This window comes from Methylobacterium indicum, assembly GCF_017347565.1.
GTDB classification, from domain to species: Bacteria; Pseudomonadota; Alphaproteobacteria; order Rhizobiales; family Beijerinckiaceae; genus Methylobacterium; species Methylobacterium indicum.
In genome coordinates this window covers 1848644-1962725 of the sequence record NZ_AP024145.1, presented here as the reverse complement: position 1 = coordinate 1962725, position 114082 = coordinate 1848644, and the positions used below count along the sequence as shown (strand labels likewise).

Below are 114082 nucleotides of genomic sequence, written 5' to 3'. Positions count from 1 at the left end.
GGCCTACGCGATCGTCCGCATCCGCTACAAGGGCGCGGTGGCGGTCGGGGCGGCGATCTTCCTCGCCTATCTCGTTCCGCCCTCGATCCTGTTCATCCCGCTCGCCACCATCATCCAGGCCTACGGGCTCTACGATTCGCCCTTCGCCCTGGTGCTGGTCTACCCGACCATCCTCATCCCGTTCTCGACCTGGCTCCTGATGGGGTACTTCAAGACCATCCCCTACGAGCTGGAGGAATGCGCGCTGATCGACGGCGCGAGCCGCTGGCAGATCCTCGTCAAGATCATCCTGCCGCTGGCCGTGCCGGGGCTGATCTCGGCCGGCATTTTTTCGCTGACGCTGTGCTGGAACGAGTTCATCTACGCGCTGACCTTCCTGTCCTCGACCCAGAACAAGACCGTGCCGGTGGCGGTGGTGAGCGAGTTCGTCGACGGCGACATCTACCGCTGGGGTTCGCTGATGGCCGGCGCCCTCGTCGGTTCGTTGCCGCTGGTGATCCTGTACTCGTTCTTCGTCGAGCACTACGTCTCGGCGATGACCGGGGCGGTGAAGGAATAGCAATCGGCTTCGCTCGATCCGCTCGAACGGAGGTAGAGCGCACCTCCCCTCTCCCGTGTGGGAGAGGGGCCTGGGGATCGAAGATCCCGCGTGAGGGTGGCTCGGCTTCAGGATTGAACTCAACCGTTGAGCCGCCAGCACGACGGCCACAGCTTCACACTGAAGCGCGGCACCCTCACCCCTACCCCTCTCCCACACCTTGCAGCGATACCGGGCAAGGATCTCTGGCAAGCCCGGCATCGCCTGGAGAGGGGATCCCGCGACTTGCTGGTGTCGGGAAAAAGATCAGGCGGAAGGCGAGTCAGGGCCCCCGCACGCCCAGACGTCTGCGATTCGCGGACGCCGCTCACGCTGTGTTCTGGTACGCCGTGCGACCCCTGCATCCCCTTGCGGCGCCGCGGGGTCTACCCGTCGGCGGTTCAGGCGGTTACATGACGGGTCCGCCGCGTGCGCACGCCACGCGCCCGGCCCTACCGTCAGGTCTTCGTGACAAGGCAAACACCCCGATGACTGCCCCGCGCACCCTCTACGACAAGATCTGGGACGACCACGTCGTCGATCGTCAGCCGGACGGCACCTGCCTCCTCTACATCGACCGGCACCTCGTCCACGAGGTCACCTCGCCCCAGGCCTTCGAGGGGCTTCGTCTCGCCGGGCGCCGGGTGCGCCACCCGGAGAAGACGCTGGCGGTCGTCGACCACAACGTCCAGACCTCGGACCGCAGCCTCGGCATCGAGGATCCGGAGAGCCGCACGCAGATCGACACGCTGGCCGAGAACGTCCGCGAGTTCGGCATCGAGTATTACGACGCGCTGGATAAGCGCCAGGGCATCGTCCACATCATCGGGCCGGAGCAGGGCTTCACCCTGCCGGGCCAGACGATCGTCTGCGGCGATTCCCACACCTCGACCCATGGCGCCTTCGGGGCGCTCGCCCACGGCATCGGCACCTCGGAGGTCGAGCACGTGCTGGCCACCCAGACGCTGATCCAGAAGAAGGCGAAGAACATGCGCGCCGTCGTCGACGGGCGCCTGCCCGCCGGCGTGGGGGCCAAGGACATCATCCTGGCGATCATCGGCGAGATCGGCACCGCCGGCGGCACCGGCCACGTGCTGGAATATGCCGGCGAGGCGATCCGCGGGCTCTCGATGGAGGGCCGGATGACGATCTGCAACATGTCGATCGAGGGCGGTGCCCGCGCTGGCATGGTCGCCCCCGACGAGACCACCTTCGCCTACATCAAGGACCGGCCGAAGGCGCCGAAGGGCGAGGCCTTCGAGCGCGCCCTCGCCTACTGGCGCACCCTCGTCTCCGACGAGGGCGCGCATTTCGACCGCGAGATCCGGCTCGACGCCGCCAACCTCCCGCCGATCGTGACCTGGGGCACGAGCCCTGAGGACGTGATCTCGATCCAGGGCCGGGTGCCGGATCCGTCCTCGATCGAGGACGAGAACCTGCGCTCGTCCAAGGAGAAGGCCCTGTCCTATATGGGCCTGACCCCGGGCCAGAAGATCACCGACATCGCCCTCGACAAGGTGTTCATCGGCTCCTGCACCAACGGCCGGATCGAGGATCTGCGGATCGTCGCCCGGATGGTCGAGGGCAAGAAGATCCACCCGAACGTCAGCGGCATGGTGGTGCCGGGTTCCGGCCTCGTGAAGCAGCAAGCGGAAGAGGAGGGCCTGGCCCAGATCCTGATCGCCGCCGGCTTCGACTGGCGCGAGCCGGGCTGCTCGATGTGCCTCGGCATGAATGCCGACCGTCTCAAGCCACACGAGCGCTGCGCCTCGACCTCGAACCGCAACTTCGAGGGCCGCCAGGGCCACAAGGGCCGCACGCACCTCGTCTCCCCGGCGATGGCGGCGGCCGCGGCGATCGCGGGCCACTTCGTCGACATCCGCGAGTGGCCGGCGGGTCTCTGAGCGCGTCTGACGAAGCGGCGGAGTTCGGCGTTGACGCCGGCTCCGCCGCCGACTAAACGACTGACACCGGGGCGCCGCCAAGGCGACGCTCTAGGGCCCAGGTGGCGGAATTGGTAGACGCGCTGGTTTCAGGTACCAGTGGTGCAAGCCGTGGAGGTTCGAGTCCTCTCCTGGGCACCAACACCCTCCGATGGTGTTGATGCCGACCGCGATACGGTGGTATTGCGGATAACTATCCCTTGAACGATCATACTTTCGGCTGAGCGGTGCAGCGCGCTAGCAGATGGCGCAGTTCAGCGAGACGATCTTCGTCGAGCGCTCGCTTTGGGATCACCAGCATTGCGCTGAGCGGCAACAGCAGGCCGACGTGATCGCGGCACTCCAGGACAGCCTGGACGGAACTCCAGGTGTAGCGGATCCACGTGCCGGGCACCGCCACCGTTACGTTAGCCTCTCCGAGCGCGAGATCGACGGGAACGTCCGGGCGCGACCGTGCCCGAGCCTCGGCCTGCCGCCGCAGGAACCACGGCCATGTCAGCCAGACGATCAATCCGAAGCCCGCCGCCCAGAGAGAGATCCACAGGTAGCCTGCAGCCCCGTCGAGCATAATGGCTGTGAATGGTTCATCGAACGGCTCGTTCCGGCCCGCTGCGAGCCATGCCAGGCAGAACCGGGCTGCGTCGAAAGAGGACATGCCCAGCGCCACGACGAGCGCGGATCCCAGCGCGCTCAGCGCACGACGCCGTCGTCCCGAGGTCATCGCCCAGAGAAGTAGGTCACCCGCGATTTGGTCTTCCACCGTGCGCTCGTAGTGCAGATGCACGCCAGCCTCACGCGTCGCCTCCTGTGGCAGCACGGCCGTGAGGGGCTCGGGATCGTCTCCGAGGCGGAGCAGCCTTTCGCGCACGAACGCGCGGATGCGAGCTTGTTCGGCATCGGACATGTCGCGCTTGGGCACGATGGCGACACCGCAATCCGCGTCGGTCAGGAAGAAATGCCGCTCGGTCTCCTCGAGGTCCACCACGCTCGCCCAGGACCGGAACAGGGTGCCGTACCTGTCGGTCGCGGTCATTCCCCGCGCGGTGAGCTGGCAATGCACCGAGATCGGCTCGGTCCCATGCCGTCGGGCAGCCCAGCGGCGCAGGCGCCATTGCACCGACCGATCGTGGACGGCGTAGGACCCGGCGACGAACAACGTGCAGACGACGAACCACAGCAGGATTGTCTCGTGCATGCCGGCCGGCGCGTCGAGAAGGACGATGTCTTCAGGGGCCGCTTGCCTCCCGCCGGTCTTCCAGAAGACCAGCGCGATGAACAACAGGCCGATGGGGAGGAGGGCGAGATTACCGAAGAGTGCCACCCTCCGCCGCGACGCGAGGTGGCCGCGGGCGTTGCGCATGGATGCCTCCGTCCAGTCGTCGGATGTGATCACGGCGGTGATCTCGATCACATCCTCCGCCTCGCCGGGCGCTTCGTGCGATTCGGTTGTCATGACGCAGAGTTATATCGGATGCTGCACCGATCAACGACGGGCTGCTGCCGCCGCGATCCGGCCGGCCGGATTGTCCATGGCTCGGACGGGCACGCCCGGCATCCCGATCGAAATCCGACATCGGCCCGCCGAGGCGCTGGAACGCCCCCTCCCCTCCCGAAGGCCGCTCAAGCCCGTTGACGCCACCGCCGCCAGGCTCTACACGACTGGCACCGGGGCGCCGCCAAGGCGACGCTCTAGGGCCCAGGTGGCGGAATTGGTAGACGCGCTGGTTTCAGGTACCAGTGGTGCAAGCCGTGGAGGTTCGAGTCCTCTCCTGGGCACCAACACCTTACAGGTGTTGATGCCGTCCCCGCAGCGGACGAGAACGTAGCCTTTTCGGCCTCATCCGGTCTTCGTTGATCCTACCGTTGCGGCGTTCGTTCCGCTGCACGCGATCGAACTTGTTCGACTTGCTCCGCGTTGGACACCGCCGACCGGAGGATCATCAATGCCCGACAGAAGCGAAGACCTGCTCACCGCCCGCCCGCACCTGACCCGTCGCGACGAGGACAGGGCCGCCGCCAAGGCCGGGGTGACACCGGCCGACCACGACGCTGCCCGCAAACCCGACGCTCTCGATCCCGGCACCAGCACCACCGGCGAGGAGCCGCGTCGCCGCTCCGCCCCGGCGGGCGAGGGCGAGGTCTGATCCAGGTCGCGACGGTGCGAGGGATCGGGTGAACCCGTTCGGGCGCCGACCGTGCCGGACCGGCCGGCACCATTCGTCCTGCTGCGGGTCACATCGTGGTAAAAGACGCCTCGACCCGAACCCCGATCCTCACAAGGCCGTTCGGCGAACCCGCGCGCAAGCCCGCCTGCGTGTCCGGGTGAACGGCCGCAGGCGCCCCAGCATGACCGCGATCACCCCCCTGCCCTGCCAGAGGCACCTGTTCGAAATCCCCGACGACGTCAGCTACCTCGATGCGGCGGCGTGGTCGCCGCTGCCCCTGGTGGTCCGCGAGGCCGGGGAAGCGGGTCTGCTGGTGAAGAGCCGGCCCTGGACTCACCCGCGCGAGGCGGTCCCGGCCCAGGCCGAGCGGGCGCGGACGGCCGCCGCCCGGCTCGTCGGCGCGGCCACGGACGACATGGCGATCGTCGGGTCGGTCAGCCACGCGATGGCGACGGCCGCCGCGAACCTGACCGTCGCGCCGGGCGGGCGCGTGCTGCGGGTCGCCGACGAGTTTCCGTCGCTGCGCTACGCCTTCGACCGGCTTGCCGCCGCCCGCGGCCTGATCGTCGAGGAGGTTGCCCGCCCGGGGGACGACGACTGGACGGCCGCTCTGCTGGCCGCGATCGAGCGCCCCGGGGCACCGCCCCTGGCGATCGCGACCCTGACCCCGTCGCATTGGACCGATGGTGGGCTGATCGACCTCGACCGTCTCGCACCGGCCGTCCATGCCGCGGGAGCCGCCCTGGTGATCGACGCGACCCAGGCGGCCGGCGCCGTGCCGGTGGATGTGGGCCGCTGGCGCCCCGACTTCCTGGCCTTCCCGACCTACAAATGGACCCTCGGTCCCTACGCACTCGCCTTCCTGTATGCCGCGCCGCACCGGCAGGACGGGGCACCGATCGAGGAGAACAACGGCAACCGCCCGCCCGCGTCCGGCGCCCGGCGCTACGACCGCGGCGAACTGAACGACCCGGTCCTGCTGCCGATGGCGGCGACCGGATTGGAGCTGGTCCTGTCCTTCGAGGCATCGGCGGTGGCGGCCCGGCTGCGGCACCTCACCGATCGATTGGAGGACGGCGTCGCCGGGCTCGGGCTTGCCGCAGCACCGCGGCATCTGCGGGTACCGGGTGTCCTCGGGCTCCGCGCTCCGGGCGGCCTGTCCTCCGGCCTGCTCGATCGCCTGCGCGAACACGGCGTCTACGCGAGCGAGCGATCCGGGGGCTTGCGCCTCAGCCCGCATGTCTGGGCCGACGAGGGCGACATCGACCGCTGCATCGCGGCCTTGCACCGCGTCCTCTAAGCAGACTTGCGTTGGCAGGCCAACGCTTCGCCCGCTTAGGTTCTTGTTTTGCCGCAGATCTTCGGCGCCGAACCGGTAACCACTTCGGCGAAATCTGCTTAGCGCGAGCGCGCAAGCGCGGGCTCACGGATGGCGGGCCGGCCCGACGCCGCGGGGTAAAGGCCTGGCCCGGGCCCTCAGCCCGGCGCCGGCCCGCCGGCGCCGCGGGCTTCCGGCCCCGTCCCCGCCGGAGCGCCGTCGGGACCCGGCTTCGGCCGCTCGGGCGCGGCGCTCTCGGGGTAGCGGGCGCGGTAGGCGCGCAGGAACTCGGTCAGGGTCTCGGCGCTGGTCGCCTGGCGCACGAGGCTGCGGAAGGCCGCGGTGGCGGAGGCGTTGGGCGCCGCGACGAGGCCGAAGGTGCGGGCATCCGGGCTGTCGGCCATCTTCGGCGTGTACTTGGTGCGCAGGCGGTCGAGGCTCAGGGTATCCTCGGCGAGCGCGTAGCTGATCGCCGCCCGCATCACGTCGTTGCGCTCGGCGTCGGAGAGCGGGCCGGGATCGCGCCAGCGGGTGCCGAGCAGCGTCTCGTGCGCCTCCCCGGCCTCGCGCCAGCGCCGCGCGCCCCACAGGATGTCGCCGCGCAGATGCGCCGCCTCCGGGGTGGCATTGCCGTCGAGGAGTTCGAGGGCGAGGTCGGTGCGCGACAGGTCGGAGAGGGCCCGGGCCTCGAGGAGCAGGCGCGCGTCGCGGATCGGCGCCGGCAATTCCGGCAGGCGGGTGTTCTGGATCACCTTGAGGGCCTTGAGCGGCTCGCCCTCCATCAGCCGCACGGTCGCGAGCCGGGCCGCCACGCTCGCCCGCGCCGCGCCGGTGAGGCGATTGTCGACCTGGTGCTGCAGGAGGTCGCCGGCCGCGTCGAGGAGGTCGAGGGCGACGAGGCGATCGGCCAGCCGCCGCACGATCTCGTCGCCCTGGCGGCCGACCGGCGTGAACTCCTTGAAGTCGTAGAACAGGGCCAGGGCCTCGATCCGGCCGAGGCTGGCGCCCTTGTCCGACAGGAACAGGGCGGAGAACAACGCCACCGTGTCGTCGTGCAGGCCGCGGGTCGCCGGGTGATCGGGATAGAGGCGGTTGGCCTTGCGGGCGGTCGCGAAGGCGTCGCGCCAGCGGCCGGCGCCGGCATAGAGCCGGCCGAGCCGGGCCAGGGCCTCGGCCTCGGTGTCGCCGTGCCAGATGAGGGTCAGGCGTTCGAGCCGATCGATCGCCGCCTCGGGCGTCATCGTGCCGGTGGCCCGTCCGAGATCGACCAGCCGCAGGGTCGCCTCGGCGGCGATCTGCGGCACGCCGGTCTCGGAGAGCTGCTGGTAGGCGCGGCGGGCCTCGCCCTCCTGGCCGATCGCCTCGGCGAAGCGGGCCTTGAGGAAGGCCAGCCGGTCGCGGGGCAGCGGCGCCTCGGCCAGCGGCGTCGCGGCGGTGAGCGCCCGCTGGGCGAAGGCCGGATCCTTGACCTCGAGGGCGGCTTCCGCCCCCGCGAGATAGAGCGGCAGCTGGAGGTCGTCCGGGTAGGCCTCGATCACCGGGAGCGCGGCCTTGAAGGCGGCGAGCGCCGGGGCGCTGCGCCGGGCGCGGGCGTCGAGGTAGCCGCGCCACAGGCGCATCTCGGGGTCGATCGCCTGCCGGCCGTCGGGGTTGAGGAAACCGGCCGCCCGGGCATCCTGGCCCATCCGCAGGGCCGCGATCGCCGAGAGCAGCCGCACCGGCGGCTGCGAGGCCAGGGCCGGGTCCTCGCGGGTCGCGTAGTTCAGCACGCCGGACGCCTCGGCCGAGAAACCGTTGGCGAGGAGCACCCGGGCGAGCTCGACCCGGGCGGCCGAGCGGGCCGGCCGCTCGGCGGAGGCCGCGGCGGCTTCCGCCGCGCGGATGCGCGTGCGCACGTCGCCGCGCTGGTCCTCGTCCCAGCGGGCGGGCTGCACCATCAGGGTGGAGGCGGCCTTCGGGCCGGCCTCCGGCGCCTCGACCACCGCCGGGGAGACCGACAGGCCGCCCGGCCGGGTGATCGTCACCTCGGCGAGGCCGGGCCGCACCGCGAGGTCGTCGGCCGCCGCCAGCACCGCGACGCCCTGGCGGCTCGGCAGCACCTCGAACTCGACGAAGCGGCCGCGCTTCGGGACGCCGGCGATGCGGGGCCCCCGAGCGGTCACCACGGCGATGCGCTCGCCGTCGCGCTCGAGCCAGAGCGCGCCGCCGGGCCGGGCGAGCGGCACCGATACCCCGGGCTTGCCCGACGAGTCGGCGCTGCGCTGGGGGGCGAGCAGGTCGCCGCTCGGCGCGGACCCGTCGCCGAGCACCAGGTCCCAGCCCTGCCCCTCCCCGGGAGCGAGCTGGGCGAGCGTGCCGGTTTCGAGGCGAAGCCGCATCACCGTGAAGGCTCCGTCCACCCGCGGCGCCTCGTCGACGCTCGCCGGTGCCCCCGCCGCGAGGGCGGGCAGGCCGACCGGCGTGGTCGTCTCGAACACCAGCGTGGCGACCCCGCCGCGCTCGAACAGGGCGGCGGGCGGCCGGCTCGCGAACGGGAAGGCGATGCGCAGGCCGGGCCATCCCCGGACGATCCGGCCTTGGACCGGGAGGGTGGAGGCGGCCGGGTCCAGGGGCGGCGGAGCGAACGAATCGGGCCCGGCCTCGCCGCGGGCGGCGAGCGGCGGGGCGGCCGGCGGCTCGACCGCCGGCTTGACCTCCGCGGTCCTGGACTCCGCGACCTTGGCGTCGGGTGCTTTTGCATCCGATGCCTTCGCATCCTGGGCCTTGGCCTTGTCGGCCGGCTTGATCAGGTCGAGGACGTAGGACTCTTCCTCGCGGTAGCCCTCGGCGGTGTAGCCCTCGGCGAGCGTCACGGTGAGCCCGGCGGCGTCCGTACCGGCCTCGGTCGCCAGAGCCGTCACCGCCGGGCGCGCGCCGGAGCGGGCCTCGGAGGCGTCGATCGTGTAGGCGCCGGGCACCCGCAGGCGGATCTCGCCGCCGGAGCGGGTGAGCCCGACCTCGGCCTGTCGCGGCAGGCGCATCGTGAGCCGGGTCAGGGTCGGCAGGTTGGCAACCTCCAGGCGCAGGGGCACCGGGCGCGGGGCGCGAGCGGCGGCCTCGCGGCGCAGGCGGGCGCTCAGCTCCTCGGCCCGGCGGGTGAGGTCGGCCAGCACGTCGGGCGGCAGGCTCGGCGGCAGGCCGGTCCAGCCCTCGGGCATCAGGTCGATGAAGACCCGCTCGCCGGCCTCGAGCACGTTGACCTTGTAGGGGGCCTGGAGGGCGACGCGCAGGCCGGAGCCGTCCGGGTCGCGCCGGACCTGCGCCACGTAGGCCGGCATCTCGCTCGCCAGGCGCTCGCGCTGGCCCGTCACCGGCTCGCGAAAGCCCACCACCAGCACGCCGCCGACGACCTTGGCGGTCACCTTGACGCCATGGTCGAAGGTGAGCGCGATGCGACCGAAATTCTTCTGCTCGCTGCCCTGGATCGCCGTCAGCTGCGCCGCGGCGGCCGCGCTCGCTCCGGCGGTCCAACCCGCCAGCGCGATCAGCGCCGCAGCACTGCGGCTCCTGCCCGTCGAACCCATCGCGATCCGCCCGTAAACCCCGAGCCGGCACCATGCCGGCATACGGCTAACGGGGGCTTAATTCAGTGCCGATCCGGCTCATGACCCTGGGTCAGCGCACCGCGTCGATCGCCGGAAGCTCCCCCGGGGGCAGGCCCGGCGCGGCGGCGGCGGATTTCGGCCCGCCGACCCCGCGGGCGCGCTGGGCGAGCGCCACCGTGAGCCGCTCGGCCGCCTCCGGCTGCATCACCGCCAGCACCTCGGCCATCTTGCGCGGGTTCATGGCGACCACCACCGGCACCAGCACGTCGAGCTTCAGCCGGTCGAAGACCCGGGCCGCCTCCTTGGGCTTCATCGTCTCGTACATCGTCACCAGGGACTTGAGCCCGGCGGCCTCGGCCTCGGCGCGCTTGGCCGCGGCGTCGTCGCCCTTCTGCTCCAGGTTCTTGAGATCGTTGATGCGGCTCTCGAGCTTGCGCTCGGCATTCTCGATCAGCTGCTCGCGGGTCTCGAGGTCGCGCGAGCGCTGCTGGAGCGCGTCGCGCCGGGCGCCGAGCTTCTCCAGGATCGCCCGCTCGGAGGAGGAGACCGGCTCGCCCGCCGGCCGCGGCGGCTCCGCGGGCGGGGCCGACGCCGCGGGGGCGGCCGGCGCCTCCTTCGGCGAGACCGAGCCGGTCACCGTCGGATCGACCGGCTCCCAGCCGGAGCGGGCATGGGCCAGCACCTCGGCGAAGCGGCTGCCGGTGGAGGGCGCGGCGTCGAGGAAGGCCAGGACCTTGAGGAGCAGCAGGCCGGAGGCCGCCACCGCCACCGCATCGACGAGGCGCAGCCGGATCACCGGCCCGCGCCAGGTCGGCGTCGCGGTCAGGCGGCGCAGCAGCGCCGACAGGGAGACGGGCGCCGGGGGCAGCTTCGCCGGCAGGCCGCCGACGGATTTCGCGGCGGGCTTCGCGGCGGCGGCAGGGTTGCCGGCCACGGGATTGCCGGCGGCCGGCTTGCCCGCGCTCGGCGCGGCGGCGGCTCCCGCGGCTGTCCGCGGCGCGGCCTCGGGGGTCGCGGGGGCGGCCGGGGACGGGCCGCCGGCCGGAACCGGAACGTCCGGCAGCCCGGCGAAGCGGCGCAGGAGCAGCGCGAGGGTCATGCGGCCTGGGCCTGGAGACGGCTCAGGGCGCGCTCGCTGAGGGCGCGGGCGGCGGCGGCGGCGGCGCCGAGGCGCTCGCCGGTGGAGACCGGCCGGGGCTCGGGAGCGAAGGAGGGCACGGCTTGCGGCGATGCGGCTTGAGGCGGCGCGGCCTGGGGCACGACGGGCGGCGTGGCTTGCGCGGCGGGCGCGAAGGCGGCCTGCACCATGGCGGCCTGGGCGGCGGGCGTCATGGGCGCGGGGGCCGCCTCGCCGGGCACCGAGGCGCGGGCCTGGGCCAGGATGCTGCCGATGCGCGAGAGCACCTCGTCGCCGGCCTGGAGCTGGAAGGCGAGGTCGGCGTTGGTGCGCTCGGCGACGCGCAGGCGCTCGGCCAGGGTGCGGTCGCATTCGGCGAGGGTGCTGCGCAGGCCGGCGATCGCCCGCTCGGCGGATTCCGTCGCCATCATCAGGTCGCCGATGGTCTGGCGCATCGCCGCCTCGTCGCCCTTGAGGCGGGTGATGCGGCGGCCGAGGCCCACCGACGTACTGATGCAGGCGACGAGGAGGACCGCGACCAGGAGGTCGGCCAGGATGCTGACGATCAGGCTCACGACGCGGCCTCGCTCCGGGTTGTCGGCGACGGGATGGACGGGATGGCGGGGACGGACATCGGCCTAGCCGTCCTTGCGGTTCTGCATCGAGGCCTCGAAGGCCGCGAAGGTGGTGCGCGAGCGGCGCAGGGGCCGCGTCACCTGCACGGCGATCGAGTCGTCGAGCCGGCCGATCCGGCCCTGCGTCGTCGCCCAGTCGCCGCAGCGCAGGGTGATGAGGTCGGCGGGCTTGGCATCGAACATGATGGTGTCGCCGACCTCCAGCGACAGGACCCGGCGCAGCGGCAGCGACATCTCGTGCAGCACCGCCTCGACCGCGACGTCGGCCTGGAAGATCTCGGTGGCGAGGTGGCCTTCCCAGATGTGGTCGCGGCCGAGCTTCTCGCCCATGAAGCTCTGGAGCAGCAGGTCGCGGATCGGCTCGATCGTGGCGTAGGGGAACAGGATCTGGAGGAGGCCGCCGCGGCCTTCCATGTCGAGCTTGAGGTCGATCAGGATCGCGGCGTTGGCCGGCCGGGTGATGGTGGCGAAGCGCGGGTTGGTCTCGATCCGGTCGATGAGGAAGCGCACCGGCGAGAGCGGCTGGAACGAGGCTTCGAGGTCGCCCAGGATGATCTCGACCATCCGGCGCACGAGCTGCATCTCGATCGGCGTGAACGGCCGCCCGTCGAGGCGGATGCTGGTGCCGCCGCGCTTGCCGCCGAGCAGCAGGTCGAGGGTCGAGTAGGCGAGGTTCGACTCGACAGTCACGAGGCCCGAATTCTCCCAGGTATCGGCCCGGAAGACGCCGAGCAGGGTCGGCAGCGGGATCGCGTTCAGGTAGTCGCCGAAGCGCACCGAGGTGATGTTGTCGAGGGTGACCTCGACGTTGTCCTGGAAGAAGTTGCGCAGGCTCGTCGACAGCAACCGGATCATCCGGTCGAAGACGATCTCGAGCATCGGCAGGCGCTCGTACGAGACGACGCCCGAATCGACGATGGCCCGGATGCCGCCCGCGCCCGAGGCCGAGAGCTCGCGCAGCGAGAACCCGAGGACCTGGTCGATCTCCTCCTGGTTCAGGATGCGGTCGTTGCCGGCGAGCTCGGGGAGGTTCTCGCTCTCCCCCTCGTCGATCATGTTGGCCCATTCGGCCGCCATGTCGCTCGCCTGGGTGGCGGTGCCCTGCTCGGCGAGCGCCGCGCCCCATTCGTCGGCGAGCGAAGCATCGCCGCCGCCGCCCTGCTCGATCAGAGCGGCGGCCCAGTCGTCGTCGTCGATCGTGTCGTCGGGTCCGGCCACGGAAGCACCAAATCCTGCGAGTGAGGCCTACTGGATGATGAAGTCCTTGAAGAGCACCGCGTCGACCTTGGCGGGATAGACCGCCACGTTGACCCGGCGCAGCAGTTCCTCGCGCAGGCGGTAGGTGCCGCCGGCGGCCTCGAAGTCGCCGACGCGCAGCTCGCGCACGAAGACCTGGAACGTGTCCTCGACCCGCGGCATCAGGGGCTGGACCTCGGCCGCGACCTTGGAATCACGCACCTCGAGGGCGACCTTCAGGCGCACGAAGCGCGGCTGGGTCTGCCCGGGCTCGGGCATCAGGTTCACGTTCATCTCGCGCACGTCCATGAACGCGACCGGGAGCTTCTGCTCGGCGGCCGGCTTCTCGGCATGCGCGGCGCGGCTGCGCATCACCATGAAGCCGCCGCCGGCGCCCGCCAGCACCAGCACCGCGGCGCCGATCATGATCAGCTTCTTCTTGCCGCCGCCGGGGGCCGCGGCCTCCTGGCCCTCGGCCTCGCCTTCGCCCGCCGGCGCCTTCTTCGGCTTCTTGGCCATCGCCCGCCGCCCAAACCCTTGGAGAGACCCGTTGCCGGGACAGGGCGGCAGAATGCGAGAAGACGGTTAACGTGCCGTTAAGGCGGCAAATTCTGCCGGGTCGAACCTGCCGGGTCGGCACGAAACGACCCGTCCGGGCCGACCCAGCAATTAACCAAGCATTTGCCTTAACAGCAGAAATCCCGGCGGCACGGCCTGGCACGGCCCCTGCGATCGTCCCTCCGGGTCCGCCGCTGGGGAGCGGGGTGGCCCGCCACCACGCATCGTCGGGGAGTAGCCGGTGCAGAATGCTCAGTTGATCGGGCTCTCGTCCCAGATGGCCCTTGGGCGCGAGCTCGAGGTCATCGCCAACAACATGGCCAACGTCACCACGACGGGCTTCAAGGCGCGCTCGACGCGCTTCCAGGAATACCTGATGCCGAAGGCGAGCGCGGAGACCTTCCAGCGCCCCGACCGGCGTCTGTCCTACGTCATCGATTCCGGCACGCCGCTCGACCTGTCGCAGGGGCCGATCGAGGCGACCGGCAACCCGCTCAACGCGGCGATCCGCGGGGATGCGTTCTTCGCGGTGCAGACGCCGCAGGGCGAGCGCTACACCCGCAACGGCGCCTTCGAGCTGAACGCGCAGGGCCAGATCGTGACGAGCGACGGCTATCCCGTCCTCGGCGAGGGCGGTCCGATCCAGATCGGCCAGCAGGAGACCGGCCTCGGCCTCGGGCCGGACGGCACCGTGTCCACCAACCAGGGCACCCGCGGTAAGCTGCGCCTCGTCACCTTCGCCAACCCGCAAGGCCTGACGAATGCCGGGTCGAACCTCTATTCCTCGACCACGCCGGCCCAGCCTGCTGGCCCGCAGGGGCGGATCGAGCCCGGCGCGCTCGAGCGCTCGAACGTCCGCCCGGTGCTCGCGATGAGCCGGATGCTGGAGGTGAACCGCACCTACCAGCTCGTCTCCGACACGGTGTCGCGGCTCGATTCCCTGCGCGGCCAGGCGATCCAGCGCCTCGCCGACGTCGGCAACGCGTAAACGGGAGCCTGAACGATGCGCGCGCTCTACGCCGCCGCCACCGGCATGGCGGCCCAGGAACTCAACGTCCAGGTCATCTCGAACAACATCGCGAACCTGCGCACCACCGGCTACAAGCGCCAGCAGGCGCATTTCCAGGATCTGCTCTACCAGAACCTGCGCCGGGCCGGCACCGCGACCTCGGACCAGAACAACCAGCTGCCGGCGGGCCTCGCCATCGGCTCGGGCGTGAAGACCACCTCGACCGCCCGGGTGATGTCGCAGGGCACCCTCACCTCGACCGAGAAGACCTACGACATCGCCGTGCGCGGCGAGGGCTTCTTCCAGGTCACGATGCCGGACGGGCGGACCTCGTATACCCGCGACGGGTCGTTCGACCTCGATGCGCAGGGACAGATCGTGACCCGCGAGGGTTACCTGATGAACCCGAACATCACGGTGCCCAACAACGCCACCGCCGTCACGATCAGCGCCTCGGGCATCGTGCAGGCGCAGATCCCGGGCCAGACCGCGCCGCAGAACCTCGGCCAGATCCAGATGGCACGGTTCGTCAACAAGGTCGGTCTCGAATCAATCGGCGACAACCTGTTCGTCGAGACCCTGGCCTCGGGGCCGGCGATCACCGGCAATCCCGGCACCGACGGGTTCGGCAACCTGCAGCAGAGCTACCTCGAAGAGGCCAACGTCAACGCGGTCTCGGAGATTTCATCCCTGATCGCCGCGCAGCGCGCCTACGAGATGAACTCGAAGGTCGTGACCGCCGCCGACCAGATGCTCTCCACCACCTCGCAGATGTTCCGCGGATGAGCGCCCCGATGATTCCCGCCCTGACCCGCGCCGCTCTTCCCGCCCCCGCGGCCCGCCGGGCGCTTTTGGGCCCCGGCATCCTGTCACGCACCGCGCTCACGCTGGTGGCCTTCGGCCTCCTCACCCTGCCGGTCCTGGCCGTCGAGGCCCCGCGCCTCGCCATCAAGGGCGACATCACCGCCGAGCGCGACGTGATCACGCTGGGCGACCTCGTCTCCGGCGCCCCCCCGGCGCTCGCCCAGAAGGCGCTGTTCCGGGCTCCCGCCCTCGGCACCTCCGGCACCATCCAGGTCCGGCGCATCGTCGAGGCCACCGCCGGCCTCGGGCTCGACGCGCCGGAGAGCGGCGGCCGGCTCCAGATCTCGGTCCAGCGCGCGGCCCGCCGCATCGGCGCCCCGGAGATCGAGGGCGCCGTGAAGGCGGTGCTCGCCAAGCAGCGCGGCTTCGACATCGGCTTCGTCACCATCGCGTTCGACGGCGAGGCGCCGGTCCTGACCGTGCCGCCGGACCTCGCGAGCCCGGTGACCGCGCAGGAGGTGACCTACGATCCCCGCAGCCGCCGCGTCACCGCGCTGGTGGTGGTGGGCGAGCGCCAGTCCTCGCTGCGCGTCGCCGGCTCGCTCGTCGAGATGGCCGACGTCGCGGTGCTGACCCGCGCCGTCGCCCGCGGCGAGACCCTGAACGCCGCCGACGTCGCGGTGGAGCGCCGCCCGCGCGACGGCCTGCCGGCCGACGTCGCGGCCGACCCGGCCGCCTTCCTGGGCCAGGTGGCGCAGAAGGCCCTCGGCGCCGGCACGGCCCTGCGCGCCGGCGAACTCACCCGGCCCGACCTCGTCGCCCGCGGCGAGGCGGTGACCATCGTGTACGAGACCCCGGGCGTCGCCCTGGCCCTGCGCGGCCAGGCCCGCGAGGGCGGTCCCCTCGGGGCGGTGATCGGGGTGGTGAACCCGGTCTCCAAGAAGGTGATCCAGGCCACCGTGATCGGCCCGGGCCGCGTCACCGTGGCGCCGATCGTGCCGGTGACGGCGGCGGCTCCGGCCGCCCCGGCCCGGCTCGCCGCGGCCCAGCCGTGAGGAGGGATTGAGATGATCGCTCTCCGCCTCGCCCTGGTCGGCCTCGCCGGCGCGCTGCTCGCCGGCTGCAACACCGTCGACCGCCTCCAGAACATCGGCGCGCAGCCGGTGCTCTCGGCGATCGAGGATCCGACCGCCCAGCCGGGCTACCGCCCGGTGCGGCTGCCGATGCCGGACGTCCAGCCGGTCTCCTACGCGTCGAACTCGCTGTGGCGCACCGGCTCGCGCGCCTTCTTCAAGGACCAGCGCGCCGCCAAGGTCGGCGACCTCGTCACGGTGAAGATCAACGTCACCGACAAGGCCAACCTCAACAACGAGACCAAGCGCTCGCGCTCGAACAGCGAATCGTTCGGGATGCCCAACGCCTTCGGCCTCGAGACCAAGACCAAGCTCCTCGCCGGCCTGGACCCGGCGAAGATGCTCACCACCGACGCCACCACCACCAACGACGGCGCCGGCTCGGTGCAGCGGGCCGAGACGGTGACCACCAACGTGGCGGCGATCGTCACGCAGGTGCTGCCGAACGGCAACCTGGTGCTGGAAGGCCGCCAGGAGATCCGCATCAACTTCGAGGTGCGCGAGCTGATCGTCGGCGGCGTGGTGCGGCCGGAGGACATCGAGTCCGACAACACGATCGATTCGAGCAAGATCGCCCAGGCCCGCATCGCCTATGGCGGCCGCGGCCAGATCACCGACGTCCAGCAGCCCCGCTACGGCCAGCAGTTCCTGGATATCGTGCTGCCGTTCTAGAGCATTTTCCGACGAAGTGGATGCCGGTTCGTCGCAGAAAATGCGCTGAAACAAAGACTGAGAGAGCTTCGCGATTGCAACGCGATCGTGACGCGCTCGAGCGAACGGTTGCCGTTCTGAGGAACGATGCCGTTCGCGAGAACGGCAACCCAGAGGATCCCGCACCGGGGGGCACGCTCCCCCCTTGAGTCTCCCGGTCGCGGCGCGGCCCCGGCACTTCCCGCCGGGGCCGCTCTCGTTTCGCGAGGCCGATCGAGCCGTGGCCACAACGCGAACGGCCGGGAAACCGGCTCACGCCGTCCCGGCCGTTACGTCTTCGTTCTTGAAGAAAAACGCTCCACGGCCTGCCCCTCACCCTCCCGCTTCCCGGGGAGGGCTCACGGGCGTGCCGCCCTCAATCGTCCCGGTAGACCCGCTCGCGCCGCTCGTGGCGCTCCTGGGCCTCCAGCGACAGGGTCGCGATCGGGCGCGCCTCCAGGCGCTTGAGCGAGATCGGCTCGCCGGTCTCCTCGCAGTAACCGTAGGACCCGTCCTCGATGCGGGAGAGCGCGGCGTCGATCTTGGCGATCAGCTTGCGCTGCCGGTCGCGGGCACGCAGCTCGATCGCCCGATCGGTCTCGGACGAGGCGCGGTCGGTCAGATCGGGATGATTCTCGTTCTCGCTCTGCAACGCCACCAGGGTATCCTGGGCTTCGCGCAGAATGTCCTGCTTCCAACCCTGAAGCTTGCGGCGGAAATACTCCCGCTGGCGCTCGTTCATGAAGGGCTCGGCGTCACTGGGGGCATAGCCCTCCTCGATCACGATCTTCGCCATCGCGCCCCTCGATAACAAATGTTGTCAAGACCGCGGCCGATGTCCTGGCCGTGGCCCACTTGGCGCTGCCCTATAATAGAGGCTGCACGCCACCACAATCTCTGAAGGGAGATACGCAAGGAGCGGACCAGGGACGGCGGCGCCCTGCGGCAAACGTGTCACGGTCGTGGAGCTTCTGTTCCCCTCTCCGGCGACGCCCGGAGTGCGGCAGCGATATCGGCCTCGATCCGCCGGGCGAGCGGCTGACGGTAATGGGTAGCGTCGAAGAACAGGGCGGGGTCGCGCGATTCGGGCCGGTCGCCGGACCAGTCGACGACGCGGCCCCGCGGCGCCACGGCTGCCGCGAGGGCCGCGCGGCAGGCGGCGCTCGCGGCAGCCCGGGGCGTGCCCGGCCGGTCCCGGGCCGGAGCGTGGACGGGCGGGAAGAGCACGACGAGCCGGGTCGCGGGATCGAGGCCCCGCGCCAGGGCGCGCAGGCGTTCGGCCGCCGGGAAGGCGGGTCCGCCCGAGCCGGGGTCGGGGTCGTCCGGGGCGCGCCGGGTGCGGAACCCCTCCCAGCCCGGTCCGTCGGGAGCGCCGAGGGCGAGGTAGTCCGGCTCGTAATCCCAGTAGCCGTCCGGCACCGCCCGGCGGGGGGCCTTGCGCAGGGCCCAGCCGATGCGGTTGACCACCTCGGCGGCGACGCGGATGCGCAGGAGCCCGCGCAGGTAGCCCATCTCGCCGTCGGCGAGCAGCCAGGACGGGAAGGGCTTCAGGGGCGGCAAGGCCGGATCGCCCGTGCACCAGGCCGAATCGACCCCGAGCACCAGGGCCCGCGCGTGCGGATGGTGGCGCAGGAAGTACTCGGCGACGAGGAGCTGCTCGCCCGGACCGGTGCCCGGCACCGCGAGCTGCACGAACGGGAGGCCGGTGGCCTCGCGCAGGCGCGACGGCGAGACGAGCTGGATGTGCGAGTTGCCGACGATCGCCGCCGTGAAGGCCGGGTCGCGGCCCCGGCTCGCCGTCGCGGTGCGCGGTCCCTGCGGGCGCACGCCGTCGCGGGCGAGGAGCCGCGGGCGGCCGGTGTCGTAGGGATCGACCGCCAGCGCCAGGGCGAGATAGCCGGCGAGCAGGAGGCCGGTCGCCGCCACGAGGGTGACGGCGAAGCGGCGCCAGGCGGCTGGCGCGGGATCGGCGACCGAGGGGTCAGCGCGCATCGGATCGGCCCCTCAGAACTGGAAGTAGATGAACTCGTAATTGGCGTCGTCGCCGATGCGCAGCAGCACCGCGACGAGGAGCACCGCGAAGGCGATCGCCAGGGCCGGCCGGGGCGGCAGGCGGTGGACCGCCGCCCAGGTCGTCGGGCCGACGACCGCCACCAGGGCGCCCGGCAGGAGCGCCCGCCACTTGAAGCCGTGGCCGACCGGCGCGAGGCCGACGAGCCCCTTGAACACCGCGACCGCCGCCTCGAAGCTGGTGGCGCGAAACAGCACCCAGGTCAGGGCCACGAAGACGAAGGTCAGGGCCCAGCCCAGCAGCGCCGGCATCGGCAGCCCGGCCCGGCGCCACAGCAGGCCGATCCCGAGCCCGGCGCCGTGCGCCGCCCCCCAGGCGACGAAGGTGAGGCCGGCGCCGTGCCACAGGCCGCCGAGCGTCATGGTGGCGAAGAGCGCGGCGAGCTGGACCGCGAGGCCGTGGCGGTTGCCGCCGAGCGGGATGTAGAGGTAGTCGCGCAGGAAGCGCGACAGGGTCATGTGCCAGCGCCGCCAGAAATCCTGCAGCGACGTGGCGCGGTAGGGCACGTCGAAGTTCTGCGGCAGCACGATCCCGAACAGCAGCGCCAGCCCGAGCGCCATGTCGGTGTAGCCCGAGAAGTCGAAGTAGATCTGGAACGTGAAGGCGAGCGTGCCCTGCCAGGCCTCGACGACGCTCACCACCTTGCCCTCGGCGGCGGCCTGGAACACCGGATTGGCGTAGGCCGCCAGCGGATCGCCGAGAAACACCTTCTTGGCGAGCCCGAGGCAGAGCAGCATCAGCCCGCGGCCGAACCGCTCGGCGGCGTCCGGCCGGGCATAGGGCTTCTCGTCGAACTGATGGAGGATCTCGCTCCAGCGCACCAGCGGACCGGCGAGCACCTGGGGGAAGAACGCGATGTAGAGGGCGTAGCGCGTGAGGGTCATCTGCGGCGCCCGGCCGGCGCGCAGGTCGGTGAGGTACATCACGTGGTGGAAGGTGAAGAACGAGATGCCGAGCGGCAGCGCGAGGCTCGGCCGCGGCAGGTCGTGCAGCCCCGGCAGGACCGACGCGAGGCCGGCCAGGAATCCGGCATACTTGAACAGGGCCAGCACCGCGAGGTTGGCGGCGATGGCGAGCGGGATCAGCAGCGCCGCGCGGCTCTGCCCGAACCGGCGCGCCACGAGCCAGTTCAGCCCGATCGAGGCGGCGAGCAGCGGCACGAAGCGCGGGTCCCACCAGCCGTAGAAGACCAGCGACAGCACGACGAGGAGCGGCAGCCGCCAGGCCGGACGGTGCAGCGCGACGAGCCCGTGCAGCGCGAGCGCGACCGGCAGGAAGCCGAACAGGAACGGGAAGGAATTGAACAGCATCGCAGCCGGTGTGTCGCCGACATCACGGCGACAAGACGGCCGCCTGTCTTCAAGCGGGCGCCGTTGTGGGAGATCGGGGGAGGTGCGTCAACGGCCGGGCCGGCACGGACCCTGCCCGCGCCTCCGCCGCGGCGCGGTGTCCCGGAAGCGCGCGCGGCCGGCCCGCCACGCAAGCGACGGCTTCCCTCAGCGGGACGCCACCTCGAGCTTGGCCAGTTCGACCTGCGCCCGCAGTTCGATATGGCCGATGAGGTCGTCGAGGCGCGGGTCGCCGGTGTTGCCGCTGCGCTCGGCGAGGCGGCCGGCGATGGCCCGCAGCTCGCTCGTCTCGACCCGGCCGCCGAGCAGCGCCGCCCTGAGACGGTCGAGGGCGTCGAGGATGTCGTGGCCGCGCTTCGTCGCCCGGCGGCGACGGTCGGCGGAGATCTCGTCCTGGCACTGGAGGGTCAGGATCGCGCTCAGGCCCGCGAGCGGCACCGCGCCGCCGGCGCTGGTGGGGCCGCGCGCCGCTTCCATCCCGAGGGAGAACACGCCGCCTGCCGGCAGGGAGCGCGGCCCGGCTCCCGACAGGGGAGCGGCCGCAAGGCGGGTGTCGACACGCATGGGATGGGGTCCGGGTCACGGGTCTTCGGTGTGCGGCATGAACCTCGCCCGGGTATGGTGAACGCGCCGTAAACGAGGCGGCAGAACTTGCCGCCGGGCGAAAACGACCGGGCCCGGATCGCCCCCCCGGCGCCTCGGACGGCAACGGATCGGTAACCTTACCAAAGACTTACGCCTGGGATCGACGCTGGCACGGTCCTGGCAACGGCGGGTTCCGAGTTTCGGGACACCGTCATGCGCCTCCGCCTTCTCGCCCTCGCCTGCCTCTCCTGCCTCCTGCCGGGCCTGCTGCTCGCGGCCGGCCCCGCCCTCGCCCTGTCGCGGGTGAAGGACCTCGCCAGCGTCGAGGGGATGCGGACCAACCAGCTCATCGGCTACGGCATCGTCGTCGGCCTCAACGGCACCGGCGACACGCTGAACAACGCGCCCTTCACCAAGCAATCGGTGCAGGCGATGCTGGAGCGGCTGGGCGTCAACACCCGGGGCGCCACCATGCGCACCGCCAACCTCGCCGCCGTGATGGTGACGGCGAACCTGCCGCCCTTCGCCGCCCAAGGCACGCGGATCGACGTCACCGTGTCCTCGCTCGGCGACGCCAAGTCGCTCCAGGGCGGCACGCTGCTGGTGACGCCGCTGCTCGCCGCCGACGGGGAGGCCTATGCGGTGGCGCAGGGCTCGCTCGCCATCGCGGGCTTCCAGGCCGAGGGCGACGCGGCCAAGATCACCCGCGGCGTGCCGACCAACGGCCGCATCGCCAACGGCGCGGTGATCGAGCGCGAGATCGCCTTCAAGCTCAACGAGCAGAAGTGCCTGCGGCTGTCCCTGCGCAACCCGGACTTCACCACCTCGAAGCGGATCGCCGCGGCGATCAACGACTTCATGGGTGCCGACACCGCCGAGCCGACCGACCCCTCCACCGTCACCCTGCAGGTCCCGCCGCGCTACCAGGGCAACATGATCCGGCTGCTGACCGAGGTCGAGCAGCTGAAGGTGGAGCCCGACCAGACCGCCCGGGTGGTGATCGACGAGCGCTCCGGCATCATCGTGATGGGCCGCGACGTGCGGGTCTCCACCGTGGCGGTGGCGCAGGGCAACCTCACCGTCACCATCACCGAGCAGCCGCAGGTGAGCCAGCCGGCCCCGTTCTCCAACGGCGAGACCGTGGTGGTGCCGCGCACCGCCCTCAAGGTCGATGCCGGCGAGAAGAACAAGCTCGCCCTGGTCAAGGAGGGCGTGACCCTGCGCGAACTCGTCGACGGGCTCAACGCGCTCGGCATCGGCCCGCGCGACCTGATCTCGATCCTCCAGGCGATCAAGGCCTCCGGCGCGCTCCAGGCCGACATCGAGGTGATGTGAGCCTGCGCCCCTCCTCTCCCGTTCCTGCCCTTCCCTCCCGACACGAGGTCTGAACGCCGATGCTTCCCCTCGCTTCCCTCGCCGCCTCCGCGGGCCTCGCGGTCGGCCAGGCCCTCGCCGGGGCCGCCGGCTCCGCCCTGCAGGGGGCCAACGCCGACAAGGCGAAGATCCAGAAGACCGCCAAGGACTTCGAATCGATGTTCCTGGAGCAGAGCCTCGACGTGCTCAACCGCTCGCAGGGCACCGACGGCCCGCTCGGCGAGAACGGCACCGGCGGCGGCGTCTACCGCTCGATGCTCAACAAGGAATACGCCCAGTCGATCGTGCAGAGCGGCGGCATCGGCATCGGCGACCAGGTGATGCGCGAGATGCTGCGGATGCAGGGAGGCGCGAATGTCTGAGGCCGTCCGCCCCGCCCCGGTCCGCATCGCCGACCCGGAGGCCGCCGCGCGCCTCGTCGCCGAGACGCTCACCGCCATGCAGGCCCTCGAAGCGCTGCTCGCCCGCGAGAGCGACCACATCCGGGTCGGGCGCCTCGCCGAGGGCCTGGCCGAGGCGCCGCAGAAGACCGCGCTGGCCGGCGCCTACCTGCAGGGCCTCCAGGCGGTGAAGGCCAACGCCGTGGCGCTCGCCCGCTTCGCCCCCGAGGGCGTCGCGGCCCTGCGCGAGGCCCATGGCCGCTTCTCGGACGCGGTGGCGGCCAACCAGGCGGTGCTGGCGACCGCCCGCTCCGTCTCGGAGGGGCTGCTGCGCACCCTGTCGACCGAGCTCAACCGCCACGCCGAGCCGAGCGGCTACGGCAGCCGCCAGGCCCCCTCCCCCTACGGGCATCGCCGCAGCGCGCCGCTGGTGCTCTCGCGCAGCCTGTGAGGGTGCCTCAGCGCCCGGTGCCGAGGCGGAGATAGGCCCGGGCCGGGCCGTACTCGGTCTGCGTGCGGGTATCGATCGCGACCTGGCCGGCGCCGCTGACGACGCCCCGGGCCATCCCGTCGAGGCCGGCCCCGGGCCGCGCCGGCACCGGCGTGCCGACCTCGGCCCGCACCCGGCCGCTGATCCGCGTGCAGGGACCGCCGGGGACGAACCGCACGAAGCCCGGGCCCTCGTGCGGGCAGGTCTCGGGCGCCCTGGCGATGGGCAGGTCGCGGATGTCGAGGGCGTGGGCCGGCAGGGCCGCGACGAGAGCGGCGGCCGCCAGGATCAACGATGTCGCGCGCATGAGCCGGGCCTCCCGTTCGGGGGTCAGAGAAGCATGGGGCGGGCCGGTGCGCCAGGGCATGGGGGCCACAGGACCGGACGCGGGCTTTCTCCTCTCCCCGCGGGCGGGGAGAGGGTCGTGTCCCCGTTCAGGGGATGCGACGAGCCCGAAGGGCAAGGGTGAGGGGGTGTCGACGAGGGAGGCTCCTCCGGAAACACCCCCTCACCCTCGCGGCGAACCTGCGGTTCGCAGCTCCCCGAGCCCCTTCGGAGCTCAGGCCTCTCCCCGCCCGCGGGGAGAGGAGACCTCGCGCCTTGCCGGACACCGGTCGACCCAAGAAAGCCTCGAAAGGCCTACCCCACGCAAAGCCCGAAGATCTCCTCCGCCTGCCTCACCGTCATCTTGCGCGCTGACGGGCAGGCGATGAGCGTGCGGTCGTTGGCGCTCGCCGGGTCGAAATCCTTGGCGGCGATGCCGGCATAGAGGCCCGGCACGGCGCGCTGCGCCATCTCGCGTACCCGGTCGCGGGGGAGCTGCTCGGGGGTGAAGCGGGTGGGGAAGCCGATATCGGCGTAGAGCGCCCGGATCGCGTCGGCACACGCTTCGATCATCTCCTGGCGTGAGAGGCCCGCGGTCTCGACCTCCAGAGCCTCGGCGAGGGGGCGCACCTTGGCGGGCAGCACCGCGAGGTTGAAGGTGACGACGTGCGGCAGCAGCACCCCGACGCCGTAGGGGTGGGGCAGGTCGAGATGCCCTTCGAGCGGCAGCGACAGGGCGTGGCCGTGGCCGAGCCGGGCGTTGCCGCAGGCGATGTTGGCCATGCAGGAGGCCACGAGGTTGTCCTCGCGCGCGCGGTCGTCGTCGGAATTGATCGAGGCGCGCAGGGATGCCGCCTGGAGCCGCACGGCGGCGAGCGCCACCGCGTCGGTCAGCGGCGAGGCGATGCCGCTGAGATACGCTTCCACGCCGTGGGTCAGCGCGTCGACCGCCGGCAGGGCCGCGACGTGCATCGGCAGCGAACGCAGGGTTGCGGGGTCGAGGATCGCGGCGTCGGGGAAGCTCAAGGGACCGCCGCCGAGGAGCTTGAGGTGGCGCACCTCGTCCTTGACGATGGTCCATTGCGACACCTCCGAGCCGGAGCCGGCGGTGGTCGGCACCATGATCATCGGCAGGGCCTTGCGGTCGAACTGCCCGACGCCGGTGCATTCCGCCATCGGCTTGTGGTTGGTCGCCACGATGGCGATGCCCTTGCCGGTGCACATCACCGAGCCGCCGCCGATGCACACCACGCCGTCGATGCGATCGCGCCGCACCCGCTCGCCCTGATCGTCGATGTGGGAGCAGCGCGCGTCGATCCCGCATTCGTCGAAGCGCGAGACGGCGAGGCCGGCCTCGGCGAGGGCTGCGAGCGCGTCGGCGTGGAAGCCCTGCGCCGAGATCACGGGATCGGAGACGACCAGCACCCGGCTCATCGTCAGGTCGCGGGCGAGCGTGCCGAGGGTGGCGAGCGCGCCGCTCCCCGAGACGATCCGGGTCGGCATGTAGAAGCTGGTGATCATGGGCGTCTCCTCAGGCGGGCGGGGCGCCTGTCTCCTCGGGCCCTCGCGAAACGTGCCGGCGGTGTCGCCCGGGGACGAGGACGCCGTCCAATACAAAGATCGCGCGCGAGCCATAGCCGGCGACGATGGCGGAGCGTCACACCCGAGGTCGGGACTTGCCATATCGCGAAACGATGGCGGGGCGTCGCGCAAACTATTGGACGGCGATCGATCGGACCCGCGATACCGTTGCGATCAACACGCATCGCCCCGACGCCCGAGAACGGGCGCGAGACCGGCCGATGCCACCTGCCGAGGAAACGCCATGCCCCGTACGCCCTGGACACGCCGCCTCGCCGTCGCCGGCCTGTTGGCCACGGCGCTCACCGCTCCGGCTCTCTCCGCCGAGACGCCGCTGCGCATCGGGGTGATCGAGGATTTGTCGGGGATGTATTCCGGCAACGGAGGCCCGAACATGGTGCTGGCCGCCACGATGGCGGCGGAGGATTTCGGCGGCAAGGTGCTGGGGCGGCCGATCGAGGTGATCGGCGTCGACCACCAGAACAAGCCCGATATCGGGTCGGGCCTCGCCCGCCAGCTCGTCGACCAGCGCGGCGTCACGGCCTTCGTGCTCGGCGGCGCCAGCTCGGTGGGGCTGGGCGTCCAGGCCTACGCCAAGGAGCGCAAGATCACCACGATGGTGACGGGCGGCTACGCCTCGCAGTTCTCCGGCCCCGGCTGCTCGCCCTACGGCACGCAGTGGGTGCCCTCGACCGGCGAGCTCGCCAACGCGGTGGCGGGCGCCGTGGTGCAGAGCGGCGGCAAGACCTGGACCTTCATCACCGCCGACTACGTGTTCGGCCACGGGCTCGCGGCGGATGCCGGCAAGGCCGTGAAGGCCGCCGGCGGCAAGGTGCTCGGCGAGATCCGCCATCCGCTCGGGGCCACCGACCTGTCCTCGCAGCTGATCCAGGCGCAGTCGTCGGGCGCCGACGTGATCGGGCTGGCCAATGCCGGGCCGGACCTCGTCAACACCATCAAGCAGGCGCGGGAATTCGGCATCACCTCCAAGGTGGTGGCGATGCTGGTCTTCACCAACAACACCGTGGCGCTCGGCCTCGACGTGGCGCAGGGCATCCGCATGGCGGTGAACTTCTACTGGGACGCCAACGACGCCAGCCGCGCCTGGGCCAAGCGCCTGATGGCCCGCAACGGCAACGTGGTGCCGACCATGGGCCACGCCGCCGCCTATTCCTCGGTGCGCCACTATCTGCGGGCCGTCGAGAAGGCCGGCACCGACGAGGCCGGCGCCGTCAACAAGGCGATGAAGGAGCTGCCGATCGACGACGGCTTCTACGGCAACCCGCGGATCCAGGCGAACGGCCGGGTGGTGATGGACATGATGCTGGTGGAAGTGAAGAGCCCGAAGGATTCGAAGAGCAAGGCCGATCTCTACCGCGTCGTCGAAACGATCCCCGGGGACAAACTGTTCACTCCCGCCGACAAGAGCGGCTGCCCCCTGACCACCGCCGGCTGACCGGAAGGCTCCCCGATGAAGCTCTACGCCAACCCGACCTCGCCCTTCGTGCGCATCGTCCGCATGGCGCTGATCGAGAAGGGCCTGAACGAGACGGTCGACACCACCTTCGTCGATGCCTGGGCCGACGACCCGGCCTTCCTCGACGCCAACCCGGCGGGCCGCGTCCCGACGCTGGTGACCGACGACGGCGCGCGCCTGACCGAGGCGCTCCTGATCCTCGCCCACCTGGACGCCGTCGGCACGACGCCGGCCGTGCTGGCGGGCGGGCCCGCCGCGCTCTCGGCCGCCGGGGTCGCGATCGGGGTGTTCGACGCCGCGGTGGCGGTGATCATCGGCCGCAAGTCGGCGCCGGACTTCGACACCGGCCTCGTCGGCCAGAAGCGCTTCCGCACCATGCAGGAGGGCTTGCGGCGCCTCGATGCGGCCTTCCCGGAGAGCGGCGGGTCCTTCGGCCTGCCGGCGATCGCCGCGATCACGGCGCTCGACTACCTGGTGTTCCGCTTCCCCGACCGGGACTGGCGCGGGCTCTGCCCCACGGTCGCGGCCTTCCGGGATGCGCAAGCCGACCGCCCGTCGGTGCGGGACACCGTGCCGCGCGGATAACCCTTAAGCCATCCGCGCCCCATGCCATCCCCCCGGACCTCGGCTATCGTAGGGCTGACGGACACGAGTCCGGCAGTGTCGGCGAAGGCCGGGAGTCAGGGGGAAACCGGCGCGATGGAGCTTCGCCATCTTCGCTACTTCGTCGCGGTGGCCGACGATCTCAGCATCACCCGGGCGGCGGAGCGGCTGAACATCGCGCAGCCGGCGTTGAGCCACCAGATCAAGAGCCTCGAGACCGAGATCGGTACCGCGCTCCTCCAGCGCCTGTCGCGCGGCGTGGCGCTGACCGAGCCGGGCCGCGCCTTCGCGGACGATGCCCGGGCGGTGCTCGCCGCCGTCGACGCCGCGAAGACCCGGGCCCTGCGCATCGCGACCGGCGACGTCGGAGAGATCCGCATCGGCTTCACCTCCTCGGCCTCGTTCCACCCGCTCGTGACCCGGACGATCCGCGACTACCGCAGCGCCTATCCGGACGTGCAGGTCGAGCTTCTCGAGGAGACGACCGCGAGCCTGCTCGCCGCCTTCCGGGCCGGCCGGGTCGACGTCGCCTTCATGCGCCCCGGCGAGGGCGAGGTGGATGAATTGTGGGCCCGCCACCTGTTCGACGAGCCGATGGTGGTGGCTTTGCCCGCGACCCACCGGCTCGCCGCCGAGACCGGCCCGGTGAACCTAGCGACCCTCTCGACGGAGGGCTTCATCGTCTATCCGCGCCGCAACGGCCGGGCGCTCTACGACGGCATCATGGCGGCCTGCGCGGCGGCGGGCTTCTCGCCCCGCATCGCCCAGAACGCGCCGCAGCTCGCCTCGGTGGTCAACCTCGTCGCCACCGGCATCGCGCTCGCCATCGTGCCGCGCTCAATGGCGCGGCTGGCCACCGAGGGCGTGCGCTACCGCGCCATCTCGGGCCCGGCCCCGCTCGCCCCGATGACCCTGGTGCGCCAGCCGGCCCCGGAGATGCCGCACGCGCGGATCTTCACGGATCTGGTCCTCGCGCGGGCGCGGGAGGAGAGGGACGAGGTGTGATAGCCTGTTGGTTTACATTTTAGAGCCGGTTTGATTTGCGACGACACAATGAAAACGGGATTTTTACATCCCATTCTCCTACCTCATCCTGAGGTGCGAACGGAGTGAGCCTCGAAGGAGGGCTCCAGGGATCTCGGAGATTTCTGGAGCCCTCCTTCAAGGTCAGTCGATTTTCGATCGCCTAACACCTCAAGATGAGGTTGCGTGTGGGATAAATTATGCCGATCAGGTCGAACGGGTTCTGCGTCGCTACAGGTAGTTCGTCAGCGACAGCTTCGAGAGCATCGAGGTCGCCTGGTAGCTCGCCTGGAGCTGGTTCTGCAGGCTGAGGAGCTTGGCCGCCGTCTCCTCGGTCGAGACCGTCTCGACGCCGTCGACCGTCTTCTCCAGCATCGACTTGGTGGCGGTGTTCTGGGTCTTCTGGGTGGCGATCTGCACCGAGGCGAGGCTCAGCTCGGAGGCGATGCCCTGCACCGAGGGCTGGCCGTCGCCGGGCCGCAGCTGGGCCTGCACCCGGGCCGAATAGGCGTCGAACCGGGGGGTGTCCGTCTCGGTGCCGCCGAACGACGTGGTGGCGAGGACCGCGAGGCCGCTCAGCGTCGCGCGGAAGGCCGCCTCGTTGGCCTGGACGCCGATCCCCACCGACTGGTCGCGGGAGACCGGCACGGTCGCGGTCCGACGCGGATCGGCGGAGGTGTCGTCGCCCTTGTACCAGATCACGGTGCGGCCGCTCGGGTCGGCGACGAAGCCGGTGGCGTTGCCGTCGGCATCGGTCGCGACCCGGCGCGGGTTCAGGCCCGGCGAGGAGGAGCCGGCGAAGAAATCGTTCGCCGCCCGCACGGCGGAGCTCGCCGCGAGGTCGGTCCGGGCGGTGGAATCGAGCGCGGTCGCGAGCGCCGCCGACAGGTTGGCGGCGGTGGCGGCGGGGGTCGCCCCGATCGCGAAGGAGCCGGCCTTGGTGCCGTCGCCGGCCGTCAGGCTCAGGGTCTTGCTGGTGCCGTCGCGCAGGCCCACCGTGACCTGGAGGCTGTCGCCGGCCGCGAGCCCGGTCCCGACCGTGACGCTGGCCGAGGCCGGGGTGCCACCCGAGAGCGCTACGGCCGCACCCGGCGGGTTCGCGCTCTGGGCACCGACCACGGCCTTGCCGGTGAAGGACTTGCCATCGAAGGACTTGCCGGCGAGCGCCGCGGTGAGGTTCTGGGCGCTTGTTGCCGCATCGGCGCCGATCGCGAAGGTGTCGTCCCCCACGGCTCCCGCCGTCCGGGCGGTGAGGTCGACGAAGCCCTGGCTGCCGTCGGCGTTGCGGACCGTCACCCGCACGATGTCGCCGTCCCGCGGCTGGCTCGTGAAGGACAGGGTCGCGGTCGAGGGCTGGGCCGCCGTGAGGGCGACCGAGAGGCCGCCCGGGTTCGAGCTGACGACGCGGCCGAGGGTGAAGCCGAAATTCTCCCGCACCCCGGCGCTGGCGCTCTCCGACAGGCTCACGGCCGCGCCCGCGGCCGAGAGGTCGAGCCGCCCGGTCTTCGTCGTGCCGGCGCCGAGATCGGCGGATTGGCGCTCGGCGATCACCGCCTTGACCCCGTCGAGGCCGGCCTCGGAATCGCCGTCGAGGAGGCGGCTCTCGGTCTCGACCGGGGGCCGGTCGGTGACCCGGCCGCCCAGGATGTACTGGCGGCCGTCGCTCTGGTTGAGGGCGTCGAGGACGCCGCCGAGCTGTCCCGCCGCGCTCTGCTGCAGGAGGGGACGGCCCGCGGCGCCGGAGCTCGCCTGGGCGCCGACGAGGCCGCTATAGGCGGTGGAGCCCAGTGTCGCGACCTGCTGCACGCTGGCGGTCGCGAGCGCGACCCGGTTCGCACCGGTGCCGGCCGCCGCGATGTAGCCGTCGAGGGCGCCGATCTGGGCGCGGGCGGCGAGGCTCTGGGTGCGCCCGCTGCCGAGGCCCCCGTAGGTCTCGGCGGTCCGGCCGGTGGAGAGCTGGTTCGAGAGCGTGCCGAGCGACGCCTTCATGGCGACGAGGCGGCGGGTGTTGAGGTCGGCGGCGGCGCTGCCGGCCGCGAAGGGGGCGATGGTCATCGCGGGCGTTCCTCGTCAGATCCGGAGCAGGGTATCGAGCATGTCGCGGGCGGCCGTCAGCACCCGGGCATTGGCGCTGTAGGCGGTCTGGAGCTGGATCAGCTTGGACATCTCCTCGTCCACGCTGACCCCGGATTCCTTGCCGAAGCGGCTCTGGGCCGAGGACAGGGCGATCTGCTGCCCTTCGTCGAGCTGCTGGGCCTCGGCGCTGGCGGCACCGCGGGCATCGATCACCGACTGGGTGAACCCGACCACCGTGGCCGCCCGCGGGGCGCTGACGCCGCCGACGCCGCTCGCCGCCGAGAAGGTCAGGGTCCGGGTGGTCAGCGCGTCCGCGAGGGCGCGGGGCCGGGCGGTGTCGCCCGCCGCGGTCGAGGCGGCGTAGTCCACCATCGTGGCGGAATCCGCCGCGACCGCCGGGTTGACGGCGAGGCGCTGGGCGAAGCCCGTCAGGTGCGAGCTGCCCTCGAAGGAGCCGGTGAACACGCCGCCGCCGGTCCCGGCATCGACGAACAGCGCGAGCTGGCCGCTGCCGGCCTTCGTGTCGGCGGCGCTCGTCGGCACGGTGACGGAGGCGCTCGCTCCCGTGAGCGCCAGGGCGGACGGGTCCGACAGGATGCGCACCGCGCCGGCCGTGCCGCCGGGCGTGCCCGACACGCTGAAGCCGGCGCCGAGCGCCGCGCCGATCTGGGCCGCGAAGGTCGAGGACCCGCCCGAGATGTCGACCGGGACGACGAGGGCGGTCGGATCGTCGGTGAGCCCCGGGTCGATCGGGTCGGGCGCCGCGCCGTTCGTCGGCATCAGGATCAGGTTGCGGCCGACCCCGGCGGCGTTGCGCACGCCGAGGGTCACGGCGTTGCCGGCCTGGAGCCCGGTGAGGTCGATGTCGAAGCCCGAGAGCCCGTTCGCGGAGGCCGCGGTCCCCGTCGCCGGACGGTCGCTCAGCGCCCGCGACAGGCCGCCCGCGAGGTCGTCGAGCTGGCGCTGGGCCTGGACCAGGGTGTCGTCGCGCAAGGAGACCGCGGCGGCGATCGAGCCGGAGCGGATCGCCCCGGTGGCGACGAGGTCGATCGTGGCGCCGGCCGGCGTCGTCGCCGTCACGGTGCCGACGCCGCGGGTCTTCGGATCGGCCGCATACTGCGCTTGAGGCGTCAGGGCGCCGCGGCCGTCGAAGGCGAGGCTCGCGGCGGCGCCGTGGTCGACGAGGGTCGCGCCCGAGGCGGTGAGCAGGGAGACCGAGCCGTCGGACTGCGCGTTCACCTTGACGTCGAGGTATTGCGACAGCGTGTTGATCGCCTGGTCGCGCTGGTCGAGAAGATCGGCGGTGGCGGGCTCGGTCTTCGAGGCCCCGGCGATCTTGCCGTTGAGCGAGGCGACCCGGGCGAGCAGCGTGCTGGCGGCCGACACGTCGTTGCCGAGCTGCGATTCGAGGCCGCTGCGCAGGTCCTGCACGCCCTGCGCGATGCCCGAGACGGTGGTGGCGACGGTCTTGGCCGCGCTCACTGCGCTCGCCCGGGAGGCGGCGGAGGTCGGGTCGGTCGCCAGCGCCTGGAGCGACTGGGCGAAGGCGTTCATCACCCCGTCGAGGGCGGAGGGGGTCCCGGGCGTGCCGTACAGCGCGTCGAGCTGGCCCTGCACCTTGGCCGAGAGCCCGGTATAGGCCGCCCCGGCGGTCTCGAGCCGCAGCTGCTTGAGCGAGACCGCGTCGAGGGTCCGGCCGATCGTCCCCGTCGCGACGCCGGAATTCCCGAGGGTCGAGACCGACGCGAGGCTGCGCTTGACGTAGCCGGCGGTGCCCGCATTGGCGACGTTCTGCGAGACGAGGCCGATCGCCGCCTGCGTCACCTGCAGTCCGGCGGTCGCGGTGTTGAGGGCGTTGAGGGACATCGGTCTGATCCGGGTAGGCGGGAGAAGGGCCGGGATGCCGCGCCCCCGATCGGGACCGCGCCGCGCTCCGGCCGCTCGCGGGCGGGTCGGCCCCGGCCGGGCCGCGTCGTGCGGCCGGCCGGGGCCGGTACGGAACCGAGGTGAGCCGCCGTCAGCGGATCACGTTGATGAGGTCGGACATCATCTGCTGGGCGGTCGACATCACCCGGGTGTTGGCCGAGTAGGCCTGCTGGGTGACGATGAGCTTCGAGAACTCGCCCGCGGTGTCGGTGTTCGACTGCTCGACGTTGCCGCCGATGATCGTGCCGCCGGCGAGCCCGGCGAGCGGGCCGCCGGATTCCGCCGTCTCGGCGTAGTTGCCGCCCGAGACCGCCTTGAGGCTGTTGGGCGCGTTGAAGCGGGCCACCCCGACCTGGGCCAGCGCCACGCTGTTGCCGTTGGAATAGGTGCCGGTGAGCTTGCCGTCGCTCGTCACCGCCAGCGAATTCAGGGTGCCGGCGGCGTAGCCGTTCTGCTGCAGGGTGTTGGTGGTGACCTCGCCGGCCGCCGCGCCGTACTGGGTGAGGCCGCCGGTGCCGAAATCGAGCGCGACCGCGCCGAGCTTGGTGCCGTTCACCGTCACGTCCGGGATGCTGAGGCTGGTCCCGGTCGGCGCGGTGAGCTGGCCGCTGCCGTTGAAGGTGAAGGCGGTGCCGACGTTCTTCCAGGTGCCGGCCGAGGCCCCGGTGGCGGTCTGGTCGGCGTAGTACAGGTTCCAGGTGCCGCTGGTGCCGGCCGCGGCGTCGGCATCAGCGACCTTGGCCCAGCGCATCTGCAGGCTCACCGGGGAGCCGGTGCCCGAATAGGCCGTGAGCTCGCCGCCGGCAACGCTGGACTTGACGAAGGCGGCGGTGTCGGAGGCCGCCACCGACGGAGCGGTCGCCGCGGTGCCGGAGAGCACCCGGGCGTCGCCACCCGGCAGCGTGCCCAGCAGCGCCGAGCCCGAGGCGGTGGCCGGGGTGCTCGGCAGGTTGGCGGCGTAGGAGATGCTCGTCGTGGCCTTGGCCGGCAGGGAGGTGCCGGCGATCTTGATCGGGCCGCTGCCGGTCGAGACGCCGGTCGCCGGGTCGAGGCTCTGGCCCGTCAGGTAGGCCCCGGCGCCGTTGACGAGGTAGCCGTCGCGGTCCACCGCGAAGTCGCCGCGGCGGGTATAGAGGTTGTTGGCCGAGAAGACCGGGCTGCCGCCCGCGTCGCTGCCCTTGGTCTGCACCGTGAAGAAGCCGTCGCCGCTGAGCGCCATGTTGGTGGCGACGCCGGTCGACGCCACGCCGCCCTGCAGGTTGTTGGTCAGCTGCGAGAACGCCGCGACGCCGCCGGCGGCCTGCTGCTTGGTCGGCCGCTCGGTCAGCATGTCGACGAAGTCGGTGTCGATCCGCTTGTAGCCGACGGTCTGGGAATTCGCGATGTTGCCCGAGATGTTCTCGAGGCTGAAGGCCTGGGCCTTGAGGCCCGACACCGAGGTCTGAAGCGCGCCGAAAACGTCCATCTTACCCAGGGCTCCATCCCGCCAAGGTCATTCGAGGGATGATCCGCAAGCCGCGTGCCACGGCTAAGTCCTTGATTTCTCTAGAATGCAGAGGGGTGGGGCGGCAAAACCCGCCGGGCCCGGCCGGCGCCGTCCGGCAAAATCTGCCGTGGGACAGGGGGCATGACGTTTACGTGCTGTTGAACCTCTTGCCCTTAGCTGCATGTCTGGACGGTGCTGGGCCCCAGAATATGCGAACGAGCAAGCGAAGCAGCCTCATTCACCTGATCTACTTCTCGCGGGCTCAGCTCTCCGCCGATCCGGCCGCGCGCCTGCGCCAGATCAACGAGATCGCCCGGCACGCACAGAAGAAGAACGAGTTCTCGGTGATCACCAGCCTGCTGATCGTGGATCAGGGCTACTTCATCCAGATCCTCGAGGGGGAACGGATGTCGGTGCAGGACACCTTCCAGCGGATCGGCGGGGATTCCCGCCACCGCGACGTGCACATCGTCGAGTGGCGCGAGATCGCCAAGCGCGAGTTCGTGACGTCGTTCGCCTACGTCCTGCGCACCGCGACCAACGACGCCCTGTTCCAGAAGGCCAACCTGGCGCCGATGCTCCAGCGCGGCACCCCGAAGGCGAGCACGATCCACGCGCTGGCCCAGGCTCTCCAGGCCGACACGATGGCCAAGCAGGGTATCGACCACCTGTTCGTCTAAGCGCCGCCGGGAGCCCCCGACGGCCCGTCATGAAACCCAACCCGCTGGCTGATCCCGATGAGCGAAGCACCCCCGATCCTGATCGTCGACGACCAGGCCAAACTCGTCCGCCTCGTCACCGAGCTGATGAACCGCCTCGGCTTCCCGGAGGTCGAGGGCGTGACCGACGGGCCGCAGGCGCTGGAGCAGCTGCGCACCAAGCGCTACGGCCTGGTGATCTCCGACCTCGACATGGAGCCGATGGACGGGATCCAGCTCCTGCGCGAGATCCGGGCCGACGACACGCTGCACAACACGCCGTTCATCCTGACCGAGACCTCGTTCAGCTTCGAGGACATCAACGTCGCCCACCTCGCCGGGGCGGACGCCTTCATCCTCAAGCCGTTCGACCTCTCGCTCCTGAAGACCAAGCTCAAGCAGGTGCTCAACGGCCGGCCGCGCAAGCGCGAGACCCCGGTCGGCCCGCTCTCCAGCCTCAACGTCGACTTCCCGCTGCTCGGCAAGTTCTGAACCCGGCGCCGCCCCGCCCGGGGCCGCGCCGGACCATCCTCACGCCCGCCGCTTCTGGTAGTCCTTGACGTCGGTGAAGCGGATCGCCGGCGCGCGGTCTTCCTCGTATTTGAGCGAGAAGCCCGTGGTCGCCATGTAGACCGGTGCCCCGTCGAGGTCGCTCGCCATCGACGAGCCGTGCGAACCGATGAACTTGTCGAGCTCGGCCTGGTCCTCCGCCTCGATCCAGCGGCAGATGGTGAAGCGGGTCGGCTCGTAGTCGATCGGCAGGCCGTACTCCGCCTGGAGCCGCTCCTTCAGCACGTCGAGCTGCAGCGCGCCGACGACGCCGACGATGGCGCCCGATCCGTCCTGGGGCAGGAAGAGCTGCACCACGCCCTCCTCGGCCATCTGCTGCAAGGCCTCGCGCAGCTTCTTGGCCTTCATCGCGTCGGTGAGCTTGATCCGGCGCAGGATCTCGGGGGCGAAGCTCGGCACGCCGCGGAAGACCAGCTCCTCGCCCTCGGTGAGCGTGTCGCCGATGCGCAGGGTGCCGTGGTTGGGGATGCCGACGACGTCGCCCGCATAGGCCTCGTCCGCGATCGCCCGGTCCTGGGCGAAGAAGAATTGCGGCGAGGAGAGCGAGATCGGCTTGCCGGTGCGCACCAGCCTCGCCTTCATGCCGCGGCTGAGCTTGCCGGAGCAGACCCGCATGAAGGCGATGCGGTCCCGGTGGTTCGGGTCCATGTTCGCCTGGATCTTGAACACGAACCCGGTCATCTTCGGCTCGGTCGGGGCGACCGCCCGGGTGTCGGCGTCCTGGCCGCGGGGCGGGGGGGCCACCTCGGCGAGCCCGTCGATCAGGTCGCGCACGCCGAAATTGCGCAGGGCGCTGCCGAAGAACACCGGGGTCAGGTGACCCTCGCGGAACGCCTCGAGGTCGAACGGCTTGCAGCCGCCCTCGGCCAGTTCCGCCTCCTCGCGCCAGGTCGCGGCGTCGCCGGCCTCCGGCAGCAAGTCGTCGAAGAGCGGGTCGTCGATCCCGGAGACCGGCACGGTGCCGGCATCGTCGGCCGCGTCGAGCCGGCGGACGCGCCGCCGCAGCAGGTCGTAGGTGCCGGCAAAGCTCCGGCCGCGGCCGATCGGCCAGGTCACCGGCGCGACGTCGAGGGCGAGCGTCTTCTCGATCTCGTCGAGGAGGTCGAAGGGGTCGCGGGATTCCCGGTCGAGCTTGTTGACGAAGGTGACGATCGGGATATCGCGCAGGCGGCAGACCTCGAACAGCTTGCGGGTGCGCGCCTCGATGCCCTTGGCCGCGTCGATCACCATCACGGCGGAATCGACCGCGGTCAGCGTCCGGTAGGTATCCTCCGAGAAGTCCTCGTGGCCCGGCGTGTCGAGCAGGTTGAAGACGCAGTCGCCGTACTCGAAGGTCATCACCGAGGTGACGACCGAGATGCCGCGCTCCTTCTCGATGCCCATCCAGTCCGAGCGGGTCGAGACGCGGTTGCGCTTGGCCTTGACCTCGCCGGCGAGCTGGATCGCGCCGCCGAACAAGAGCAGCTTCTCGGTCAGCGTGGTCTTGCCGGCATCCGGGTGCGAGATGATCGCGAAAGTGCGGCGCCGGGCGACCGGATCGGCGGGGGCGCGCGGGGCGTCTGTCTGCATCAGCATGGGAGGTGTCTAGCCCGGACCCGGGGATCTGTCGCGGGTCCGCCAGCGGCCCGGTCGTCGGTGAGGGAGGATGATCCCCGTACGGGGATGCACGGGCGCCTTTCGTCGGCGCCCGCGCCGCCTCTCTACCCCAAGCCGGCGTCGCAGGGCCAGAGGCCGCGGGTGCGGAAGCCCCCCGTTCCGGAAGCCCCTGCCCTCGCCTCAGCCGCGGCCGATGAACGGCATCTTGGTCGCCATCACGGTCATGAACTGCACGTTGGCGTCGAGCGGCAGGCTCGCCATGTAGACCACCGCGTCGGCGACGTGCTTGGCGTCCATGGTCGGCTCGGGCCGGGTCGAGCCGTCGGGCTGGGGCACGCCGGCCTGCATCCGCACGGTCATGTCGGTGGCGGCGTTGCCGATATCGACCTGGCCGCAGGCGATGTCGTGGGCGCGCCCGTCCAGCGAGGTCGAGCGGGTGAGGCCCGTGATCGCGTGCTTGGTGGCGGTGTAGGGCGCGGAGAACGGCCGCGGGACATGGGCCGAGATCGAGCCGTTGTTGATGATGCGCCCGCCGCGCGGCTGCTGCTTCTTCATCAGCCGGAACGCGCCCTGGGTGCACAGGAAGGCGCCGGTGAGGTTGGTGTCGACCACCGCCTTCCAGGTCGCGACGGGCAGTTCGTCGAGCTCGACCGGCGGCGCGCCGATGCCGGCATTGTTGAACAGCACGTCGAGGCGGCCGAACGTCTCCTCGACGCGGCGAAACAATTCGATCACCGAGGCCTCGTCTCCGATATCGGTCGGCTGCGCCAGCGCGCGTCGGCCCTTGGCCTCGATCTCGCCCGCCACCGCCTGCAGCGGCTCGGGGCGGCGCCCCGACAGCACCACGTCGTAGCCGGCCTCCGCGAGCCCGAGCGCCACCGCGCGCCCCACCCCCGAGCCGGCCCCGGTCACCAGCGCGACCTTCTGCGTGCTCATCTGGCCTCTCCTCCCCTTCGTCGTTGATGGTTGCGGCGCTTCCACGCCGTAGGCAGGCCCGGCATACACGAGCCCGAAAGCCCCTCCAACCGCCGCCCGGGCACCGAACTGCAACGCCCCCGGTTGCCAGCACCGCCCCGCCCGGCTATGGAAGCGCCAGCCGCGCGTTGGGGCGTCGCCAAGCGGTAAGGCAGCGGTTTTTGGTACCGCCATTCCCAGGTTCGAATCCTGGCGCCCCAGCCATTCCGCGTATTTTCCAAAAATTCAGGTGTGACAGATCGAAGAACAGGATCTTCGAAATCTCGCACCCGCGACGGCCGCTCAACGACTTTGCGACCTCCGGTAGACAAAACTCGGCCGCGAGTTCGTGTCTCCAACTGTGCCTTGGGTAGCGAGTTTCTATGTGCTCGGCCGTACGCCGTGGCCGGAGGTCTCGAGCGTCGTCACCCTTATGCGATGACATCGCAGTGGCAGCTCCGCTCCGATGCGAAACGAGTGTCGCTCCGGGTCCGCTAGTTCTGGAACTCAACAGGGTTGGGGGAGGCCTCGGGCGGATGCCCGCTGCTCGTCTTTGCCGGAACCGTCACCATCGTGGCGGGGACGATGCACCTGTCGCTCGGGGCGGCCTACGGACCACTCACAGGATTCTCCCGGCGCGGTGATGACGCTCCGCATGCCGCTCGCTAACCCCGGACGGATGAAGACGCTCGCAATCCTGCCTCTCGTGCTGCCGCTGCTGGCCGGTACGGCGATCGCCCAGCCGGCTCCGCTTTTTGCCGTTCCGATCACCGGGCAGCTCGCGAACGGTCTTGCCGCGGCCGGGCAGGCCACCGGCTACGACAACGGGGTGGGCGAGGTCTGGGTCGCGTTCCCGGGATCGATGCGGTGTACCGGCACATGGTCGGTGCGCGACCCCAACCCCACGATCGTGATCCCGGTGACCTGCGGCGCCCGGGTGCGAGGCGAGGCGATCGTCACGCGGCAGGCCGGCTTCATGACCGGGTCGGCGATCGTCGCGCTCAGCAATGGCCAGCGCGGGCAGTTCGTGTTCGGGTCGCTCACCTATGAGCAGGCGTTCGGCCAGGGGCGTGTGCGGACCCGCTGACGAGCAACCGGGAGGCCGGACGGCAACACGGGCACTCGCGGAGGAACGCCGTGGGGCTTCGCCGATCCGGTCGCTCGATGCGAGGGAGCGGCGCGCAATCGGGGACGGGATTGCCCTGGGGGGCATCCGGAACGCCATGGCGGCCGCCGCTCGCCCGCCCCCTCTCCGGTCGCTCGGACGAGAGCCGGACGACGGGAATGCCTGCGCTCAGGTGCGAAAGTCCAGCAGCATCGCGCCGGTGCTGGCCGTGCTGGAGCGACTGCCGTTCGCGCCGTAGCTCGCGCTGCTGTTCTGCGATGCCTGAAGCTGCTGCATGAACTGCGACAGGGTCTCGTCGATGGATGACCCGGACGACGCCCCGGTGGCAGTCGAGGAGAGATCGTCCGACGGACCGCCGGCTCCGGGACCGCCGGGAGGAGGACCGGGCGGCGGGCCGTCCGGAGCGCGGCCTGCCGCCGTCGACGCGGTCGTGCTGCGGCCATGGCTCGCGAAGAGGGTTTTCAGCTCGGAAGCCTGGTCGCTCGTGAGCGCGCCGCTGCTGACCTGATCCGCGATCAGGCTGTCGATGCGGCTCCGCATCGATGCCGGGTCGCGCCGCGAGCCCGTCGGGTTCGTGCCGTCGGCATTCGCGGTCGATGACGTACGGTCCGAGGAGAGGCTCGAGCGGATCGCGCCGAGGGCGCTCGTCAGGGCGGTCGCGTCCGCGCTGCCGAGAGCGCCGGACGACACGTCGTTGCTGATCGCCTCGGCCATCCTGTCGTTGTCGGGACCCCGCGGTGAGGTCGGGAGACGCTGCGCGTAAGGCTGGGGGGTCGACGCGCCGGAGATGGTACTCATGGGGGGTCTCGCGAATGGGATCTTGCGACAAGGACCTGCAAGAGGTCCGTGTGAAATTTGCCCACGCAATTGTTAAGGCGCCGTTATGGACGGCTGCGCCTCCCAGTTCCGACGCAGGATCGTGTTGCTGATTGTTGCCCACATACAAGCAGACATGCAGCGCCCGAGAAACAAATCAATATCGAATGAGATATATTCTCCGATAGTTCGAAGTCGATCCGCCATCCTCCCGGGAGATCATCCCTCTGCCATGAGGCATGTCGACCCGATCCTCGGGACCGGAGCTTGGAGAGATCAGAAGGAGGATCGAATCGTCCGGTCAGCGACGCAGGGGACGGATCGTCGACCCGGCCGAGACTATCGGCGGAGCGGCGATCACGCATCGTCCCGGGATCGCCGATATGAAAGCCGACGAAGCGTTCGAGAAAAATTCAAGGTCCCCACGAGCCCGTGCGACCGGCTCGACAGAACAAATACGCTTCGCGCCGCTCCGGGGCCGCGGAGTGTAAGCGGAATTCGGACATTCGGCCGTTCGATGGTGAAACTGGAACTTGGCCGTTCCGTCCTCGACCCTCCGCGGTTCTGGAGTCCGGGCTCCGCTGTCGCGGACCCGGAAAGACGCGGAGGATGGGACATCCTTCGATGCCACCCGGGGCGATCCGCCGCCATCCGGGCGAACCGCGAGGGGCCGGACCGAGCGGGGGACGGGATCCCGCCCCCAGCCTCACGCCGCCAGGGCGTAATCCGCCTCGGGCTCGGCCGCGGCCATGAACTGGGCCCGGGCGAGGGCGGCGAAGCGGCCGCCCTCGGCTACCAGTTCGTCGAAGGTGCCGCTCTCGACGATGCGGCCCTCGTGGAAGACCAGGATGCGGTCGGCGTCGCGGATCGTCGCGAGGCGGTGGGCGATCACGAAGGTGGTGCGCCCCTCCATCACGGCGTCCAGCGCGCCCTGGAGCTTGCGCTCGGTGGTGGCGTCGAGGGCGCTCGTCGCCTCGTCGAGGATCAGGACCGGCGGGTTCTTCAGGAGCGCCCGGGCGATCGAGAGGCGCTGACGCTCGCCGCCGGACAGCGAGCGGCCGCGCTCGCCGATGACCGTGTCGAGCCCGTCGGGCTGGCGCGCCATGAACTCGGAGGCCTGGGCACGCTCCAGCGCGTCGAGCATCTCGGCGTCGGTGGCGTCGGGCCGGCCGACCTGGAGGTTCTCGCGGATCGAGCGGGCGAACAGCATCGGCTCCTGGAAGACGACGCCGATGTTGTGGCGCAGCGACGAGAGGCCGATGTCGCGCAGATCCTCGCCGTCGATGCGGATCGTGCCGGCATCGGGGTCGAAGGCGCGGTGGAGAAGCCCCAGGGTCGTCGACTTGCCCGAGCCGGTGGTGCCGACGAGCGCCACGGTCTCGCCGGCGCGGGCCGTGAACGACACCCCGTCCAGCGCCGGGCGGCGGCCGTCATAGGAGAAGCGCACGTTCTCGAACGCCACGTCGCCGTCGAGCCGCGCCACTGACCTAGCGCCGGGCCGGTCGTGGACGGCCGGCACCGTGTCGAGGATCTCGAAGAATTCCTGCATCTTCGGCGCCTGCAAGAAGAGGCTGTTGACGAAGGCGACGACCTGATCGAGCCGGGCGACCAGCATGGTGGCGAGGCTCATGAACGACACCACGTCGCCGACGGTGGCCAGCCCATGGCCGTGCAGCACGATGCCGGTGACGAAGATCGCCGTCATGGTCAGGGTCGCCGAGGCGCGGGTGGCGACCGAGGCGAGCGCCCACCAGGACAGGACCGGGATCTGGGCCGCGAGGAGATCGCGGATGATGCCGTGCATCGCCTCCTTCTCGGCCTTGGCGCGGGTGAAGGACTGGATCACCGCGACGTTGCCGAGCGCGTCGGAGGCATGCGCCGCGAGGCCCGAATGATAGGCCTCGACCTCGCCCTGCAGGGTCTCGGTGCGGCGCAGGACGAAGGTGGTGAGCGCGGTGAACACCACCATCAGGGCGACCAGGATCGAGCCGAGCTGCCAGTTGAGGAAGAGCGTCATCGGCAGGAGCACGACGAGGGAGACGAGCGCCGCGCAATGGTCGCGGAAGAAGCCGAGCCAGGTCGCCGCCATGCCGCTCGTCCCCTCCAGCATCGCCTTCAGCACCCGGCCGGAATGGTTGGCCGAGTGGAAGGCGAGCGGCAGGTCGAGGACGTGCTCGAAGTAGTTCGCCATCGCCGTGAGCCGGCTGCGGTGGGTGAGCCGGTCGGCATGGAGCGCGATCAGCACCCCGGCCCCGATCGAGAACAGCCCGAACCCGACCCAGAGGGCGACGAGGCCGAGCAGGCTCGACGTGCCGGCGCCGCCGGCCGGCATGTGGGTGAGGCGGTCGATGATGCGGCCGAACAAGACCGGCTCGGCGAAGGCCGCCACCGCCAGGGCGACGTTGGCGGCGGTGAGCAGCGCGCCGAGGCGCAGATCGGACCCGAGCTGGCCCATGACCCGAACGTAGAGCCTGATCAACCGCATGGACGGTGAACCCTGATGAAATGACCCTGTCCGCGGCCCTGGCCCTCGCCCGCCGCCTGCCCCGCGCGCGGCCTTGTTGTGGCGGCCGTTCGATCGCATGGACGATGTCATAACGGGTTCTCGCTGAACGGCGCATGACGGCGCAGGGTCGCGGCGGCGGGCACCTTTACGCTTCGTTGAGCCTGTTGGACGTAATCTGACGCCAGGACACACGCGACGTCCGGCCCACGCCCTGCGACCGGGGACGTGCGGCGGCGCATGAAGAGGCCGAACCCAGATGGATATCGCAACCGGCGCCGGCCTCGTCGGCGGCATCGCGGTCGTGTTCGTGCTGATCATGATCGACGGCGGCAACTTCGCCGCCTATTTCGACAAGCACGCGGTGATCGTGATCTTCGGCGGCGCCACCGCCGCCACCATGCTGCGCTTCCCGTTCTCGGTCATCGTCCACGGCGTGCCGATGGGCCTGCGCTACGCCTTCAACATGCGGGCGATCCGCCCGCGCGACCTGATCGACGAGATCACCAAGATCGCCGACGTGGTCAAGCGCCAGGGCCCGATGGCGCTGGAGAGCCTCGAGATCTCGGACCCGTTCCTGGCGCAGGGCGTGCGCTACATCGCCGACGGCTACGACCGCGAGTTCATCCGCGACACGATGGAGCGCGACCGCGACAACTTCCTGATGCATCTCGACGAAGGCTCGAAGGTCTACCGCGCCTTCGGCGACTGCGCCCCGGCCTGGGGCATGATCGGCACGATTCTCGGCATGGTGACGATGTTCGCCAACATGTCGGACCCCTCGAAGCTCGGCCCCGCCATGGCGACCGCGCTGCTCGCCACGCTCTACGGCGCGCTCATCGCCAACATGATCACCCTGCCGATCGCCGACAAGCTCCACGTCAAGCTCGAGGAAGAGGACGTGTCGCGCTCCCTCATCATCGACGGGGTGCTGCTGATCCGCGACGCCAAGAGCGCGTCGCTCGTGCGCGAGATGCTGATCGCCTACCTGCCGCACAATCATCGTGAGGACATGGCCGCCGAGGCGGCCTGACGCACTGTGAGGACATGGCCGCCGAGGCGGCCTGACGCACCGCGCGGACGGGGCCGGCAGGCGGCCTGCACCACGGGCATTCGCCCTTCGAGGAGACCTGAGCGGTGGCCAGAAAGAAGCGGGGCGGGGCCCATGGCGGTCACGGCTGGTTCGTGACCTTCGCGGACCTGATGGCGCTGTTGATGAGCTTCTTCGTCATGATCGCCGCCTACTCGACCCAGGACCAGAAGAAGCTCCAGGCGGTGGCGGGCTCGATGCGCGACGCCTTCGGCACCAACCGGGAATCGCGCTTCAACGGCATCATCGAGAAGAACGGCCTGCCCTCGGCCACCAAGCTGCGCGACGTCCGCGACATCCCGCCCGAGAAGGCTTCCGACCGGGCCGAGCCGCCGACCGACGACGAGGTGCTGGCCGACGGCATCTCGCATAACGGCTACAAGGACGGCTTCGGCCTCGCCATGACGTCCCTGCGCCAGGCGCTGCAGGACCTGCCGGAGATCGCCGAATTGTCGAAGAGCATCGTCATCGAGGTGACGGCGCGGGGCCTCGACATCTCGCTCGTCGACCAGGACAACCGCTCGATGTTCCCCGAGGGCTCGACCCGGCCGAACGACCGGACCCGCCAGGTGCTGGAACGGATCGTCCCGACCCTGCGCCGGCTGCCCAACCGCATCGCGGTGACCGGCTACACCGCCGCCGACCGTCCCGGCCGCCGCTCCGCCGCCCCGCCCTGGGAGCTGTCCGCCGGCCGCGCCGTCAGCGTGCGGGAGATCCTGGCGAGCAACGGCCTGCCCGCCGACCGCTTCGCCTCGGTCTCCGGCAAGGCCGACACCGAGCCGCTGTTTCCCGACAATCCCTACCTGCCGGCGAACCGCCGGGTGACCGTGACGCTGATGAACGAGGCGCCGCCGACCCCGCGGGGCCTGGGGTTCCCGTAAGCGGGCTCTGCCCGGAGGCGCCCGCGGGAATCGCGGCGCGCCCTCCCCTCCCGCCACCCCGCGACAGACGAGATGCGCCCGTGACCCCGGACCGCCTTGATCCCACCGCGCCGGCCGCGCTCCTCGACGGGCTCACGGGCCGCGACTGTCCGGTCTGCGGCGCGCCGGAGCGCGGCGCGCATCCCTTCCTGTCGGCCTCGATCGATCCGGCCCGGATCGGCACGCTGAGCTTCGCCTCCCGCAAGCCGCCCGAATACATGTCGTTCCGCCTCGTGCGCTGCGGCACGTGCGAGACCGTGTTCGCCGCCGAGGCCCCGAGCGCCGAGGCCCTCGCCCACGCCTACCGGGAGGCCGGCTACGACAGCGCCGAGGAGGCGCGCTTCGCCGCCCGCACCTACGCCGAGGCCCTGGCGCCGTATCTGCGCCCGGCGCATCGCGGCGGCACCGCCCTCGAGATCGGCGCCGGGAGCGGGATCTTTCTGCGCGACCTGCAGCGGCTGGGCTTTGCCGAGGTGATCGGGATCGAGCCCTCGCACGCCGCGGCGGAAGCCGCCCCGGCCGGCCTCCGCCCGCATCTGCGGATCGGGGTGTTCGAGCCCGGCGAGCACGCCCCCGGCAGCCTGTCCCTGATCTGCTGCTTCCAGACCCTGGAGCACGTCCCCGATCCCCGCGCCCTGACCCGGGCCGCCTACGACCTCCTGCGGCCCGGCGGGCTGATCGCCTTCGTGACCCACGATTACCGGGCGCCGATCAACCGGCTGCTCGGCCGCCGCTCGCCGATCATCGACATCGAGCACATGCAGCTCTTCTGCCCGGCGAGCCTGCGCCGGCTGCTCGGCGAGGCGGGATTTGGCGACATCGCCATCGGGGCGATCCGCAACCGCTACCCGCTGCGCTACTGGCTGCGCCTGCTGCCCCTGCCCGGCCGGCTCAAACCCGCCACACTCGCCGCGGCGGAGGCGCTCGGCCTCGGCGGGCGGGGGGTGGCGCTCAACGTCGGCAACCTCATGAGCGTGGCGCGAAAGCCGGAGTGAGGCGCGCGCGGACCGGCCGAGCCCGTCGACCGTCTTGGCGGGTGCCTACTTCGCCACCAGCAGCGCCCAATACACCTTGTACTTCGAGCCCGGCGCGTAGGCCGTCGCGATGCCCATCCGGGTCGCGGTCGGATCGAGCATCACGGCGTTGTGGGACGGGCTCTCGCGCCAGCCGGAAAACGCCTCGGCGAGGGTGTGGTAGCCGGCCGAGAGGTTGGCGCCGGGCTCGGGGAAGCCCATCCGGGCCGCCACGGTCTTGACGATGTCGGCCTGGCTCGGGCGGCCGGCGGCCGCCATGGCGGCGCTCTCGGTCTCGGCGAGGCGCTGGAGGCCGGGATCGAGGGCGAGCGGCGGGAGGCCCTTGTTGCTGCGGTAGGCCGCGATCATGTCGCGGGCGGCGCCCGCATCGATCTGGGCGCCCGTCGCCGCCATCGGCCAGTACAGGCTCGGTCCCGCCCCCGCCGCGCTCGGCACCCGCGTCGCCTCGGTCGCCGAGCAGGCGGCGAGGCCGGCCGGGAGGACCAGGAGGGCGAGGCGCCTCAGCGCGGCGGGGATGGCGGTCACGGCACGGTCTCGGGGGTTCTGCGGCGCTCGGCCTCGGGGTCCGGGCGAGTCTCGGGACGGCTCTCGGGGCGGACGGCGCCGGGCAGGGTCATGCGGGCGATCTGCCCCATGGCGTCCTGCATCGCGTCGAGCCCCTGAACCGTGACGATGCTCGATCCGGGTCCGAGATTGGGGATGAGACCGCCTTCCGACAAGGTCTTGAACACCGCGAAGTTGAGGTCGCTCTGCACTTTCGCCTGCGAGCCGACGTCGGTGATCATCGCGATCAGCTCGAATTCGAGGAACGGATCGCCGATCTTGCGGAAGACCACCCGGGGCGGCGGCTCCTTGAGCACGTCGGCATGGGCCTTGGCGCAGCCGACGATCAGCTCGGCGGCATGGACCGGGTCCTGGTTGCGCAGGACGCTGACCGTGATCGTGACCCGCCCGGTGCGGTCGCCCCGCACCCGGTTCTTCACCACGCCGGAGATCAGGTTCGAATTCGGCACGATCACCGCCGAGCGGTCGAAGGTCTGGATCTCGGTCGAGCGCACGCTGATGCGGCGGACATAGCCCTCGTTGTCGCCGATCACCACGAGGTCGCCGACCCGGATCGGCCGCTCCCAAAGCAGCAGGAGGCCGGAGACGAAGTTGTTGACGATCGATTGCAGGCCGAAACCGATACCGACCGACAGGGCGCCGGCCACGATGGTGAGCTTCTCGAGGCTCAGGCCCAGATACGAGAAGGCCAGCGCCAGGGTGAGCAGGAAGCCGACATAGCCGCTCACCGTCGAGATCGAGTTGCGCAGGCCCGGATCGAGGTCGGTGGCCGGCAGGTAGGTGTTTTCGAGCCAGCGCTGGATCGCCTTGGTGATGACGAGGCCCAGCGTAAACAGCCCGATCGCGATGGCGATGGTCGAGAGCGAGATCGTGACCCCGCCGACCGTGAAGCCGAAGAACGCGGCCTGCGCCCAGCTGAACAGGTCGGTCGAATCGACGCCCCAGGAGGCCAGCAGCAGCACGCCGGCGGCGGTGAGCAGCACCACCCGGACGAAGCCCGAGATCAGCACCGCGATCTGGTTGAGCGAGCGCTTGCGCAGGCCGGTATTGGCCTGGAGCGTCGTGGCGATGCGGGAATCGTCCTGGAGGGCGGAGGCCACCACGGCGTCGACGCTCGCGATCGCCAGGTAGAGCATCGCCGCCGCGATCGCGGTCCACATCAGCTGGTCGATCAGGAACGACGACAGGGCGATGTAGCCGACGAGCGCCGAGACGCCGATCGCCGCCACCACGATCCAGCCGAGGATGCGGAGCGGTCCGCCGATGCCGGTGGTCGATTCGGCGGCGATGTAGGGGCCGAGGCAGGCCTCGTCGGCCTCCTCGGCCCGGGCCGCGAAGCGGCGCAGGCCCTCGGCCAGCACCACCGCGACGACGGCGGCGAACACGCCCTTGGTGACGATGGTGATCGGCAGGCTGAGCGAGATGCCCTCGTTCAGCCCCTCGATCGTGCGCCCGACCGCGATCACCGAGGCGATGGCGAGGATCAGGCGGTTCAGCCGCTCGGCGGTGGCGTCGGTCATCGCCACGAGGCGCCAGGCCGGGCGGTCGGGCGAGAGCAGCGCGTCGGCCATCGCCTCGACCACCGCCACGAAGGCGAGCGAGGCGACGATCCGGTGCGCGGCGGGCAGGAGGCGCACCGGCAGCAGCTCGGTGACGTCGAGGGTGTAGCCGACGAGGAAGCTGCCGAGCACCGCCGGCACGGCGCCGACGAGGAAGACCCGCCAGGCCGCCATCACCCGGGCGAACCGGGTCGGCTGCCCGTCGGTCGCCGAGCGGTGGCCGACCCGCGGGGCGATGTGCCGGCGCCCGACATAGAGCGCCACCGAGATGCCGATCGCGAGCGCGAGCAGGACGAGGTTGAGGGCGGTCCCGCGGCGCTGGACCTGGACGACCGAGTCGTCGAGGGAGGATTTCAGCGCCCGCAGGTCGCGGCCGTAATCGCTCGTGGCGCGCAGCCACAGGCTCGGGCTCACCAGGCCGTCGGTGCGCTCGAACAGGGCGCGGGTGAAGGCGGCCCGGCGGCGGTTGCTGATCTGGTCGGTGATCTGGTCGCTCTGGACCAGGAGCGAGCGGGCGAGCCGCAGGGTGTCGTCGATCTCGGCGACGCCGGCCTCGCGCTGGGCCCGCTCCTGCGCCACGTCGGCGCCCTCGGGCTCCTTGGGCTTGGGCCCGAGCTGGTTCAGCCGCTCCTTGGCCGCATCGAGCCGGGGGCCGAGCTGGTCGACGACCTGGCGCAGCCGGTCGGCCACCGGCGGGATGCCCTCGCGCAGGAGGGCGAGGTCGTCCTTGTTCAGCTCGCGATGGGTCAGGGCCTGCTCGCGCTGGTCGAGGTCGGCCTTCTCGGCGTCGAGCTGGGCGCGGATCTGCTTGATCTGCTCGGAGATCGGGGTCTGGGGCGGCGGGGTCGCGGGCTTGGCGGGTTCCGCAGGCGCGGCGGGCGGAGCCGCCGCGGGCTGGGCGGCCTTCGGATCACTCTTCCCGGTCGGCGCCTGGGCGACGACGGCCCGCTCCGGTTTCGCCGCGGGCCCCTGCGCGGCCGCGAGCCCGGGGCTCAGCAGGGCCGCAGCCAGGGCGATCGTCCATCGGCGAAGCTGTCTCATGCGCATTCCTTCTCACCGGCGTCTCGTCATCCACATCGCTCGCCCCGTCCCTGCCCCGCCACGCCGTCCTGGCGGACGAGGGTGGCGCGGCAGCGCGGCCCGTCGTCGGCCCGCTCCGGGGCGGCCCGGCCAGCCCCCGCCCAACTAGGTCATCGGGGCCGGACGGTCGAACGCGACGGGCCCGGCCCATCGCGGATCAATGGGGCGAAAATCGGTGCCGGGCGGTCCCTGCCGCAACGGAACAGGACCGGGCGTCGCGCAAGGCACCGACCAAGGCCCCGACGGGGGAGCGGGCGGGAGGCCGTCCCTGTGGAGCGCGAAACCGGTGGGGCGTGACGAGACGCCCCGAGCCGAAACCTTCACAACCCTGTCATGCTGCTATTAGACTAAGCCCTCGATGGACACGGCCTTTTCGTTCTGCTGCGGGAGGATGGCGGTGATCGCGCCTCATCGGCAGCCCAGACGGCGACCGGCTCGCAACCCGGCCGCGCCGCACGGCGCGCGCTCCCCGAGCGGCCGTGGCGGCCATCCGGCGTGTCCTCCGACACTTCCCCCCACTCTTCCCGACCGGCTCGGAGGGTAGGCGATGGTCCCCATCTCCTCTCCTGGCGAGCACCGCGAGGACCGGCATCGCGCCGGCCCCCTTCGCTGCGGTCGGCCCGTCGCCAGGGCAGGATGATGCTGGATCTTCAAACCCTCGTGCTCAACGCGGACTATCGGCCGCTCTCCTACAATCCGCTCTCGCTGTGGTCGTGGAAGGATGCGTTCACGGCCCTGTTCCTCGACCGCGTCACCCTGGTGGCGAGCTACGACGTCGAGGCACGCTCGCCGAGCCGCTCCCTGCGGGTGCCGAGCGTGGTGGCGCTCAAGAGCTACGTCGCGATGGCGCGCAGCCCCGCCTTCACGCGCTACAACATCTACCTGCGCGACACGTTCTCGTGCCAGTATTGCGGCCTGCGCCTGCCCTCGGGCGGCCTGACCTTCGACCACGTGGTGCCGCGCTCCCGCGGCGGCCTGTCGAGCTGGGAGAACGTCGTCGCGGCCTGCAGCCCTTGCAACCTGCGCAAGGCCAACCGCACGCCCGAGGAGGCCGAGATGCCCCTCCTCAACGAGCCGCGCCGGCCGAGCCGCCACGAGCTGCACCGCCGCCAGCCGGAATTCGACCACCGCCAGTACCACCACACCTGGATCGACTACCTGTACTGGGACAGCGAGCTCGAGACCTGAGGCGAGGGTGAGTCCGGCGGGATCGGCTGGTCGCCGGCCCCCTCCCGTACGGACACCCTGGAGGGAGCCGCCCGGTTTGGGCTACACGCTGGTGGCTTGATCCGCCCCGGCCGCGACGCGCGGCCCGCCAGCGCCGAAAGCCGCATGCCGCACACGACCGTGACCGACGCGCCCGCCGCCCCCGCCACCGCCCGTCGCCGCGACTGGCCGGGGCTCTTCCTGCGCGCCGTGCTCTCGCTTTTTCTCGGATTGCCCCTGGGCGGGGTGCTCTTCGCCCTGACCGGGCTCGGGATCGCCGTCGTCAACGACGACCCGATCCTGCAGCATCCGTGGCTGCTGGCCTTCCGCACCCTGTCGGCGGCCGTCTCCTACGTGTTCCTCGGCGGCTTCGCCTGGACGCAGGAAGGCGGCTACGTCAGCCTGCACGGCTGGTACGGCGCCGGCGTCGTGCTGGCCTTCGCGCTGATGAGCCGGCCGTGGCGGCGCTGGACGCGGCGGGCCGAGCCGGAGGCGTGGCCGCGCCGGGCGTGAGGACGCGCGCCGCGTGATAGTGCCGCGGTCGCCGCGTCGGGTTCCGGCGCGGCGGAACGCCGGCATGGCGAGAAAATTACTCCCCCCGAGCATCCGGGGCCGAGAGCGCCGGGTTGCGCGTCCCGACCCGGAGCCCCGTTCATGCACCGTCGCCACCTTCTCGCCGGCCTCGTCTCCGCCACAGCCGCCCTGGCGGTCACCCGTACCGCCGTCGCCCAGCCGGTCGCGGCGGGCGCCATGCCGACCCCCGCCTACCTGGCGATGGCCACCAAGGGCGGCCTCTTCCTCGAGAACTCCGCCCGGGACGCCTATGCCAAGACCGGCAACCCGCGGGTGAAGCGCTTCGCGCGGGCGGAGGTGACCGAGCAGGTCAACCTCGCCAACAAGATCGATGCGGTCACCGGCGGCACCGTGGCGGTGCCGGTCGGCGGCGGCCGACCGGGCGGCGGCCTGGCAGGCCCCGACGGCCTCGTCGGCGGCCTGGTGGCGGCGCCCCTCGCGGTGGCGGGCGGCGTGGCCGGGGCGGCCGGGGCGGCCGCCGGCACCGTCGGCGGAGTTCTGGGCGTTCCGGGTCCCGGCGGCGGGGCACCCGGCGGAATGACCTCGGACGAGCAGAAGTCGCAGATCCTCGGCCGGCTCTCCGGCCTCCAGGGCGGTCCGCAATACGACGCGGCCTTCGTCGATGCCTCGCTCCAAGGACACCGCGAGGCGCTGATGCTCCACGGCTCCTACGCCCAGAACGGCGAGGACCCGGCGCTGCGCCGCATCGCCCGCAGCGCCGTGCCGCTGATCCGGCTGCACATCTCGCAGCTCTCCCAGATGCAGCGGATGATGGGCGGCGCCGCCGAGGGCTGAGCCGCAGCCAGTCAGAGCCTGATGGCGGACGTGTCGGATGCAGCGTGTCCGCCATCGCTTCGTCCGCCATCGCTTGCCCGTCTCGGATCCACGACGGGCAGGCCCGACGAAGATGGCACGAGACGCCGCGAGCCGGGGCCTCGCATTGAGAACTGTTTGATCGACTTACCCTGTCGATCTGGCGCCGGCATTACCGCTTCACTGCGTCATCCTGGGGCCGCGCAGCGGAACCCAGGATCCATAATCGCTGACGGTGGAGAATCAGGCGATCAGCGTCCCGTCTCTTCCTGATTCGTCAGCGGTTCTGGATCCCGGGTTCCCGGCTACGCCGGACCCAGGATGACGATGGAGGGTTTTGGGTCCACTCTCGCAATCAAAAAGGCTCCGGGAGAGAACGGACGCCTTCAGACAGGGTGCCGCTGCCGACAACGCCGGTGTCGAACGCCGATACCGCCGCACCGGGCGAGCGGCCCCGGCAGCCGGAGGCTGCCCGCGACGGCTGGAAGACGGGCGATCACGCGCGGCGTTCGTCACGCCGCACGCGAACCGTCACGCGCCCTCGAACGCGACCGTTCGAGGGCGCAGTCGCCGTCAGTCCTTGAGGGCCTTCTCGATCTCGGTCAGCAGCGCCAGATGCTCTCGGATCTGGCCGCGGGCGAGCTTGGCGACGCCGAGATTCTCCCGGTCCCTGCCGGAGGCGAGGTAGGTCTCCTGGATCTTCAGGAGCGCCTGGTGGCCCTCGATCTGGCCGCGGAGATACTCGCGGTCGAAGGCCTTGCCGGACTTGGCCTGGTCGAGCTTGTCGAGCATCGCCTTGCCCTTGGGATCGAGCTGGCCGGTGACCTCGGGCTCGGCGGGCGGCTTCACCTGGCCGGTGGCGACCTGGGCGGGATCGCGCATCGCCTTGAGCACGTCGGCGATGGTCTCCTGCTCGGCGACCTCCAGGCGGGCGAACTGCTTGACGTGCTCGTCAGAGGCCTTGGTCAGGGCGACGCGGCTCGCCGCCAGGGACGCCGAGCCGGCCGCCAGGGTGTCGGCGGCGTGCTTGGCCTCGGCCTCGCCCATCCGGGCCCCGGTATTGCCGGTCGCCGCGGCAGTGGGACCGCCCTGCGGCTGCGCGAAGGCGACGCCGGCGAGGGACGGTATCGCCACCGCCGAGACGATGGCGGAGACGACGAGGCGGCGGTGAAGGGAAGGAGCGTGCATGGGAATACCTCGGCTGTGGTGCCAATAAACACCCTGGGAGTATTGGGCTCGCGAGCCAACGAACCGATCGTGATCCGGTTTCAGCGTGACCTGACGTGAAACGCGTCCCGGCGCTCCGCACGGTCGGGCGCCGCATGACGAAACCGTCATCCTCCGGCGAGGTGGAGGTCATGGGGCGAAATCCATTCTGCGACCTCGGCGGCCTGTCGGGCCGCCAGGCGAGGACCGTGTCATGCGACGCACTGTGACCATCGGGGCCTTGGCGGGGCTCCTGAGCGCCGGGATGCTCGACGGCGTCCTGGCGCAGACCATGGACGGGACGCAGCCGATCCGGGTCGCCCATGCCGGCAGCCGGGCGGACGGCCCGGACGGGCGGCGCAGTCCCCGCGGCGAGGACGCGAAGGCCTTCGCCGAGGCCCGCGTGGCGGCTCTGCATGCCGGCCTGGCGCTCACCCCGGACCAGGAGAAGCTATGGCCTCCGGTGGCGGAGGCCCTGCGCGACCTCGCCACGCTCAACCGGACGCAGCGCGAGGCCCGGCGCGAGCGCGGGCACGACCCCGCCGCGCAGGATGCTCCCGATGCCATCCGGGCCCGGGCGGACGCCCTGAATGCCCGGGCCGACGCGCTCCGCAAGCTCGCCGATGCCTCGCAGCCGCTCTACGCCACCCTCGACGAGGCGCAGAAGCAGCGCGCCGCCCTGCTGAGCCGGCCGATCGGCGGGCCGCACGGCCCGCATCGGCACCACCGCGACGACTGATCCATCCCCCCGTCCCCGCGTCTCCCACGCCGCCCCGGCTCCCGCCGCGGGCGGCATCTCCGCATGCGCTCGCAACATTCGGCGCAATCCGCACGCAATCCAGTTGTGCCATACAGGTGGGCACGGCGAATCGGGGGCAGTCCCGGGACGTCGCGGAGGAGATGCGCCGCGCCGAGGCTCGCGCGACCGCCCCGGGTCCCGGACGGGCCGGGTCGGACCGAGGAGCAGCCACGGCGGACCGATCGGCGACCAGCGGGAGAGGCAGATGGGCAACGTCATCCGTCCGGATTTCCAGCGTGCGGCCAAGGACCCGGCCAAAAGGGATCCGGATCGGGCCCGGGGCGAGGCACGCAAGCCGGGCCGCGCCGGCAGCCCGGCGCAGTATGTCCGGTGCTACGGCGAGATCGGCGCCCACGCGGTGTCGCTGGTGCGCGACAGGGCGAGCCCGGAGGGCGACGTCTACGCGGTCGTGATCGACACGCCCGACGGGCAGATCGGCCCGGTCGGCGTCGAGCCGGCGACCCCGGACGGCCTGTTCGACGCCGACCGCATCGGCCTGGCGGTGGTGCGCACCCTCGAACTTCTGGCCCGACGCCCCGGCGACTTCGACGTCGCGTAGACCCTCGATCCGGTTTCCCGGCACGAACGGGCGGCCCGACCTGCGGCCGGGTCGCCCCTCCCCTTCCCGGGCCGAAGATCTCCCGGCGTGGACAGCCGGCGCCACCCCGCGCCATCATGCCGGGGACGGGAACGGGAGCGCGACATGGCCGGGACGGCACGGGAAGAGACCTGGACCTATTTCGAGGGTGCCTGGCACCCGGGCAACGTGCGGATGATGGGGCCGCGCACCCACGCCGCCTGGCTCGCCTCGATGGTGTTCGACGGCGCCCGCGCCTTCGAGGGCGTGACGCCGGACCTCGACCTCCACCTCGCGCGGGTCAACCGCTCGGCCACGGCGCTCGGCCTCGAGCCGGTGGTGACACAGGAGACCTGGGCCGCCCTGGTGCGCGAGGGCCTGGCGCGGTTCGCCCCCGATGCCGCGCTCTACATCCGGCCGATGTACTGGGCCGAGTCCGGGCTCGGCGGCGCCGTGCGGATCGACCCGGCCTCGACCGCCTGGTGCCTGTGCCTCTACGAGGCGCCGATGCCGCCGCCGACCGGCTTCACCGCCACCCTGTCGCCGTTCCGGCGCCCGACCGCCGATTCCGCACCCCTCGACGCCAAGGCCGGCTGCCTCTACCCGAACGGCGCCCGGGCGATCGCGGAAGCCGCCTCCCGCGGCTTCGGCAACGCCCTGATGCGCGACGCGCTGGGCAACGTCGCCGAGTTCGCCACCGCCAACGTGATGATGGCGCGCGACGGCGTGGTCTACACGCCCGTCGCGAACGGCACGTTCCTGGCCGGCATCACCCGCGGCCGGGTGATCGCGCTCCTGCGCGAGGCCGGGGTCACGGTGGTCGAGACGACGTTGACGGTGGACGACCTGATGGGCGCCGACGAGGTGTTTTCGGTCGGCAACTACGCCAAGGTCGTGCCGGTGACGGCCCTCGACGACCGGACCTTCGCGCCCGGCCCGCTCTTTTCCAAGGCCCGCGAGTTGTACTGGGCCTTCGCGCACCGGCAATGAACGAGCAACATTAAGCCTTGACGCCGGGCCTCGCGCGACCCTTGTGGCGGGCAGGGCAGTCGGAGGGCGTTCGGGACGATGATGGTCGTGCGGTTGGGAGTGGCGTGGGCGACGGTGGCGGCCTTCGCGGTGTTCGGCGGCGGCTGGCTCGGCGGGCTCGACGCGCCGCTGGTGGCCGCCGGGCTGTTCGCCTGGCTGTTCGCCGTCATCCTGTGGTCGGCCTTCGGGGTGGTGCACGAAGCCGAGGAGCTGGCCGACCGCCTGGGCGAGCCCTACGGCACCCTGATCCTGACCCTCTCGATCGTGGTGATCGAGGTGGCGCTGGTCGCCGCCGTGATGCTGGGCGCCAAGGCCGCGCCGACCCTCGGGCGCGACACGATGTTCGCCGTCATCATGATCGTGATGAACGGCCTCGTCGGCCTCGGCCTGATCCTCGGCGGCCTGCGCCACCACCGCCAGAACTACAACCTCGACGGGGCGGGCGCGTATCTCGCGGCGATCATCCCGCTCACCACGATCGCCCTCATCATCCCGAACTTCACCACCTCGACCCCCGACGGGTCGCTGACGGTGGTGCAGGCGGTGGCGTTCTCGGTGCTGACGGTGGTGCTCTACGGCATCTTCCTGCTGCTCCAGACCGGGCGCCACAGCGACTTCTTCCTCGACTTCGTGAAGCCCGGCGCCGACGCTCCGGAGGCCCGCGCCGCCCATCCGGATGCCGGCAGAGGCGCGATCCTGCGCCATGCCGGCCTGCTCCTCGTCAGCCTGCTGCCGATCGTGCTCCTGTCGAAGAGCCTGGCGGCGATCCTCGACCACGGCATCAAGGCGCTGGGCGCACCCTCGGCGCTCGGCGGCGTCATCATCGCCGCCATCGTGTTCACCCCGGAGGGCATCAGCGCCGTCAAGGCGATCCGCCGCGACCAGCTCCAGCGGGCGATCAACCTGTGCCTCGGCGCCGTCACCTCGACGGTCGGCCTCACCGTGCCGGCGGTGCTCGCCATCGGGCTGATCTCGGGCCAGCGGGTGGTGCTGGGCCTGGCCCCGGCCGAGATGGCGGTGCTGGCGATGACGCTGCTCCTCAGCGTCATCACCTTCTCGCGCCAGGGCACCACGGTGCTGGAGGGCGCCGTCCACCTCGTGGTGTTCCTCGCCTACCTGACGCTGATCTTCAGCCCGTGACGCCGGTCCGGCGCGGCGGTCAGCGCCGTGCCGCCAGGAGGTCGCGGATCTCGGCGAGCAGCCTCACCTCGGCGGGGTCTTCCTTCTTCACCTCCTCGCGCCGCTGCAGCTGGTTCATGGCGCGGATCACCATGAACAGCACGAAGGCGACGATCAGGAAGTTCAGCGCCACGGTGATGAACTGGCCGTAGCCGATCACCGCGCCCTGCTTCTTGGCCTCCGCGTAGGACAGCCCGGTCTGCACCTTCGAGGACAGCGGCAGGTAGTAGTTCGAGAAATCGAGCCCGCCGGTGATCGCGCCGACCGCCGGCATGATGACGTCCTGGACGAGCGAGGTGACGATGGCGCCGAAGGCCGCGCCGATCACCACGCCGACCGCGAGGTCGACGACATTGCCCCGCAGGGCGAACTTCTTGAATTCCTCGAGCATGTCCGTCGGATCTCCGCGGGGGCTGCCGCCCGGGCAGGCCTGCCGCGCACGGCACGGCGTCGCGCGGGCGGACCGATCCCGGTTAAGCTGGAGCGGAAGACGAATCCGGGGAGTGTCGCGATGACGGATTGGGATGCGGGCCGGTACCTGGCCTTCGCCGACGAGCGGACCCGGGCGGCCGCCGACCTCCTGGCGCGGGTGCCGCTGACCTCGCCCGCCCGGGTAGCCGATCTCGGCTGCGGGCCCGGCAACAGCACGGCGCTCCTGGCGGCGCGCTACCCCGATGCCGCGATCACCGGCCTCGATTCCTCGCCGGCCATGCTGGCCGAGGCGCGCCGGACGCTGCCGGACCGCACCTTCGTCGAGGCCGACCTCGCCGCCTGGGAGCCCGAGACCCCGCCCGACCTGATCTACGCCAACGCCGTGCTGCAATGGCTGCCCGACCACGCCGCCCTGCTTCCGCGCCTCGCGGGGTTCCTGGCGCCGGGCGGCTGCCTCGCCGTGCAGATGCCCGACAACCTCGACGAGCCCTCGCACCGGCTGATGCGGGAGGTCGCCGCCGAGGCGCCGTTCCGCGACAGGCTGGCCGGTGCGGCCGGCGCCCGCACCACGCTGGGCCGCGTGCAGGACTACGACACCTGGCTGTCGCGGGCGGGCTGCGGCGTCGATCTGTGGCGCACCACCTACATCCACCCGCTCCCCGGCCATCGCGGCATCGTCGAGTGGGTGCGATCGACCGGCCTGCGGCCGTTCCTGGCGCCCCTCGCCCCGGACGAACAGGCCGCCTACCTCGCCCGCTACGAGGCCGCCCTGCGGGACGCCTATCCGGCGCAGGAGGACGGGCGGGTGCTGCTGCCGTTCCCGCGGCTCTTCCTGGTGGCGCGGCGGCGCTGAGCGCCGCGACCGGAGAGCGATCATCACATCGTCGTCATGCCGTCGACGCCATGGCGAAAGCGGTGGCGCCAGTCCGGGGGACCACCTAAACCGCTCGCCGGGGGCGGCGTAGAGATCGCGTGCGAGCGGTCGCCGTTCCGGCGCGTGCCCCTCCACCGGCCGGACTTGCCAGGGATATCGATCGTCGATGCAGATCCACCTGTATTGCATGTGCCTCAACGAGGCGAAGATCATCCCGTATTTCCTGTCGCATTATCGCGATATCGCCACCAGGATCCACGTCATGGACAACGGGTCCAGCGACGACAGCCTGCATCTCCTGGCGGGCGACGAGCGGATCACGGTTGCGCAGGTGAAGACCCAGCACGAGTCCTTCGCCGACACCTACACGTCGCTGATGAACAACGCCTGGAAACCGTCGCGGACGAGCGCGGACTGGGTGATCACGGCGGAGATGGACGAGCACCTCCATCATCCGGACCTGCCGGAATATCTCCGGCAATGCCGGGCGGACGGGGTCACGCTGCTGACCTGCGTCGGCTACAACATGATTGCCGAGGCGTTCCCCACCGATCCGCGGCCCCTCTGGCGCCAGATCGTGCGCGGAGCCCGCGCCCCGGATTACGACAAGCCGGCGGTGTTCGACCCGCAGGCGATCGCCGAGATCAATTACCGCCACGGCCGCCACGCCGCCGACCCGACGGGCCGCATCAGACCCGAGGCGCGACGGCAGGTGAAGCTCCTGCACTACAAGAGCCTCGGGCTCGACTACGTCTGCGAGCGCAACGATACGCTCGCGGTCGGCCTCAAGGCGGTCGACATCCAGAACCGGCGCGGCGCGCATTACCTGCGCGACCGCGCCCAGACCCGGGCCGACTTCGAGACGATCCGCGCCCAGGCCCGCCGGGTGCCGGGCCTGCGCCTCGACGGCGGGGTGCCGGAGCCGACCTTCGAGGACGAGATCGACCTGCTGGACCGTTCAGGCCTGTTCGACCCGGTTCATTACCTCGCCCACAACCGCGACGTCGCCTCGGCGGGCATCGATCCCCTGGTGCATTTCTGCACCTTCGGGTGGCGCGAGGACCGGAGCCCCAACACGCACTTCAAGCCGCACTGGTACCACAGGATCTACGGGAACGAGGTTTCGGGGGAGGTCAACCCGCTGCTGGACTACATCGTCGAGGGGGAGCGACTCGGCCGCTTTCCGGCCCCGGACTTCGACCCGGAGCTCTACCGGTTGGCGCAGCGTCTGGCCCCGGGCGAGAGTCCGCTGCGCCACCTGCTGGCATCCGAGCGCCGGTCGAAGGCCTGACCGCCGGAAGGTCAGGCCGGGTCGCGGTAGCCCCAGGCCAGGATGTGCTTGCCCGCATCCGTCAGCGCGGGCACCTCCTGCAGGCGGCGCTCCAGGGCGAGCACACCCTCCTCGTCGGCGCGGATCGCGGCGGCGCAGCCCTCGCGCCCCTGGGCGCTCGCCGTGACCAGGATCCCGCAGGCCTCGACCCGCGCGAGGCCCGCCTCCCGCAGGAGCGCCGTGATGCGCCCGGCATCGAACAGGTGGACGCCGGAGCGTCGTCCGGCATGGGCGAAGACGCCGCAGCCCTCATCGAGGCGTACCAGCGCCTCCTCGCCCCGGCCGAGGCGCAGGAGCTCGAAGGTCAGGGCAATGCTCGAATCGACGAGGACGCAGACGGGGGCACCGGGCCGGGCCCAGCGCACGAAGCGCGCCAACGCCCCCCGCGGGTCGGCGGCGTATTGCAGCGATCCCATGGCCAGGACCGCATCGGCCCCGGCCTCCGGGAGCGGAGCGTCCTCCATGGTCTCCGGCCGCAGGATGAAGCCGTCGGCGAGGGCGGACTTGCCCGAGAGAACCGCCCGCATCTCCGGCGAGGGCTCGATGCCGACGACCTCATGTCCGAGGGCGCGCAGCCGCTCGGCATTGCGGCCGGTGCCGCAGCCGACATCGACGACCCGGCCGGGCGTCGGCGGCAAGAGGGCGGCCACCCGTTCCCAGGCGAGGCGCTCGTAGACCCGGCGCATCGGCTCGGTGTCGAAGCTGCGGTCGTAATCGCGGGCGAAGGCGTCGTAGAGCGCCACCGCCTCGGCCGCGGTCGGGCGATGGGTCATCGGTCGATCTCTCGCCAGATTGCCCGCAGCGTGGCCGCGATGCGCTGCACGTCCGTGACCGTCATCGTGTCGTGCAGGGGCAGCGACAGCATCCGGTCCGCCACGGCGTCGGTCACAGGGAGCGGGCCGGACCGGCAGGTCTGCCGGAAATACGGCTGGGCGCCGAGATGCGGATCGTAATAGGCCCCGATCTCGATCCCCGCCGCCGCGGCGCGGCGGATCACCGCGTCGCGCCCGGCACGGCCCCGCGCCGGAACGAGAGCCGGCAGAAAGACGTGCGCCTGGACCGCGATGGCGGCGCGCTGGAACGAAAAATCCGGCAGCATCGCCCGATAGGCCGCGGCCAGCGCCTCCCGGTGCGCCACGATCGCCGCCAGCCGGTCGAGCTGGACGAGGCCCATCGCCGCCGTCACCTCGTTCAGCTTGGCATTGAGTCCCGGCATTGCCGCCGATCGGCCCGACGCGAAGCCGAAATTCGCCATGACGCGCAGGTCGCGGATCCGGTCCGGGTCCGCGGAATAGACGAAACCGCCCTCGAGCGTGGCAAAGGGCTTCGTGGCGTGCATCGAGAAGACGCTGGGCCAAGCCTGCCCGGTGCCGAGGTTCAGTCCCGCGCAATCGCGGCTGCCAACCGCCGCCGCCGCATCGACCACGACGGCGGCCCCCGTTGCGCGGGCCATGCGGTCGTAATGCGCGAAGTCGACCGGGGCGCCGAACGTCGTGCACGGCACCATCACGGCGATCTCCTCGCCGTAGCGAGCGACCAGTTCCTGCTCGGCGCCGGGCGCGGCAAGCCAGGTCTCGGGGTCGATGTCGCAGAGCAGCGGGGTGAGGCCGCACCACAGGGCGGCCTGCGCGGTGGCGGCGAAGGTGAAGGCCGGCATCAGGGCGTAGCGCCGCCGCGGATCCGGCGCGCCCACCGCCTGCCGGATCGCCAGCATCAGCCCGAGTGTCGCGTTGCAGACGGTGACGCAGACCCCGACGTCCCCGAACATCTCCCGGACCAGCGCTCGCTCGAGCCGTTGGTTGATCGGGCCAAAATTGGAGAATCGGCCGATGGCCTCGATCTCCTGGAACAGTCCCGTCAGTTCGCTCAACCGTGGCGGATTGGGATTGATGAGACGGACCTGCCCGGCCTCCTGCTCCGCACGGGAATGGACGGCAACCGTCGGTACAGCGAAGTCCGGCGGATCACCGGGAATCGGGGCAGGTTCCTCTGGTTGCATCGACGCCCATTATTCTCGGCCTGATTCCAGACAAAACTGAAAATCGATCACTTGGAACAGCTAAATTCCCTTACCGCAGATCCCGCAGAGGCTCCAAATCAAATTTCTCGGCCGTATCCGTTCACTATTTAGAGATCACGGCCGGGAGAGGTACTGCGACCCGAGTTCCGATGACCTGAACGAATTCGCTGCTCGCCCCGAGACTAGAGCATCGAACGCCAATAGGAAAAACAGGACCATGGGACGGGGCGCCCTGCTTCCGATCCCTGCCGCCAAGGTCTCGCAGCACCGTCACGGTCGGATGCCACGCTCAGGACACGGACCAGAGTGTTGGGCAGGACCAAGCCTGGACGGTGAGACCTTGCGGTTGGGCACAATGCGCAAGCAGCAACTCGTCGTGACGCGATCGATCGACGCGGCAGTGCCGGCGACTCCGCGGAAAAATCGCGGGGGCGAGACGCAAGATTCGGCCCGGGGCGAGCGGGAAGGCCGGACGTTCCAGCACGCCGGCCCGCGATGCGACGTCGGGCCACGGGTGTTCGGTGACGTGCATTCGGTGGCGTGGGCTGCCCCGCGCAGCGTCGGGGATGGAGCCCGAGTGGATTCGGCCCCGCCCCGGCGCGATCGAACCGCTGCGGAACTACACCGCCGACGCGTCCTCGCCCGCCGCCTCGGCCTTGAGCCGGCGCCGGTACTGGTTGGCGCCGATCGGGATCGCGCAGAGGTAGCCGAGGCTCAGGAGCGCCAGGATCTCGAACGGGAAGCTGATCAGGAGCCCGAACGCCGCCACCGTCACGACGAAGATCGGCAGCACGTATTCCCGCGGCACCCGCTTGCCGATGGTCTTGCCCGAGAAGGTCGGCACCGTGGAGATCACCATGAGGGCGATCACCAGCATGTAGATCAGCGCGACGGGCGCGAGGCTCGGCGCCATCTCGAAGCCGAGGAAGTGCAGGTAGAGCGGCAGCATCACGGTCAGCGCGCCGGCCGGAGCCGGCATGCCGACGAAGAAGTTCTTCTTCCATTCCGGCCGGTGAGGATCGTCCAGCATCACGTTGAAGCGGGCGAGCCGCAACGCCATCGCGATGGCGAAGATCAGGGCGACGATCCAGCCCAGCGACTTCAGGTTGTGCAGCACGAAGCTGTAGAGGATCAGCGCCGGGGCGCAGCCGAAATTGACGAAATCGGCGAGCGAGTCGAGCTCGGCGCCGAAGCGCGAGGTGCCCTTGAGCAGGCGCGCCACCCGCCCGTCGACCCCGTCGAGCACCGCGGCGGCGACGATCGCGATCACCGCCGGCTCGAACTTGCCCTCGAAGCCGAAGCGCACGGCGGTGAGCCCGAGGCACACCGCCATCAGGGTGATCATGTTGGGGATGATCATCCGCACCGGCACCGGCTTGAACCGGCGCGACTTCGGTTCGACCGACTTCGAATCGGTCGATTTGGGCTCGTTCGGCTCGGGCGCGAAGGGCGGGAAGAGGTCGTCCATCTCGGGTCCCTCCCCTGTCAGGTCCGGCGGAACTGCCGCACCGGGCCGGTCCCGCGCAGGTCGGCGAGCACGGTCTCGCCCGCCACCGCCTTCTGGCCGAGGCCGACGAGCACCCGGGTCCCGGCCGGCAGGTAGACGTCGACCCGCGAGCCGAACCGGATCAGGCCGAAGCGGTCGCCGACCGTGAGGTCGTCGCCGGGCTTCACCCAGTCGACGATGCGGCGCGCGACGAGGCCGGCGATCTGCACGACGCCGATCCGCACCGTTTCGCCGTTCTGGCGGGTCTCGATCACGAGGCCGTTGCGCTCGTTGTCCTCGCTCGCCTTGTCGAGCTCGGCATTGAGGAAGAGGCCCGGGGTGTAGTGGACCTGGTCGATGCGCCCCGTCACCGGCACCCGGTTCACGTGGCAGTCGAACACGTTCATGAACACCGAGATCCGCAGCATCGGCACCGAGGGCAGGTCGAGCTCGGAGGGCGGCAGCACGGTGCTGATCAGGTTCACCCGGCCGTCGGCCGGCGAGATCACCAGCCCGTCGCCGACCGGCACGATCCGCTCGGGGTCGCGGAAGAAATAGCAGACCCACAGGGTCAGCAGCAGGAAGATCCAGCCGAGGAACTGCACGAAGGTGCCGGCGAGCACCGTCAGCACGATGCCGATCGCGATGAAGGGGTAGCCCTCCTTGTGGATCGGCACGAGCACGCGGCGGATCGTCTCGAACAGGTCGGTCATAAGTCCTCGGGTCGGTCCTCGGGCCGTCGTCCCGGCCGCGAACGGCCGGTCCAGCGCCCGCGGATGGCAGGCGCGTGGCTTCGCGTCAATCGTTCGATCGGCGCGGGAGCGCGTGCTTGTCGGCCATCGCCTGGAGGATGTTGGAGAAATCGTCGGTCCAGGGGCGCCGCGCCCGGTCGGGGCCGATCCGCTCCCAGGCCGGATCGGCCGCGAGCGTGCCGAGATGGGCGGGATCGCGGGCGAGCACCGCGACCGTGCCCGCGGCACGGAACCGCACCGGATCGAAGGCGAAGGCTTCGCGGGCGACGAAGGTCGACAGGTCGAACTCCGCACCGACCCGGGCCACGATGCGGCCGAGGTCGAGGTGGCGGTTGGTGATGTGCATCGCCAGCACGCCGGTGGGCGACAGCTTGGCGAGGTAGAGCGCCAGGGCTTCCCGGGTGAGGAGGTGGGCCGGGATCGCGTCGGACGAGAAGGCGTCGATCATCAGGAGCCCGAACCCGCCCGGATTCTCGCCGCCCGGCGCCTCGGCGAGGGTCAGGCGGGCGTCGCCCAGCACCACCGGCATGTCGGGGCCGCAGGCCGAGAGGAAGCGGAATTTCTCCGGATCGCGGGCGATGCGGGCGACCGCCGGGTCGATCTCGTAGAAGCGCCAGGCTTCGTCCCCGACCCGGTGGCAGGCGAGGCTGCCGGTCCCGAGACCGACCACCGCGACGGCGCCGAGCGAGCCGCCCCGCGCCGCCCGCACGCTTCGGATCGCCCTGCCGAGCGGCCCTTCGGGCGTGTAGTAGACCAGGGGCTCCGGCGGCCCGTCGGGGGCGGTGCCGTCCGGGTTCACGAGCCGCATCGCCCCGTGGATCGTGGTGCCGTGCATGAGCAGGCGCATCGTCCCGTCCGGCGTCTCGGCGATGCGGTGGATGCCGAAGAACGAGCGCATGCTCACCGCCGCGTCCGCCCGCATCACCGAGAGGCCGGCCACGAGGGCGAGCAATGCCGCCACGGCGAGGCGCTGCGGATCGCGCCAGCTCGCCGCCAGCAGGCCCGCCCCCGCGAGGGCGAGGAGCTGCGGCAGGGCCGACACGCCGAGGGCCCGCCCGGCCAGCACCATGAGCGCCGCCGCGGCCATCGCCGCGAGACCGCCCTGCGCAGCCCGGACGAGCGAGGCGCGGCCGCCGGCAGCGAAGCCCGGCTGGCAGGCCAGGGCGGCGACGATCAGCAGCGGGTACTCGACCACCCGCGAGAACACGAGCGGCGCGACCAGCCCGCAGGCGATGCCGCCGAGCACGCCCCCGAGCGAGACGCACACGTAGAACTCCGTCAGCCGGTCGGAAGCCGGACGCAGGTGGTAGAGCCTCGCGTGGCCGATCAGGGCGCTGACGAAGAACAGGCCGAGATGGAGCGCGAGCCCGCCCCACAGCCCGACGCCGACGACGAAGCTCGCGAGCGCGAGCGCGGTGCCCCAGACCTGGAGGCGCAGGAGCGTCGGGCCGGGCCGGCCCATCCCGTCCCGGAAGGCGATCACGAAGGTGAGGAGGAAGAGCGCGAGGGGCGCCACCCAGAGGAGGGGCGCCGCCGCGACATCGGTCGAGATGTGGGCGGTGACCGAGACCAGGAGGGCGGAGGGCACGAAGGCGAAACCGATCCAGGCCCAACGCCGTGGCCAGCCCGGTGCGGGGGAAGCCAGGGCCGGTGCCGGCGTCCCCGGTGACGCCGGCAGAGCGGTACCGGAGACGAGGCCCGAGGCCAGGATGAGGAGGCCGAGGACCGCGAAGCCCGCAACCCACGCCTCGGCCTGCACCCGCAACGTCAGGAGGGGCTCGATCAGCAGCGGGTAGGCGAGGAGCGCGGCGAAGGAGCCGACATTCGAGGCGGCGTAGAGGAAGTAGGGGTCGCCGGCCCGCGGATGGCCCGAGCGGGCGAACCAGGCCTGGAGCAGCGGCCCGTTCGCCGAAAGGGCGAAGAACGGCAGCCCGACCGCGGTCGCGAAGAGGCCGACGAGCCAGAGCGCCTCGTTCTCTCCCGGCGGCCGGTCGAAGCCTGCCGGCAGGCCGATCGGCAGCGCCAGCGCGGCGACCAGCATCAGCCCGAGATGGACTGCGAGCGCCGCGCGGGTGCCGAGATGCCGAGCGAGCAGGTGGGCGTAGAGATAGCCGCCGAGCAGCAGGGCCTGGAACACCACCAGGGCGACCGACCACGTCGCCGGGCTGCCGCCGAGGCGCGGCAGCACCATCTTGGTGAACATCGGCTGGACCGAGAACAGCAGGAAGGCGGAGAGCAGCAGGGCGATCGCGGCGGCCGAAACCTGCAAACGGACGAGGAAGGGGCCGGAGCGAGGGACGGCCGCCGTCGCGGGCGGGATGGCCGAAGTGGGCAGGTCGGTCGACATGGATGGGTCCGGCGGGTTCGGGCCCATTCTCGCCCGGTGCCGTTTAAGACGAGGTGCAGGGGAGCGCCGATGCACGCTCCCCGTCCCTCACGAGACCGCGGCCGGCTCGGGCGCCTTGGCGACCGTCCCGGGGATCTCGCCCGGCTCCAGATGCGTCCGCAGGCTCTCGCCCTCCTGGGATTCCGCCCGCTTCAGGGCCTCGCGGGCGGCCTCCGCCTCGCGCTGGCGGTTCCACATCGCCGCGTAGACGCCGCCCTGGTCCAGCAGCGCCAGGTGGGTGCCGCGCTCGGCGATGCGGCCCTGGTCGAGGACGATGATCTCGTCGGCGCCGACCACCGTCGAGAGGCGGTGGGCGATGACGAGCGTCGTGCGGCCCCGGCTCACCCGGTCGAGGGCATCCTGGATCTCGCGCTCGGTGAAGGAATCGAGGGCCGAGGTCGCCTCGTCGAGGACGAGGATCGGCGGACCCTTCAGGATGGTGCGGGCGATGGCGACGCGCTGCTTCTCGCCACCCGAGAGCTTCAGGCCGCGCTCGCCCACCGGCGTGTCGTAGCCCTCCGGCAAGGCGGCGATGAAGCGGTCGATCTGGGCGAGACGGGCCGCCTCCCGCACCTCCCCCTCGGAAGCCTCCCAGCGGCCGTAGCGGACATTGTACCCGATCGTGTCGTTGAACAGCACGGTGTCCTGCGGCACCATGCCGATCGCGGCGCGCAAACTGTCCTGCTGCACCGACGCGATGTCCTGGCCGTCGACCGTGATGCGGCCTCCTTGCGGCTCGTAGAACCGGAACAGCAGGCGCGACAGCGTCGACTTGCCGGCCCCCGACGGACCGACGATCGCGACGGTGCGCCCCGCCGGCACCGTGAAGCTGATGCCGCGCAGGATCGGCCGCTCCGGCACGTAGGAGAAGTGCACGTCCTCGAACCGCACCACCGCGTCCGAGACCGCGAGCGGGGCCGCGCCCGGCCGGTCGGCGATCTCCGGGTTGCGGTGCAGGATCTTGAACATGTCGTCGATGTCGATCAGGGCCTGCTTGATCTCGCGATAGATCATGCCCATGAAGTTGAGCGGCATCGAGAGCTGCACCAGCATCGTGTTGACGAGCACGAAGCTGCCGATCGTCGCCCGTCCGGCCATGATGTCGCGGGCGGCAAGCCACATCACCACGCCCATGCCGATCGTGAAGATCACCGCCTGGCCGGCGTTGAGCACGGCGAGCGAGACGTAGGTCTGGGTCGAGGCCTTCTCGTAGCGGGCCATCGACTGGTCGTAGCGGGAGGTCTCGCGCGCTTCCGCGCCGAAATACTTCACCGTCTCGTAGTTGAGCAGCGAATCGACCGCCTTGGTGTTGGCGTCGGTGTCGGAATCGTTCATCCGCCGGCGGATGGCGATGCGCCATTCCGTGGCCTTGTAGGTGTAGCCGAGATAGGCCGCCACTATCACGAGCACCACCACCGAGTAGAGGATGTCGAACTCGTAGGCGAGCGTGCCGAGGACGAGCAGGAACTCGACGATGGTCGGCACCAGCGTCAGCACCATCAGGCGCGACAATTCCTCGATGCCGTTGCGGCCGCGCTCGAGCACCCGGGTCAGCCCGCCGGTCTTGCGCTCGAGATGGAAGCGCAGCGACAGCTGGTGCATGTGCCGGAAGGTCTGGAGCGCCAGGCGCCGCACCGCGTGCATCGCCACCTTGGCGAAGAGCCCGTCGCGCACCTGCGTCAGCAGCGCCATGGCGATCCGGGTGGCACCGTAGAGCAGGATCATCAGGGCGGGCGCCGCCCAGATCCCGGTCGGCACCGCGGCCTCCTTGCCGAGGCCGTCGCGGCCGCCCACCAGAGCCACCAGGGCGTCGGTCGCCCACTTGAAGGTGAACGGCATCGCCAGGGTGACCACCTTGGCGACGAGCAGAAGTCCGAAGGCGATGAAGACGCGCCGCTGCAGGTCGGGCCGGCCATGGGGCCAGAGATACGGCCACAGGCGGCGGTAGGTCGCGACGAGGCCGGGCCGCTCGGGCTCGGCCGGGGGGGTCTGTTGACTGGACAAGGGACCGGTTCCGGGCGGGATCGGCGCCGGATATAGGCCAGGACGATCCGGCAAGACAGCGCGTCCGGCGCGGCCCGGACCTGCGGCGGCGGGGTTGCGGGACGGCCGGGCGGCGGAAACCCGGGCGACACGCCCGCGAAACCCGCTTCAGCCGATTTCGCCGAAGCGGGCACCGGTTCGGCGGCTAAAATCTGCGACGAAACAAGAATGTAAGCGGGCGAAGCGTTGGCCTGCCAACGCAAGTCTGCTTAGAACGCCGTCAACGCAGACCGCCCCGACCGCGGCGTCCCTGCCTCCTGCCCGCTTCCCGGATCGTCCATGCTGCTCCCGTCACCCCGCGATGTCCGGCGTCCGCGCACCGGGCAAGCCCTGCTGCCCGTGCACGCGCCTCCGTCCTGGGGCGGGGAATCGACGACCGCGGTGCTCGAACGCTGCCTCGGCCGCTGGCGCCGCTACGAGGCGGGCCGCGTCGACATGACGGTGTCGCCGCACGACGACATGCTGGTCGATACGCCGGAGGGCCGGGCGCATTACCGGGGGGTGGGCCTCTCGGCCCTGCGGCTCGCCACCGAGGCGATGCTGCTGACCGGCCGCACCGAGCCGCGGCGCATCCTCGACCTGCCCTGCGGCGGGGGCCGCGTGACGCGCCACCTCGTCACGTTCTTCCCCGAGGCCGAGGTGTTCGTCGCCGACCTCGACGCCCGCAAGGTCGCGGACGTGGTGGCGCAGTTCGACGTCACCGAGATCGCGAGCAGCAAGGATTTTTCCCAGCCGCTGCCGGGCGCCTACGACCTGATCTTCGTCGGATCGCTGGTGACGCATTTCGACGCCGGGCTCTTCGCCCGGGCGGTCAACGCGATGATCGACGCGCTCGCGCCCGGCGGCGTGCTGATCCTGACCTCGGCGGGGCGCAACTGGGCGGCCCTGGCGGGCGTGCAGGACCGCGACGCGGGGCTCGTGCCCTTGCGCTGGTGGCGGGCGGCCCTGTCGCTCGTCGGCGGGAAGAAGGTCTCCGACCGTCTGCGCGTGCTGGAGAGCGACTATGCCCGGCACGGCTTCGCCTACACCGAGGTGCGCAGCTGGACCCGGCTCTACGGCCAGAGCTACGGCGGCAGCTTCGCGGCGCCGTCCTGGCTGATGCGGGTGGTCGAGGAGCGGCCCGACGCCCAGGTGATCGGCCTCAAGGAGCGCGGCTTCGACAACCTGCTCGACGCGACGCTGATCCAGCGGGCCGGCTGAGCGGCGGGGCCGTCAGCCCCGCCCCTCCGGCCCGGACGGCCGCCCTTGCGGCTGCCCCTGGCCCTGCTGCTGCGTCTCGGCCGGCAGCACGAAGACCTGGCCGGGATAGATCCGGTCCGGGTCGCGGATCTGCGGCTGGTTGGCGTCGAAGATCACGGTGTAGCGCAGGCCGCGGCCATAGGTCCGGCGGCTGATGCTCCAGAGATTGTCGCCGCGCGCGACCTTCGCGGTGCTGATGCCGGGCACGAACACCGCACCGGGATCGGCGGGCGCGAGAGCCGCCTCCGCGCCCGGCGCCGGGGTGGCCGGGGAGGCGGGCGGAGCCGCCGCGACGACGGGCGCCTCCCCGGGCGAGGGCCCGGCGGGACGGACCGCCATCGGCCCGGGCACCGGCGGGGCGGGAGCGACCTTGGCGGCCATGGACGGGGCGGGGACGGGTTGAACCGGAGCGGCCCTGACCGGAGCGGCCGGCGCCGGCTCCCCGAGGGCCCGCTCGCCAAAAGACCTCTCGCCAAGAGACTTCCCGCCAAAAGACCCCTCGCCGAGGGCCTTGGGCATCGCGAAGGCGGTCTCGGCCCGGGTCTCGACCTTGCCGGAGGCGGGATCGACCTGATCGACCCGCACCCGGTAGTCGCCGGGCTTGACCCCGCCGCCGATCGTGAAGGCGATGCGGCCGTCCGGCCCCGCCTGGCCGGGGGCCACCAGCGTGTCGTTGAGGTAGAGCCGCAGGGCGGCCTTCGGGGCGCCCCGCGCCGTGACGTAGAGCCGGCCGCCCGCCTCGGCATCGACGCCGACGACCTTGACCGGCGCGGGCCGGGCTTCGTCCTTCGCCACCCGCTCGGCCGCGCCCTTGCCGTTCGGAGCACCGCTCCTCGCCTCGGCCTTCGGGGGTGCCTTCGACTCGGGTGAGGCTGAAGCCCCGGGCGACGGTTTGGCCTCCGACGCGACCTTGGCCTCGGCCGGGCCCGGCGGCGCGGTCTCCGGCAGCGACAGCACCGCAGTCGGCTGCCCGGGCGCCGTCACGGCGACGAGGGGCTTGGCGCGCCGGTCGGGCGCGACCACCACCACGGCGCTGTCGCGGCCGGTCAGCCGGGTGCCGTCCGGCGCGGTGCTCTGCAGCGTGATCTCGCTGGTGCCGGGCGGCAGGGTCGGCGGCACCAGGGCGAAGTTCCCGGCGGCATCGGCCCTGGTGCTGGCGAAGGGCCGGCCGTCGCGCAGCAACGCGACCTCGGCCCCCGGCCGGGTCCGGCCGGCGACGACGCTCGACCCGTCGGGCTCGACCCGCACGATGTCGAAGGCGGGGGTGCCCTCCGGCGCGGCGGGCGCGGGAGCGGCCGGCACGGGGGCGACGGGGGCAGAGATAGCGGGAGAAGGGGCCGGCAGCGCCGCGACAGGCGCGGGCGTCGAGACCGGCGGCTCCGCGTCGGGCGAGACCAGCGAGAACAGGCGCGTGCCGCTCGCCGCGACGCCGATCAGCACGAACCCCGCCACGAGGCCGACGGCCCCGAGGACGAGGCCGCGCCGCAGCTCGGTCGTCGGCCGTCCGCTGGTCCTTCCGCTGGTCATGGCGCGATACTCCCGGTCACGCATCCTCCCCGCCGACGGCGCTCCGGGGACCCCGGACCCCCGCGCGACCTTTCGCCGTCCGATCGACATGCCGGCGCCATCGACCCCATAGTAACAGGAGAGGCCGGGCGAGACCACGCGGCGGGCCGGTCCGGCCGGAAACTTGCGTGGGACGCGACGGCGTAGGGACGGCCGGAGAGCGGCCCAGAACGGTGCGGAGACTCGATGCGGACGGTTTGCGTGTATTGCGGCTCGGGGTTCGGCACCGATCCGGTCTTCGAGGCGGCGGCCCGGGCGCTGGGGCGCCACCTGGCGGAGGCCGGCATCGCGCTGGTCTATGGCGGCGGCAATGTCGGGCTGATGGGCACGGTGGCGCGGGCGGTGCTCGACCATGGCGGCCACGTCACCGGCATCATCCCGGACTTCCTGAAGTCGCGCGAGCGGATGCTCGACGACGTGCAGGAGACCATCGTGGTCTCCGACATGCACACCCGCAAGAAGCTGATGTTCGACCGCTCGGACGCCTTCGTGGCGATGCCCGGCGGCATCGGCACCCTGGAGGAGCTGGTCGAGCAGATGACCTGGTCGCAGCTCGGCCAGCACGCCAAGCCGATCCTGCTGCTCTCGGTGGCCGACTTCTGGGCGCCGTTCCTCGGCCTCCTCGACCACATGCGCCGCACCGGCTTCATCCGCGAGGGGCTGGACCTCAGCTACCTCGTCGCCGAGGCGCCCGAGCAGGTGGTGCCGATGCTGACCGCCGCGGTCGGCCGGACGGAGCCGCGGCCGGAGGCCGAGGCGCTGATCGAGGAGAAATTCTGAGGCGATGCCCCGGCTGCGCCCGCGGCCGGGTTCATGTCGCGCGGCGCGACCGGCATCGCGCCACGAGCCGGGGGGCAGGATCCGGGATCGCCGTCAGGGGATGTCGGCGACGCGGAGCCCGATGCCGCGAACGGCTCGGCGGAGACGAACCCCGGCCGGCTCGTCGGCGAGGATCCGCGCGATCTTTCGCGTGCGCCCCGTGATCATGCATCACCCGATCGATGATGCCGTCGAAATCGATCGCTGCACCCGTGACGATCTGAAGAACGAGAGATCTTCGATTGAGGCATGCTGTCTGCGACATGGCATGCTTGGATATTTCTCAATCATTATTATGTATTGTGTTATTTGAAAAACAGTTTTCTACGCCTTTCGAATATTGACTCGACGCTCGCAACAAATCCAATCATAAAACAATCTGTAATATCGCGCATCCGTGCCGAAAGCACGGAGGGAGAGAGCAATTGGCAAGAGAGTCGGATCGCCGCGCCTACGTCAGGGAGCAAATCGAGTTCATTCGTCGAAACAACGACGAGGACGTTCACGAAGTGATCATCAAGGCGGGCCTGCCAGATAGTAACGATCAGCAACTCGTGACCACGGTCGCGCAGGCACTTCAAAGGCGCAGCCTGTCGACCTCGCCCCGGGACGTCTTGCCGATCCGGCGGGAGTTGCTGGAGGAGGCATCGAATCGGACCGCAGCGAGGGGACGGCGGGCCAGTGCCGCCCTGAAACGATCCCAGCTGGAGGATCAGAGCCTCGCGGCGCAGGTGGCCCGTCGCACCGAACGTCCACAGGCCCTGAGAAATCTGCGGGAGCACAATCTCAATGCCATGCGCCCGCTGATGCAATCCGCGGTCATCCAGGACAGCCTCACCACCGAGTCCGGCCGGCGACGCAAGCCGGTAGACCCACAGCCACGGGCGTTCTGGACGTCCGGCAGCTTCCTGGTCCGCATGAAGGACAAGGAGCTTCCGAAACTGATCGACGCGGATGCAGCCGACGGCATCGAAGGCGTCTACCTCAACCGGAAGCTCCTGGTGCCGCCGATGGTGACGCCCAAGCAGCTGCCGCAATCGGTCGAGGACAACAAGGTCAGCGCCTGGGGCATCCGCATGATCGGCGCGCTCGCGGTCTGGGGGGCGTTCGGATGCCGCGGCCAGGGCATCAAGGTCGGCCTCCTCGACACGGGCGTCGACGCCAACCACCCGGATCTCGCCGGCAAGATCGCCGCATGGGCCGAGTTCGACGCCAAGGGCGCGCAGATCCTCAAGTCCACCCCCCACGATCCCGACGGCCACGGGACGCATTGTGCGGGCACGATCGTCGGCGGCAACGCGAGCGGCCGGTGGATCGGCGTGGCGCCGGAGGCCGAGATCGCCGCGGCCCTGGTCATCAGCGGCGCGAAGGGCGGGACGGACGCTCAGGTGCTGGCCGGAATCGACTGGGCGATCGACCAGGGCGTCGACGTGATCAACATGTCGCTCGGCGGCCTGATCTGGGGGCCCGACGTACCGAGCACGTATACGAGCGCGATCCTGAACGCGTTGCGCGTCGGCATCCCGGTGGTCACGGCGATCGGCAACGAGGGCAGCCAGACCAGCGGCTCGCCCGGAAACGACCTGTTCGCCTTCGCGGTCGGCGCGACCGACTACCGGAGCTGGGCCGCCGGCTTCAGCGGCGGCCGGACGCAGGCGATCCGCAAGTCCCCGTTCTTCCCGGTCGACACCCTGCCGCTGGTCTACTCCAAGCCCGACATCTCGGCGCCCGGGGTCGCCGTCCTGTCGGCGGCCCCCAACGGGGAGTGGCGACACCTGAACGGCACCTCGATGGCGGCTCCGCACGTCGCGGGTGCCGTTGCACTTCTCCTGAGCGCGACTGATATCAAGGACGCCGTCAAGGATCACGAACGCGCATTCGTCATACAAGATCTCCTGACGGGCTCGGCCGAAGAACTCGGCGAGGCAGGACAGGATCATCGCTTCGGATTCGGCCGGCTCGATGTCTTGCGGGCGATCGGATTCGCGAAAGACCTCGGCTATTGACGGGCGGAACCGGGCCGTGATTCAAGGTTTGTTCATCGAACGGGAGCAAAACCGTGTGACGCGCGAAATTTGTTCTCGACGGAGATCGCACATGCAGATGAATTCCAAGGCGATGCCGATCAGTCTGGGCAAGATCCGCTCGGACGAGTTGCGCGATCACGCCCTGCATTCCGATGTAGAACCAACGACGGTGATCGTTGAAGTCGACCTGCCTGTACCTCAAGTTGCGGTGTCTGGTGGCGGCCGCATGGGTACACAACAGGCACGTTTCAGCATCGTGCCATCCTCCGCAGCCGGCTCGACCATGGAAGCGAAAGTCGCGGAGATCCGGCGCGCCTTGACGGACGCGCTCGGACGGCAGCCGGACAGGTTCCTGGCGTCGTCCCGGTCCTTCATCCTGGATGCGACGGGAACCGAGCTGAGCAGGATCGCCGCACTTCCGACCGTGCTCGCCATCTGGCCGAACGTGCACCGCTAGAGCGGTGTCCGACGGGACGGATGCCGGATCGTCGGGACATTCCGCGACATCAAAAACCCGCATCATCGCCCGATCGTACCGCGATCGGGCGATGGCGCCGAACGGCCCCTGATCTCTCACCGGACGAAGGGCAGCGCAGCCCGAGGCGAGTTGCTCCCGCTCTACGGCACGACCGGGCTTGGGAGGGCGGCTCGGCCGGCGAGGCAGCCGCATCCGTGCCTCGGCGCCGGATCCTGGGTACCGATCCATGGCTGCCATGCGGTCTATCGTCATCATGCCGTGATCGCGTCGCCGCACGGGCGTCGCGACCCGGGACGCGACCGCATGGTACGGGGGCGGAGCGGAGCGGCCCGCTCGGCGCACGGATCACGAGGAGCGCATCTTGGACTCGAAGCCCCCCAACGACATGCTGCCCTACCGCCTGATCACGGGGAAGGACGACGCCAACTTCTGCCGCCGGATCTCGGAGGCGCTGGCGCTCGGCTACCGGCTCCACGGCTCGCCCGCCTGCACCTTCAACGGCACGGACGTGATCGTGGCGCAAGCCGTGGTCTGGCCGTCCGCGGCCGATGCGCCGCGAGACGCCACCCCGCACGCCTGATGGGCAGGGGCCGGCCGGAGGCCGGCCGAGCCGGACAGTGTCGGCCTACTGGCCCACCGTCCAGCTCGTCGTCCCGTCCTTGTTGTCCTTCACGGTCACGCCGAGGGCCGTCAGCGCCCCGCGGATCCGGTCGGATTCCGCCCAGTCCTTGCGGGTCCGGGCCTCCTTGCGCTCGGCGATCAGGCGCTCGACCTCGGCCGCGTCGACGCCGGAGGCCGCCACCGCCGCCTGCGCACGGGCGGATTTCGTCTGCCCGAGGAGGCCGAGGAGGCCGGCGCCGGCCTTGAGCGCGGCCGGGTCGGCGAGGCGGTGGACCTCGCCGAGCGCGGCCGGGGTGTTGAGGTCGTCGAGCAGCGGCTGGAGCACGCTGTCGGGAGCGGGCCCGGGCTCCGCGTCGCCGGCGGCCTCGTACCAGCGGTCGAGGGTGCGGCTCGCGTCTTCGAGGCCGCGGACGGTCCAGTCGATCGGCTGGCGGTAATGGGTGCGCAGCATCGCGAGGCGCACGACCTCGCCGGGCCAGTCCGCCAGCACCTCGCGCAACGTCACGAAGTTGCCGAGCGACTTCGACATCTTCTCCCCCTCGACCTGCAGGAAGCCGTTGTGGAGCCAGATATTGGCCATCACCGGCGTGCCGAAGCAGCAGCGGGTCTGCGCCACCTCGTTCTCGTGATGGGGAAACACCAGGTCGATGCCGCCGGCATGGATGTCGAAGGTCTCGCCGAGATGCTTCCAGGCCATCGCCGAGCACTCGATGTGCCAGCCCGGGCGGCCCGGAACCGCGATCCCGCCGGGCGAGGGCCAGGACGGCTCGCCGGGCTTCGAGGGCTTCCACAGCACGAAGTCGAGGGGCGAGCGCTTGTAGGGCGCCACGTCGACCCGGGCGCCGGCCTCCATCTCGTCGAGGGGGCGGCGCGACAGGGCGCCGTAATCGGGCATCGAGGGCACGTCGAACAGCACGTGGTCCTCGGCCACGTAGGCGTGACCGGCGGTCACGAGCCGGTCGATCAGCATCGTCATCTCGACGATGTGGTCGGTCGCCCGCGGCTCGATCATCGCGGGCGGGCGGCCCGGCACGTTCACGTCGTCCGGCAGCAGGATGCCGAGGCGGCGGATGTCGTCGTGGAACTGCGCCAGGGTGCCGTCGGTGAGTTCGCGGATGGTGATGCCGCGCTCCGCCGCCCGGGCGTTGATCTTGTCGTCGACGTCCGTGACGTTGCGGGCATACGTGACCGTCTCCGCCCCGTAGAGGTGGCGCAGCAGCCGAAACAGCAGGTCGAAGACGATCAGCGGCCGGGCGTTGCCGATATGGGCCGCGTCGTAGACGGTCGGGCCGCAGGCATACATCCGCACCCGGCCCGAATCGATCGGCCGGAGCGGCTCCTTGGCCCGGGAGAGCGTGTTGTAGAGGCGCAACAGCGAGGCCATGAAACACCTGCGGGAGGAGAGCGGGCCGGGGCGCTGCGGGGCGCGCCGGCCGAGGTTCTAAGTCGTTGCCGGATCGGGCTTCGGGCCCGACCAAACCCCTCCGGGGGCCGCCGCGTGCCGGCGACCGAGGCGGCCGCCTGTTGCACGGGTGAGACGCCCGGACGAGCGGATCCGGGTTAGCCCAATTCCGTGAGCAATTCGAGAAGGCAGACACCGCGGGGGCGAAGCCCCGGACGGACCCTGCGTAATCGTCCCGCTCGCACGATGCGTAGAGAGATTGTTTACCACCCCCGCCCAGTGTCGGGCCGGATCCGGATGCCGACGGCTCCGTTCAGAAGGTTTGCCCCATGCGTCGCACCCTCGCCGTCCTCAGCGCCCTCGGTGTCCTGGCCGCCGCCCTCCCGGCGCACGCCGCATCGCAGACGCCCGGCGTGGAGAAGACCTTCCTGATCCCCTCGAGCGACGGCTACGGCGTCGCCGAGTGCCTGACCACCGGCGGCGAGTGCGGCCAGGTGGTGGCGGATGCCTGGTGCGAGTCGCAGGGCTACGCCAAGTCGGCCTCGTTCGGTATCGCCGCCCAGGACGATTACACCGGCGCGATCGAGGCGGCCCCGGCCGTGAAGGCCTCCGACCGGCCGATCCGGATCACCTGCCGCGACTGATTCCTTTCGGAGAGGCGGGCCAGGCAAGGGACGGAAGGCAAGGGACGGAAGGCAGGGGACGGAAGGCCGCCGTCGGGACGCGCCGGCATCTCGTCGCCCGCCTCGGCGGACGCATTGCGGCCCGTTCTCTGGAAGCGACGCGGAATACCGATCAGACGATCCTGCGGCATCCGCAGCCCCGGAACGACGTGGTGGCCGCAAGCATCGTCGAGCCGGACATGCGCGTCGTTCGGCACCGCCACGATCCGCTGGCACGCCGCCCGGATCGGCCTATCTCGGACCTCGAAGACCGACGGCCGGGACGGCGGAGGGACCGGGGCATGATCCGAAGCATCGTCATCGTCGCGACCCTGCTGCCGAGCCTGGCGATCGCCGCCCCGCGGGATCGCGTCCCCGTCGGTCCGCTCGTCCCCGGCCTGCCCGGCTACGATTGCCGGCTCTGGACCCCCTTCGACCACGACGTCGTCGGTCCCTATCCGCGCCCCGGCGCCCGGCCGGTGCGGGCCGCGAGCGGCTGGGGCCGCACCGCCTACGGCTACGGCACCGGCGGCGCCTCGGCCTCCGGTGCCGTCGCGTTTCCGGTTAACAGCGTGGCCGAGTGCGACCTCGGCGCAACGACCCTCGGCCGCGGCGGGATCGACATCCTGCCGCGCTGACGCCCCGAGCATGTTGTCGACGACGCGGGAGCCGGCTCGTCGGAAGAAGACGCGCCCGAACCCGGGATCCGGTGCAGCGCCCGGTCGCAACCGCGATCGGGCGCCGCCCCTCTCTCAGGTGCCCGGCTGGCCGTGCACCGCCTTGTAGAAGAACTCCTTCCACTCCTTCGGGCGGTTCTTCAGCACGCCCGCCTTCGCCAGGTGGTCGGCCTGCAGCATCGTGCCGTAGGGCGTCGTCGAGAAGACGACGCCCGGCTGCTTCATCATGGCGACGAGCTCGTCGGGCTCGAACTTCTCCTTGGTGGCGGCGAGGTAGATCTCCGCCGCCTTCTTCGGATCGTCGCGGATCAGCGCGTTGGCCTCGTCGATCGCGGCGAGGACCGCGGCGGTCGTCTTCGGGTTCTGCTCCATGAACTTGCCGCGGCCGAACACGATGGCGTTGCTCAAGGGTCCGCCGACCACGTCGTAGGAGTTGAGCACGACGTGGATCTTGGGGTCCTTCAGCTCGATCTGCTGGTAGGGCGGCAGCGAGAAGTGGCTGTTGACCTCGCTGGTGCCGCCCAGCAGCGCGCCGACCGCATCGGGATGGCCGAGCTGGATCGTGATCGGGTCGAGCTTGTTGCGGCCGGCCTCGCCGAACTGGCGCTCGGCGGCGATCTGCAGCATCACGGCCTGGGCCGAGACCTTCACGGTCGGCACCGCGATCCGGTCCTTGGCCGAGAAGTCGGCCAGGGTCTTCACCGCCGGGTTGCGGGTGACGAGCATCATCGGCGCGCCGGCTGAGGCCGCGAGCCCCTTCACCTCGCCCCGGGTGCGGTCCCAGGCGAGCAGCAGGTTGGTGGCGCCGCTGGTGACGAAATCGACGTTGCCGGAGATCAGCGCGTCGACGGAGGCGCCGCCGCTCGTCAGCGTGACCCAGCTCACCTTCACGTCGCCGAGGCCGGCCGACGCGACGTGCTTCTCGACCAGGCGCTGCTGCTCGGCCAGCACCATCGGCATGTAGATCAGGCCGGGCTGGCGGGTGAAGCGGACCTCGCCGGTCTCGGCCTGCGCAACGCAGGTGGCGAGGCCGAGCGCGACGGCCAGCGCGCCGACGGCGCGCCTGAGGAACGGCATGAGCGGATGCTCCCTGGTTCCGGCCCCTGTCCGGACGCTCGGGGCCGAGCGTCCGCCGGTGCCGTGTCGGGAGCCAGGGTCCGGAAATGTCCGGGAAACGTCAAGCCGCGACGAACGGAGGCGCCGTCAGGCCGAGACGGCGGAGCCGGCCTCGGAGCGGTGCTGGGCGGCGCGGGTGCGGTTCGCCACCATGCGGTCGTGCAGCCGCACGATGGTGCGCGAGCCGGTGCTGGTGAAGGCGAAGGGCAGGAGCCCGTGGACCAGGCAGGCGAGGCCGCCGGCGATCATCCGCACGCCGAAGCCGGTCGCGACGCCCATGTGCTCGAAATAGGTCTCGCCGACGGCGGCGGGATGCTCGGAGAACGACAGCTTCGACATCGGGTTCGACTTCGACTTCGACATGGGAATCCTCGGGGGCTCGGTTCGGGGTCTCGACGGGCAGCCCGAGACTCGCACGGGAACCGCGAAGCCGGATTGCGAATTCTGCCTCCTTTTCGTAGTTAGGCGCAAACTGGTTGCGCGAGAGCGCGGACGCTTGAAAGATTTTCGCGTGGACGAGTTCGACCGGAAAATCCTGTTGTGCCTGCAGGAGAACGCGGCCGAATCGCTCGAGGCGATCGCCGCCCGGGTCGGCCTGTCCGCCTCGCCGTGCTGGCGGCGAATCCAGAAGCTCGAGGCGCAGGGGGTGATCCAGCGACGGGTGGCGCTGCTCGATCCCGACCGGATGCGGGTGGGCGTCACGGTGTTCGTCTCGGTGCGCACCAACCGCCACACCGCCGACTGGGCCGAGCGCTTCTGCGCCGCCGTCACGAGCATCCCCGAGGTGGTCGAGTTCTACCGCATGAGCGGCGAGACCGATTACCTCCTGCGCATCGTCGTGCCGGACATCGCGGCCTACGACCGGGTCTACAAGCGGTTGATCCAGTCGGTCGACCTGTACGACGTCAGTTCCGCCTTCGCGATGGAGCGGATCAAGTACACGACGGCATTGCCGGTGACTTACGCCGAGTGAGCGGCGGCCGGGCCGGCACTGCGCGGGTCTGGCCTGCGCCCGGCGCCGGTTGCTTTCCGGGTCGATCGGTTTAGCTGCGACGCGCAAGGCGCGCCTTGGCCCCTCCCCTGCCGAAGCGCCGCCCAAGAAACCACGACAAGACGCCCCGTCCAAGGCGCCTCATCCAAGACGCCCCATCCAAGACGCCCCGCCGACAAGAGCCCCGGAAAGAGCCAGCATGACGCCCCCCCGGACGACGCGCCGTCCCCTCGTGATCGCCGCCGTGATGGCCGCGATGGCGATGGTGGCGATCGAGGCCACGATCGTCTCGACGGCGATGCCGGGGATCGTCGGCGAGCTCGGCGGGCTGTCGATCTACGCCTGGGTCTTCTCCGGTTTCCTGCTGACCCAGACCGCCGCCACGATCGTGTTCGGCAAGCTCGCCGACATCCACGGGCGCAAGCCCGTGCTGCTCGCCGGCATCGCGGTCTTCCTCGTCGCGTCCTTCCTGTGCGGCCTCGCCTGGTCGATGCCGGCGATGATCGCCTTCCGGCTGATCCAGGGCATCGGCGCGGGCGCGATCCAGCCGGTCTCGCTCACCATCGTGGGCGACCTCTACACCGCGCAGGAGCGCGGGCGGATCCAGGGCTTCCTCGCCAGCGTCTGGGCGGTCTCGGCGGTGGCCGGGCCGCTGGCGGGCGGCTTCATCATCGCGCACGCCTCCTGGTCGTGGATCTTCTGGATCAACCTGCCGGTCGGCGTCGTCGCCTCGGGCCTGTTCCTGGCCTTCCTGCACGAGGGCGAGCGGCGCGAGCGCCGACCGGTCGACGCGCCGGGCGCCGCCCTGTTCACGCTCACGGTCGCGGCCCTGATGGTCGGGCTGACCGAGGCCGGCGAGGGGCGCTGGTCGATCGTGGGCATCGCCGCCGGGATCGGCGTCGTGGCGGCCCTGCTGCTGGCCGTCCAGGAGCGCCGGGCGCCGGAGCCGGTCATCGCCGTCTCGCTCTGGCGCCGCCGGCCGATCGCCGCCGCCAACGGCGCCTCGCTGCTCGCCGGCATGGCCTTGATCGGGCTCACCACCTTCCTGCCGATGTACGTGCAGGGCGTGCTCGGCCAGACGCCGATCGTCGCCGGCATGGCGCTCACCGTGATGGTGCTCGGCTGGCCGATGGGCGCGACGCTGGCGGCGCGCAACCTGCACCGCTTCGGCCTGCGCCGCATCCTGATCTGCGGCAGTCTGCTCCTGCCGCTCGGCGCCGTCGCCTTCGTGACGCTGGAGCCCGGCAGCTCGCCGGTGCGGGCCGGCCTCGGCTCGCTGGTGATGGGCTTCGGCATGGGGCTCTTGAGCAACGCCGCCCTGATGCTGATCCAGGAGATCGTGCCCTGGACCCAGCGCGGCAGCGCCACCGCCTCGAACATCTTCTCGCGCAACCTCGGCAGCACGCTCGGCGCCACGGTGTTCGGCGCGGTGCTCAACCACGGCCTGGCGGCGGCGGGCGGTACCGTCACGGCCGACAGCCTGCAGCAGGCGCTGGCGGCGGGCGGCCTGCCGGGGGATGCCGAGACGGTCAGGCTGGTGCTGCAGCACGCCCTGCACCAGACCTTCTGGGCGGTGCTGCTGATCTCCGGGCTCGCCTTCGCCACCGCGCTCCTGGTGCCGCACGTCGCGCTCGGCCGCGCCCGCGAGGTCCCGGCGGAGTGACGCAGCCCAGGCGCCTCAGGCCATCCGGGAGGCGGGCTGGGCCGGCAGGGCCTCGGTGATGGCGTTGAGCAGGTAGGGCCGGCGCAGGCCCAGCACGTGGTAGAGCACCCGGTCGACGTCGCGGGCGAAGAACGGCTTTCTCAGCACGTAGTCGATGCCGAAATGGCGCGAGGCCTGCGCCATGGTGGCGGCGTCGCCCCCGGTCATCAGCACCAGCGGCGTCTCGGGCGCCACCTCGCGGATCTGGCAGGCGAGTTCGAGGCCGCCGCCGCCGCCGCGCAGGCCGAGATCGATGAGCGCAACGTCGCAGGCCGCCTGCCGGGCGAGCTTCAGCGCGTGCGGCGCGCTCTCGATCTCGTCGACGGTGAGGCGGAACCCGCAGGTCGCCAGGATGCGCCGCACCAGGGCCCGGCTCTGCGGGGCGCTGTCGACGAGGAGCAGGCGGGTCGGCTGCCGGCGCCGGGCATGGGCCTGGAGCAGGCCGGCGACGTGGCCCTCGTCGAGGGGCAGGCGCAGGAACTCGTGGGCGTCGAGGTGCTGGGCGACCTCGGTCCAGCGCGGGAAGATCTGCGAGGCGACCAGGATCAGGCAGGGCACGACGTAGCCCTGCGCCTTGAACCTGGCGACGGCCTCCGGGCCGGTCGCGTCCTCGAATTGCAGGCCGACGAAGGCGAGGACCGGACGATGCAGGAGGCAGAATTCGCAGGTCTCGCGGCTCGTCTCCGCCTCGATGATCCGCAGCGAGGGATCGTGCGCCCGGATCAGTTCCACCAGCCTGCCGCGCAGGGCGGGGTCGCGGTCGGCGACGAGGGCCGAGGCCGGTCCGCCGGCGCGGGCATCACTGTGGCTCACCGGCATCGTGCTTCGTCCGCGTGGATGAGGTCCGTCTCGGGGTGGCCCGGACCCGGAGTTTCTCCGGGGCTCGGGCTACCCTGAGGTTATACTCGTAAGGCCGAAAGCTTAGCGGCAGATTACGAGGCGTCCGTCCTCCGGCACCGCGCGACGCCGCCGCCTCACGAGGCGCGGGCCCGTGGATGGGCGGCATCGAACGCCTCGAGCAGGCGGGCGGCGTCGACCTTGGTATAGACCTGGGTCGTCGCCAGGGAGGCGTGGCCGAGCAGTTCCTGGATCGCCCGCAGGTCGCCCTGGCGGGCCAGCAGATGGGTGGCGAAGGAATGGCGCAGGGCGTGCGGGGTCGCGCTCTCGGGCAGGCCGAGCGCCCCCCGCATCGAGGCGACCGCGAGTTGCACGATGCGCGGCGAGAGCGGACCGCCCTTGACGCCGACGAAGAGCGGCCCTTCGGGCGGCAGGGCGTAGGGGCACAGGCGCAGATACTCCTCCACCGCGGCCTGGACCTGGGCGATCACCGGCACGCTGCGGGTCTTCTGGCCCTTGCCGACCACCGTCACGGAATCCGCGCCCGCGATCGGCGCATCGCGACGCGTCAGGCCGAGAGCCTCCGAGATGCGCAGGCCCGAGCCGTAGAGGAGCGCCAGCACGGCGGCGTCCCGGGCCAGCACCCAGGCCGGACGCTCGTCGCCGGCCCGGATGTCGGGGCTCGCCATCGCCACCGCGGCGGCGACGGGGAGCGGGCGGGGCAGGCGCCGCTCGACCTTGGGCGAGCGCACGGCGGCCAGCGCCGCGACGCTGCCATGCCCCTCCCGGTCGAGGTGGCGGGCGAACGAGCGCAGGCCCGCGAGCGCCCGCATCAGGCTGCGCCCGCCGACCCCCTCCTGGCGCCGCATCGCCATGAAGGCGCGCACGTCGCGCGGCTTCAGGCGGATCAGGGCCGGAATGTCGGGATTGGCGCCCTGGCGGACGAGATGGGCCAGGAACTGGCGCAGGTCGCGCCGGTAGGCCTCGACGGTGTTGGGCGACAGCCGCCGCTCCGAGACCAGTCCGTCGAGCCAGGCGATCGCCGCCGCCCGCACGTCGGGCGCGCCGGGCAGGAGCAGGTCGGCGGGCTCGGAGGTGGATTCGGTCATCGGGGCCGGGCTCCGCTCGCGGGGTCGAGCCCGCGAGTAGGCCCGATCCCGGTTGACGGCGGGTTGACGGGCGGGCCCGGTCAGGCCGGGGTGAAGCGCAGGGTCACGCCGTGGCGCGCGCTCGCCCCGGGGGCCAACAGGCGCTGCGAATCGCGCTCCGCCAGCTCGCCGGAAAAGCCCATCCAGTCGGCGTGGCCGGTCCAGCATTCGAGGGAGAGGAACGGCGCGGTCGGCTTCGTCCACACCGCCAGGTGGGGGAAGTCCTCGGCTTCGAGCGCGATGGCCGCCCCCGACGGGGCGGTGAAGCGCATCGTCCGGCTGCGGGCGTTCAGGAATACCAGCGCCTCGGTGAACAGCTCGGGATCGAGGGGCAGGGTGTCGCCGTCGAGGGGCAGCGCCCGCTCGGTGCGCACCAGAAGCCCGCCGGGCCCGACCTCCGGCACCGCCGGCCGCTCGGGCACGTCGAAGCGCACCGCGTAGCCGCCTGCGGCCGCGCGTTCGCCGCCGGCGAAGGGCCACGGAAAGGCCGGGTGGAAGCCGAGGCCGTAGGGCAGCGGATCGGAGCCGGGATTGTGGACCTCGCACGCGAAGGCGAGCGCGCCGTCGGTCAGCGTGGCGGTGATGTCGAGCCGGAAGGCGAACGGGTAGTGCGTCCGGGATTCCGGGGTATCGGCGAGGCGCAGCGTGACGCTGTCCTCGGCCTGCGTCACCACGCCGAAGCGGCTGTCGCGGGCAAAGCCGTGCTGGGCCATCGGATAGGCGCGGCCCGCGACCGTGACGGCGCCCCCGGCCGAGGCGCCGACGACCGGGAAGAGCCAGGGTGCGTGCCGGTTCCAGTGCGCCGGATCGCCCCCCCACAGGTACTCGGTGCCCCCCACCCGCCAGGAGACCGGCTCGGCGCCGGTGAGGGCGAGGCGGGCCATGGTGTCGCGGTGGCGGATCTCGACGGTGTCGGTCATCGGGGCCTCGTATCTGACGAGACCCCTGTTACCGGCTCGATGCCGATCCGGGAATGGCCGTCAGCCGCGCCGGGCGGTGTTGCGCCGGGGCTGGCGCGGGCGCGGCGGGACATCGGCCTCGCCGCCCGCCAGGGCCTCGACCTGGAGGTCGGCCGGGCCGGTGCGCGGGAAGGTGTGGGCGAAGCGCTCGGCGGCGCCGCCACGGACCTCGAACTTGGTCTCGCGGTCGAAGATGCGGATCGCGCCGATCTCCTCGCGGGTCACGTCGCCGCGGCGGCACAGCATCGGCAGCAGGCGGCGCGGGTCGGCGTTGTCGCGCCGGCCGACATTGAGGCGGAACCACACGCTCGACCCGAACGGCGCCCGCGGCCCGTCCCGCGTCGTCGTCTCGCGCCTGGCCGCCGCGGTGCCGCGGCCGGTGGCGAAGCCCGGATCGGTGACCTCCTCCGGCGAGGGCATGCGGGCGCGGTAGGCCCGCACCAGGGCGGCGGCGATGTCCTCGGCCGAGCGCTGCGCGAGCAGCGACTGGGCCATGGCGCGGTCCTCGTCGCTGACCTCGTCGGTGACCAGCGGGTCCTGAAGCAGGCGCTCGTGGTCGAGGGCGCGGATCTCGTCGGCCGGCGGCGGGCCGGACCAGACCGGCACGACGTTCGCCCGCACCATCAGCTCCTCGGCCCGGCGGCGGCGGGACGGCGGCACCAGCAGCACGCTGATGCCCTTGCGCCCGGCCCGGCCGGTGCGGCCGGAGCGGTGCTGCATCACCTCCGCGTCGTTGGGCAGCTCGGCGTGGATGACGAGGCCCAGGCCCGGCAGGTCGATGCCGCGGGCGGCGACGTCGGTGGCGACGCAGACCCGGGCGCGGCCGTCGCGCAGGGCCTGGAGGGCGGCGTTGCGCTCGCCCTGGCCGAGCTCGCCCGAGAGCGCCACGGCCTGGAAGCCGCGCTCGGTCAGCACCGCCTGGAGGTGGCGCACCGAGTTGCGGGTGTTGCAGAAGACGATCGCGGTCCGCGCCTCGATCTGGCGCAGGGTGTTGACGACGACGAGCTCGGTCTCCCGCGGCAGGATGCGGAAGGCGCGGTACTCGATGTCGGCATGCGCCTTGGTCTCGCCGGCGACCGCGATGCGCATCGCGTCGCGCTGGTAGGCCTCGGCGAGCGCCACGATGGCCTTCGGCAGGGTGGCGGAGAACAGCAGCGTGCGCCGCTCGGCCGGGGTGGCGCCGAGGATGAATTCCAGGTCCTCGCGGAAGCCGAGATCGAGCATCTCGTCGGCCTCGTCGAGCACCGCGGCGCGCAGCGCCGACGGGTCGAGGTTGCGACGCTCGAGGTGGTCGCGCAGGCGGCCCGGGGTGCCGACCACGATGTGGACGCCGTCGGCGAGCCAGCGGCTCTCGCGCCGCGGGTCCATGCCGCCGACGCAGGAGACGACGCGGGCGCCGGCCGGGCCGTAGAGCCAGGACAGTTCGCGATGGACCTGGAGCGCGAGCTCGCGGGTCGGCGCGATCACCAGCGCGAGCGGGGCGCCGGGCGCGGGCAGCATCTCGGCATCGCCCAGCAGCGTCCGGGCGAGCGCGAGGCCGTAGGCGACGGTCTTGCCGGAGCCGGTCTGGGCCGAGACGACGAGGTCGCGGCCTTCCGTCTCGGGCTCGAGGACGGCGGCCTGGACCGGCGTCGGGTCTTCGTAGCCGCGGTCGGCGAGGGCCTTGGCGAGGGGGGCGGGCAGGGCAGGAAACGGCACGTGGATTCGATCCCGGGTAGAGGCGACGCGCGGGGATCGAATCGGCTCCGGAGGCGCCAGGCTTGGTAGCACATGGCCTCGACAGAGGGCCGGCCGCGGCTTGCGGCGGGCGCTCGCGGCGCGCGGGGAATCCCTACGGTCTTTTCGTGGAGGAGCGAGCTGTTACAGGGGTTCGGGTCCGAGGTCCACCCCGGGGGCCTTGCCGGCGCGCCATCGCATGGCTGAGACGGCGTCCGGCGCATGGGTGGCGAGGCATCGGGCGACGGCGGGCGGGACGGACCGGCCTCGTCGATCGCGCAGTCCAAGAAGAGGCACGAAATCCCCCGCCCCTCCCCCCATACGGGAGGGGGATCCTACGCCTCCTCGCCGGAACTCTACGGAATCCTCGGTGGATCGCGCGGCGCGCCTTCGCCCGTGCCACCGACGAGAGTCTCACCCCTCGATCATCGCCCGGATGCGCTGGGCCAGGAGGTCGATCGGGAAGGGCTTGGTGATCATCTGCATGCCCGGCGCCAGGAACCCCGCCATGGCGGCGTTCTCGGCGTAGCCGGTGATGAACAGCACCTTGAGGTCGGGGCGGTGCTCGCGGGCGGCATCGGCGAGCTGGCGGCCGTTGAGGCCCGGCAGCCCGACATCGGTGACGAGCAGATCGACCCGGGCGGCCGCCTGCAGGGCTGCGAGGCCGGCCGGCCCGTCCTCGGCCTCGAGCGCCCGGTAGCCGAGGTCGCGCAGCACGTCGACGATGAGGCTGCGCACCGCCGGTTCGTCCTCCACCACCAGCACGGTCTCGCCGCTGCCGGCGAGCGGGGGCGCGGCCGAGTCCCGGGACGGGGCCTCGTCCTCGGCGGGCGGGCCGGCCCGGAGGGGGTGGTCCTCACGGAGGCGAGGATCATGGCGCGGCAGGAAGAGTGCCACGGTGGTGCCGCGGCCGACCTCCGAGGCGATGACCGCGTGGCCGCCGGACTGGCGGGCGAAGCCGTAGATCATCGACAGGCCGAGACCCGTGCCCTGGCCGATGGGCTTCGTCGTGAAGAACGGGTCGAAGGCGCGGCGCACCACCTCGGGCGGCATGCCGGTGCCGGTATCGGTCACGGCGAGGCGGATGTAGGGGCCCGGCTCCATGCCGGCATGGGCCGCCGCGAAGATGCCGTCGAGCTCGACGTTGCGGGTGTCGATGGCGAGCCGCCCGCCTTCGGGCATCGCGTCGCGGGCGTTGATCGCGAGGTTGAGGAGCGCGCTCTCGAGCTGGTTGGCGTCGCACAGCGCCGGCCACAGCCCGTCGGCGAGGCGGGTCTCGAGGGTGACGGTCTCGCCGAGCGTCCGGCGGATCAGGTCTTCCAGGGAGACGACCAGGGCGTTGGCATCCACCGGGCGCGGATCGAGGGGCTGGCGCCGGGCGAAAGCCAGCAGCCGGTGGGTCAGCGCGGCGGCACGCTGGGCCGAGGCGAGCGCGGTGGCGATGTAGCGCTCGGCGACGTCGGTGCGCCCCTGCGCCAGCCGGGTCGAGAGCAGGTCGAGGGAGCCGACGATGCCGGTGAGCAGATTGTTGAAGTCGTGGGCGATGCCCCCCGTCAGCTGGCCCACCGCCTCCATCTTCTGGGCCTGGCGGAAGGCATCCTCCAGTTCGCGCTGCTCGGTGACGTCGCGCCCGACGGCGTGGAGGTGCTCCTCGCCCGGCGCCGCGGTCCAGGACAGGGTACGGTAGGAGCCGTCGGCGTGGCGGTAGCGGTTCTCGAACAGCCGCGTCGTCTGCCCGCTTTCCAAGCGTTGCGCCTCCGCGGCGGTGCGCGCCCGGTCCTCGGGATGGACGAGATCGAGGAAGGAGCGACCGACCACCGCCTCGGCCTCCCAGCCGAGCACCGTGCGCCACGCCGGGTTGACGGCGGTGACGGTGCCGTCGAAGCGCGCGACGAGCATCACGTCCTTCGACAGGCGCCACATCCGGTCGCGCTCGCGGGTGCGCTCGGCGACCTCGGCCTCCAGGGTCTCGTTGACCCGCCGCAGGGCGTCCGCGGCCTCGCGCCGGACCCGGGCGAGGCGCAGGTTGGTCTCGACCCGGGCCAGCAGCTCGCGGGACGAGAACGGCTTGACGAGGTAGTCGTCGGCCCCCGCGCCCAGGCCCTCGATCCGCGCCTCCTCGCCGGCCCGGGCCGAGAGCAGAATCACCGGGATGCCCCGCAAACCCGGATCGGCCCGGAGTGCGGCGAGCAGCCCGAACCCGTCGAGGCCCGGCATCATCACGTCGGAGAGAACGAGATCGGGCGCGTGGCGGCGGGCCGCGCTCAGCGCCGCGTGCCCGTCGCCCACCGCCTCGACCGCATGGCCGGCATCCCCGAGGAGGCGCCGGACATAGGCGCGCATGTCGGTGTTGTCGTCGGCGAGCAGCACCCGGCCGGTCAGGCCGGGCACGGCCGGGCGCGGGGCCGCATCGAGATCGGGTCCGGTCTCGTCACCGAGCCAGCGCGTCGCCTCCTCCACGAAGACGTGCGAGCGGGTGGCGGTCGAGGCGGCGACCCGGACGGCCCGCACCCGGTCCGGCGGGAGATGGGCGGAGCCGAGCGGCAGGCTCACCGTGAAGGTGCTGCCCTCCCCCGGACGGCTCTCGACCCCGACCGTGCCACCATGCAGCCGGACGAGCTCCTGCACCAGGGCGAGGCCGATGCCGGACCCCTCGACGCTGCGCCCCTGTGCGCCCTCGACCCGGTGGAACCGCTCGAACAGCCGCGGCAGCTCGGTCTCCGGGATGCCGAGGCCGGTATCTGCCACGGTCAGCAGAGCCCGCCCGCCCTCCGCCCGCAGCCGCACGGCGATGCGGCCTTGAAGCGTGAACTTGAAGGCGTTGGAGACGAGGTTGAGGACGACCTTCTCCCACATCTCCGGGTCGACGAAGGCCGGCTCGGCCGCGGGCGGCCCCGGCAGGTCCGGGCAATCGACGTCGAGGACGAGGCCGGCCTTGTCGGTGGCCGAGCGGAAGCTCGAGGCGAGGTCCGCGGTCAGCCGGGCGAGGTCGAGGGGCTCGAAGGCGGCCTGGGCGCGGCCGGCCTCGATGCGCGAGAAGTCGAGGAGCGCGTTGACGAGCTTGAGGAGACGCTGGCCGTTGCGGTGGGCCAGCGCCACCAGCCGGCGGGTGTCCGGGTCGAGGGTCGCGGGCGCGGAATCCAGGACCTCGCTCAGCGGCCCGAGCATCAGGGTGAGCGGCGTGCGGAACTCGTGGCTGACGTTGGAGAAGAACTCGGTCTTCTGCCGGTCGAGCGCGGCGAAGGCCTCGGCGCGCCGCCGCTCGGCCTCGTAGGCGGTGGCGGTGGCGAGCCCCGTGGCGATCTGGCCGACGAACAGCGCGAGGAAGCCGCGATAGGCCTCGTCGAGGGGCCGGCAGGGGTTGAGCCCGGCGAGGAACACCCCGGCCGGGCGGCTCTGCCCCTGCCGGGCGATGGGCAGCACCAGGGCGTGGGTCGGGGCCCGGTTCCAGGAACCGGCCGGCCAGCCGGCGAAGAGGGGACCGAGCGCGGCGACCGGCACCGGTTCCCCGCCGGTGCGATCGAGGAGCGCCAGCGCCGCCTCCGCGGCTTCGTCGGCCCGCGCGACCGCCGGATGCTCCGGCCCGAGGCCCATCCGGGCGAGGAGGGCCGGCCCCGACGTCCCGTCGCCGGCGAGATAGGCGAGAGCCACCGGCAGGTCGCGGGTGACCTCGCCCGTCCCGTCGTCTCCCAGGCAGCCGGAGGCGACGGCGCCGACCTGCGGCACGGTGCGGGCCGCCGCCATGCCGGCGCCGAGATCGCGCAGGGCACGCAGGCGCCGCTCGCCGATGACGCGCTCGGTCTCCTCGGAGACGACGCAGAGCATGCCGGTGACGGCGCCGGAATCGTCGGCAAGCGGACTGTACGAGAAGGTGTGATAGCTTTCCTCGGTGAAGCCGCGCCGTTCGAGGAACAGCAGCAGGTCCTCGTCCCAGGTCGCCTGGCCGGTGCTCAGCACCTGGGCGATGCGGGGTCCGATATCGGGCCAGATCTCGGCCCAGACCACGTCCGATCGTGCGCCGAGGGCCCAGGCTTCCTTGACGCCGAGGGTGGGCTTGTAGGCGTCGTTGCAGAAGAAGGTCAGTTCCGGGCCCCACGCCATCCACATGGCGAAGCGGGAGCCGAGCATGATCCGCACCGCCGTGGTCAGCGAGGGCGGCCAGCCCGAGACCGGCCCGAGCGGGGTCGCCGCCCAGTCGCGGGCGCGCAGGCGCGCGCCCATCTCGCCCCCGCCGGGGAAAGGTGTGTCGTGCGAGGGGTCCGCATTACCGGGCATGGGTATTGTCCAGCATGCCCTGGCGATGGCACGGGCACCCCGCACTGTCAAAAACCAGACGTGAAGGAATCCTGATCCCGATTGCTCGATGATAAGATTTCCGCTCGAATTCTTTCGGTCAGGCGCCCGGCGTCGGGCCTCTCAGGGTCCCGACGATCTCGGCGACGATCGCCTGCGGGGTGGCACCGACCGAGACCACCAGGGGGTTCTCGTCGGGCCCCGGCTCTTCGAGCGTGCGGAACTGGCTGTCGAGCAGGCTCGTGGGCATGAAGTGGCCGTGGCGGGCGGCCATGCGCCGGCCGATCAGCTCCCGGTCGCCCTTGAGGTAGACGAGGCGCACATCCGGCCGTCCGCCCACCAGCACGTCGCGATAGGCCCGCTTGAGGCCCGAGCAGGTCACGACCCCGTGCCGCCCTTCCGCCCGAACCTTGTCGATCCAGGCCGCGATCGCGGCGAGCCAGGGCCAGCGGTCCTCGTCGGTGAGCGGCGAGCCGGACTGCATCTTCTCGACATTGGCGGCGGGGTGGAAATCGTCCCCGTCCTCGAACTCCCAGCCGAGCCGGCCGGCGAGCAGGCTCGCCACCGTGGTCTTGCCGGAGCCGGAGACGCCCATCACCACGACGACGGACGGGGAAGTCGCGTGTCTTGCCGCATCGTCCATCGTGGCGTGTCCTCCGGCTTTTCTTTGGTAGTCTGGAACAGACGATACCGATCCTGCCGCCCAACCCTCCCCCCTTTGCGGGGGAGGGCGGCCCCTGCGTCAGCAGGGGCCGGGAGAGGGGCGGCGCGACGATGCAGGATGTGGCGTCCTTCATCGCGGTCGCGACCTCTCCGGAAGCGGCGTCCCCTCTCCCGCCCCACTCCGTGGGGCACCCTCCCCCGCAGAGGGGGGAGGGGTATAGCCGTCGCGCTCACATGTGCAGCGCGCGCTTCTCCACCGCCAGCGCGGCTTCCTTCACCGCCTCGGTCAGGGTCGGATGGGCGTGGCAGGTGCGGGCGATGTCCTCGGACGAAGCACCGAACTCCATCGCCACCGCGACCTCCATGATGAGGTTGCCGGCATCGGGCCCGACGATGTGGACGCCGAGCACCCGGTCGGTCGACGCGTCGGCCAGCACCTTCACGAAGCCGTCGGTGGTGTGGTTCACCTTGGCGCGACCGTTGGCGGTGAACGGGAACTTGCCGATGTTGTAGGCGATCCCGTCCTTCTTCAGCTCCTCCTCGGACTTGCCGACCGAGGCGACCTCCGGCGTGGTGTAGACCACGTTCGGGATCACGCCGTAATTCACGTGGCCGGCCTTGCCGGCCAGGATCTCCGCCACCGCGACGCCCTCGTCCTCGGCCTTGTGGGCGAGCATCGGGCCGGCGATCACGTCGCCGATGGCGTAGATGCCGGTGACGTTGGTGGCGTAGCGGTCGTCGGTCTGGATCCGGCCCTTGTTGTCGAGCTGGACGCCGACCGTGTCGAGGCCGAGGCCCGCGGTGTAGGGCGTCCGGCCGATGGCGACGAGCACGACGTCGGCCTCCAGCACCTCCGCGGCGCCGCCCGCGGCCGGCTCGACCGTGACCTTGGCGCCCTCACCGGTGCGCTCGACGCCGGTGACCTTCTGCGACAGGCGGAACGTGATGCCCTGCTTGGCGAGGATGCGCTGGAACTGCTTGCCGACCTCGCCGTCCATGCCCGGCAGGATCCGGTCGAGATACTCGACGACGGTCACCTCGGCGCCCAGACGCCGCCAGACCGAGCCGAGTTCGAGGCCGATGACGCCGGCGCCGATGACGACGAGCTTGCCCGGGACCTTGGTCAGGTCGAGGGCGCCGGTCGAGGAGACCACGACCTCCTCGTCGATGGTGACGCCCGGCAGGTTGGCGACATCCGAGCCCGTCGCGATCACGACGTTCTTGGCCTCGAGGATCTGGTTGCCGCCGTCCTCCGACTTGACCTCGACCCGGCCGGCGCCGGCGAGCCGACCGGTGCCCTGGAAGGCGTCGATGCCGTTCTTCTTGAGCAGGAACGCGACGCCCTTGGTGTTGCCGTCGACGCCGTCCTGCTTGAACGCCATCATCTTGGCCAGGTCGAGCTTCGGCTCGCCGACGGTGATGCCCAGCACCGGGAAGTGCTTGGTCGCCTCCTCGAACGCCTCGGAGGCGTGCAGCAGGGCCTTCGAGGGGATGCAGCCGACATTGAGGCAGGTGCCGCCATGGGCCGGGCGCTTCTCGACCACGGCGGTCTTCAGGCCGAGCTGGGCGGCGCGCAGGGCGCAGACGTAGCCGCCGGGGCCGGTGCCGATGACGACGAGATCGTAGGAGGGCATGCGGAACTCGCGAGGTTGGGAGCGGCCGGCCGAAGGAGCGCCGCCGCTGCGATGATGGGCAGGTGGAAGGACGGCTAGCGGCCGCCCGAGATCGTCAGGGTCGCGCCGGTAGCGTAGGAGGCCTCGTCGGAGAGGAGCCACAGCACCGCCGCGGCGATCTCGTCGGCGGTGCCGGCGCGCTTCATCGGCACCGTGGGACCGAGCCGCGCCAGCCGGTCGGGCTGGCCGCCGCTGGCATGGATCTCGGTCTCGATCAGGCCGGGGGCCACGCCGTTCACGCGGATGCCCTCACCGGCGACCTCGCCGGCGAGGCCCGTGGTGAGGGTGTCGATGGCCCCCTTCGAGGCCGCGTAGTCGACGTACTGGTTCGGTGCGCCGAGGCGCGCCGCGACCGACGAGACGTTGACGATGACGCCGCCCTGCCCGCCGTGGCGGGTCGACATCCGCCGCACCGCCTCACCGGCGCACAGGAACGGGCCGATGACGTTGGTGGTCATCATGCGGTCCAGGCGCGCGAAGGTCATCTCCTCGACCCGGGCCGCGTGGTCGACGACGCCCGCATTGTTGACGAGGCCGCCGAGCGGACCCAGGCCGTCGGCCGCCTGGAACAGGGCCGGGATGTCGGCCTCGACCGCGACGTCGCTGCGGACGGCGAGCGCCGTCCCGCCCGCCGCTTCGATCTCCCGCACCAGGGACTCGGCGGCGTCCTTGGCGGCGACGTAGGAGAAGCAGACGCGCCAACCGGCCCGCGCGGCGCGCAAGGCAACGGCGCGACCGATGCCGCGGCTGCCGCCGGTGACCACCAGGACCTTGTCCGTCATAGCCGTGCTCCCTGATGACGAGAGACTTCCACCCTCGGACGGGCAGGCTGTCCGCGGAACTTCACGGGGAAGAAAAAGGCGCGGGATCCCCTCTCCCGTGTGGGAGAGGGGTAGGGGTGAGGGTGACACGCTTCAGTCTGAATCACCGAGCGTGGTGCTGGCAGCGGGACGGTTGGAGTTTTACTCAGAACCGTAGCACCCTCACCCCTACCCCTCTCCCACACGGGAGAGGGGATCCCGCGCCCTGATCTTATCCCGGCGTGGCCTCTCCCAGGGGGAGAGGCCGTTTGTCTTGCCTCAGAGGTCGAGCACGAGGCGCGCCGGGTCCTCCAGGGCCTCCTTGACCCGCACCAGGAAGGTCACGGCCTCCTTCCCGTCGACGATCCGGTGATCGTAGGACAGGGCGAGGTACATCATCGGCCGCGCCTCGATCTTGCCGTTGCGCACGACCGGGCGCTCCTCGATGCGGTGCATGCCGAGGATGCCCGATTGCGGCGCGTTGAGGATCGGGGTCGACATCAGCGAGCCGTAGATGCCGCCGTTGGTGATCGTGAACGTGCCGCCCTGCATGTCCTCGATCGACAGCTTGCCGTCGCGGGCCTTGCGGCCGAAGCCGGTGATGGCCTTCTCGATGCCCGAGATCGACAGCTGGTCGGCGTCGCGCACCACCGGCACGACGAGGCCCTTGTCGGTGCCCACCGCGATGCCGACGTGGTAGTAGTTCTTGTAGACGATGTCCTGGCCGTCGATCTCGGCGTTCACCGCCGGCACGTCCTTCAGGGCGCCGATCACCGCCTTGGTGAAGAAGCCCATGAAGCCGAGCTTGGCGCCGTGCTTCTTCTCGAACACGTCCTTGTATTGCTGGCGCAGGGCCATCACCGCGCCCATGTCGACGTCGTTGAACGTCGTCAGCATCGCGGCGGTGTTCTGCGCGTCCTTGAGGCGCCGGGCGATGGTCTGGCGCAGCTTGGTCATGCGCACCCGCTCCTCGCGGGAGGCATCGTCCGGGGCGGACGGGGCGCGGGCCATCTGCGGGGCCGCCGGGGCGGGCGCGGAGGCGCCCGACGAGATCGCCGAGAGCATGTCGCCCTTGGTGACGCGGCCGTCCTTGCCGCTGCCCTTCACCGACGACGGATCGACGCCGGATTCCTGGGCGAGACGCGCGACGGCCGGGCCGTTGTCGCCGGCCGAATGACCCTTCGGAGCGGCGTCGCCGTGGCTGCCGTAGGAGGCGGAGGACGACTTGGCGGGCGCCTCGGCGGCGGCCTTCGGAGCCTCGGCCTTCGGAGCCTCGGCCTTGGGGGCTTCCGCCTTCGGAGCGGCCGCGCCGTTGCCGGCGGAGGCGCCGCCCTCGACGATCGAGCCGAGGAGCGCGCCGGGCTCGACCGTCTCGCCGTCCTTGGCGACGATCTCGCCGAGCTGGCCGGCAGCCGGGGCGTTGACCTCGAGGGTGACCTTGTCGGTCTCGAGCTCGACCAGCGGCTCGTCGGCCTTCACGGTGTCGCCGGGCTTCTTGAACCAGCGGCCGATCGTGGCCTCGCTCACGGACTCGCCGAGCGTCGGGACGCGGATTTCGGTGGCCATGTCTTCCGTCAGGGTTGGGGCGGTGGGGATGCGCCCGGAAAAATTTTTAGGCGGCGCCCCTCGCGGGGCGCCGGCGACGTGGGAGGTAACCTCGGATCAGACCGCCAGGGCCTCGTTGAGGAAGGCCTGGAGCTGGTCGAGGTGCTTCGACATCAGGCCGACGGCGGTCGAGGCCGAGGCCGGACGGCCGACATAGCGCGGGCGCTTGGAGGCGGAGCCGGCCTGGTTGAGCACCCATTCGAGGTAGGGCTCGACGAAGGCCCACGAGCCCATGTTCTTGGGCTCCTCCTGGCACCACACCACCTCGGCGTTGCGGAAGCGCGAGATCTCGGTGGCGAGCGACTTCAGCGGGAACGGGTAGAGCTGCTCGACGCGCATCAGGTACACGTCGGAGATGCCGCGCTTCTCGCGCTCCTCGAACAGGTCGTAATAGACCTTGCCCGAGCAGAGCACCACGCGCCGGACCTTGTCGTCCTTCGACAGCTTCACGCCGTCCTGCGCCTTCTCGGCGTCGTCCCACAGCACGCGGTGGAAGGTCGAGCCCTCGGCGATGTCCGAGAGGGCCGAGACCGCCCGCTTGTGGCGCAGGAGCGACTTCGGGGTCATCAGCACCAGCGGCTTGCGGAAGTCCCGCTTCAGCTGGCGACGCAGGATGTGGAAGTAGTTCGAGGGCGTCGTGCAGTTGGCGACCTGCATGTTGTCCTCGGCGCACATCTGGAGATAGCGCTCCAGGCGGGCCGAGGAATGCTCCGGGCCCTGGCCCTCGTAGCCGTGGGGCAGGAGCATCACCAGGCCCGACATGCGCAGCCACTTGCGCTCGCCGGACGAGATGAACTGGTCGACCACGACCTGCGCGCCGTTGGCGAAGTCGCCGAACTGCGCCTCCCACAGCACCAGGGAGTTCGGCTCGGCGAGCGAGTAGCCGTACTCGAAGCCGAGCACCGCCTCCTCCGAGAGCATCGAGTTGATGACCTCGTAGCGGCTCTGGCCGTCCTTGATGTGGTTGAGGGGCGTGTAGCGCTCCTCGTTCTCCTGGTCGATCACCACCGAGTGGCGCTGCGAGAAGGTGCCGCGCTCGACGTCCTGGCCCGACAGGCGGACCCGGTGGCCCTCCGTGAGGAGCGAGCCGAAGGCCAGCGCCTCGGCGGTAGCCCAGTCCAGGCCCTCGCCGGTCTCGATCGCCTTGGCGCGGTTGTCGAGGAAGCGCCGGATGGTGCGGTGCAGGTGGAAGTCCTGCGGCACGGTGGTGATGGCCGTCCCGATCTCCCGCAGGGTATCGGCCGGCACGCCGGTGCGGCCGCGGCGCGGGTCGTCCTCGTCCTCGCGCACCGCCTTCAGGCCCGACCAGCGACCATCCAGCCAGTCGGCCTTGTTGGCCTTGTAGGCGGTGGCGATGTCGAACTCGCTGTCGAGAGTGGCGCGGAACTCGGCCTTGCGGTCCTCCAGCTCCTTCTCGCTCACCACGCCGCTCTCGGTCAGCTTCTTGCCGTAGGTCTCGAGCGTCGAGGGGTGCTTGCGGATGATCTGGTACATCTTCGGCTGGGTGAACGCGGGCTCGTCGCCCTCGTTGTGGCCGAAGCGGCGGTAGCAGAGCATGTCGATCACGACAGGCTTGTGGAACTTCTGCCGGTACTCGGTGGCGATCTTGGCCGCGAAGGTGACGGCCTCGGGGTCGTCGCCGTTGCAGTGGAAGATCGGAGCCTCGACCATCTTCGCCACGTCGGACGGGTAGGGCGAGGAGCGCGAGAAGCGCGGATCGGTGGTGAAGCCGATCTGGTTGTTGATGATGAAGTGGATCGAGCCGCCGGTGCGGTGGCCCTTCAGGCCCGACAGGCCGAAGCACTCCGCCACCACGCCCTGGCCGGCGAAGGCGGCGTCGCCGTGGATGAGGAGCGGCAACACGGTGGTGCGCTGCTCGTCGCCGGTCTGGTCCTGCTTGGCGCGCACCTTGCCGAGCACCACCGGATCGACGATCTCGAGGTGCGACGGGTTGGCGGTCAGCGAGAGGTGGACGGTGTTGCCGTCGAAGGCCCGGTCGCTCGAAGCGCCGAGGTGGTACTTCACGTCACCCGAGCCCTCGACCTCGGCCGGCGACGACGAGCCGCCCTTGAACTCGTGGAAGATCGCCCGGAAGGGCTTCGACATCACGTTGGCGAGCACGTTGAGGCGGCCGCGATGGGCCATGCCCAGCACGATGTCGGTGACGCCGAGCGCGCCGCCGCGCTTGATGATCTGCTCGAGCGCCGGGACCATCGCCTCCGAGCCGTCGAGGCCGAAGCGCTTGGTGCCGGTGTACTTCAGGTCCAAGAACTTCTCGAAGCCCTCGGCCTCGATCATCTTGTTGAGGATCGCCCGCCGGCCCTGCTCGGTGAACGAGATCTCCTTGTCCTTGCCCTCGATGCGCTCCTGGATCCAGGCCTTCTCCTCCGGATCGGAGATGTGCATGAACTCGACGCCGAGCGTCTGGCAGTAGGTCCGCTCCAGGATCGCGACGATCTCCCGGATGGTGCCGAATTCGAGGCCGAGCACGTTGTCGAGGAAGATCGGGCGGTCCCAATCGGATTCGGCGAAGCCGTAATGCTGCGGATGCAGCTCCTCGTGGTCGCCGCGCGGCTGGAGGCCCAGTGGATCGAGCTTGGCATGCAGGTGGCCGCGCATGCGGTAGGCGCGGATCAGCATGATCGCGCGGACCGAATCCTTGGTGGCCTGCTGCACGTCGGCCGGCGAGACGGGCTGGCCCTTGGCCTCCTGCTTCGCCTTGATCTTCTCGCCGACCGCCTTCTCGACCTGGGCCCAGTTGCCGTCGAGCGCCGAGACGATCTCGCCGTTGGCGGCGAGCGGCCAGTTCGGCTTGGTCCAGGACGCGCCTTCCGCGTTCTTGACCACGATCGCGCTCTCCTCCTTGAGACCGGAGAAGAAGCTGCGCCACTCGGGATCGACCGCGTTGGGATCCCGGGTGTAGGTCGCGTAGAGCTCCTCGATGTAGTCGGCGTTGCCTCCGTAGAGGAACGAGGTTCCGAGGAGGGCGTCGTTCGCGTCCTGGCGTGCCATGGCGATCTGTCTATCCGCGCTGGTCGATCAATGCGCCGGCTTCTCGGACCCAGTTGGGGCGGGAGAATGGCATTCCATCGACGGTGGAGGCGCCCGGGTTGTCCGGGCGCCAGGATGTCTTACGCACTCAAGAGAGTTGACGTTTGCTTGCGATGTGGGTGCGGAACCGTGATTCCGCACGCCACGCCTGCCATGCGCGTGGCGAAGGGCGAGGGTCCGACGGGCAATCAGCCCTTCAGGACCTCGACCAGGGTCTTGCCGAGGCGGGCCGGCGACGGCGAGACGCGGATGCCGGCCTCCTCCATCGCGGCGATCTTGTCCTCGGCGCCGCCCTTGCCGCCCGAGATGATCGCGCCGGCGTGCCCCATGCGGCGGCCGGGAGGGGCGGTACGGCCGGCGATGAAGCCGACCATCGGCTTCTTGCGGCCGCGCTTGGCCTCATCCTTGATGAACTGCGCCGCCTCTTCCTCGGCCGAGCCGCCGATCTCGCCGATCATCACGATCGACTCGGTCTTGTCGTCGGCGAGGAACAGTTCCAGCATGGCGATGAACTCGGTGCCCTTGACCGGGTCGCCGCCGATGCCGACCGCGGTGGTCTGGCCGAGGCCCTCGTTGGTGGTCTGGAACACCGCCTCGTAGGTCAGGGTGCCGGAGCGCGACACGATGCCGACCGAGCCCGGACGGAAGATGTTGGCCGGCATGATGCCGATCTTCGACTCGCCGGCCGTCACGATGCCGGGGCAGTTCGGGCCGATGAGGCGCGACTTCGAGCCTTCGAGCGAGCGCTTGACGCGCACCATGTCGAGGACCGGGATGCCCTCGGTGATGCAGACGATCAGCGGGATCTCGGCGTCGATCGCCTCGCAGATCGCGTCGGCGGCGCCCGGCGGCGGCACGTAGACCACCGAGGCGTCGGCGCCGGTGGCGTGGCGGGCTTCCTTCACGGTGTCGAACACCGGCAGGCCGAGATGGGTCGCGCCGCCCTTCCCCGGCGAGGTGCCGCCGACCATCTTGGTGCCGTAGGCGATCGCCTGCTCGGAGTGGAAGGTCCCGTTCTTGCCGGTGAAGCCCTGGCAGATGACCTTGGTGTTCTTGTCGATGAGGATGGACACGTGCGATCTCCGGAGATCTGCATTCGGGGATGGGCGGTGCGGCTCAAGGCGACCGAGCGCGGTGCACCGCCTCTGAGAAAGCTGCGCTGACGGGGAACCCGGTCGCCCGGGCTCCGCTCACGAGAAGGGCACCCGCGCGGGCGCCCCGCCCTCCTCAGCCCTTGCGGACCGCCGCGACGATCTTCTGGGCGGCGTCGTCGAGGTCGTCGGCCGGGATCACGTTGAGGCCCGAGGAGCGGATGATCTCCTTGCCCTTCTCGACGTTGGTGCCCTCGAGGCGCACCACCAGCGGGACCTGCAGGCCCACCGCCTTGACGGCCGCGATCACCCCGTTGGCGATCACGTCGCACTTCATGATGCCGCCGAAGATGTTGACGAGGATGCCCTTCACGTTCGGGTCGGCGGTGATGATCTTGAAGGCCGCGGTGACCTTCTCCTCCGAGGCGCCGCCGCCGACATCGAGGAAGTTCGCCGGCTCCTCGCCGTAGAGCTTGATGATGTCGAGGGTCGCCATGGCCAGACCCGCGCCGTTCACCATGCAGCCGATGGTGCCATCGAGCGCGATGTAGGCCAGGTCGTACTTCGAGGCCTCGATCTCCTTCTCGTCCTCCTCGGTGATGTCGCGCAGCTGCACGATCTCCGGGTGGCGGTAGAGGCTGTTCGAATCGAACGAGATCTTGGCGTCCAGGCACTTCAGGTGCCCGTCCGTGGTGACGATGAGCGGGTTGATCTCCAGCATGCTCATGTCCTTGGCGGTGAACGCCCGGTAGAGCTTGGTGGTCAGATCCTCCGCCTCCTTGGCGAGCGGGCCGGTCAGCCCGAGCGCCTTGGCGACCGCGCGGCCGTGGTGGGGCAGCACGCCGGTGGCCGGGTCGACCGAGAAGGTGATGATCTTCTCGGGCGTGTCGTGGGCGACCTGCTCGATGTCCATGCCGCCCTCGGTCGAGACCACGAAGGCGACCTTGCCGGTCTCGCGGTCGACGAGCATCGACAGGTAGAACTCAGTCTCGATGTCCGAGCCGTCCTCGATGTAGAGGCGGTTGACCTGCTTGCCGGCCTCGCCGGTCTGCACCGTCACGAGGGTGCGGCCGAGCATCTGCTCGGAGAAGGCCTTGACCTCCTCGACCGACTTGGCGAGGCGCACGCCGCCCTTCTCGCCGGCCTCGGCCTCCTTGAACTTGCCCTTGCCGCGCCCGCCGGCGTGGATCTGGGACTTCACGACCCAGAGCGGGCCGCCGAGCTCCTTGGCGGCGGCCTCGGCCTCGGAGGCCTTGAAGATGGCGCGGCCGTTCGAGACCGGCAGGCCGAACTCCTTGAGGACGGCCTTGGCTTGATACTCGTGGATGTTCATGGGGCGACAAGCTTTCTGAAAGTCAGGCGGGGCGTGCGTGCAGAGGCGGCGCAGGGTTCCCCCGCGCCGCCGGTCGGGCGGTTACGCCAGCGCGCCGTTGATGCCCTTGCAGGCCTCGACCAGGCCCTTCACGGAATTGACCGACTTCTCGAACATCGCCTTCTCCTCCCCGGAGAACTCGACCTCGACGATGCGCTCGACGCCGTTCTCGCCGATCACGATCGGCACGCCGATGAACAGGCCGTCGACGCCGTACTGGCCGGTGAGGTGGGCCGCGCAGGGCAGGACCCGCTTCTTGTCCTTGAGGTAGCTCTCGGCCATCGCGATGGCGGAGGCCGCCGGCGCGTAGAAGGCCGAGCCGGTCTTGAGCAGGTTGACGATCTCGCCGCCCCCTTTACGGGTCCGCTCGACCATGGCGTCGAGCTTCTCCTGGGTGGTCCAGCCCATCTTCACGAGGTCGGGCAGCGGCACGCCGGCCACCGTCGAGTAGCGCACCAGCGGCACCATATCGTCGCCGTGGCCGCCGAGCACGAAGGCGGTGACGTCCTCGACCGAGACCTGGAACTCCTCGGCCAGGAAGTGGCGGAAGCGGGCCGAGTCGAGCACGCCGGCCATGCCGACGATCTTCTTCGGGTCGAGGCCGGAGAACTTCTGGAGCGCCCACACCATCGCGTCGAGCGGGTTGGTGATGCAGATCACGAAGGCGTTCGGGGCATGGGTCTTGATGCCGGTGCCGACCGCTTCCATCACCTTCAGGTTGATGCCGATCAGGTCGTCGCGGCTCATGCCGGGCTTGCGCGGCACGCCGGCGGTGACGATCACCACGTCGGCCCCGGCGATGGCGCTGTAATCGCTCGCGCCCGAGTACTTGGCGTCGAAGCCGTCGACCGGGGCCGACTCGGCGATGTCGAGGCCCTTGCCCTGCGGCACGCCGTCGGCGATGTCGAACAGCACGACGTCGCCCAGCTCCTTGAGGCCGGCGAGGTGCGCGAGCGTGCCGCCGATCTGTCCAGCGCCGATGAGCGCGATCTTCTTGCGTGCCATGTCAGAACCGATCCTTCGCGGTGTGATGGAACCGTCGTGGGCCGGGGTCCGCTCGCGAGGAGCCCGCGCCGGCGGGTGCCTCTTTGGCGAAAAAAGCCGGAGCCGACAACCCGAGGGCCCGGCGCAGGGCCCGCAGCCACGGCCGCGATGACGCCTGCAGCGCGTCACACGATGCGGATTCGCGTTTTTTTGCAATGCGATACGACGGCGTCCGGGCGATCGTTACATTCCGGCCGCTTTGTCAGCGCGTCTAGAGCGTGCCGAGGCGCAGGATGCGCAGCATCGCCCGGATGATCGCCCCGAGGCGGGCTTCGATCAGGTCCCGGGGCACCTCGGCGTCGAGCTGGATCGAGACCGGGTGCAGGAAGCGGTGGCTGGTGTCGAAGATGAAGGCGATGCCGCGCTCGCGGTCGCGCAGCGAGAAGGTGCCGGCATTCATCCCCTCCTCGATCACCCGCTCGACGAGCTGGCGCAGGCGGCCACGGTGGCGCCGGGCGATCGGCCGGGACTCGACGGTGGCGTCGCGGTGGACGGCGAAGAGGTGCGGATCGCGCGCCAGCACCTCGCGCTGCATCGAGGCGAGCGCCAGCAGCAGGCGTTCGAGCTTGTCGTCGGCGGGATCGGGCGCGTCCGCGATGGCGCCGAGCTCGGCCTCGACCTCCCGCAGCCAGCGGCCCGCCACCGCATCGACGAGGGCGGTCTTCGACGGGAAGTAGCGGTAGACGTTGGCATGCGTCATGCCCGCCTCGGCGGCGACCCCCACCACCGTGACCTGCCGGTGACCGAGCCGGCGCAGGTGGTCCGCCGCGATGGCGAGCAGCCGCGCATCGGCCGAGAGCGGCGCAGCACGGGACCGGGCCCCGAGCCCCGTCGAAGCGAGGCCGGTGGAGGCGAACCCCGAGGAAGCGAGGCCGGCGGCCGGCCCGGGGGAAAACGGCGCGTCCGTCGGATGCGGCTCGTCGCGGGGCTGGGCGCCGGGGCGGCTGCGGGGCATGGAACTCGGGAACGCTCGGGATCGGTTGGCGCGACGATTCCGACAGGTTAGCGCCCGGCCGCCCGCAGGAGAAGCCCCGCGCAACAGTCGTGAGGCCGCAGTATTATACCCGGTAGCGCCGGTGCAGGCTCGACACCACGTCCTCCGCCAGTCCCAGGCGCTCGGCCAGGTAGGCGAGATAGAGCTGGTTGACCCGGCGGCGCTGATCGACGGCGAGCAGCGAGGCGACGTAGGCGTAGGCGCCGAGATCGGCATCGAGGATCGCGTCGAGGAGGTCGCCGAGCGCCAGCGGCGCGGCGAGCGCCTTGTCGAGGCGCTGGCGCTCGGCCTCCGCGGCACTGATCCGGGCGAGCGCGTCGCGCACCGGGGCAGGGTCCTGCCGGCGCCCCTGCGCCAGGAACGCCGCCGCCATCGCCTGGATCACGAGGTCGCGCTGGGCCGGCTCCAGCACCCGGAGGTTGAGGGTGAGCGGCACCAGGGTCTGGTGGCGGTTCTGCAGGAAGGCGTGCAGCACCTTCTGGCCCAGCGCCTCGGTCACCACCGCGTCCGCCCGCCCCGCCCGCCGGTCGCGCCGCGAGGCCCGGGCCGGGGCGGTCCCCGGCTCCTCGACCTCCCCGGCCGGGTCGTCGCGCCCGAAGGCGCGGGTGAGGAAGGCGAAGCTCATGCGGGGCGGGTCCGTGACGGGCGGTCCCGCACCAACGTGCGGCGATGCGCCGGGCTCCGCGGCGGGATCAGCCGCCGACGATCGGGCGCAGGACCGGCACGTCGAAAGAGATCCGCCCGAGATCGATCGCGAAATCCACGGCCTCGAGCCGCAGGACGTCGTCCGGCGCGGTGAGGACGTCGCAGACCCAGCCATCCGCCTCGCGCCGGTAATGCTCCACCCGCATCTGGTCCTGGTAGGCAAGGACGATGTGCCGGAGCGTCGGCAACGACTTGTAGAAGGACAGCTTGGGCCCGCGATCGCGGTCCATGGTGCTCGGCGACAGCACCTCGACGATGACGAGCGGGTCGGTGACGAAGGTGCGGTTCTGGCGCGGTCCGCACCGCACGACGATGTCGGGCTTCGGCTTGTCCCGGCCGCGGCCGTCCTCGTCGCGCTGCACCCGCATCCCGCCCTGGTAGCTGCGGCAGCCGGCAGCATCCATGGCGAGCTTCAGCGGCGCGCCGATATTGCCGGCGATCTGCTCGTGGTTCTCCGTCGGGTTCGTCATCATGACGACCTCACCGTCGACCAGCTCCCAGTCGCTCTCGTCCCGCTGCGCATCGACGAAGCGGTCGAATTCGGAGACGGTGAGCCCGTGGTGGCGACGGACGCGGTCTTCCATGGCGCGCTCCCCTGTGGCGCTTCCCGGCTGCCCCCGGGAGCCTATCCGCTCGCGACGGGGGCGAGAAGGCACCGTCCCACGCAAACTCTTCGCCCCGCCGCCCTGGGCGCGGCCGCCCGCCACCCAATCTAGGGGGGCTCGATACCCCGCAGCAGGATCACCCACCCGGCATGACACGCCCCCGATCGTCCGACCGGCAGGCCGGCGCATGACCCTCGACCAGGGCCTCGCCTTCGGCCTCATCGGCGTCACCGTCCTGCTCTTCATCTGGGGCCGGCTGCCCTACGACCTCGTGGCGCTGCTCTCGCTGGTCGCCGGGGTGGCGCTGGGGCTGGTGCCGGCCTCCAAGGCCTTCGACGGCTTCGCCGACGACGTGGTGATCATCGTGGCGAGCGCGCTCGTCATCTCGTCGGCGGTGTCGCGCTCGGGCGTCGTCGAGAACGCGATGCGCCCGCTCCTGCCCTACCTGCGAAAGCCCAGCCGGCAGGTGCCGGCGCTGGCCGGCGCCGTGATGGGCCTGTCGGTCTTCACCAAGAACATCGGCGCGCTCGCGATCTTCATGCCGGTGGCGCTCCAGCTCGGGCGCAAGACCGGCACGCCGGCCTCGCTCCTTCTGATGCCGATGTCCTTCGCCTCGCTGATCGGCGGCCTCGTCACGCTCGTCGGCACCTCGACCAACATCATCGTCTCCAAGGTGCGGGCCGACATCACCGGCCAGCCCTTCGGCATGTTCGACTTCACGCCCGTCGGCCTGGGCCTCGCGGTGGCGGGCCTCGCCTTCCTGACGGTCGGCTACCGGCTGCTGCCGCGGGACCGGCGCCCGGCGGGCTCGCTCGCCGCCTCGTTCCGGATCGAGGCCTACACGACGGAAGCCTGCCTGCCCGAGGATTCTCCCCTCGTCGGCGCCACGGTGGGCGAGCTCGAGGCCTTGGGCGACGGCGACGTGACGGTGGCGACATTGATCCGCGAGCGCTTCCGCCGCTTCGTGCCGGGTCCGGACTGGCGGCTTGCCGCCGGCGACGTCCTGCTCCTCGACGGCGAGCCCGAGGATCTGGAGCGCCTGGTGGCGCGGGCCAAGCTCACGCTCGTCGGCACGCTGCCCGCCGGCGGCGAGGCGACGGTGATCGAGGCGGTGATCCCGGACGGCTCGGCCCTCGTCGGCACCACCGCGGCGGGGGCCGACCTCGCCGGGCGACACGGCACCACGCTTCTGGCGGTCAGCCGCTCCGGCGCGGCGATCACCCGGCGCATCGGCAGCGTGCGGCTGCGCGCCGGCGACGTGGTGGTGCTGCGCGCCGCCCCCGAGCGGCTCGGCGACATGCTGTCCGAGTTCGGCCTGCTGCCGCTCGCCGAGCGCAAGCTGGCGCTCGGCCACAGCCGCCGCAGCTACATCCCGATCGCGGTGCTGGCCGGCGCGATGGCGCTGATCGCGCTCCACGTCGTGCCGGTGGCGATGGCGTTCTTCGGCGCCGCCGTGCTGCTGCTGGTCCTGCGGGTCCTGACCATGCACGAGGCCTACGAGACGATCGAGTGGCCGGTGATCGTGCTGCTCGGCGCGCTCATCCCGGTCAGCGACGCGGTGCGCACCACCGGCGGCACCGACCTGATCGCCGGGGCCCTGTCGAACGTCATGCACACCGTGCCGCCGATGCTGGCGATCGGCCTCCTGCTGATCGCCGCGATGGCGGTGACGCCGTTCCTCAACAACGCCGCGACGGTGCTGGTGATGGGCCCGATCGGCGCCAGCCTCGCCCAGAAGCTCGGGCTCAACCCGGACCCGTTCCTGATGGCGGTGTCGGTGGGCGCGGCCTGCGACTTCCTCACCCCGATCGGCCACCAGTGCAACACCCTGGTGATGGGCCCGGGCGGCTACCGCTTCGGCGACTACGCCCGCCTCGGCCTGCCGCTCTCGATCATGGTGATCGTGGTCGGCACGCTGCTCATCAGCCTGTTCTGGCCGGTGGCGCCGCGCTGAGGCAGGGAGACGATCCTCGGGGCGGTCCCGCGCGGGATTGCCCGTACGTGACACCGTGTCGCCATTCTGTCGAATCGTACCCCTCCGCCCCGGGGGATACAGAGGGGCATGACAGCGATCTGGTTCATCTTCGCGCTCATGACCGGCCTGGCGGTGCTCGCCCTGCTCTGGCCGATGTCGCGCCGTCCCGCCCTCGTCGTTCCCGAGGGCGAGGCGCGGATCGCCACCGAGACCGGCTTCTACCGCGACCAGCTGCGCGAGATCGACCGCGACGCCGCCCGTGGCCTCCTGGCCGCGCCCGAGGCCGAGGCCGCGAAGGCGGAGGCCGCGCGCCGGCTGCTGCGCGCGAGCCGCGATCCGGGCCAGGGCACGGGCGCGGTCGGCGAGCCGGCCCTGCGCCGGCGCCGCGCGGCCTCCGCCTTCGCCCTCTCGACGGTGCCGCTGGTCGCGCTGCTGATCTACGGCATCTACGGCTCGCCGGACCTGCCGGCCCAGCCCCAGGCCGAGCGACTGGCCCACGCGAAATCCGCCGGCAACGACCTCGCGGCGGCGGTGGCGCAGATCGAGGCGCATCTCGCCAAGGCGCCGGAGGACGGCCGCGGCTGGGCGGTGCTCGCCCCGGTCTACCTGCGGGTCGGGCGCGTCGAGGACGCGATCAAGGCCTACGAGAATGCGCTCCGCCTCCTCGGCGACGATGCCGGCCGCCTGGCCGATTACGGCGAGGCCCTGGTGGCGGCCGAGGACGGCGTCGTCTCGTCGAAGGCCCGCGACGCCTTCGAGCGGGCGCTCAGGCAGGACCCGAAGGCGGTCAAGCCGCAATTCTACCTCGCCCGCGCCGCCGAGCAGGACGGCGACCGCGACAAGGCCCGCACCCGCTACGCCGCCCTCGTCGCCGCCTCCCCGGCCGAGGCGCCCTGGCTGCCGATGGTGCGCGAGAGCCTGGCCCGCCTCGACGGCACGGCCCCGCCTCCCGCCGCCCAATCCGCGGCACGCTCGGTCCCCGCCATGACCGAGGAGCAGCGCGGGATGGTCCGCGGCATGGTCGAGGGGCTGGCCCAGCGCCTCGCCGAGAAGGGCGGCTCGCCGGAGGAATGGGCCCGGCTGGTGCGCTCCTACGGGGTGCTGGGCGACCGGGCGAAGGCGGACGAGACGCTGGAGAAGGCGCGGGGCGCGCTCGGGAGCGATCCCGGCAAGCTCGCGCCGGTGGAGGAGGTGGCCCGCGAGATGGGATTGGGTGCCAGGACGCCGTGAGACCCGCGAGGCCCGGTCTCTCCCCTCTCTGCGGGAAACGATCCGGCGAGAGAAGAGGCGCGGGTTCCCCCTCTCTCCGCGCTTCTCCTTCCCTGGACGGCGGAGGCTCGAGGATCATCCTCCGGTGCCCACCGGACTTTTTTCATCTCGCCGGACAAGCCCGGCCGGTGCACAACACGCCACAAGAGCCGCCGCCCCACGCCGGCCCCCCGGGAGACGCCCCTGATGACGCCCGCGACCCCCCTCCCCCACCGCTGGCCGTGAGACCCCCACCATGACGCGCCGGCGCCGCCGCTCCGTCCTCATCCTCGTCTGCGGCGCCGTGCTGGCGGCGGCCCTCGGGCTCGTCCTCACGGCGATGCGCGACACGATCGTGTTCTTCCGCTCCCCCACCGAAGTCGCGAGCCAGAAGGTCGCGCCCGGGACCCGGTTCCGCCTCGGCGGGCTGGTCGAGGCCGGCTCGCTCAAGCGCGAGGCGGACGGGCATGTGGAGTTCGCCGTCACCGATACCGGCTCGACCGTGGCGGTGCGCTACCGCGGCCTCCTGCCCGATCTGTTCCGCGAGGGCCAGGGCGTGGTGACCGAGGGCGTGCTGCAGGCCGACGGGACGTTCCGGGCCGACACCGTGCTGGCCAAGCACGACGAGACCTACATGCCGCGCGAAGTCGCCGACGCCCTCAAGGCGCAGGGGCGCTGGCAGGAGGGCGGCGCGGACGGCCCGGTGAAGCCCGCAGAGGCCAAGCCCGCAGAGGTCAAGCCCCGGCAGGCCCGAGCCGACGAGAACAGGGCCGACGAGAGCCGGGCCGACGAGAATCGCGCCGGCGAGGACCAGCCCGGTTCGGTCCCGCGCACCGCCGTGAAATAGCTCCGTCCCGTGCGGCGGAAGGTCTTGGCGGCTCGGCCCGGGAAGCGGATTAAGGTGACGCCCGCGTCCTGCCGCACCGGGACGCCGGGTCGGGAGACCCGTCGGCCGATCGTCCGCCCCGCTCGACACCCGCTTACCGAAAGGTCGCCCCGTTGCTGATCGAGGTTGGTCATTACGCCCTCGCCCTCGCGCTCGCCCTGTCGCTGACGCAGATGGTGATGCCGGTCTGGGCGAGCCGCGCCGGCGACCCGGTCCTGCGCAGCATCACGGTGCCGGCGGCGCTCGCCACCTTCGCGTGCATCGCCTTCGCGTTCGGGGCGCTGACCTACGCCCACGTCACCTCGGACTTCTCGGTCCAGAACGTCGTCGAGAACTCGCACTCGATGAAGCCGCTGATCTACAAGATCTCCGGCGTCTGGGGGAACCACGAGGGCTCGATGCTGCTCTGGGTGCTGATCCTGGCACTGTTCGGGGCCGTGGTGGCGCTCGCCCGCAACTCCGTGCCGCCGACCCTGCGGGCCAACACGCTCGGCGTCCAGGCCGCCATCACGGCGGTCTTTCTGCTCTTCATCCTCACGACCTCGAACCCGTTCGCGCGCCTGAACCCGGCCCCGATGGAGGGGCGCGACCTCAACCCGCTGCTGCAGGATCCCGGCCTCGCGATCCATCCGCCGCTGCTCTATCTCGGCTATGTCGGCTTCTCGATCACCTTCGCCTTCGCCATCGCGGCCTTGATCGAGGGGCGGATCGACGCCGCCTGGGCGCGTGCCGTGCGGCCCTGGACGCTGGCGGCCTGGTGCTTCCTCACCGTCGGCATCGCCATGGGGTCGTACTGGGCCTATTACGAGCTCGGCTGGGGCGGCTGGTGGTTCTGGGACCCGGTCGAGAACGCCTCGCTGATGCCCTGGCTCGCCGGCACGGCGCTGATCCACTCCACCGTCGTCATGGAGAAGCGCGACGCCCTCAAGGTCTGGACGGTGCTGCTCGCCATCCTGACCTTCTCGCTGTCGCTGCTCGGCACCTTCCTGGTGCGCTCGGGCGTGCTCACCTCGGTCCACACCTTCGCGACCGACCCGGCGCGCGGCACCTTCATCCTCGGCATCCTGGTCCTGTTCATCGGCGGCTCGCTGGCGCTCTACGCCTGGCGGGCACCCACCTTGCGCCAGGGCGGCCTGTTCGCGCCGATCTCCCGCGAGGGCGCCCTGGTGATGAACAACCTCTTCCTGTCGGCGGCCTGCGCCACGGTGCTGGTCGGCACGCTCTATCCCCTGGCGCTCGAATCGCTGACGGGGGAAAAAATCTCGGTCGGGCCGCCCTTCTTCAACCTGACCTTCGTGCCGCTCGCGGTGCCGCTGCTCCTCGTGGTGCCGTTCGGCCAGACGCTCGCCTGGAAGCGCGGCGACCTCGCGGCGGCGAGCCAGCGGCTGTTCGTCGGCTTCGCCCTCGCCATCGCGGTCACGCTGGCGGCCATCGCGGTGACCTGGGGCGGGCCGGTCGGGGCGCCGCTCGGCATCGGGCTCGGCGCCTACCTGATCCTCGGCGCCGCCTTCGAGATCGTCACCCGGGCGAAGGCCAAGACCGTCGGCGTCTCGCTGCGCCGCGCCGCCGGCCTGCCGCGCTCCGCCTGGGGCACGGCCTTGGCCCATGCCGGCGTCGGCGTCACGGTGATCGGCATCGCCGCCCAGGCCTGGAGCGTCGAGGCCCTCGCCACCCTGCCGCGCGGCGGGGAACTCCGCGCCGGTCCCTACGTCGCGGTGCTGGAGGGCGTCCTGCCCCGCACCGGTCCGAACTACACCGAGACGGTGGCCCACCTCACCATCCGGGAGGGCGGCGATCCGGTCGGCGTGATCGAGCCGGGCAAGCGCTTCTACGCCTCGCGCAACATGTCGGTGAGCGAGGCCGGCCTGCTCACGCGCGGGGTGAGCCAGGTCTATGCCAGCGTCGGCGAGACCGGTACCGACGGCCGCGTCGGCATCCGCCTCTACTACAAGCCCCTGGTGCTGCTGATCTGGCTCGGCGCCGTGGTGATGGCGCTCGGCGGCGGCCTCGCCCTCACCGACCGGCGCTTCCGGGTCGGCGCCCCGGCCTTGAAGCCGGCGATCCGCGACGCCGCCGGGCCGGTGCCGCCCCATTCCGTCCCGGCGGAGTAGACCCATGCCCGCCCTGCGCGCCCTCCTCCTCGCCCTCCTCCTGCTCGTGCCGGTCGCGGCCGGCGCGGTGCAGCCCGAGGAGGTGATGAAAGACCCCGCCCTCGAGGCGCGGGCCCGGACGATCTCGGCGGAGCTGCGCTGCCTCGTCTGCCAGAACCAGTCGATCGACGATTCCGACGCGCCGCTCGCCCGCGACCTGCGGCTGATCGTGCGCGAGCGCCTGCGCCAGGGCGACGGCGACGACGCGGTGCTGAGCTACATCGTGCAGCGCTACGGCGAGTTCGTGCTGCTGCGTCCGGTTCTGGCCTGGCACACCGCCCTTCTCTGGCTCACCCCGGTCCTGGTGGTCGGCCTCGGCGGCCTCGCCCTGTGGGCCGCCGCCCGCCGGCGCCGGCCGGCCCCGCCGCGGGGCCTCACCGCCGCCGAGGAGGCGGCCGTCGCCGAGCTGGTGCGCCGGGCCGAGCCGCGATGAGCGGCAGCCTCACCGATATCGCGGGCATCCGGGTCGGCCATGCCGAGGATCCCCGCGCGCTGTCCGGCGTCACCGCGATCGTGTTCGATGCCCCCACGGTAGCAGGCGTCGACATCCGCGGCGGCGGGCCGGGGACGCGGGAGACCGACCTCCTCGATCCCGAGCGCACGGTGCCGGGGGTCGATGCCCTGGTCCTGTCCGGCGGCTCGGTCTTCGGGCTCGACGCGGCCTCGGGCGTCACCGCCTGGCTCGCCGAGACCGGCCGCGGCTTCACGGTCGGCCCGGCCCGGGTGCCGATCGTCCCGGCGGCGATCCTGTTCGACCTCCTCAACGGCGGCGACAAGGCGTGGGGCCGCTATCCCCCCTACCGCGACCTCGGCTTTGCCGCTGCGGCGAAGGCCGGCACCGGCCCGGTGGCGATGGGCTCGGTCGGGGCCGGGCTCGGCGCCCGGACCGCGAACCTGAAGGGCGGTCTCGGCAGCGCCTCCGCCACGGTCGAGGGCACGGACCTGCGCGTCGCCGCTTTGGTCGCGGTGAACGCGCTCGGGCGGGTCACGGTCGGGGACGGCCCGCATTTCTGGGCCGCACCGTTCGAGATCGGCGCCGAATTCGGGGGGCTCGGCTCGCCCGCGACCCCGCCGCCCGGCGCCTTCGCCTGGCCGATGAAGCCGATGCCGGGCGCCAACACCACGATCGCCGTGGTCGCGACGGATGCCCGCCTGACCAAAGCCGAGGCCCGCCGCCTCGCGGTGATGGCCCAGGACGGCCTCGCCCGGGCGATCGTGCCCGCCCACACGCCCCTCGACGGCGATCTGGTCTTTGCCGCCGCCACCGGCGCGGTGCCGCTCGCCGATCCGGTCGGGGATCTGGCGCGGCTCGGCGACGCGGCAGCGCGGGTGCTGGCCCGGGCGGTGGCGCTGGGTGTCTACCACGCCACCGCTCTGCCGGTGGCGGGGGCGCAAGCGGCGTGGCAGGATCGGTTCGGGGGTGAGGGTGCAGCGGCTTCCGATTGAACCCGCCCCCTTTCCCGGACGACTGGAGCGTCAGCGGAAGGAGATCCGGGGAGGGCGGCGGATCCCATGGAGTGGCGGGCACCCGTTCCCGAGCGCCCGCCCCACCCCTCAGAACTGGTACCGGAGCCCTGCCGTCACCCCGTGCGCGACCCCGGCCCGGGTGCCGATCGCCGCCTGGTAATCCACCCGCCAGCCGAGGCGCTCGGTCAGGCTGCCCTGGAGGCCGGCGCCGGCGGTGACATAGTCGGCTTGCAGGAACGGTACCGCCGCGGTCGCGGTCGCCATCGGGTTCTGGACGCTGGCGAGACGGAAGAGCCCGGCGCTCTGCTGCGGGCCGAGGCCGGCATTGTAGGCCACCCGCACCGAGGGGACGATGCCGGGAAACCCGTAATAGGCCACCTCGGCGCCGAAGCGGGCGGTGGTCTGGAGCACGGTGAGGCCGCCATACCCCACGTTGTTGCCGGCCGCGCCCTGCTCGGTGAAGCTGTCGATCCGGGCCGAGTAATGGCTCAGGCCCGCGAAGGGCATCAGCCGAAACGCGGCGTGGTCGAAGACGAGGCCGGCCTCGCCGTCGAGCGCCAGCGCGGAACCGGAGGTCCGGCCCTCGGCGGTGAGCCCGTAGGCGGCCGGGCGGCGCAAGCCCGAGAAGTCGACGATCGGGGCGCCGCCGACGATGCCCTGCGCGTAGAAGCTCGGGCCGTAATAGCCGCCATAGGCCGCGACCGTGAAGGCGCTCTGCTCCTGCCTGAAGCCTTGCTGGTAGGCTCCTTGCGGCCGCGACAGCGACCCGCCGCCCCCGCCGACCGCGAGGCCGGCCCGCCACGGGCCGGTGAGCGGCAGGTCGAGGCCGGCCGAGCCCTGCGCGATGGTGCGGTCGAGGCCGAGGCCGCCGTTGCGCGGCTGGTCGGCGAACACGACGTCGCCACCGATCCAGAGCGCCGGGCCGGCCGTGCCCCAGGCGCTTTGGCCGGCGCTTTGGCCGGCGCCCGCCGGCAGGTTGGCTCCGCGGCGCAGGGCCGAGAGGTGATCCTGGACGCTGCGCGTCGCCGAGGACGCGGCGGTGATCGCGCCGGCCCCCAAGCCCTGCAGCACCGTCGGCGCCGTCTCCTTCATCACCGCGAGCGAGAGCGGGTCGACATAGGTCGGCAGGGTCAGCCGGTAGGCGAGCAGGATGTTGTCGTTGTTGATGCCGGCATCGTAGGGCTGGCCGTTGATGACGCCCTGGCGGGTCAGGAAGTCGTTGTCGTTGCCGACGAGCAGGAAGTAGTCGCGGGGCGCCCGCTCGCTCAGCACCGGCACGAGGCCCATCGCCTCGATCTTCTCCGGCAGGGTGGTCTGGGTCGCCGGGTTCGTGGTGAGGTTCATCCCGAAGCGGTTGAGCTGCACCGGGTTGAGGATGTCGACGACCTCCGTGGTCTTCACCGGCGTCAGGCCGGCCCGCAGGGTCCCGTTCGGGGAGATCGGCGTCGTGCCGTCATAGGGGCTGCCGGCGATGTTGGTGGCCCCGGCCGTGTCGACGAAGAGGACGCTCTTGTAGACGATCGGCGTGGTGTTGCCGGTGCCGAGCCCGTTCGAATCCCGCGACAGCACCAGGAACTGGGTGTCGTTGAGCGCCACCATCTCGCTCTGGGCCGCGGTGCGGTTCGGCGCGCCGCCATTGCCGTTCTGCTGGTAGACCGGCAGCTGCAGCACGTATTCGCGGCTCGGCGCCGCCGGGGTCGGGGTGCCGGAGATGTCGTAGTAGAGGATGCGGGTATTGGCCCGCTGCTGCTGGCTCGAACCCGAATCCTGGAGCGTCGCGCTCTGCAGGATGGTGACGAGGCCGCGCCCGTCCGGGGTCAGCGCCAGGGCCTCGAGGCCCTGGTTGTTGCGCCGGCCCGTATCGGGCGGGCTCACCGAGTTGAAGTTGGGCTGGCCGTTCGTCACCGGCTGGAGCGCCGCCGGGATGCCGAGCACGCCCTGCAGCTGCCCGCTGCGGTTGAAGTAGTAGACGTTCGGGCCGTACTCGTCGCTGACATAGAACGAGCCGTCGAGGCGGCGCGCCAGCCCCTCGGCGTCGAGGCTGATGCGCCCGGCGCTCGGGCCGGTGGCGGCGGAGGGCAGGACGGCGCCGAACTGCGTGGTGGTACCGGCGGCCGGGTCGAGGCCGCTGAAGCGCTGGCCCTTGGCATCGGTGAGCACGATGCCGCCGTCCGGCATCAGGGTGACCTGGCGCTGCGAGGTCGTGGCCTGCGGCAGGGCCGTGCCCGTATAGGGCGTGAAGCTCAGGGTGAAGCGGTTGAGCCGCCCCGCATAGTCGCTGAACAGCCCGCCGTCGGGATTGTTGTAGCCGCGGTCGGGCAGCGTGTAGAGCGTGCCCGTGTAGGTGTCGCCGCTGCGCCGCCAGGTCGCGAGATCGACGGCGAGCGAGGAGAACGAGCCCAGGGAATCGCCGAGGAAGTCGCGGGTGGTGGCCGGCAGCCGGCCGACGCCCTGAAGGCCCTGGTTGACCACCACGGTGCCGCCGGCCGCGACCGAGACCGGATCGTCGGTGCGCTGCAGGTTCGGCACCCGCACGTCGAGCGACTGGGCCTGCGCGAGCCCCGCGCTCGCCAGAAGGCCGCCCGCCGCGACGGCGGCACGGATGGAGATGGTGGTCACGATTCGCCCCCGGGATCACGTTGCGGCAGCGATGGGGCGGTTGCGTGACACTCGCGTGACGAAGTGTGGCGGTTTCGCACCGAATGGAACCTTGTGCGGCCAGCGGGCCGCAGTCGCGCGGGCGAGCCCCGCCCGTCCGGCCTCTCGCCCTCGGCGGCGGAGCATGGCAGAAGCCGCGCGGAATCGACGGAGGCGTCGCGGCGATGAGCTACCTGGTGGTCTTTCTCGGTGCCGGCCTCGGCGGGGCGTTGCGCCACGGCGTCAACCTGTGGGCGGCGCGGGCGGGCAGCGGCTTCCCGTTCGGGACGATGGTCATCAACGTCGTCGGCTCGATCATGATGGGAGTGCTCACCGGCTGGTTCGCCGCCCGGGGCGGAGGACCGCAGGCGCTGCGCCTCTTCCTTACCACCGGCGTACTCGGCGGCTTCACCACCTTCTCGACCTTCTCGCTCGAGGCCTTCCTGCTCTGGGAGCGCGGCGCCCACGGGGCGGCCCTGGCCTACGTCGCGGTGTCGGTCGCGGCCGGCATCGCGGGCGTGGCGGTGAGCCTCCTGGTGCTGCGCCAGCTCGCGTGAGCTCGTCGGCCGGATCGCGCGGCGCGGAGACCCGGTTGACAACCGGGGGTATCGGGGGCGGAGTCTTGCACGAGATGAGCGACACAGCCCCGAGCCGACAGGCCCCGAGCCAAGAGACCCCAGGCCCACAGGCCGCAAAACCCCGCATCGCCATCACCTATTGCACGCAATGCAACTGGCTGCTGCGGGCCGGCTGGATGGCACAGGAACTGCTCTCGACCTTCCGGGATGCGGTCGGTGAGGTGGCGCTGATTCCCGGGAGCGGCGGCGCCTTCGCGATCACCTGCGACGACGCCCTGATCTGGGAGCGCAAGCGCGACGGGGGATTTCCCGACATCAAGGCCCTCAAGCAGCGGGTACGCGACCGGATCGACCCCGGCCGCGACCTCGGCCATATCGACCGGGCCAATGTCGACCAGGCGAGCGTCGGCACGGCCAGCGAGGTCGATACGACGGGTCGACAGCAGGGCACGACACCTTGAGCCTTCCGCGCCGCCCGGGCGCCGCCGGGCCGATGCCATGATCCGCCGCCTGAAGGCCCTGCGCCGGGACGGGCTGTCGACACAGGTCTACCTTG

The 114082-nt window shown here is 71.3% G+C and carries 95 protein-coding genes, 3 tRNA genes and 2 pseudogenes (2 of these 100 cut by a window edge); 50 read left to right on the top strand and 50 right to left on the bottom strand.

The annotated features are described in order from the left end of the window. The 3 genes from miv_RS09120 to miv_RS09110 form a co-directional block, all read left to right on the top strand. A protein-coding gene (locus miv_RS09120; RefSeq protein WP_048428011.1) for a carbohydrate ABC transporter permease crosses the window boundary here: on the top strand, positions 1-559 show its 3' portion. Its footprint begins 332 nt before the window's first position; 559 of the gene's 891 nt are visible here — the last part of the coding sequence; the start codon falls outside the window, past its left edge; the stop codon is at positions 557-559. Between the two features lie 506 nt (positions 560-1065). Beyond that, entirely contained in the window at positions 1066-2481 is a 1416-nt protein-coding gene (gene leuC, locus miv_RS09115) for a 3-isopropylmalate dehydratase large subunit (protein WP_207182350.1), read from the top strand. A gap of 95 nt (positions 2482-2576) precedes the next feature. Further along, positions 2577-2661: transfer RNA gene (locus miv_RS09110), tRNA-Leu, on the top strand. A gap of 67 nt (positions 2662-2728) precedes the next feature. Here miv_RS09110 and miv_RS09105 read toward each other — a convergent pair. Beyond that, positions 2729-3973 carry a YcxB family protein gene (locus tag miv_RS09105; RefSeq protein WP_207182349.1) on the bottom strand — a complete coding sequence of 415 codons (1245 nt, stop codon included), beginning with the start codon at positions 3971-3973 and terminating at the stop codon, positions 2729-2731. Positions 3974-4214: 241 nt separating this feature from the next. On the opposite strand from miv_RS09105, the gene miv_RS09100 reads away from it, so the two are divergent. From miv_RS09100 to miv_RS09090, 3 genes are all read left to right on the top strand, one after another. Further along, a tRNA-Leu gene (locus miv_RS09100) sits at positions 4215-4299 on the top strand. 164 nt (positions 4300-4463) lie between these two features. Further along, positions 4464-4664 carry a hypothetical protein gene (locus miv_RS09095; RefSeq protein WP_207182348.1) on the top strand — a complete coding sequence of 67 codons (201 nt, stop codon included), beginning with the start codon at positions 4464-4466 and terminating at the stop codon, positions 4662-4664. A gap of 202 nt (positions 4665-4866) precedes the next feature. Continuing rightward, on the top strand, positions 4867-5985 hold the full coding sequence (locus miv_RS09090) for an aminotransferase class V-fold PLP-dependent enzyme (protein WP_207182347.1): 1119 nt from the start codon (positions 4867-4869) through the stop codon (positions 5983-5985). 176 nt (positions 5986-6161) lie between these two features. On the opposite strand, the gene miv_RS09085 is transcribed toward miv_RS09090, so the two are convergent. From miv_RS09085 to fliL, 5 genes are all read right to left on the bottom strand, one after another. After that, complete coding sequence (locus miv_RS09085; protein WP_207182345.1) at positions 6162-9566, bottom strand: tetratricopeptide repeat protein; 3405 nt, start codon at positions 9564-9566, stop codon at positions 6162-6164. Positions 9567-9657: 91 nt separating this feature from the next. After that, entirely contained in the window at positions 9658-10686 is a 1029-nt protein-coding gene (locus tag miv_RS09080) for a MotE family protein (RefSeq protein WP_420865549.1), read from the bottom strand. Further along, positions 10683-11279, bottom strand: a complete 597-nt coding sequence (locus tag miv_RS09075) for a DUF6468 domain-containing protein (RefSeq protein WP_207182344.1) — start codon at positions 11277-11279, stop codon at positions 10683-10685. The genes miv_RS09080 and miv_RS09075 overlap by 4 nt, the downstream gene beginning before the upstream one ends. A 63-nt stretch (positions 11280-11342) precedes the next feature. Beyond that, positions 11343-12557: a flagellar motor switch protein FliM gene (gene fliM, locus miv_RS09070; protein ID WP_048431288.1), complete on the bottom strand. Its 1215-nt coding sequence runs from the start codon at positions 12555-12557 to the stop codon at positions 11343-11345. 27 nt (positions 12558-12584) lie between these two features. Beyond that, complete coding sequence (gene fliL / locus miv_RS09065) at positions 12585-13094, bottom strand: flagellar basal body-associated protein FliL (RefSeq protein WP_048431287.1); 510 nt, start codon at positions 13092-13094, stop codon at positions 12585-12587. A 280-nt stretch (positions 13095-13374) separates the two neighbouring features. Between fliL and flgF the strand changes: the two genes are divergently transcribed. Genes flgF through flgH form a run of 4 tightly spaced genes read left to right on the top strand, consistent with a single transcriptional unit; the run spans position 13375 to position 16751 of the window. After that, entirely contained in the window at positions 13375-14121 is a 747-nt protein-coding gene (flgF, locus tag miv_RS09060) for a flagellar basal-body rod protein FlgF (protein ID WP_058619735.1), read from the top strand. Between the two features lie 15 nt (positions 14122-14136). Further along, complete coding sequence (gene flgG, locus miv_RS09055; RefSeq protein WP_048431285.1) at positions 14137-14928, top strand: flagellar basal-body rod protein FlgG; 792 nt, start codon at positions 14137-14139, stop codon at positions 14926-14928. Then, complete coding sequence (flgA, locus tag miv_RS09050; protein ID WP_244748927.1) at positions 14925-16001, top strand: flagellar basal body P-ring formation chaperone FlgA; 1077 nt, start codon at positions 14925-14927, stop codon at positions 15999-16001. Before flgG ends, flgA begins: the two co-directional genes overlap by 4 nt. A gap of 12 nt (positions 16002-16013) precedes the next feature. Further along, positions 16014-16751: a flagellar basal body L-ring protein FlgH gene (flgH, locus tag miv_RS09045; RefSeq protein ID WP_048431283.1), complete on the top strand. Its 738-nt coding sequence runs from the start codon at positions 16014-16016 to the stop codon at positions 16749-16751. A gap of 394 nt (positions 16752-17145) precedes the next feature. On the opposite strand, the gene dksA is transcribed toward flgH, so the two are convergent. The 4 genes from dksA to miv_RS09025 all read right to left on the bottom strand — a co-directional run bounded on the left by dksA (position 17146) and on the right by miv_RS09025 (position 20753). Beyond that, the gene (dksA, locus tag miv_RS09040; protein ID WP_048431282.1) at positions 17146-17565 is read right to left on the bottom strand and encodes an RNA polymerase-binding protein DksA; all 420 of its coding nucleotides are present in this window, start codon (positions 17563-17565) and stop codon (positions 17146-17148) included. A 158-nt stretch (positions 17566-17723) separates the two neighbouring features. Next, a complete protein-coding gene (locus miv_RS09035) occupies positions 17724-18761 on the bottom strand; it encodes a hypothetical protein (RefSeq protein ID WP_053221168.1) in 1038 nt (345 codons plus the stop codon). Between the two features lie 12 nt (positions 18762-18773). Then, complete coding sequence (locus tag miv_RS09030; RefSeq protein WP_207182343.1) at positions 18774-20150, bottom strand: MBOAT family O-acyltransferase; 1377 nt, start codon at positions 20148-20150, stop codon at positions 18774-18776. 186 nt (positions 20151-20336) lie between these two features. Continuing rightward, entirely contained in the window at positions 20337-20753 is a 417-nt protein-coding gene (locus miv_RS09025) for a flagellar assembly protein FliX (protein ID WP_207182342.1), read from the bottom strand. 234 nt (positions 20754-20987) lie between these two features. Here miv_RS09025 and miv_RS09020 point away from each other — a divergent pair, with 234 nt between their 5' ends. The 3 genes from miv_RS09020 to miv_RS09010 are packed head-to-tail and all read left to right on the top strand — an operon-like array spanning position 20988 to position 22979. Then, positions 20988-22109: a flagellar basal body P-ring protein FlgI gene (locus miv_RS09020; RefSeq protein WP_048461126.1), complete on the top strand. Its 1122-nt coding sequence runs from the start codon at positions 20988-20990 to the stop codon at positions 22107-22109. 59 nt (positions 22110-22168) lie between these two features. After that, positions 22169-22510: a rod-binding protein gene (locus miv_RS09015; protein WP_048431051.1), complete on the top strand. Its 342-nt coding sequence runs from the start codon at positions 22169-22171 to the stop codon at positions 22508-22510. Beyond that, positions 22503-22979, top strand: a complete 477-nt coding sequence (locus miv_RS09010) for a hypothetical protein (RefSeq protein WP_207182341.1) — start codon at positions 22503-22505, stop codon at positions 22977-22979. The genes miv_RS09015 and miv_RS09010 overlap by 8 nt, the downstream gene beginning before the upstream one ends. Before the next feature lie 7 nt (positions 22980-22986). Here the strand turns inward: miv_RS09010 and miv_RS09005 are convergent, their stop codons facing one another. Continuing rightward, complete coding sequence (locus miv_RS09005; RefSeq protein WP_207182340.1) at positions 22987-23325, bottom strand: porin family protein; 339 nt, start codon at positions 23323-23325, stop codon at positions 22987-22989. A 332-nt stretch (positions 23326-23657) separates the two neighbouring features. Continuing rightward, on the bottom strand, positions 23658-24863 hold the full coding sequence (locus tag miv_RS09000) for an iron-containing alcohol dehydrogenase (protein ID WP_048431053.1): 1206 nt from the start codon (positions 24861-24863) through the stop codon (positions 23658-23660). Positions 24864-25167: 304 nt separating this feature from the next. Between miv_RS09000 and miv_RS08995 the strand changes: the two genes are divergently transcribed. The 3 genes from miv_RS08995 to miv_RS08985 all read left to right on the top strand — a co-directional run bounded on the left by miv_RS08995 (position 25168) and on the right by miv_RS08985 (position 28008). Continuing rightward, complete coding sequence (locus tag miv_RS08995; protein WP_058619732.1) at positions 25168-26379, top strand: ABC transporter substrate-binding protein; 1212 nt, start codon at positions 25168-25170, stop codon at positions 26377-26379. A gap of 15 nt (positions 26380-26394) precedes the next feature. Continuing rightward, positions 26395-26985: a glutathione S-transferase family protein gene (locus tag miv_RS08990; protein ID WP_207182338.1), complete on the top strand. Its 591-nt coding sequence runs from the start codon at positions 26395-26397 to the stop codon at positions 26983-26985. Between the two features lie 114 nt (positions 26986-27099). Then, on the top strand, positions 27100-28008 hold the full coding sequence (locus miv_RS08985; RefSeq protein ID WP_207182336.1) for a LysR substrate-binding domain-containing protein: 909 nt from the start codon (positions 27100-27102) through the stop codon (positions 28006-28008). Between the two features lie 249 nt (positions 28009-28257). Here miv_RS08985 and miv_RS08980 read toward each other — a convergent pair whose 3' ends face one another. The 3 genes from miv_RS08980 to miv_RS08970 all read right to left on the bottom strand — a co-directional run bounded on the left by miv_RS08980 (position 28258) and on the right by miv_RS08970 (position 33493). Beyond that, a complete protein-coding gene (locus miv_RS08980) occupies positions 28258-30081 on the bottom strand; it encodes a hypothetical protein (RefSeq protein ID WP_207182335.1) in 1824 nt (607 codons plus the stop codon). A 15-nt stretch (positions 30082-30096) separates the two neighbouring features. Beyond that, positions 30097-31968: a flagellar hook-associated protein FlgK gene (gene flgK, locus miv_RS08975; protein WP_207182334.1), complete on the bottom strand. Its 1872-nt coding sequence runs from the start codon at positions 31966-31968 to the stop codon at positions 30097-30099. 151 nt (positions 31969-32119) lie between these two features. After that, the gene (locus tag miv_RS08970) at positions 32120-33493 is read right to left on the bottom strand and encodes a flagellar hook protein FlgE (protein ID WP_207182332.1); all 1374 of its coding nucleotides are present in this window, start codon (positions 33491-33493) and stop codon (positions 32120-32122) included. A gap of 230 nt (positions 33494-33723) precedes the next feature. On the opposite strand from miv_RS08970, the gene miv_RS08965 reads away from it, so the two are divergent. Both miv_RS08965 and miv_RS08960 read left to right on the top strand, forming a co-directional pair. Next, the gene (locus miv_RS08965; protein ID WP_048431059.1) at positions 33724-34194 is read left to right on the top strand and encodes a BLUF domain-containing protein; all 471 of its coding nucleotides are present in this window, start codon (positions 33724-33726) and stop codon (positions 34192-34194) included. A gap of 57 nt (positions 34195-34251) precedes the next feature. Beyond that, on the top strand, positions 34252-34704 hold the full coding sequence (locus miv_RS08960; RefSeq protein WP_048431060.1) for a response regulator: 453 nt from the start codon (positions 34252-34254) through the stop codon (positions 34702-34704). A 39-nt stretch (positions 34705-34743) separates the two neighbouring features. On the opposite strand, the gene miv_RS08955 is transcribed toward miv_RS08960, so the two are convergent. Continuing rightward, complete coding sequence (locus tag miv_RS08955) at positions 34744-36357, bottom strand: peptide chain release factor 3 (protein WP_048431061.1); 1614 nt, start codon at positions 36355-36357, stop codon at positions 34744-34746. A 201-nt stretch (positions 36358-36558) separates the two neighbouring features. Beyond that, positions 36559-37314 carry an SDR family oxidoreductase gene (locus miv_RS08950; protein ID WP_048461127.1) on the bottom strand — a complete coding sequence of 252 codons (756 nt, stop codon included), beginning with the start codon at positions 37312-37314 and terminating at the stop codon, positions 36559-36561. Positions 37315-37482: 168 nt separating this feature from the next. Here miv_RS08950 and miv_RS08945 point away from each other — a divergent pair. Both miv_RS08945 and miv_RS08940 read left to right on the top strand, forming a co-directional pair. Beyond that, positions 37483-37557: transfer RNA gene (locus tag miv_RS08945), tRNA-Gln, on the top strand. Between the two features lie 418 nt (positions 37558-37975). Beyond that, positions 37976-38419 carry a hypothetical protein gene (locus miv_RS08940; protein ID WP_207182330.1) on the top strand — a complete coding sequence of 148 codons (444 nt, stop codon included), beginning with the start codon at positions 37976-37978 and terminating at the stop codon, positions 38417-38419. 207 nt (positions 38420-38626) lie between these two features. On the opposite strand, the gene miv_RS08935 is transcribed toward miv_RS08940, so the two are convergent. Beyond that, positions 38627-39172 (bottom strand): hypothetical protein, encoded by a 546-nt coding sequence (locus tag miv_RS08935; RefSeq protein ID WP_244748926.1) that lies wholly within the window; start codon positions 39170-39172, stop codon positions 38627-38629. 808 nt (positions 39173-39980) lie between these two features. Further along, a complete protein-coding gene (locus miv_RS08930; RefSeq protein WP_048427584.1) occupies positions 39981-41759 on the bottom strand; it encodes a glucan ABC transporter ATP-binding protein/ permease in 1779 nt (592 codons plus the stop codon). A gap of 277 nt (positions 41760-42036) precedes the next feature. Between miv_RS08930 and miv_RS08925 the strand changes: the two genes are divergently transcribed. From miv_RS08925 to miv_RS08915, 3 genes are all read left to right on the top strand, one after another. After that, positions 42037-42810: a motility protein A gene (locus miv_RS08925; RefSeq protein WP_048427583.1), complete on the top strand. Its 774-nt coding sequence runs from the start codon at positions 42037-42039 to the stop codon at positions 42808-42810. Positions 42811-42914: 104 nt separating this feature from the next. Further along, a complete protein-coding gene (locus miv_RS08920) occupies positions 42915-43748 on the top strand; it encodes an OmpA/MotB family protein (RefSeq protein ID WP_048427582.1) in 834 nt (277 codons plus the stop codon). Positions 43749-43828: 80 nt separating this feature from the next. Beyond that, the gene (locus miv_RS08915) at positions 43829-44782 is read left to right on the top strand and encodes a class I SAM-dependent methyltransferase (RefSeq protein WP_207182326.1); all 954 of its coding nucleotides are present in this window, start codon (positions 43829-43831) and stop codon (positions 44780-44782) included. Between the two features lie 45 nt (positions 44783-44827). Here the strand turns inward: miv_RS08915 and miv_RS08910 are convergent, their stop codons facing one another. Next, positions 44828-45346, bottom strand: a complete 519-nt coding sequence (locus miv_RS08910; RefSeq protein ID WP_048461361.1) for a CAP domain-containing protein — start codon at positions 45344-45346, stop codon at positions 44828-44830. Beyond that, complete coding sequence (locus miv_RS08905; protein ID WP_207182324.1) at positions 45343-47985, bottom strand: DUF3772 domain-containing protein; 2643 nt, start codon at positions 47983-47985, stop codon at positions 45343-45345. Before miv_RS08905 ends, miv_RS08910 begins: the two co-directional genes overlap by 4 nt. 678 nt (positions 47986-48663) lie before the next feature. On the opposite strand from miv_RS08905, the gene miv_RS08900 reads away from it, so the two are divergent. The 3 genes from miv_RS08900 (at position 48664) to miv_RS08890 (ending at position 50598) form a co-directional block, all read left to right on the top strand. Then, complete coding sequence (locus miv_RS08900) at positions 48664-49212, top strand: HNH endonuclease (RefSeq protein WP_048431169.1); 549 nt, start codon at positions 48664-48666, stop codon at positions 49210-49212. A gap of 144 nt (positions 49213-49356) precedes the next feature. Beyond that, positions 49357-49743, top strand: a complete 387-nt coding sequence (locus tag miv_RS08895) for a hypothetical protein (protein ID WP_207182323.1) — start codon at positions 49357-49359, stop codon at positions 49741-49743. Between the two features lie 141 nt (positions 49744-49884). After that, positions 49885-50598 (top strand): DUF4142 domain-containing protein, encoded by a 714-nt coding sequence (locus miv_RS08890; protein WP_058616862.1) that lies wholly within the window; start codon positions 49885-49887, stop codon positions 50596-50598. 591 nt (positions 50599-51189) lie between these two features. On the opposite strand, the gene miv_RS08885 is transcribed toward miv_RS08890, so the two are convergent. Beyond that, positions 51190-51804, bottom strand: a complete 615-nt coding sequence (locus miv_RS08885) for a DUF4142 domain-containing protein (RefSeq protein WP_048461364.1) — start codon at positions 51802-51804, stop codon at positions 51190-51192. A 232-nt stretch (positions 51805-52036) separates the two neighbouring features. Between miv_RS08885 and miv_RS08880 the strand changes: the two genes are divergently transcribed. The 4 genes from miv_RS08880 (at position 52037) to miv_RS08865 (ending at position 55367) form a co-directional block, all read left to right on the top strand. Continuing rightward, positions 52037-52561 carry a Spy/CpxP family protein refolding chaperone gene (locus tag miv_RS08880; RefSeq protein WP_244276520.1) on the top strand — a complete coding sequence of 175 codons (525 nt, stop codon included), beginning with the start codon at positions 52037-52039 and terminating at the stop codon, positions 52559-52561. A gap of 265 nt (positions 52562-52826) precedes the next feature. Further along, positions 52827-53180 carry a hypothetical protein gene (locus miv_RS08875; RefSeq protein ID WP_053221143.1) on the top strand — a complete coding sequence of 118 codons (354 nt, stop codon included), beginning with the start codon at positions 52827-52829 and terminating at the stop codon, positions 53178-53180. A gap of 144 nt (positions 53181-53324) precedes the next feature. Further along, positions 53325-54188, top strand: a complete 864-nt coding sequence (locus tag miv_RS08870; RefSeq protein WP_058616864.1) for a branched-chain amino acid aminotransferase — start codon at positions 53325-53327, stop codon at positions 54186-54188. 87 nt (positions 54189-54275) lie between these two features. Beyond that, positions 54276-55367 carry a calcium:cation antiporter gene (locus miv_RS08865; protein ID WP_420865476.1) on the top strand — a complete coding sequence of 364 codons (1092 nt, stop codon included), beginning with the start codon at positions 54276-54278 and terminating at the stop codon, positions 55365-55367. 19 nt (positions 55368-55386) lie between these two features. On the opposite strand, the gene mscL is transcribed toward miv_RS08865, so the two are convergent. Beyond that, a complete protein-coding gene (gene mscL / locus miv_RS08860; RefSeq protein ID WP_048431089.1) occupies positions 55387-55797 on the bottom strand; it encodes a large conductance mechanosensitive channel protein MscL in 411 nt (136 codons plus the stop codon). A 120-nt stretch (positions 55798-55917) separates the two neighbouring features. On the opposite strand from mscL, the gene tam reads away from it, so the two are divergent. Both tam and miv_RS08850 read left to right on the top strand, forming a co-directional pair. Continuing rightward, positions 55918-56691, top strand: a complete 774-nt coding sequence (gene tam, locus miv_RS08855; protein ID WP_207182321.1) for a trans-aconitate 2-methyltransferase — start codon at positions 55918-55920, stop codon at positions 56689-56691. A gap of 187 nt (positions 56692-56878) precedes the next feature. Next, positions 56879-58003 carry a glycosyltransferase family 2 protein gene (locus miv_RS08850; protein ID WP_207182319.1) on the top strand — a complete coding sequence of 375 codons (1125 nt, stop codon included), beginning with the start codon at positions 56879-56881 and terminating at the stop codon, positions 58001-58003. 11 nt (positions 58004-58014) lie between these two features. Here the strand turns inward: miv_RS08850 and miv_RS08845 are convergent, their stop codons facing one another. The 6 genes from miv_RS08845 to miv_RS08820 form a co-directional block, all read right to left on the bottom strand. Next, positions 58015-58815, bottom strand: coding sequence for a class I SAM-dependent methyltransferase (locus miv_RS08845; RefSeq protein ID WP_207182317.1), 801 nt, complete (start codon positions 58813-58815; stop codon positions 58015-58017). After that, entirely contained in the window at positions 58812-60041 is a 1230-nt protein-coding gene (locus miv_RS08840) for a DegT/DnrJ/EryC1/StrS family aminotransferase (RefSeq protein ID WP_207182315.1), read from the bottom strand. The genes miv_RS08845 and miv_RS08840 overlap by 4 nt, the downstream gene beginning before the upstream one ends. 640 nt (positions 60042-60681) lie before the next feature. Continuing rightward, complete coding sequence (gene pssA, locus miv_RS08835; protein ID WP_058616869.1) at positions 60682-61530, bottom strand: CDP-diacylglycerol--serine O-phosphatidyltransferase; 849 nt, start codon at positions 61528-61530, stop codon at positions 60682-60684. Positions 61531-61547: 17 nt separating this feature from the next. Then, positions 61548-62261 (bottom strand): phosphatidylserine decarboxylase, encoded by a 714-nt coding sequence (locus miv_RS08830; protein ID WP_058616870.1) that lies wholly within the window; start codon positions 62259-62261, stop codon positions 61548-61550. A gap of 85 nt (positions 62262-62346) precedes the next feature. Next, a complete protein-coding gene (locus tag miv_RS08825; RefSeq protein ID WP_244748925.1) occupies positions 62347-64647 on the bottom strand; it encodes a fused MFS transporter/spermidine synthase family protein in 2301 nt (766 codons plus the stop codon). Between the two features lie 87 nt (positions 64648-64734). Continuing rightward, complete coding sequence (locus miv_RS08820) at positions 64735-66690, bottom strand: ABCB family ABC transporter ATP-binding protein/permease (RefSeq protein WP_244748924.1); 1956 nt, start codon at positions 66688-66690, stop codon at positions 64735-64737. Between the two features lie 318 nt (positions 66691-67008). Between miv_RS08820 and miv_RS08815 the strand changes: the two genes are divergently transcribed. Beyond that, on the top strand, positions 67009-67929 hold the full coding sequence (locus miv_RS08815; protein WP_048431093.1) for a class I SAM-dependent methyltransferase: 921 nt from the start codon (positions 67009-67011) through the stop codon (positions 67927-67929). A gap of 12 nt (positions 67930-67941) precedes the next feature. On the opposite strand, the gene miv_RS08810 is transcribed toward miv_RS08815, so the two are convergent. Beyond that, the gene (locus tag miv_RS08810; RefSeq protein ID WP_207182314.1) at positions 67942-69495 is read right to left on the bottom strand and encodes a LysM peptidoglycan-binding domain-containing protein; all 1554 of its coding nucleotides are present in this window, start codon (positions 69493-69495) and stop codon (positions 67942-67944) included. 225 nt (positions 69496-69720) lie between these two features. On the opposite strand from miv_RS08810, the gene miv_RS08805 reads away from it, so the two are divergent. The 4 genes from miv_RS08805 (at position 69721) to miv_RS08790 (ending at position 73438) form a co-directional block, all read left to right on the top strand. Then, positions 69721-70314 (top strand): LOG family protein, encoded by a 594-nt coding sequence (locus tag miv_RS08805; protein ID WP_048427874.1) that lies wholly within the window; start codon positions 69721-69723, stop codon positions 70312-70314. A 548-nt stretch (positions 70315-70862) separates the two neighbouring features. Then, positions 70863-72359: a S8 family serine peptidase gene (locus miv_RS08800; protein WP_207182312.1), complete on the top strand. Its 1497-nt coding sequence runs from the start codon at positions 70863-70865 to the stop codon at positions 72357-72359. Between the two features lie 91 nt (positions 72360-72450). Continuing rightward, positions 72451-72837, top strand: a complete 387-nt coding sequence (locus tag miv_RS08795; protein WP_058620184.1) for a hypothetical protein — start codon at positions 72451-72453, stop codon at positions 72835-72837. 382 nt (positions 72838-73219) lie between these two features. After that, a complete protein-coding gene (locus tag miv_RS08790) occupies positions 73220-73438 on the top strand; it encodes a DUF1737 domain-containing protein (RefSeq protein WP_244748923.1) in 219 nt (72 codons plus the stop codon). A gap of 45 nt (positions 73439-73483) precedes the next feature. Here the strand turns inward: miv_RS08790 and cysS are convergent, their stop codons facing one another. After that, entirely contained in the window at positions 73484-74863 is a 1380-nt protein-coding gene (gene cysS, locus miv_RS08785; protein ID WP_207182311.1) for a cysteine--tRNA ligase, read from the bottom strand. Positions 74864-75210: 347 nt separating this feature from the next. Between cysS and miv_RS08780 the strand changes: the two genes are divergently transcribed. Together miv_RS08780 and miv_RS08775 are read left to right on the top strand one after the other, a co-directional pair. Further along, entirely contained in the window at positions 75211-75525 is a 315-nt protein-coding gene (locus miv_RS08780; protein ID WP_048427877.1) for a hypothetical protein, read from the top strand. Between the two features lie 320 nt (positions 75526-75845). After that, entirely contained in the window at positions 75846-76181 is a 336-nt protein-coding gene (locus miv_RS08775; protein WP_207182310.1) for a hypothetical protein, read from the top strand. A gap of 114 nt (positions 76182-76295) precedes the next feature. Here the strand turns inward: miv_RS08775 and miv_RS08770 are convergent, their stop codons facing one another. Together miv_RS08770 and miv_RS08765 are read right to left on the bottom strand one after the other, a co-directional pair. After that, positions 76296-77297: an ABC transporter substrate-binding protein gene (locus miv_RS08770; protein WP_048427879.1), complete on the bottom strand. Its 1002-nt coding sequence runs from the start codon at positions 77295-77297 to the stop codon at positions 76296-76298. Positions 77298-77423: 126 nt separating this feature from the next. Continuing rightward, a complete protein-coding gene (locus miv_RS08765) occupies positions 77424-77699 on the bottom strand; it encodes a DUF6356 family protein (RefSeq protein ID WP_244748922.1) in 276 nt (91 codons plus the stop codon). Positions 77700-77847: 148 nt separating this feature from the next. Here miv_RS08765 and miv_RS08760 point away from each other — a divergent pair, with 148 nt between their 5' ends. Both miv_RS08760 and miv_RS08755 read left to right on the top strand, forming a co-directional pair. Continuing rightward, the gene (locus miv_RS08760) at positions 77848-78309 is read left to right on the top strand and encodes an Lrp/AsnC family transcriptional regulator (RefSeq protein ID WP_058620188.1); all 462 of its coding nucleotides are present in this window, start codon (positions 77848-77850) and stop codon (positions 78307-78309) included. 217 nt (positions 78310-78526) lie between these two features. Continuing rightward, on the top strand, positions 78527-79990 hold the full coding sequence (locus tag miv_RS08755; protein ID WP_207182309.1) for an MDR family MFS transporter: 1464 nt from the start codon (positions 78527-78529) through the stop codon (positions 79988-79990). A gap of 15 nt (positions 79991-80005) precedes the next feature. Here the strand turns inward: miv_RS08755 and miv_RS08750 are convergent, their stop codons facing one another. From miv_RS08750 to miv_RS08675, 16 genes and pseudogenes are all read right to left on the bottom strand, one after another. After that, positions 80006-80842, bottom strand: a complete 837-nt coding sequence (locus tag miv_RS08750) for a response regulator (protein ID WP_125901047.1) — start codon at positions 80840-80842, stop codon at positions 80006-80008. A gap of 161 nt (positions 80843-81003) precedes the next feature. After that, positions 81004-81975: a tyrosine recombinase XerC gene (locus miv_RS08745; RefSeq protein ID WP_048427884.1), complete on the bottom strand. Its 972-nt coding sequence runs from the start codon at positions 81973-81975 to the stop codon at positions 81004-81006. Positions 81976-82055: 80 nt separating this feature from the next. Further along, positions 82056-82934: an aldose 1-epimerase family protein gene (locus miv_RS08740; RefSeq protein WP_207182308.1), complete on the bottom strand. Its 879-nt coding sequence runs from the start codon at positions 82932-82934 to the stop codon at positions 82056-82058. Between the two features lie 60 nt (positions 82935-82994). After that, the gene (locus miv_RS08735; RefSeq protein WP_207182307.1) at positions 82995-84671 is read right to left on the bottom strand and encodes a DEAD/DEAH box helicase; all 1677 of its coding nucleotides are present in this window, start codon (positions 84669-84671) and stop codon (positions 82995-82997) included. A gap of 432 nt (positions 84672-85103) precedes the next feature. Further along, positions 85104-88964, bottom strand: coding sequence for an ATP-binding protein (locus miv_RS08730; RefSeq protein WP_207182306.1), 3861 nt, complete (start codon positions 88962-88964; stop codon positions 85104-85106). A gap of 118 nt (positions 88965-89082) precedes the next feature. Beyond that, positions 89083-89625, bottom strand: coding sequence for a gluconokinase (locus miv_RS08725; protein ID WP_058618486.1), 543 nt, complete (start codon positions 89623-89625; stop codon positions 89083-89085). 250 nt (positions 89626-89875) lie between these two features. Continuing rightward, positions 89876-91279, bottom strand: a complete 1404-nt coding sequence (gene lpdA, locus miv_RS08720) for a dihydrolipoyl dehydrogenase (RefSeq protein WP_048427889.1) — start codon at positions 91277-91279, stop codon at positions 89876-89878. A gap of 74 nt (positions 91280-91353) precedes the next feature. Then, positions 91354-92100, bottom strand: coding sequence for an SDR family oxidoreductase (locus miv_RS08715; RefSeq protein ID WP_058618485.1), 747 nt, complete (start codon positions 92098-92100; stop codon positions 91354-91356). 297 nt (positions 92101-92397) lie between these two features. Next, positions 92398-93684, bottom strand: a complete 1287-nt coding sequence (odhB, locus tag miv_RS08710; RefSeq protein ID WP_048427891.1) for a 2-oxoglutarate dehydrogenase complex dihydrolipoyllysine-residue succinyltransferase — start codon at positions 93682-93684, stop codon at positions 92398-92400. A 96-nt stretch (positions 93685-93780) separates the two neighbouring features. Beyond that, positions 93781-96735 carry a 2-oxoglutarate dehydrogenase E1 component gene (locus miv_RS08705; RefSeq protein ID WP_048427892.1) on the bottom strand — a complete coding sequence of 985 codons (2955 nt, stop codon included), beginning with the start codon at positions 96733-96735 and terminating at the stop codon, positions 93781-93783. 227 nt (positions 96736-96962) lie between these two features. Next, entirely contained in the window at positions 96963-97847 is an 885-nt protein-coding gene (sucD, locus tag miv_RS08700) for a succinate--CoA ligase subunit alpha (protein WP_048427893.1), read from the bottom strand. A gap of 154 nt (positions 97848-98001) precedes the next feature. Beyond that, on the bottom strand, positions 98002-99198 hold the full coding sequence (gene sucC, locus miv_RS08695; protein ID WP_048427894.1) for an ADP-forming succinate--CoA ligase subunit beta: 1197 nt from the start codon (positions 99196-99198) through the stop codon (positions 98002-98004). Positions 99199-99279: 81 nt separating this feature from the next. Beyond that, complete coding sequence (gene mdh, locus miv_RS08690) at positions 99280-100242, bottom strand: malate dehydrogenase (protein WP_048452823.1); 963 nt, start codon at positions 100240-100242, stop codon at positions 99280-99282. A 250-nt stretch (positions 100243-100492) separates the two neighbouring features. Beyond that, positions 100493-101193 (bottom strand): annotated as a pseudogene (locus tag miv_RS08685) (TetR/AcrR family transcriptional regulator). 146 nt (positions 101194-101339) lie between these two features. Next, on the bottom strand, positions 101340-101900 hold the full coding sequence (locus tag miv_RS08680; protein ID WP_048427896.1) for a DUF533 domain-containing protein: 561 nt from the start codon (positions 101898-101900) through the stop codon (positions 101340-101342). A 67-nt stretch (positions 101901-101967) separates the two neighbouring features. Further along, complete coding sequence (locus miv_RS08675) at positions 101968-102564, bottom strand: Uma2 family endonuclease (RefSeq protein WP_048427897.1); 597 nt, start codon at positions 102562-102564, stop codon at positions 101968-101970. 208 nt (positions 102565-102772) lie between these two features. Between miv_RS08675 and miv_RS08670 the strand changes: the two genes are divergently transcribed. The 6 genes from miv_RS08670 (at position 102773) to miv_RS08645 (ending at position 110290) form a co-directional block, all read left to right on the top strand. Beyond that, positions 102773-104539: an SLC13 family permease gene (locus miv_RS08670; protein WP_207182305.1), complete on the top strand. Its 1767-nt coding sequence runs from the start codon at positions 102773-102775 to the stop codon at positions 104537-104539. Positions 104540-104647: 108 nt separating this feature from the next. Continuing rightward, a complete protein-coding gene (ccmI, locus tag miv_RS08665; RefSeq protein WP_207182304.1) occupies positions 104648-105790 on the top strand; it encodes a c-type cytochrome biogenesis protein CcmI in 1143 nt (380 codons plus the stop codon). A 274-nt stretch (positions 105791-106064) separates the two neighbouring features. After that, entirely contained in the window at positions 106065-106655 is a 591-nt protein-coding gene (gene ccmE, locus miv_RS08660) for a cytochrome c maturation protein CcmE (RefSeq protein WP_207182303.1), read from the top strand. 152 nt (positions 106656-106807) lie between these two features. Continuing rightward, entirely contained in the window at positions 106808-108805 is a 1998-nt protein-coding gene (locus tag miv_RS08655) for a heme lyase CcmF/NrfE family subunit (RefSeq protein WP_048431269.1), read from the top strand. 4 nt (positions 108806-108809) lie between these two features. Then, positions 108810-109277, top strand: coding sequence for a cytochrome c-type biogenesis protein (locus miv_RS08650; protein ID WP_048431268.1), 468 nt, complete (start codon positions 108810-108812; stop codon positions 109275-109277). Beyond that, on the top strand, positions 109274-110290 hold the full coding sequence (locus miv_RS08645; RefSeq protein ID WP_207182302.1) for a P1 family peptidase: 1017 nt from the start codon (positions 109274-109276) through the stop codon (positions 110288-110290). The genes miv_RS08650 and miv_RS08645 overlap by 4 nt, the downstream gene beginning before the upstream one ends. Before the next feature lie 108 nt (positions 110291-110398). On the opposite strand, the gene miv_RS08640 is transcribed toward miv_RS08645, so the two are convergent. Next, positions 110399-112930: an esterase-like activity of phytase family protein gene (locus tag miv_RS08640; RefSeq protein WP_244748921.1), complete on the bottom strand. Its 2532-nt coding sequence runs from the start codon at positions 112928-112930 to the stop codon at positions 110399-110401. Positions 112931-113133: 203 nt separating this feature from the next. Here miv_RS08640 and crcB point away from each other — a divergent pair, with 203 nt between their 5' ends. The 3 genes and pseudogenes from crcB to miv_RS08625 all read left to right on the top strand — a co-directional run. Beyond that, a complete protein-coding gene (gene crcB / locus miv_RS08635) occupies positions 113134-113505 on the top strand; it encodes a fluoride efflux transporter CrcB (RefSeq protein WP_048430068.1) in 372 nt (123 codons plus the stop codon). Positions 113506-113579: 74 nt separating this feature from the next. Next, positions 113580-113912, top strand: a pseudogene (locus miv_RS08630) (Rdx family protein); the annotation flags it as partial. A gap of 112 nt (positions 113913-114024) precedes the next feature. Continuing rightward, on the top strand, positions 114025-114082 hold the 5' end (the start) of the coding sequence (locus tag miv_RS08625) for a sensor histidine kinase (RefSeq protein WP_207182300.1). The gene runs 2498 nt beyond the window's last position; 58 of the gene's 2556 nt are visible here — the first part of the coding sequence; its start codon is at positions 114025-114027; the stop codon falls past the right edge of the window.

What these genes read in the sequence shown, in the direction of transcription:
- leuC (WP_207182350.1), top strand. Translation starts at nt 1,066, where the DNA reads ATGACTGCCCCGCGCACCCTCTACGACAAGATCTGGGACGACCACGTC.
- miv_RS09105 (WP_207182349.1), bottom strand. Translation starts at nt 3,973, where the DNA reads ATGACAACCGAATCGCACGAAGCGCCCGGCGAGGCGGAGGATGTGATC.
- miv_RS09095 (WP_207182348.1), top strand. Translation starts at nt 4,464, where the DNA reads ATGCCCGACAGAAGCGAAGACCTGCTCACCGCCCGCCCGCACCTGACC.
- miv_RS09090 (WP_207182347.1), top strand. Translation starts at nt 4,867, where the DNA reads ATGACCGCGATCACCCCCCTGCCCTGCCAGAGGCACCTGTTCGAAATC.
- miv_RS09085 (WP_207182345.1), bottom strand. Translation starts at nt 9,566, where the DNA reads ATGGGTTCGACGGGCAGGAGCCGCAGTGCTGCGGCGCTGATCGCGCTG.
- miv_RS09080 (WP_420865549.1), bottom strand. Translation starts at nt 10,686, where the DNA reads ATGACCCTCGCGCTGCTCCTGCGCCGCTTCGCCGGGCTGCCGGACGTT.
- fliL (WP_048431287.1), bottom strand. Translation starts at nt 13,094, where the DNA reads ATGGCCAAGAAGCCGAAGAAGGCGCCGGCGGGCGAAGGCGAGGCCGAG.
- flgG (WP_048431285.1), top strand. Translation starts at nt 14,137, where the DNA reads ATGCGCGCGCTCTACGCCGCCGCCACCGGCATGGCGGCCCAGGAACTC.
- flgA (WP_244748927.1), top strand. Translation starts at nt 14,925, where the DNA reads ATGAGCGCCCCGATGATTCCCGCCCTGACCCGCGCCGCTCTTCCCGCC.
- flgH (WP_048431283.1), top strand. Translation starts at nt 16,014, where the DNA reads ATGATCGCTCTCCGCCTCGCCCTGGTCGGCCTCGCCGGCGCGCTGCTC.
- dksA (WP_048431282.1), bottom strand. Translation starts at nt 17,565, where the DNA reads ATGGCGAAGATCGTGATCGAGGAGGGCTATGCCCCCAGTGACGCCGAG.
- miv_RS09035 (WP_053221168.1), bottom strand. Translation starts at nt 18,761, where the DNA reads ATGCGCGCTGACCCCTCGGTCGCCGATCCCGCGCCAGCCGCCTGGCGC.
- miv_RS09030 (WP_207182343.1), bottom strand. Translation starts at nt 20,150, where the DNA reads ATGCTGTTCAATTCCTTCCCGTTCCTGTTCGGCTTCCTGCCGGTCGCG.
- miv_RS09025 (WP_207182342.1), bottom strand. Translation starts at nt 20,753, where the DNA reads ATGCGTGTCGACACCCGCCTTGCGGCCGCTCCCCTGTCGGGAGCCGGG.
- miv_RS09020 (WP_048461126.1), top strand. Translation starts at nt 20,988, where the DNA reads ATGCGCCTCCGCCTTCTCGCCCTCGCCTGCCTCTCCTGCCTCCTGCCG.
- miv_RS09015 (WP_048431051.1), top strand. Translation starts at nt 22,169, where the DNA reads ATGCTTCCCCTCGCTTCCCTCGCCGCCTCCGCGGGCCTCGCGGTCGGC.
- miv_RS09010 (WP_207182341.1), top strand. Translation starts at nt 22,503, where the DNA reads ATGTCTGAGGCCGTCCGCCCCGCCCCGGTCCGCATCGCCGACCCGGAG.
- miv_RS09005 (WP_207182340.1), bottom strand. Translation starts at nt 23,325, where the DNA reads ATGCGCGCGACATCGTTGATCCTGGCGGCCGCCGCTCTCGTCGCGGCC.
- miv_RS09000 (WP_048431053.1), bottom strand. Translation starts at nt 24,863, where the DNA reads ATGATCACCAGCTTCTACATGCCGACCCGGATCGTCTCGGGGAGCGGC.
- miv_RS08995 (WP_058619732.1), top strand. Translation starts at nt 25,168, where the DNA reads ATGCCCCGTACGCCCTGGACACGCCGCCTCGCCGTCGCCGGCCTGTTG.
- miv_RS08990 (WP_207182338.1), top strand. Translation starts at nt 26,395, where the DNA reads ATGAAGCTCTACGCCAACCCGACCTCGCCCTTCGTGCGCATCGTCCGC.
- miv_RS08985 (WP_207182336.1), top strand. Translation starts at nt 27,100, where the DNA reads ATGGAGCTTCGCCATCTTCGCTACTTCGTCGCGGTGGCCGACGATCTC.
- miv_RS08980 (WP_207182335.1), bottom strand. Translation starts at nt 30,081, where the DNA reads ATGACCATCGCCCCCTTCGCGGCCGGCAGCGCCGCCGCCGACCTCAAC.
- flgK (WP_207182334.1), bottom strand. Translation starts at nt 31,968, where the DNA reads ATGTCCCTCAACGCCCTCAACACCGCGACCGCCGGACTGCAGGTGACG.
- miv_RS08970 (WP_207182332.1), bottom strand. Translation starts at nt 33,493, where the DNA reads ATGGACGTTTTCGGCGCGCTTCAGACCTCGGTGTCGGGCCTCAAGGCC.
- miv_RS08965 (WP_048431059.1), top strand. Translation starts at nt 33,724, where the DNA reads ATGCGAACGAGCAAGCGAAGCAGCCTCATTCACCTGATCTACTTCTCG.
- miv_RS08960 (WP_048431060.1), top strand. Translation starts at nt 34,252, where the DNA reads ATGAGCGAAGCACCCCCGATCCTGATCGTCGACGACCAGGCCAAACTC.
- miv_RS08955 (WP_048431061.1), bottom strand. Translation starts at nt 36,357, where the DNA reads ATGCTGATGCAGACAGACGCCCCGCGCGCCCCCGCCGATCCGGTCGCC.
- miv_RS08950 (WP_048461127.1), bottom strand. Translation starts at nt 37,314, where the DNA reads ATGAGCACGCAGAAGGTCGCGCTGGTGACCGGGGCCGGCTCGGGGGTG.
- miv_RS08940 (WP_207182330.1), top strand. Translation starts at nt 37,976, where the DNA reads ATGACGCTCCGCATGCCGCTCGCTAACCCCGGACGGATGAAGACGCTC.
- miv_RS08935 (WP_244748926.1), bottom strand. Translation starts at nt 39,172, where the DNA reads ATGGCCGAGGCGATCAGCAACGACGTGTCGTCCGGCGCTCTCGGCAGC.
- miv_RS08930 (WP_048427584.1), bottom strand. Translation starts at nt 41,759, where the DNA reads ATGCGGTTGATCAGGCTCTACGTTCGGGTCATGGGCCAGCTCGGGTCC.
- miv_RS08925 (WP_048427583.1), top strand. Translation starts at nt 42,037, where the DNA reads ATGGATATCGCAACCGGCGCCGGCCTCGTCGGCGGCATCGCGGTCGTG.
- miv_RS08905 (WP_207182324.1), bottom strand. Translation starts at nt 47,985, where the DNA reads ATGAGACAGCTTCGCCGATGGACGATCGCCCTGGCTGCGGCCCTGCTG.
- miv_RS08900 (WP_048431169.1), top strand. Translation starts at nt 48,664, where the DNA reads ATGCTGGATCTTCAAACCCTCGTGCTCAACGCGGACTATCGGCCGCTC.
- miv_RS08895 (WP_207182323.1), top strand. Translation starts at nt 49,357, where the DNA reads ATGCCGCACACGACCGTGACCGACGCGCCCGCCGCCCCCGCCACCGCC.
- miv_RS08890 (WP_058616862.1), top strand. Translation starts at nt 49,885, where the DNA reads ATGCACCGTCGCCACCTTCTCGCCGGCCTCGTCTCCGCCACAGCCGCC.
- miv_RS08885 (WP_048461364.1), bottom strand. Translation starts at nt 51,804, where the DNA reads ATGCACGCTCCTTCCCTTCACCGCCGCCTCGTCGTCTCCGCCATCGTC.
- miv_RS08880 (WP_244276520.1), top strand. Translation starts at nt 52,037, where the DNA reads ATGCGACGCACTGTGACCATCGGGGCCTTGGCGGGGCTCCTGAGCGCC.
- miv_RS08875 (WP_053221143.1), top strand. Translation starts at nt 52,827, where the DNA reads ATGGGCAACGTCATCCGTCCGGATTTCCAGCGTGCGGCCAAGGACCCG.
- miv_RS08870 (WP_058616864.1), top strand. Translation starts at nt 53,325, where the DNA reads ATGGCCGGGACGGCACGGGAAGAGACCTGGACCTATTTCGAGGGTGCC.
- mscL (WP_048431089.1), bottom strand. Translation starts at nt 55,797, where the DNA reads ATGCTCGAGGAATTCAAGAAGTTCGCCCTGCGGGGCAATGTCGTCGAC.
- tam (WP_207182321.1), top strand. Translation starts at nt 55,918, where the DNA reads ATGACGGATTGGGATGCGGGCCGGTACCTGGCCTTCGCCGACGAGCGG.
- miv_RS08850 (WP_207182319.1), top strand. Translation starts at nt 56,879, where the DNA reads ATGCAGATCCACCTGTATTGCATGTGCCTCAACGAGGCGAAGATCATC.
- miv_RS08845 (WP_207182317.1), bottom strand. Translation starts at nt 58,815, where the DNA reads ATGACCCATCGCCCGACCGCGGCCGAGGCGGTGGCGCTCTACGACGCC.
- miv_RS08840 (WP_207182315.1), bottom strand. Translation starts at nt 60,041, where the DNA reads ATGCAACCAGAGGAACCTGCCCCGATTCCCGGTGATCCGCCGGACTTC.
- pssA (WP_058616869.1), bottom strand. Translation starts at nt 61,530, where the DNA reads ATGGACGACCTCTTCCCGCCCTTCGCGCCCGAGCCGAACGAGCCCAAA.
- miv_RS08830 (WP_058616870.1), bottom strand. Translation starts at nt 62,261, where the DNA reads ATGACCGACCTGTTCGAGACGATCCGCCGCGTGCTCGTGCCGATCCAC.
- miv_RS08825 (WP_244748925.1), bottom strand. Translation starts at nt 64,647, where the DNA reads ATGTCGACCGACCTGCCCACTTCGGCCATCCCGCCCGCGACGGCGGCC.
- miv_RS08815 (WP_048431093.1), top strand. Translation starts at nt 67,009, where the DNA reads ATGCTGCTCCCGTCACCCCGCGATGTCCGGCGTCCGCGCACCGGGCAA.
- miv_RS08810 (WP_207182314.1), bottom strand. Translation starts at nt 69,495, where the DNA reads ATGACCAGCGGAAGGACCAGCGGACGGCCGACGACCGAGCTGCGGCGC.
- miv_RS08805 (WP_048427874.1), top strand. Translation starts at nt 69,721, where the DNA reads ATGCGGACGGTTTGCGTGTATTGCGGCTCGGGGTTCGGCACCGATCCG.
- miv_RS08795 (WP_058620184.1), top strand. Translation starts at nt 72,451, where the DNA reads ATGCAGATGAATTCCAAGGCGATGCCGATCAGTCTGGGCAAGATCCGC.
- cysS (WP_207182311.1), bottom strand. Translation starts at nt 74,863, where the DNA reads ATGGCCTCGCTGTTGCGCCTCTACAACACGCTCTCCCGGGCCAAGGAG.
- miv_RS08780 (WP_048427877.1), top strand. Translation starts at nt 75,211, where the DNA reads ATGCGTCGCACCCTCGCCGTCCTCAGCGCCCTCGGTGTCCTGGCCGCC.
- miv_RS08775 (WP_207182310.1), top strand. Translation starts at nt 75,846, where the DNA reads ATGATCCGAAGCATCGTCATCGTCGCGACCCTGCTGCCGAGCCTGGCG.
- miv_RS08770 (WP_048427879.1), bottom strand. Translation starts at nt 77,297, where the DNA reads ATGCCGTTCCTCAGGCGCGCCGTCGGCGCGCTGGCCGTCGCGCTCGGC.
- miv_RS08765 (WP_244748922.1), bottom strand. Translation starts at nt 77,699, where the DNA reads ATGTCGAAGTCGAAGTCGAACCCGATGTCGAAGCTGTCGTTCTCCGAG.
- miv_RS08755 (WP_207182309.1), top strand. Translation starts at nt 78,527, where the DNA reads ATGACGCCCCCCCGGACGACGCGCCGTCCCCTCGTGATCGCCGCCGTG.
- miv_RS08745 (WP_048427884.1), bottom strand. Translation starts at nt 81,975, where the DNA reads ATGACCGAATCCACCTCCGAGCCCGCCGACCTGCTCCTGCCCGGCGCG.
- miv_RS08740 (WP_207182308.1), bottom strand. Translation starts at nt 82,934, where the DNA reads ATGACCGACACCGTCGAGATCCGCCACCGCGACACCATGGCCCGCCTC.
- miv_RS08730 (WP_207182306.1), bottom strand. Translation starts at nt 88,964, where the DNA reads ATGCCCGGTAATGCGGACCCCTCGCACGACACACCTTTCCCCGGCGGG.
- miv_RS08725 (WP_058618486.1), bottom strand. Translation starts at nt 89,625, where the DNA reads ATGGACGATGCGGCAAGACACGCGACTTCCCCGTCCGTCGTCGTGGTG.
- lpdA (WP_048427889.1), bottom strand. Translation starts at nt 91,279, where the DNA reads ATGCCCTCCTACGATCTCGTCGTCATCGGCACCGGCCCCGGCGGCTAC.
- miv_RS08715 (WP_058618485.1), bottom strand. Translation starts at nt 92,100, where the DNA reads ATGACGGACAAGGTCCTGGTGGTCACCGGCGGCAGCCGCGGCATCGGT.
- odhB (WP_048427891.1), bottom strand. Translation starts at nt 93,684, where the DNA reads ATGGCCACCGAAATCCGCGTCCCGACGCTCGGCGAGTCCGTGAGCGAG.
- miv_RS08705 (WP_048427892.1), bottom strand. Translation starts at nt 96,735, where the DNA reads ATGGCACGCCAGGACGCGAACGACGCCCTCCTCGGAACCTCGTTCCTC.
- sucC (WP_048427894.1), bottom strand. Translation starts at nt 99,198, where the DNA reads ATGAACATCCACGAGTATCAAGCCAAGGCCGTCCTCAAGGAGTTCGGC.
- mdh (WP_048452823.1), bottom strand. Translation starts at nt 100,242, where the DNA reads ATGGCACGCAAGAAGATCGCGCTCATCGGCGCTGGACAGATCGGCGGC.
- miv_RS08680 (WP_048427896.1), bottom strand. Translation starts at nt 101,900, where the DNA reads ATGAGCTTCGCCTTCCTCACCCGCGCCTTCGGGCGCGACGACCCGGCC.
- miv_RS08675 (WP_048427897.1), bottom strand. Translation starts at nt 102,564, where the DNA reads ATGGAAGACCGCGTCCGTCGCCACCACGGGCTCACCGTCTCCGAATTC.
- miv_RS08670 (WP_207182305.1), top strand. Translation starts at nt 102,773, where the DNA reads ATGACCCTCGACCAGGGCCTCGCCTTCGGCCTCATCGGCGTCACCGTC.
- ccmI (WP_207182304.1), top strand. Translation starts at nt 104,648, where the DNA reads ATGACAGCGATCTGGTTCATCTTCGCGCTCATGACCGGCCTGGCGGTG.
- ccmE (WP_207182303.1), top strand. Translation starts at nt 106,065, where the DNA reads ATGACGCGCCGGCGCCGCCGCTCCGTCCTCATCCTCGTCTGCGGCGCC.
- miv_RS08650 (WP_048431268.1), top strand. Translation starts at nt 108,810, where the DNA reads ATGCCCGCCCTGCGCGCCCTCCTCCTCGCCCTCCTCCTGCTCGTGCCG.
- miv_RS08645 (WP_207182302.1), top strand. Translation starts at nt 109,274, where the DNA reads ATGAGCGGCAGCCTCACCGATATCGCGGGCATCCGGGTCGGCCATGCC.
- crcB (WP_048430068.1), top strand. Translation starts at nt 113,134, where the DNA reads ATGAGCTACCTGGTGGTCTTTCTCGGTGCCGGCCTCGGCGGGGCGTTG.